The following is a 112,181-nucleotide window of genomic DNA, read 5'->3' as shown; positions in this document are numbered from 1 at the left end:
TACTCCGAGGCGCCGCGGCCGCACAGCATCGGCTGGCTCGCCGCGCTGACGATATCGGGATTGAAGCTCTGGCCGTTCTCGGCAAAGCAGCTGCGGTCGAATTCGGGATCGTTGGTGGAACGGGCGCAGAAGCCGTGCTCGGCGAATGCGGCCTGGTGCGCGTCGACGAAGGTCATGCGGTCAGCTTCGGGATCGCGGCACAGCGCACCGCGGGTGCAGGTGGCGAGCCCTTTCAGCTGCGGCAGGAATTCGGTGTCGACGAAGGCGGAGACGCGGGCGAGGCGCTGCGGATCGGTGTTGAAGGACGGGTGGATGTCGAAGCCGGCTCGGCCGCCGCGGCAGGGCGCGCCGCCCTCGGCGAGCGCAGGATTGGCGTAGGAGACATAGACCACGTGCGAGAGGTCGCCGCCGACCAGCGGCTTCAGCGCCTCGCGCAGCTTGACGAAATTCTGCGGCAGCTCGCGCTGGAGCGCATCGCGGGAATCGTCGACGCTCGCCATCACGCCGGAGCGGCGGAACAGCGCGCGCTCGGTCGCGGTGTCGACGATGACGTCGGCGACGAGACCGGAGAAATAGACGTCGTTGGCGCCGACCGAGAGCAGCACGAGGTCGAGCGTGCGCTCGGGCTGGCGCTTCTTCGCCGCGGTGACGGCTTCCCGCAGCTCGGCGACTTGCGCGTTCACGCTGGTGTTGCAGACGCCGGTCTTGCCGGGCGGGCATTCGCGGGCGCGCTGGGAGCCGAGCAGCCCGTCGCCGATGCTGGCGCCGGTGCAGGCAAGCGGCAGGAAGGTCACGGCGATGTGGGTGTAGCGCACTGCGAGCGCCAGCGCGGTGCGGGCCTGGTAGCTGTAGAGCGAGCGATGACAGGGCGCATTGAACCAGAGCGCGCTGTAGCGTTGCCAATTGGCGAGCGTATCGGGCGCCTCGCAGGCGCGGCCGCCTTTGAAGCCGTGGCGGCTCGGACGATAGTACTGCGCACCCGCGGTGCCGAGATAGGAGCGGAAGCAAAAGCCTTCGTCCGACAGCGCCAGCGGCCGGTCCGGATTGCCTTCGCCGGAGGCGATGCTGTCGCCTAGACCTGCGATGAAGATGTCGCGCACCTGGATCTCGGTCTGGACCCGCTGGGTCGGATCGGAGCCGGCGGAGACATCGACGGTCGCAACCGTCTGCTTGCCGTAGCGGACGCGCAAATTGATCGGCTCGGCGCAGTCGAAGGTCGAGGCCTGCGGGCCGTCGCCGTCATCGAACGACCAGGCGCAGGTGGCGCCGACCGGCACCGCGCCGGTCAGGCGCACCGTGACCGGATGGTCGATCGGCGTGATGTAGTTCTCTTTGACGTTGTCGCGGGTGCAGGGCTGGTTGACCCGGCCCTGCAGGTCGATGCAGAGCCGGTTGACCATGTTGCGAGCCCAGCCGCGCCCCTCGCTCTGGAGCTCCAGGGACTGCTCGGCGGCCAGAATGCTGCGGTTACGCGCGTTCTCGACATGAAGCAGGAAGTCGCGCTCCTCACGGAACAGGCGGAAGCGGTTACGCACCTCCCAGCTGATCTGCATGGCGCCGGCGTCCTGCGCGGCGGCGCGCTCGGGCAAAGCAGTCAGGATGCCGGCAAGCAGCACGGCGCCTGCCGAGAGGGTGCGAAGGAATACGGTGATCATGGCCCGCGTCTTCAACGGCAAAGTTGAGGCGGAAATAAGAGAGGATTGCGCCCCGGCCTGCAACCTTTGCCCGATGATTCCCTGGGGTGCGCTTGGCGGCTCAGCGCTTGCTGGCCTGCCGCAGCAGGCGTTCGCGCTCCATCGGCGTCACCTCCTTGGGCAGGTTGGCCTGCGCGCAGGCTTCCGCCAGCCGCCGCCGCTCCTGCCACGGCGCGACCACATTCATCCAGAGCTCGCGCGTGCCCATGATGGAGATGGCGAGGCCGAACGGGATCACGAAATAGAGAATGCGGAACACCAGCAGCGTCGCCAGAAGCTCCTCGCGGCCGAACTGGGGCAGCGCCACCAGCATGGCCGCATCGAACACGCCGATCGAGCCGGGGGCGTGGCTGGCAAAGCCGATCAGGGTCGCCAGGATGAACACGACCGCGAGCGACATGAAGTCGATCGGCGGGTTGGACGGCATCAAGAGGTACATCGCCGTGGCGCAGAAGCCGAGATCGACGACGCCGATCAGGATCTGCACCAAGGTCAGCGGCGCCGAGGGCAGCACCACCTTCCAGCCCTTCTGGCCGAGCTCGCGGCGCTTCTCGCCCATGCAGAGCCAGACGAGATAAGCCCCGATCGATGCGAGTCCGCCGAGGGCGATCAACCGGTTGAGCGACGAGGGCAGCTGATCCATCGACGAGGCCGCATCCGGATGGACGGCCATGCCGATCGAAAGCACGAAGATGTTACCGAGCCAGAAGGTTAGGCCCGACAGGAAGCAGATCTTCGCGACGTCGATCGCGTTCAGCCCATAGTCCGAATAGATCCGGAAACGGATCGCGCCGCCGGTGAAGACCGTGGCTCCGATGTTGTGGCCGATCGAATAGGACGTGAAGCTGGAGAGCGCCGCGATGCGATAGGGCACGTGCTTCTTGCCGATCGTTCGCAGTGCAAAAAAATCATAGAAGGTCAGCGTACAGAACGCGAAGAAGACGCAGATCGCCGCCAGGCCGATATTGCCGCGGGGAATCTCGGTCAACGCGGTCAGGATGACCCCGGTATCGATGCCCTTGAGGGTCCGCACCAGCGTGGTGATCGCGAAGGCGATGATGAAGATGCTCGCGGCAACTCCGAGCCGTCGCCAGCCGATCCATCTCTTGAAGCCGCGTTTCAGCGCGGGCAGCAGTCCGTGCATTCATCCTCCCGGCGGGGGGCAAGAGCGACCGGGCCAGGCATTGGCCGGTCGGGTGCGATCACGGCCAAAGGCAGGCATCGATCGCTAGGCATGATCCAGCTCATTTAAGGCAAAATCAGCGGCTTGTGCAGCCCTTGACAACAATAGGTTCTGCGTTCGGCCGGCAACTTTGTCATACGCAGTTCATATCGGAGGCGCGTTAAGCATATGAGTCGTGAAACCCGGCTCCATTCGCGCCTTCACTGTGCCGACACGGTGTCAAATCCTGGCGCGGTCCGCATTGTTCCAGCGCAAGCGGTATCGGCCTTTTTGGAACGTCGATGCCGCGTGGTCGTTAGGCTCCATCAGCAATCGAACATGGCGGAATATGCGGCTTTTCGTGCAAAGCCGGCGCCGCCGTGTTCCCAAGACCCGAGAGGATCGGAACGATGGGACTGTTCACAAAAGACATCAAGACCATGAACGACCTGTTCGTGCATCAGCTCCAGGACATCTATTACGCCGAGCAGCAGCTCACCAAGGCGCTGCCGAAGATGGCGAGCAAGGCCACTGATCCGCAGCTGAAACAGGGCTTTTTGACGCACCTCGAGGAAACCAAGCAGCACGTCGCGCGGCTCGAGGAGGTCTTCAAGATGCACGGCGTAGCTGTGAAGGCGGTCGACTGCCCGGCCATCGACGGCATCATCGAGGAAGCCGACGAGACCGCCGGCGAAGTCGCCGACAAGGCGGTGCTGGATGCGGCCTTGATCAATGCTGCGCAGGCCGCAGAGCATTACGAGATCGTCCGCTACGGCAGCCTGATCGCCTGGGCCAAGCAGCTCGGCCGCAATGATTGTGCGACGGTGCTCGCCAAGACGCTCGAGGAGGAGAAGGCGACCGACAAGAAGTTGACGACCCTCGCCGAGAGCAAGGTGAATCTGCGCGCGGCGAGCTGAGGATAGGTAACCACGAGCGCCGTGCGACCGTCCGCGCGGCGCTTTTGCCTGCTCGCCTCCCGCTGCCGTGGTGCTGCTTCGGTGCGCCGTCGCGAGGATCAACAATGTGACCGAACTCGCTCATCTTCCATTCACCACTTCCGGAGCAGGTTTGTAGCCGGTTACCGATCGTCCACCACTGTCGGCTCAAGTGCGGGTCGATAGGGGCTGGCAATGTATCAAGTTCTCTACTGTCTCACCGACGAACATGACTGGCGACTGGTCGCCCTTGGGGGCGCAGTGTGCCTGCTCGCCAGCGCCGCGGCGATCAGCCTGTTTCAGCGCGCACGCGCCACGCACGGAGCCGGGCGTCTGGCCTGGATCGCCCTGGATGCGGCCGTCAGCGGCTGCGGCATCTGGGCGACGCATTTCATCGCGATGCTCGCCTACGGCCCGGGGAGCGCCGGCGCCTACAACATCCCGGTGACAATTCTCTCGCTGATGTTTGCGATCTCCCTGACCTTCGTGGGCCTGAGCATCGCGGTGGCGTCCTCGCGCCAGGTGTGGATCGTCGTCGGCGGCGCCATTGTCGGCCTGGGTGTCGCGGCGATGCACTACACCGGCATGGCTGCGCTGGAGATGCCGGCACGGGTGGATTGGATCGGGAGCACGGTTGCCGCCTCGGTGCTGTTCGGCGTCGTCTTCGCAGCGCTGGCGCTGTTCGTGGCTGCGCGAGGTGACGACATTCGGCATGCGTTGAGCGCGACTGCTCTGTTGACGCTCGCGATCGTCGCCCATCATTTCACCGCGATGGGCGCGGTGCTGCTGACGCCGGACCCGACGCTCGCAATCAGCGGGCTCTCGATCCCGCCGGCCTCGCTGTCGTTCCTCACTGCCAGCGCCGCCGTCGCGATCATCGCGATAGCGCTCGTTGCCGCGCTGCTCGACCGCCGCGCCAAGGGCGAACTGGGCCGCCAGCAGATCGTGCTGGACAGCGCGCTGGAGAACATGTCGCAGGGGCTGTGCATGTTCGACGCCGACGGCAAGATCATCCTGTTCAACGAGCGCTATGCCGCGATGCTCCGTCGTACCGACGTGCCGCTGACCGGCCGCTTGCTGGTCGAGGTGCTCAGGGAAGAGCAGGCCAAAGGCCAGTGGCAGGGCGACGCCGATGAATTCTTCGCCCGCCTCGTCGCCGACGCGCGCGAGGGCCGCACCACGACCGACGTCGTCAACCGGTTCGGCCGCTCCATCCGGGTCGTCAACCAGCCGATGCAGGGCGGCGGCTGGGTCGCGACCTTCGAGGACATCACCGAATGGCTGGAGGCACAGGCCAAGATCTCGCACATGGCGCGCCATGACGCGCTGACCAGCCTGCCGAACCGGGTGCTGTTCCACGAACAGCTCGAGCAGGGACTGCGTCAGACCAAGTCGGGCGACCAGCTCGCGGTGCTTTGTCTCGATCTCGATCACTTCAAGGACATCAACGACTCGCTCGGCCATCCCATCGGCGATGCGCTGCTCAAGGAGGTCGGCCGCAGGCTCAAGTCCACCGTCGGCGAACAGGACACCGTGGCGAGGCTCGGCGGCGACGAGTTCGCGGTGGTCCAGATCGGACGCTCCGAGGAGATCGCCGCGCGATCGCTTGCCGGACGTCTCGTCGAGGTGATCTCGGCGCCTTACCAGATCGACGACCATCAGATCGTGATCGGCGTCTCGATCGGCATCTCGCTGTCGCCGCAGGACGGCAGCAATCCGGACGAACTGTTGAAGAACGCGGACCTTGCACTCTATCGCGCCAAGGCGGATGGCCGCGGCACTTATCGCTTCTTCGAGACCGGCATGGATGCGCGTGCGCAGGCGCGGCGCCTTCTGGAAATGGATCTGCGCGCGGCGCTGCAACGCGACGAGTTTCAGGTCTATTATCAGCCGATCCGTGAGGTCGCCAGCGGCCGCGTCGTCGCCTTCGAGGCGCTGCTGCGCTGGAACCATCCGCAGCGCGGGCTGATCGCGCCCATCAGCTTCATCCCGCTCGCCGAGGAGACCGGGCTCATCGTTCAGCTCGGCGAATTCGTGCTGCGCTCCGCCTGCGCCGACGCGGTCACCTGGCCCGACGATGTCGACGTCGCCGTCAATTTGTCGCCGGTGCAGTTCAGGAGCCCGAACCTGATCGCAGCGGTGACCGAGGCGTTGGCCGTATCGGGACTCGGTGCGCGCCGCCTCGAGCTCGAGATCACCGAATCCGTTCTGCTCCAGAACAGCGAAGCGACGCTGACCACGCTGCACGAACTCCGCGCCATGGGCGTGCGGATCTCGCTGGACGATTTCGGCACCGGCTATTCGTCGCTGAGCTATCTGCGCAGCTTCCCGTTCGACAAGATCAAGATCGACCGTTCCTTCGTGTCGGAGCTGGCGACGCGCGAGGATTCGATGGCGATCATTCGCGCCGTGACCGGCCTCGGCCGCAGCCTCGGTATCGTCACCACGGCGGAGGGCGTCGAGAACGACGCGCAGCTCGAACTGCTCCGGCGCGAGGGCTGCACCCAGGCACAAGGTTATCTGTTCAGCAAGCCGCGGCCTGCCTCGGATGTCGCGATCATGCTGGAACGGCCGCGGCTGCGCGCGTCGGCTTGAGAGGTCAGCTTCGGCGCAGCGCGAAATGTGCGCCGCAGAACGCCATCACGGCGCCGAGACACAGGGCGGCAAGCCCGGCGAGCACGCCCGACACGGTCGGGATCGGGCTCGGCGCCGACGCCGCCTGACCCGCTCCCGCAAGCAGGAGCACGCCAACCGCGATCAGGAATTGCCGCATCCGCTGCGGGATCTGTCCGGAAACGGCGCTCTGCATCAGGCTCGCCGTGAAGTAGCCGCCGGAGAATCCGACGGTGGCGATCAGCCACCAGGCGATCGCAGCGCCCGCCGGAATGAACTCGTGCGTGTCGGAGCGCCAGAGGCCGCCGAGGTCGAGACCGTAGCGCGCGCCCAGCATGTGCACCGCGAGCGCGAGCAACACACCGGAGATCATTGCGGCGCCGAGAATCAGGCGGCGCGGAAAAAAGGTCGTCTCAGCCATGCCTCGCTTGTAGGATGGCGGGGGGCGATCGCGCAAGCCGATCGCCGATGGGATCATTGATCGACATGCCGGGAGCTGAAGCTGGTTCGGCCACGAGCTACGCCTACAAGGCCTCGCTGATCGGCTCGGCCCATCGCTTCGAGCTGACCGAGCAGGGGCTGTCCTGGCACATCGCCGGCCGCTCCGGCCTGTGGCGCTATGACGAGATCTCGGCGATCCGGCTGTCGTTCCGCCCGGTGTCGATGCAGCAGCATCGCTTCCGCGCCGATATCAGCCGCGCTGGTGGCGGCCGCGTCGCGATCCTGTCGACGAGCTGGCAGACCGCGGCGCTGATGGCGCCGCAGGACAACGGCTTTCGTGATTTCCTGATCGAGCTGCATGCGCGGATGGCGAAGGCGGGCAGCCGCGCCGAATTGACCGCGGGCCTCGGCCGCAAGACCTATGCGGCGGTGCTGGCGTTCCTGGCCCTGCTCGCTGTGGCAATGGCAGGACTCCTGATCCGTGCGCTTCTGATCGGCGAATTCGCCGGCGTGCTGTTCATCCTCGGCTTCGCCGCTCTGTTCGCCTGGCAGGTCGGCGGCTTCGTGCGGCGCAACCGGCCGCACAGCTACAGCTTCGATCGCGTGCCGAGGGCGCTGCTGCCTTAGGTGCAATCGGTCGCAATCAAACGTGACTTCGCGTCCCGCCGCGAGCGTCGCATCTTGTGGACATGTCAGTCATGGACCGCAGTACCCGTCTGCCGACGGCAGAAGAGATCGCCAGAATCAACCGCACGCATCTGATCGACACGCCGCTTCGGCCAGCCGACCTGCTGTTCGTGTTCGGTACGCGCGAGGACGTTGGCTTGCGTGTCGACACCGCCGCAAGGCTGTGGCGCGAGGGCCTGTTCCGCTGGTCGATTGTCAGCGGCGGGGTGACGCTTGGCTCGGAGCAATCGGAGTGCAGCATCATCAAGGCCGCAATGGTTGCGGCGGGCATTCCGGCGGACGTTATCCTGGAGGAGGATCGCGCGATGAACACGGGCGAGAACGTCATCTTCTCGCTTCCGATCATCGATGCGGCAATCGGACTGCAGAACATCCGCAGTGTGATCTGCCTCGGCAACACCTGGACCGCGCGGCGTTATCCGATGACGCTGCATCGACATTGGCCGGCGGTCGAGAAGATGCTGCTCACCGTCGATAGTTTCGCGACACCGCGTGCACTCTGGCATACCGACGTCGAATTTCGCCGCCGCATGCTGCACGAATGGGACAAGATCGAACCTTACAAGGCGAGGGGCTTCATCGCGGACTGGCCGCAGATCTGAGCTTTACTCCGTCGAATCGAAATCATCCTCCTTGGTGCCGAGCAGCGAGACGATGGTGCGCAGGCCGGAATCGAGCTGCTCGGGCGAGGGCGGGGCCAGCGCGAGCCGCACCGCATTCGGCGCATGACCGTGTGCGATCGCGAAGGTCGAGGACGGCGTCAGCGCGATGCCGCGCCTTGCTGCTGCGGCGACGAATGTCTGCGAGCGCCAGTGCGGCGGCAGCGTCAGCCAGAGATGATAGGAGCGCGGATCGGCGGCGAGCTGGTAGCCGGCGAGCAGCCTTGCGGCGGTCTGCTGGCGGCGCGCGGCATCGATGCGCTTCAGCCGGGTCAGCTCGGCGACGGTGCCGTCGGCCATCAGCCGCTGCCCGGCCGCGAGCGCATGGCCGGAGGCGATCCAGCCGCCGGTGCGCACCGCGCTCATCACACTCTCGCGCAGATGTGGCGGTGCGACGAGGATGCCGAGCGCGAGCCCCGGCGCGACCTTCTTGGACAGGCTGTCGAGCACGATGCAGCGGTCGGGGCCGAGCGCCGCCAGCGGCGTGTCGTCGGCGAGGAAGCCGTAGACGATGTCCTCGATGATGGTGAGATCGAGCTTCTCGGCGATGCGCATGATGTCGGCGCGCCGCGTCGCATTCATGGTGACGCCGAGCGGATTCTGAATGATGGGCTGCAGATACAGCGCCGACAAATGCGCCTCGCGATGGGCCTTCTGGATGGCGTCGGGCCGCGCGCCGAATTCGTCCATGGGGATCGGGACCAGCGTCACCCCGAGCCGCGCGGCGATGCTCTTGACGTAGGGATAGGTCAGCGCCTCGACGCCGCAGCGGCCGCCGGTGGGCACGAGCGCGGCAAGCGCGGCCGCGAGCGATTGCTTGCCGTTGGCGGTGAAGAAGATCTGCTCGGGCTGGGGCGCAAAGTCCTTGCGCGCGAGATAGGCGGCAGCAGCCATGCGCGCACTCTTGGTGCCGGTGCTGGTCGAAACCCGCAGCGCGGATTCCAGCGCGTCGATGCGCTCGAGCCCGGCGAGGCTCTTGGCGATCATGGCCCATTGCTGCGGCAACAGCGGATAATTGACCTCGAGATTGATGCGCGCGTCGGCCGGCTCGCTCATGGTCTCGACTTCACGCCTGACGTCGCCGGAGATGAACGTGCCGCGCCCGACCTCGCCGACCACGAGGCCGCGGCGGAGCAATTCCGTATAAACCCGGCTCGCGGTCGAGACCGCGATGCCGCGGTCATAGGCAAAATTGCGCTGCGGCGGCAGCCGGTCGCCGGGCCTTAACGTGCCGTTAGTGATATCGGCCGCAATGGCATCGGCGAGCTTCACGTACTCGAACTTGGACATATTGCACCGAGAGCAATGTTTTGCTTGCTCCGAGGAGTGTACTGGAGCATTTAAGTTCCATCAAGTTCCGCGATTGAGCCGAGGGGAGCGAGAGTAATCCGACGGCAAATGAGGTGCAGGCGCCACTAGCGCCCGCGCCAACGGCACCTGCTTCGCCGCGCGGGACGAAAGGCCGGAGAAGAAGAATGACCACGATCTCGCAAACTGCCGGGCGGACTTTACGCCCAACCTCATCCAGCGGATTTTTCAGTGTCCTCGCCCTGCGCGTCACTGCGCTGTTCGACCGCCTCGAGCGCCGCTCCGCCGTCAAGACGCTGAACGAGCTCGACGACCGCGCCCTGCGCGACATCGGCATCACGCGCAGCCAGATCGAGGATGCCGTGTACGGGCAGTTCAAGGCCGAGCTGACGCGGTATCTGTGATCTCCTTCGACTGCGCGTTCCTCGCGTGTCCCGGACGCGCTGCAGCGTGAAACGCTGCTGCGCAGAGCCGGGACCGAGCGATCGCATTCGCTGATGCATGGGCCCCGGCTCTGCAGCGCATCGTCGGACCGGACGATGCTTCGCATCGCCAGGGAGACGCTGCGCTGCGTCCGGGGCACGAGAGCGGTGCCTTCGTACACAGCTGCCCCAACGGCGTCATTGCGAGCGCAGCGAAGCAATCCAGACTGTCGCCGCGGAAAGTTTCTGGATTGCTTCGCTGCGCTCGCAATGACGGAGTGTGCTGCCCCTTAGTGCCTCACCACCAGTACCGAGCACTTGGCATAACGCACGACGTGGCCGGCGTTGGAGCCGAGGAAATAGGTGCGCATCGCCGGCCGGTGCGAGGTCATCACGATCAAATCGGCCTTCATGTGCACGGCTTCCTCGAGGATCTCGTGATAGATGCCGCCCTGGCGCACCACGCTGGAGATGCGGGAAGGCTCGATGCCGGATTCGCGGGCGACGATGGCGAGGGCCTCTTCCGAGGTCTGGCGCTGCTGCTCGTCGAAATCGGCCGGGACGTATTCGGCCAGCATCACCGGCGTCATCGGCAGCACGTTGAGCAGGCGCACCGTGCCGCTCCAGGTCTGCGACAACGTCGCCGCGGTCGCGATCGCCGGCTTGGCGAGATCGGTGTCGGCGAGGTCGATGGGCACGAGGATGGACTTGAACATCTGCGCCTCCCTGTGAACCAGGCTGGATCAACCGGTCGAGACGGCGCCCGCGCGTCTCTAGCCCGATCGAAGCAGCTTGGGGCTGACGAACAGCACCAGCTTGCCGCGGCGGTAGGCCACGTCATCCCAATCCTTGACGTCAAAGTCGAAGATCGCAAGTCCCGCCGTGGGCAGGTTGTGGCCGAGTGCCTTGGCGCCATCAGGATCACCGCCGCCGATCAGCATCAGGGCGACCTCGTGCATGCCGGGATTGTGGCCGATCAGCAGCAACCGCTTCGAATTGGCCGGGGCGGTTGCGGTGCGAATCGTTTCCAGGATCTGCGCGGGATCGGCGCCGTAGAGTTCCGGCAGGACCTCGACCTGCGGCGCCCGGACGCGGTCCTTCATCGCCTCCCAGGCGATGTCCCAGGTCTGCCGGGCCCGCACGGCATGGGACACCAATACAGTATCAGGGAAGGGCGGATGGGCGGCGATCCAGTCGCCCATCTGCGCGGCATCCTTGTGGCCGCGGTCGTCGAGCCGGCGGTCCTGGTCACGGCCGCTCGGTGCGTCCGTCTCGGTCTTGGCGTGACGCAGCAGCATCAAACGGCGCATGGCATTCTCGAATCGTTCCACGTCCAGGATAATCTACAGGCGCCGGTTGAGGACAAGGTGACAGGCGCCCGGTTGGTATGAAGCGCGCTGAGATTAGAACGAATCATCACCGCGCTTCAGATTGTTATTTTGAGCATGATCTTACCGGAAAACCGCTGCACACTTTTCCGGATCATGCTCTAAGAAACGCTATGAGCGAGACTTTCACAAGCGTGTCCCAGGAAGAAGCCGGCTTTCGCGACCGCGTGCGGCTGTCGTTCGATCTCGATGCCGACATTTGTGTGATCGGGGCGGGGCTTGCCGGGCTTTCCATCGCGCTGGAAGCGGCCCGGCTCGGGGCCAGCGTCGCGGTGCTCGAGGGCCGGCATGTCGGCTGGAATGCCTCCGGCAACCAGCTCGGCACCGTGATGCCGGGCTTTGCGCTGCCGGTCGCGGACCTGATCGAGCGCATCGGCTTCGAGGACGCCCGCGAATTGTGGACGCTGTCGAAGCAGGGCGCGGAGTTCGTCCGGGCCAACGCCAGCGAAGAGAACATGCCGGGGATCGGCGTCAGCGACGGCGTGCTGGAGGTTTCCAACGTCGATGCCGGCGACCGGCTGATCAGCCGGTTGCAGATGCTGAACGAGGATTTCGACACCGAGGTCGAGGGCTGGCAGGTCGATCGCGTGCGCGGTGCGCTCAAGACCGACCGTTACTTCCACGGCGTGTATTATCCAAAAGCGTTCCAGGTCGACGGCCGGAAATATGTGCACGGCCTTGCGGCGATGGCGCGGCGGGCAGGCGCCCGCATCTTCGAGGACACGCCGGTCGTCAGCATCGATCATTCCGGCATCCGCAAGCGCATCGTCACGCCCTCGGCACGGCTGCGCGCGAGCCACATCGTGCTCGCCGGCAACATTCATCTCGGCGCGCCGTTGAAGCGCCTGTCGGAGACGCTGCTGCCGGTCTGGCGCTATGCCGGCATCACCGCGCCGCTCGGCGAGCGCCTGCACGAAATCATCGCCTTCAAGGGATCGGTGATGGATTCCGACGGTGTCGACCATTTCCGGATCGTCGACGGCGACCGGCTGATGTGGGAGAGCCCGGAGACCACCTGGGCCGCGCGTCCGCAGCGCTTCGCCGGCGCCGTCAGGCGGCGGATCCGGACGATCTTTCCCGAGCTCGGCAATGTCGAGATCACCGACATGTGCGGCGGCGCCACCGGCCAGACCGTGCACGGCATGCCGCAGATCGGCCAGCTGCGCAAAGGCCTGTGGGTGGCGAGCGGGTTCGGCCGCCAGGGGATGAACACCTCGGCCATGGCCGGACAGATGATCGCGCGGAGCGTCTTGTGGGGCGATGAGCGCTGGAAGTTGTTCTCGCCGTTCGAGCTGGTCTGGGCGGGCGGTGCCACGGGGCGCGTCGCGGGCCAGCTGGTCGGGATCTGGGGCAGGGCGAGCTCCGCCGCCGCAGGCGCGCTCGCCCGCTATCGCGAGCGCGCCAGGGTCAAGGACAGGGAACGCGAGGCCCGCCTCGCCGAAGCCAACCGCGCGGCCGGCACCGGCCCGCGCCGTGCGCCGCCCGGCGTGCGGCCGCGGCCGGCGCCACCGCCGAAAGCTGCGGTCGGGGCCGCGGAACCGGTCGTGCAGGACGACCGCGTCTCGCAATAAGTTGAGCGAAATTCCGCCCCAACGTGTAACGTCGGCCTCAGAAGCCCGTATCTCAGGGCGTGGACTTCCCGCGCACGGAGAATGACATGCTTGACCGCCGCATCCTGCTCACGACTGTCGCCGGCCTGTTCGGCCTTACGGCCTTCCGCTGGCTGAGAGGAACACCTGCCGAGGCCGGCGAGAAGGCCGCGCAAAAGTTCGAGATCACGAAGACGGAGGCCGAATGGCGGGCCCAGCTCACGCCGCAGCAATATGAGATCCTGCGCAACCACGGCACCGAGCGGCCCGGCTCCAGCCCGCTCTTGAAGGAGCACCGCAAGGGCATCTTCGCCTGCGCCGGCTGCGACCTGCCGCTGTTTGCGTCCGAGACCAAGTTCGAGAGCGGCACTGGCTGGCCGAGCTTCTATGCGCCGATCGAGGGCAATGTCGGCAAGACCGAGGACCGTACCTACGGCATGGTCCGTACCGAGGTGCATTGCCGGCGCTGCGGCGGCCATCTCGGCCATGTCTTCGACGACGGCCCGAAGCCGACCGGATTGCGCTATTGCATCGATGGTTTCGGGCTGGTCTTCCACCCGGCCGCGGCGTCGGCGACGTAAGGGAGTCCCGGCAATTGTTGCCGGTCCCGGCAAATGTGCCCCGGTCATCGGGCCGGGGCCTTTTCATTAAGTCATTGATTTCCTGAAGATACCAGCATTGGCATAGGCCTTGCGACGTCTCTTTCCGATTGCGGCCATGGTCGACCGGCCGCCGAGATCGGATTTGGAGACAAAGTTATGGGTATCTTCGATGCAATGAACACCTCGGTGGGTGGCCTGCAGGCGCAGTCCTTCGCGCTGCAGAACATTTCCGGCAACATCGCGAACTCATCCACCACCGGTTACAAGGGCATCGGCACCAGCTTCGTCGACCTCATTCCGGACTCCTCGGTCCCAAGCAAGCAGGTCGCAGGCGGCGTGACGGCCAACGCCAAGGCCACCATCACCACGCAGGGCACGATCTCGTCCTCCAGCGTCGCCACCAACATGGCGATCACCGGCGACGGCTTCTTCTCGATCCAGAAGGCGAGCGGCGTGGTCGACAATGTGCCTGTCTTCACCGGCGTCACCTACTACACGCGGCGTGGCGACTTCCAGCTCAATGCCAATGGCAACCTGGTCAACGGCGCCGGCTATTACCTGATGGGCGTCACGGTCGACCCGAAGACCGGCAACCCGACCGGCAGCGTGGCGAACGTCCTGCAATTCCAGAACAACTTCATTCCGGCGCAGGCGACCACCTCGATCCAGTACGCGGCCAACCTGCCGACCCAGCCGAACACGGTGGCGAAAACCACCGCCGCGACCGGCACGCTGCTGGCGGCCGGTGGCTTGAACCCGTCCGATTTCGCAGCCAACCCGCTGCCGGTCGGCACGCCGCCGGCGCCCTATACCAACGCAACGGTGTCAGGCGCGGCTGCAACCGGCAACATCCGCTCGGCCTACACGTCGACGACGGCAACGGGCACGGTGGCGCTCCAGAACAATTCGTCCGCCGTGGCTTCCACCACCACCTCGCTCGACAACACGGTCGGCACCCATCTTGCCTCCAGCATCCTCACCGCGCTGAGCGGGCAGGTGCTGACCGTCAATGGCAACACCGTCACCTTCAACGGCGGCACGACCGTCTCGACGGTCGGCAACAACACCACGATCGGTCTCGGCGCGGGCACGACGGCCACGGTGGCGGACATCCTGAACGCGATCCAGACCGCCGGCGGCGCCGGCGTCACCGCCTCGCTCAATGCCAGCGGCAACATCCAGATCGCGACCGGCACCGGCACCGACGTCGCAGTCGGCAGCGGCACGGCCGCCACCGCGCTCGGCATCAGCAGCGTGACGCGTGGCGGCAACGTGCTGTCCTCGCCGGCGATCTCAGGTGCGACGGTGCTGAGCGGCAGCGCGACGGCCGGCGGCGCCCAGGTGCTCACATCCGGCTTCTCCGCCGGCGACACCATCACCGTCAATGGCCAGACACTGACCTTCGTATCGCCGCCGACGGTGCCCAGCGCCACTCAGATACTCACCACCGACAACGTCACGACCTTGCTCGGCAAGATCGACGCGCTCTCCGGCGCTTCGGGGTCGTCGGTCAGCAGCGGCGGCGTGATCACGCTGAACACCGGCACCGTCTCCAACCTTTCGGTGTCCAGCTCCAACAGCGCTGCCTTCTCCGCGCTCGGCTTCACCTCGACCATCACCAAGAACCGCGACGGTGGCGGCACCGCCGGCACCGGCGGCGTGATCGGTAACGACATCGGCACCTTCACCAAGGAATCGATCAGCGGCGGCGCCGTGACGGCCTACAACGCCGCCGGCACGCCGGTGAACCTGCAATTGCGCTGGGCCAAGACCGACAGTGCCTCGCTGGGCGCGGGCCATTCGGATAGCTGGAACCTGTTCTACCAGACCGACCCGAACGCCACCGGCACCACGGTCGGCTGGGTCAACACCGGCCAGACCTTCACCTTCGCCGCCGACGGCTCGCTGACCTCGCCGAGCGGCTCGGGCATTACGATCAACAACGTCACGGTCAGCGGCCAGTCGCTCGGCTCGGTCGCCTTCAACATCTCCTCGGGCGGGCTGACGCAATATGCCAGCACCAGCGGCGCGGTGACCATCAACACCATCACCCAGAACGGCTATTCCGCCGGTCAGCTGCGCTCGGTCGCCGTCAACAACAATGGCGTCGTGGTCGGGACCTTCTCCAACGGCCAGAACCTCAACCTCGCCCAGGTGCAGCTGTCGCATTTCAACGGCACCAACTACCTCAAGGCGATGGACGGCGGCGCTTATGCCGCGACCGAACAGTCGGGAGACGCCATCGACGGCGCCTCGGGCACCATCAGCGGCTCGTCGCTGGAGGGCTCCAACACCGACATCGCCGACGAATTCACCAAGCTGATCGTGACCCAGCAGGCCTATTCGGCCAACACCAAGGTGATCACGACCGCGAATTCGATGGTGCAGGATCTCCTCAACGTGTTGCGCTGAGCGGCGCGTGACGTAACCAAAGGCGGGCCAGTGATATGGGTTTGAGTTCAGCCCTCGCCAGTGCGATGAGCGGTCTGCGCGCCAACCAGGCCGCGCTCTCGATCGTCTCCTCGAACGTCGCCAATGCGCAGACGCCGGGTTACGTCGTCCAGACGCCGAACCAGATCGAGGTCACCACCGGCGATTTCGGCGCGACGGCGATGACGACCGGCGTCAGCCGGGAGCTCGACGCCTATGTGCTGAACCAGCTGCGCACCGAGACCGGCGGCAGCGGTTACGCCGACCAGATGGCCAACATCCTGAAGCAGCTTCAGAATGTCTATGGCACGCCCGGCAACAGCGGCACGCTCGAAGCCGCGCTGAACAAATTCACCACGGCGCTGCAGGCGCTGTCGACCAGCTCGGGGGCGTCGTCGGCGCAAACCGTGGCGCTCGGTGCGGCGCAGGCGCTTGCGACGCAGCTCAACGTCACCACCAAGGGCATCCAGTCGCTGCGCTCCAACGTCGAGCAGGATCTCGGCAACTCGGCGCGCGCTGCCAACGCGGCGATGCAGCAGATCGCCGACATCAACACCAAGCTCCAGGGCCTGTCGCCCAATGATCCCTCGGCCGCCACGCTGATGGACCAGCGTGACCAGGCCATCAACACGCTGTCGAAATATGTCGACGTCCGCGTCACCACCGACGGCTCGAACCAGACCAACATCTATACCACGACCGGCATTCAGCTGGTCGGCGCGGGGCTCGCCTCGGAGTTCTCCTTTGCCTCGGCCGGCGCGCTGTCGGCGACCTCGCTCTACAACATCGACCCCACCAAGTCCGGCGTCGGCGCGCTCAACATCAAGCTGCCGAACGGCTCGCAAGTGGACGTTGTCGCCAACAACGTGGTTTCGTCGGGGCAGATTGCGGCCGATCTGAAGCTGCGCGACGAGACGCTGGTGCAGGCGCAGAACCAGATCGACCAGCTCGCCGCCACGATGGCGAGCGCATTGTCCGACAAGACCACGGCCGGCAGCACCGTCTCCGGCCCGCCGGCCGGTTTCGACCTGGAGCTTGCCGGCGCGCTGCCGGGCAACACCGTCAACATCACCTACACCGACACGGCCACCAACACGCAGCGCCAGATCACGCTGGTCAACGTGACCGACCCGGCGGCGCTGCCGCTCCAGAACGCGACGAACGCCAACCCGATGCGGATCGGCGTCAACTTCGCCGGCGGCATGAATGCGATCGCGTCCGCGCTGAACACTGCGCTGTCAGGCACTCATCTGTCGTTCTCCGCAGCCCCGTCACCGGCGACCGCGACGACGTTGCGGGTGACCGACGACAACACCGGCCTTGCCAAGGTCAACTCTGCCTCGACCACCAAGACGATCTCGTCGCTGACGTCGGGCAATCCGCAGCTGCCGCTGTTCACCGACGGCGGGCAGGCGCTCTACACCGGCGCGATCACGGCATCGGGCTCGCAGATGACCGGCCTTGCCGGCCGCATCGCCGTCAACACGCAGCTGGTCGCCGACCCGACCAGGATGTCGGTCTACAACACCTCGCCGGTGACGCCCGCGGGCGACACCACGCGTTCGGACTATCTCTATTCGCAGCTCACCAGTACGGTGTTCTCCTATTCGCCGCAGAGCGGCCTCGGCTCGGCGACCCAGCCCTTCACCGGCAGCGTCTCGAACTTCCTCCAGCAGTTCCTGAGCGTGCAGGCCAACGCCGCGACCCAGGCGACCCAGCTCCAGCAGGGCCAGAGCGTGGTGGTCTCGACGCTTCAGGCCAAGTTCGACTCGACCTCCAAGGTCAATCTGGACGCGGAGATGTCGAACCTGATCCAGCTGCAGAACGCCTACGCCGCCAACGCCCACGTCATGTCGGTGGTGCAGAGCATGATGAACACGTTGATCCAGGCTCAATTGTAAGCAGTAACAGGGCTCTGAAACATGTCGATCAGCAGCATCAACTACTCCTCGTCGGTTCTCGGCGCGCAGATCCGCAACATCAATCAGCAGCTCACCGATTTGTCGACGCAGCTTTCGACCGGCAAGCTGTCGCAGAACTATTCCGGCATGGGCACCAACGAGGGCTTTGCCATCGCGGGACGCGCGCAGCTCTCCAACATCGCCGCCTATACCGACACGATCACCAACGTCAACGTCAGCATCAACCTCGCCAACACCGCGCTGCAATCGCTGACCAAGATCCGCAGCACGGTGCAGACGGGTTCGGCCAACACCGCGCAGGATCTCAACGTCAACGGCCAGACGATCGCGCAGAACACCGCGGCGGCCCAGTTCGGCTCGATGGTCGGCGTCCTCAACACGCAGACCGGCAACCGCTATCTGTTCTCCGGAACGGCCGTCAACACCCAGTCGGTGGCCAATGCCGGCGACATCATCAACGGCACCACGACGCAGGCCGGCTTCAAGACGGTCATGGCCGAGCGCCAGGCCGCGGACTTAGGGGCCAGCGGCATGGGCCGCCTGGTGCAGACGCAGCCGACGGCAAGCTCGGTGCAGGTGTCGGAAGACGTCGCCGGATCGCCGTTCGGCCTCAAGATCAAGGCGGTGTCCTCGACGCTGACTGGCGCGACCGTCACCGGCCCGAGCGGCTCGCCGGTGTCGTTCTCGGTCGATCTCAATGGCGTCAATCCGAACAACGGCGACAAGCTCAGCATTCAGTTCACCCTGCCGGACGGCACGACCGAGCAGATCGACCTGACGGCGTCCTCGGCGACGCCGACGCCGCTCGGCAGCTTCGCGATCGATGCGAGCACGCCCGTCAACCCGAACAACACCGCCGCGAACCTCAACACGGCGCTGAACACCGCGATTCAGAAACTCGCCAACACTTCGCTGGTGGCGGCATCGGCGGTCGTCGCGGGCGACAACTTCTTCAACACTGCGAGCTCTGCGATCGGGACCCCCGTCAACAACCAGGCGGCGCCGGCGGCCCCGGTCACCGGCGCGACGGCGTTATCAGGCGCGAGCCCCTCGGACTCGATTTCGCCGGGCTTCGTCGCGGGCGATACCATCACCGTCAACGGCACCACGCTGACCTTCGTTGCCTCGGGCGCGACCGGCAACCAGCTCAACGTCACCGACAGCATCCAGGCCCTGCTGAGCAAGATCGACGCGATCACCGGAACGTCGAAGCCCTCGACGGTCCACGGCGGCTCGATCACGATCAATACCGACGATGCGGCGAGCCTCAGGATCACGACGTCGAACACCGGCGCGCTGAGCGCGCTCGGGTTCGCCGCGACGCCGGTGACCGCCACGCAGCCGCCGCTGCGCGTCGGCTCCTCGCCGGCTAGCTCGGCGACGACGCTGGTGAACGGCTCGGCCAATACGGTGAAGTGGTATTTGGGCAATGACGGGCCCGGCTCGCCGCGCTCGACCGCGATGGCGCGGGTCGACGATGCCGTGACGGTGCAATATGGCGCCCAGGCGAATGAGGATGCGATCCGCCGCCAATTGCAGGCAATCGCGGTGTTCGGCACCTTCTCGACCTCGCCGACGGGGCAATATTCGGGCGGGCAGGTGTCGGCGCTGAGCCTGCGGGTGACCCAGGCGCTGACCCAGCAGCCCGGACAGCAGCGCATCGAGGACATCCAGACCGACATCGCGATGGCCCAGAACACGATGAAGGACGCGAGCACGCGCCAGACCCAGGCCAAGGCGCAGCTCCAGACCATCATCGACCAGGCGGAATCGGCTTCCCCCGACCAGGTCGCGAGCGAGATCCTGGCGCTGCAGAACGCCCTGCAGGCGTCCTACCAGGTGACCTCGAACCTGGCGCAGCTCTCGCTCGTCAAGTTCCTGTAAGGAGGCGTTAACACGCCGTTAACCAGGCCTGTTTACCTCTTGGTGAGGATTGCAGCGGGGGCTGAGCGGTCGATGTCGGACAAGATGCAGCTGGTGGTGGCGACGCCTTGCTTCGGCGGGCAGGTGTCGAGCATCTATGCGAGCTCGATCTTCGCTTTGCAGCGGGCCGTGCACGGCATGTCCAATCTCGAGCTCAAGGTTCTCCTGCGCGACGGCGACGCCCTGATCACCCGGGCGCGGGCCAACCTCGCCGCGATGTTCCTGGACGATCCCAAGGCGACGCATTTCCTGTTCATCGATGCCGATATCGGCTTCAAGCCGGAGCAGGTGTTCCGGCTGATCGAATGCGGCGCGGACGTCGTCGCCGGCTGCTATCCGATCAAGCGCATCAACTGGGACAAGGCCGCGCGTGCGATCCAGTCGGGTCGGGCCGACGCGCCGGCGGCCTCGCTCGATTACGTGCTCGAGATCGAGGATCCCGACCGTATCGTGGTTGTCAACGGATTCACCCGCGTGCGCTATGCCGGCACCGGCTTCCTGATGATCCGGCGTCATGTCCTGGAAGCGATGTGCCGCCACCCGGACTACGCGAACCTTCGGTTCTTCCGCGAGCATTCGCATGATGCGCTGGCGGCGAGCCAGAACCGGTTCGCGCTGTTCGAATGCATGATCGATCCGGCGACCGGCACGTATCTGTCCGAGGACTTCGCCTTCTGCAAGCGCTGGACCGACATCGGCGGCGAGATCTGGGCCGACATTCAGAGCCCGCTCGACCACGTCGGGCCGTCGGTGTTCCACGGCGACATCGCCTCGCAATTCACAGCCGCGCCTGCGGCGGCGGCCGATGCCGCGGCGTGAGCCCTTCGGGATGAGCGGCGGCGCATCCGCTCGGTCGGAGATGCAACGCGCCGCCGCCGGCGGTTCGCGCTATCGCCTGCGCGATCTCTTCACGCCCCTCGACACGCTGCTCGTGTCCGGCGGAGATCCGCGCCTGGCGCTCGATCCCAGCGATCGAGCCAACGCCTATGGCTGCGCGGCTTCACCGGAGCCGGAGGTCTGGAATTTCGCCTCCTCGACTGCCTCGACGATCTCGCAGGCGGCCTATGACCGCGCCGCGCTGGCGCGCGAGGAGCTGATGCACAAGTGCCTGTTCGACGAGGTCGAGGTCGCTTTCGATGCACGCTGCGAGGACCTGCGCGACGAGCTGCGCGGCCATCTCCAGCTCTCGCCGCGCGTCGATGTGGTGTTCTCGCCGTCCGGCACGGACTCCCAGCTTCACGCCCTGTTCCTGGCGCGCACCATGCTCGGCGCGCGGCCGGTGACGATCGTGGTCGGCGCCGACCAGACCGGGAGCGGCACGACCCATACCGCGCGTGGACATCATTTCAGCGGCCTGACGGCGAGCGGCTTTGCGGTTCGCAAGGACGCCGCGGTGGCGGGGCTGGCCGGCGCCAGCATCTCGCTGCCGTTGCGCGCGCCGGGGGCCGGGATCGCGATGCGCACGGACGCCGATGAGGCGGTGCTGCATGCGGTCGAGGCCACCATCGCGCAAGGCGCGCCCGTGCTGCTCCAGATCATGGATTCCTCGAAGCTCGGATGGCGTGCACCGAGCGCGGCCTGCCTCGACGAGATCGCGCGGCGCTGGCCGCGCAAGGTCCAGATCGTCGTCGACGCCTGCCAGGCCAGGCTCGGCCGCCGGCGGCTGCGCTCTTATCTCGACCGCGGCTATATGGTGCTGATCACCGGCTCCAAATTCTTCGGCGGACCTGCCTTCAGCGGTGCGTTGCTGGTGCCGAAGGGCCTGTCGCGGTCGCTCGACCGCATCGAGGGGATCGCGCCTGGAATCTTCGATTACGCCGGCCGCTGCGATTGGCCGATGGCCTGGATGGCGCTGCGTTCGCGCTTCGAGCGCCGCCCGAATTTCGGTCAATGGCTGCGCTGGGAGGCGGCGCTGGCCGAGATCGGCAGCTACTACGCTGTGCCCGGCGCTTTCCGCGCCGGGATGCTCGCCGAGCTCGCTGCCGGCATCGACAGCATGATCGCATTGTCGCCGTCGTTGCGCTCTGTTCCAGCCGCGACCGACGTGGCCGGCATCGACGATGAGGAATTCGTGCAACCCACCATCTTTCCGTTCACGCTGCTGCGCGACGGCAAGCCGGTTTCTATTGCCGAGACCACGGCCGTTCACCGCGCGCTGGCGCGTGACGTCAGCGCAGAGATCAGCGGCAGCGCGGAGGACCGTCAGGTCGCCGCACAGCGCTGCCTGATCGGCCAGCCGGTGCGACTGGAGCGGCAGGACGAGACGCCGCAGGCGGTGCTGCGCCTCTGCGTCGGCGCGCGGCTCGTGATCGAGGCCTGGTCGCCGGACAGGGCGGAGACGCAACGCAACGTGCAGCACCTTCTCGACCAGATCGCCGACGTCCTGGTGAAGATCGAGCTGCTGCTCGCCGGTGGCGCAGCCGCTTCCGTGCCGGTAAAGTCCGCGTTCGAGGTGTGAGATGCAGCATCCGGTTTCAGCGCCGATCGGCCTGACCGCGGCGAACTATGCCGACCGCATCGGCTTTGCGCAACTGACGCGCCGGGCCTTCGAAGGCGTCGATCTGCATCCGTTGCGCGACCAGCTCGTCGCGCGCATCGCAGCAGGGACTGCGCTGGCGGGCGAGGGACTGGACCTGTCGTTGATCACCCAGCTCCTGGGCGACAAGGATCACGGGCTTGCTATCCAGTCCGAGGTGCTGGCCTTCCATCAATTGTTTCGAACGCCTAGCGCCGCCCCGAAGCCGGGCCTGCGCCTGCTCGCGCTTGCAGCCGATATCGACATGGGCGGCAACACGCCGATCGATTTCCTGCTCGAAGGCTCCGACATCGAACTGTTGACTCTCTATGTGATCAAGGGCGTCGGTTTGCCCGAGACCTTGCCGGAGCACGACGCGGCCATCGTGGTCGCGTCCGATTCCGAGGAATGCCGTGAGGCGCTCGCGCTGATCGAAGGGGCCGCACCGCACTGGCCGCGGCCGTTGCTCAATCGCCCCGATCGCATCGGCAATCTCGATCGCGACAAGCTTTATCGGCTGCTGACGGACGTGCCCGGCCTCGACATTCCCGCGACGATTCACGCAACGCGGACGCAATTGTCGGACCTTGCGCAGGGGCGGATCGCATGCGCCGACATCGCAGGCGAGTTGCACTTTCCGATGATCGCGCGGCCGCGCGGCTCGCATGCCGGCGTCGGGCTCGCGAAGCTCGACGACGCGGCGGCGCTCGTGGCCTATCTCGCCGAACGGAAGGAGCAGGACTTCTTCGTCGCACGCTTCGTCGATTATGTGAGCCCCGACGGGCTCTACCGCAAATATCGCCTCGCCATGGTCGACGGCAAGCCCTACGCCTGCCACATGGCGATCGCCGATCGTTGGGACATCTGGTATCTCAACGCCTACATGGCCTTCAGCGAAGAAAAGCGGGCCGAGGAAGCCGTCTTCATGCGCGACTTCGACCATGCCTTCGGCGCGCGCCACAGCAACGCGCTCGAGGAGATGAGCCGGCGCGTCGGCCTCGATTATTTCATCGTCGATTGCGCCGAGAACGCGAACGGCGAGCTCTTGGTGTTCGAGGCCGACAACACCGCCGTCGTGCACAACATGGATTCGCCGGTCGTGTTTCCCTACAAGCCGCCGCAGATGCGCAAGATCTTTGCCGCGTTCGCGGCGATGCTGTCGCGGCATGCAAAGACGGGCACGGAGAGCGCAGCATGAACGAGATCATCCGCAACGCGCAAAGCGCCGTCGCGAATACCTCGCTCGATCCGCAGGACTGGAGCGAGTTTCGCACGCTGGCCCACCGCATGCTGGACGAGACGATCGACGGCATCGCCAACGTTCGTGCGCGCCCCGTCTGGCGGCCGATTCCCGATGACGTCCGCGCGGCATTCAGAGCGGACGTGCCGCGCGAGGCGAGCGATCTTGCCGAGGTCTATCGCGAATTCTCCGAGCATGTCGCGCCCTATGCGACCGGCAACGTCCATCCCGGCTTCATGGGCTGGGTGCATGGCGGCGGCACCGCGGTCGGCATGCTCGCGGAGATGCTCGCCGCCGGCCTCAATGCCAATCTCGGCGGACGCGACCACATGCCGATCGAGGTCGAGCGCCAGATCATCGAGTGGATGCGGTGCCTGTTCCTCTTTCCCGAGAGCGCAAGCGGCATCTTCGTCACGGGCACGTCGATGGCCAATCTGATGGCCGTGCTGGTTGCGCGCACCGCCGCGCTCGGCACGCTGGCGCGTCAGCACGGCATCGGCAATGACGGTGCGCTGCTCACGGCCTATACGTCGCAGGCAGCGCATGGCTGCATAGCGAGGGCGACGGACATCGCCGGGCTCGGCACGGATGCACTGCGCAAGATCGCAGTCGATGCCGATCATCGCATCGACGTTGCCGCATTGCGCGCACAGATCGCCGTCGATCGCGAGGTCGGCTTCAAGCCGTTCCTGGTGGTCGCATCCGCCGGCACGGTCGATATCGGTGCGATCGACGATCTCAGGGCGATCGCGGAGCTGTGCCGAGAGGAGGCAATCTGGTTTCACGTCGACGGCGCTTTCGGTGCGCTCGCGATCCTGGCGCCGGAGCTTGCGCCGCTGCTCGGCGGCATCGAGCTTGCGGATTCCATCGCACTCGACTTCCACAAATGGGGGCAGGTGCCGTACGACGCAGGCTTCCTGCTGGTGCGCGACGGCGAACAGCATCGGCAGGCCTTTGCGCAGCCGGCTGCCTATCTGAGCCGCGAGGCGAGGGGGCTTGCGGCGGGCGCGGTCTGGCCCTGCGATCTCGGTCCCGATCTGTCGCGCGGCTTCCGGGCGTTGAAGACGTGGTTCACGCTGAAGACGTTCGGCACCGACCGGCTGGGTGCGGCGGTGGCGCGGAGCTGTGCGCTCGCAAAGTATCTGGAGACGCGTGTGCTGGCCGAACCGCGGCTGGAATTGCTGGCGCCGGTCAATCTCAACATCGTCTGCTTCCGCTATCGCAGCGGCGATGCTGTCAATCGCGAGATCGTCGCCGACATCCAGGAGTCCGGCATCGCAGCGCCATCGAGCACGACGCTGGACGGAAAGCTCGCGATCCGCGCGGCGATCGTCAATCACCGCACCGAGGAGGCGGACATCGATGCGCTGGTTGCGGCCGTGCTGCAGTTCGGTGGACAGCGGAGCGGCGGAGTGATCGAGGTCGATGCGCCGCCGCTCGCAGCGCAATAGCTTGACGAACGCCTGAAAACGACAACGGCCCCGGAGGCGATCCGGGGCCGTTGTCGTTGGCGCGAACGCCCGTATCAGGCGGCGGCGGTGCTGACGTCGTCCTTGTCCGCTGCCGCCTTGGGATGCGTGGCCTCGAACTGGTTGCGCAGCTTCTCCTCATAGGCGATCAGCTTGCGGGCTTCCTTCAGCGCCCGGTAAAGGTCGCCGTTCAGGATGTTGTTGTTGATGCCTTCGATGATCGGCCAGGAGCTCGGCACCGCCGTGACGATGTCCCGCACCAGGTTGAAATAGGTGCCGTGCTGGGTCTGCGGATCCGGGGAGATGTACATGAGCTGGACCGCCAGATAGACGAGCTTGGCGGGCGTGTCGGCGGTCTCCGGCGTGAGGATGTCGCGTTCGCGCAGGATCGGCACGTTCTCGCCATCGATCAGGAGGCGGGCCCGCTGGTCCGTGTTGGTGATCACGGAATTGCCGACGATGATGCGTTCGTGCGGTTTGAGCTCGACCTTGAGGGCCATTCCTGTTCTCCATCAACGCTTTCGTAACCGAGCGTTCGTTGCGGCCTATCAGGTCGTGATTCTCGCTCGCAACTAGTTAACGAGCTGTAAATTCGAGCTATTCCCGCCAAAAAGCTGAATGCTTTCAATAGCGGGATTGGTGCGGCGTTGCCGCCATGCGCACCGCTTCCGGGACCGAATCACGCGTGACCGGGCAAAAGCGCGAGTTTCATTTCATGTTTCGTTAGAGGTCTCGGCGGCACGGTCCGCCGTCGCTGGGTCAATCGCGATCCAAGCAGACGTGTAACAGTAGCGTCGTTTACCAGAAAGGTAACAGAGTCATGTCCGGTATCGTCCTCTCCGCATCGGTTCGTCAGAACCTGCTCTCCCTCCAGTCCACCGCTGACCTCCTCGCCACCACGCAGAACCGTCTGTCGACCGGCAAGAGCGTCAACTCGGCCCTGGACAATCCCACCAACTTCTTCACCGCCCAGTCGCTCGACAACCGCGCCAGCGACATCAACAACCTGCTCGACGGCATCGCCAACGGCGTGCCTCCTTCAAGAACGCGCCGATCCCGGGCTCGACCGGTGCTCCGAGCGTTCCGACCGGTTATGGTGCCAGCGGTAACGTCCTCACCGACGGCAACGGCAACTCGACGGTCTATCTGCAGGGCGGCACGCTCAACGACGTCTTGAAGGCGATCGACCTCGCTACCGGCGTGCAGACCGCGACGGTCAATGCCAACGGCACCGCGACGCTCGCGACCGCCTCCGGCCAGACCAACTCGTCGGTCAACGCCTCCGGCCTGCTCAAGATCTCGACCGGCATCAATGCCGACCTGTCGATCACCGGCACCGGCAACGCCCTGAACGCGCTCGGCCTCGCCGGCAACACCGGCACGGCGACCGCCTTCACGGCGGCGCGCACCTCCGGCATCGGCGGCATCGCCGGCAAGACCTTGACCTTCACCTCCTTCAACGGCGGCACGGCGGTCAACGTCACCTTCGGCGACGGCACCAACGGCACCGTCAAGACGCTCGATCAGCTCAACACCAAGCTGCAGGCCAACAACCTGACGGCGACGATCGACGCCAACGGCCTGCTGACGGTCTCGACCACCAACGACTACGCGTCCTCGACCATCGGTTCGAGCGCCGCAGGTGGTGCGATCGGCGGCACGCTGACGACGGCTCTGACCTTCTCGACGGCCTCCACCCCCGTCCAGGATACGGTTGCCCAGACGGCGCGTGCGAACCTGGTCAATCAGTACAACAACATCCTCCAGCAGATTGACTCGACTGCTCAGGACTCCTCGTTCAACGGTGTCAACCTCCTCAATGGCGACCAGCTCAAGCTGGTGTTCGACGAGACTGCAAAGTCGAGCCTGAGCATCACGGGCGTGACCTACAACTCCAAGGGTCTTGGCCTCGCCGCGCTGACCAGCGGTGTCGACTTCATCGACAACGCTGCCACCAACAAGGTGCTGACCAACCTGAACTCCGCGTCGAGCACGCTGCGTTCGGAAGCTTCGGCTCTGGGTTCAAACCTGACGATCGTGCAGGTTCGTCAGGACTTCAACAAGAACCTGATCAACGTGCTGCAGACCGGCTCGTCCAACCTGACCCTGGCCGACACCAACGTCGAGGCGGCCAACAGCCAGGCGCTGTCGACCCGCCAGTCCATCGCGGTCTCCGCGCTGTCGCTGGCCAACCAGTCGCAGCAGAGCGTGCTCCAGCTGCTCCGCTAACGCGCGGGCGACATCGCAAGCAAGATCCGGCGGCGGGGCTTCGGCCCCGCCGCTTTCTTTTTGGTCACTGCTCGGAGACTTCGAGAGGGCAGCGCCTCGCGAAAAAGTAACCAGCGGTTATGGTTAATGGAGCGTAAGCGTCAGGAATTGCCAATGATTTCAGATGGATTGCAAGCCGTGCCCGCACGTTCGACTCGCTTATGGTGAACCGGCGCTTATGCGGGCTTCATGCATTTCACCCTTTGTTAGCCATGTCACGGCACGCTGGCCCCGTCACTCGATCCGGAAGCGATCGAACGAAGACGCGTAAGCCAGAAGGGTAAGAGTCATGTCCGGTATTGTTCTCTCTGCGTCGGTTCGCCAGAACCTGCTCTCTCTCCAGTCCACCGCCGATCTTCTCGCCACTACACAGAACCGTCTGTCGACCGGCAAGAGCGTCAACTCGGCCCTGGACAATCCCACCAACTTCTTCACCGCCCAGTCGCTCGACAACCGCGCCAGCGACATCAACAACCTGCTCGACAGCATCGCCAACGGCGTGCAGGTGCTGCAGGCTGCCAACACCGGCCTGACCTCGCTGCAGAAGCTGATCGACTCCGCGAAGTCGATCGCCAACCAGGCGCTGCAGACCACCGTCGGCTACTCCACCAAGTCCAACGTCTCCACCACCATCGCCGGTGCGACGGCGGCCGACCTGCGCGGCACGACGAGCTTCGCCAGCGCGACGGCGAGCAGCAACGTGCTCTACAACGGCACCGCCGGCGGCACCACCGCGGCGAACGGGACCACGACGCTCGGTGCTACCATCGGCTCGTTCACGGGTACGGCGGGAACGGCCGGCGACGGCACCACGGCCTTGACCGGCGCCATCACCCTGATCGCCACCAATGGCACGACTGCAACGGGCCTCGCCAGCAACGCCCAGCCCGCCGACGGCGACACGCTGACCGTCAACGGCAAGACCATCACCTTCCGCAGCGGCGCTGCTCCGGCATCGAGTGCGGTTGCGGCCGGCTCGGGCGTCAGCGGCAACCTCGTCACCGACGGCAACGGCAACACCACGGTCTATCTCGGCACCGCCGGCACCCCGGCTGCGACCGTCAGCGATCTCTTGACCGCGGTCGATCTCGCCAGCGGCGTCAAGACGGTGTCCATCAGCTCCGGTGCGGCGACGATCGCGACCAGCGTCAACCAGACCGCTTCGAGCGTTGGTGCGGGCGCCGTCACGCTGAAGAGCTCGACGGGTGCGGATCTGAACGTCACCGGCAGGGCCGACCTGCTCAAGGCGCTCGGCCTGACCACCTCGGTGGGCGGCGGCAACGCCACCGTGAGCGTCAACCGGACCACGAGCTCAACCTCGCTCGGTGCGACGATCGCCGACGGCTCGACGCTGAACGTCAACGGCCACGTCATCTCCTTCAAGAACGCGCCGATCCCGGGCTCGACCGGTGCTCCGAGCGTTCCGACCGGTTATGGTGCCAGCGGTAACGTCCTCACCGACGGCAACGGCAACTCGACGGTCTATCTGCAGGGCGGCACGGTCAATGACGTGCTGAAGGCGATCGACCTCGCTACCGGCGTGCAGACCGCGACGGTCAATGCCAACGGCACCGCGACGCTCGCGACCGCCACCGGCCAGTCGAACTCGACGATCAACACGTCCGGCCAGCTCAAGATCTCGACCGGCATCAACGCCGACCTCTCGATCACCGGCACCGGCAACGCGTTGAACGTGTTCGGCCTCGCCGGCAACACTGGCAGCGCCACCGCCTTCACGGCGGCGCGCACCTCCGGCATCGGCGGCATCGCCGGCAAGACCTTGACCTTCACCTCCTTCAACGGCGGCACGGCGGTCAACGTCACCTTCGGCGACGGCACCAACGGCACGGTCAAGACGCTCGATCAGCTCAACACCAAGCTGCAGGCCAACAACCTGTCGGCAACGATCGACGCCAACGGCCTGCTGACCATCACGGCATCCAACGACTATGCGTCCTCGACGCTGGGCTCGACGGCGGCCGGCGGTGCGATCGGCGGCACGCTCACCTCGGCCTTGACCTTCTCGACGGCTTCCACCCCCGTCCAGGATGGCGTTGCCCAGACGGCGCGTGCCAATCTGGTGTCTCAGTTCAACAACATCCTCAACCAGATCGATACCACCGCGCAGGACTCCTCGTTCAACGGCGTCAACCTGCTCAACGGCGATCAGCTCAAGCTGGTGTTCGACGAGACCGCCAAGTCGAGCCTTAACATCACGGGCGTGACCTACAACTCCAAGGGTCTCGGCCTCGCCTCGCTGACGGTCGGCGTCGACTTCATCGACAACGCCGCAGCAAATCGGGTGCTGACCAACCTGAACGCGGCCTCGAGCACGCTGCGCTCGCAGGCCTCGAGCCTCGGCTCGAACCTCTCGGTGGTGCAGATCCGGCAGGACTTCAACAAGAACCTGATCAACGTGCTGCAGACCGGTTCGTCCAACCTGACCCTGGCCGACACCAACGTCGAGGCGGCCAACAGCCAGGCGCTGTCGACCCGGCAGTCGATCGCGGTCTCCGCGCTGTCGCTGGCCAACACGTCGCAGCAGAGCGTGCTCCAGTTGCTTCGTTAACAAGAAACTGAAATTATTGAATAAAATCGGGCGGCGGGGCTTCTTGCCCCGCCGCTCTTTTTTGCGTCCGGGGCGGGCAGGGGCGTTCATTCGCCATTAACCCTGTCCCTTAAACCGGCGTTAACCATACTTTAAAGGACACCTCCTAAAACTGGACAAAAGGCCCGCTTTCCAGTCCGCGCGGCCGATTCGTATCCGGTTCAAGAGGAAGACTCGCCAATGTCCAACATCGTTCTCTCGGCGTCCGTTCGCCAGAACCTGTTGTCGCTGCAGTCGACGGCCGACTTGCTGGCCACGACGCAGGAGCGGCTGTCGACCGGCAAGAAGGTCAACACGGCGCTCGACAATCCCACCAACTTCTTCACGGCGCAGGGGCTGGACAACCGGGCGAGTGACATCAGCAACCTGCTCGACGGCATCAACAACGGTGTCCAGGTGCTGCAGGCGGCCAACACCGGCATCACCTCGCTGCAGAAGCTGATCGACAGCGCCAAATCGATCGCCAACCAGGCGCTGCAGACCACGGTCGGCTATTCCACCAAGTCGAACGTCTCCACCACGATTCCCGGCGCGACGCCCGCCGACCTGCGCGGCACGACCTCCTATGCGAGCGCGACCGCCAAGAGCAACGTGCTCTATACCGGCGCGGCCGGCGGCGTGACCCCGGTCACGGGAACCGCCGCACTCGGTGCCTCGCTGGGCTCGACGGCCGGCACCTTTACCGGCACGGCCGCGCTCGCCGCCGACGGCACCACCGCGCTGTCCGGCACCGCGACGTTGCTCGGCACCACGGCATCGACCACCTTCAGCACGCCGCCCGCCGATGGCGACACCATCACGGTGAACGGCAAGACCATCACCTTCCGCACCGGCGTCGCGCCAAGCTCGCAGCCGACCGGCTGGGGTCTCGACGCCAGCGGCCACATCGCCACCGACGGCAACGGCAATTCGATCGTCTACGAGGGAACGCCGACTGCGCCCGGTGCGACCATCAACGACGTCCTCACCGCGATCGACCTCGCCAGCGGCGTCAAGACTGCAACTATCAGCGCGAGCGCGGCGACCATCGCCGTCAGCGGCGCGGCCGGTCCCGTCGGCACACTCCAGGTGGCATCCTCGATCTCGGGCGGCGGCCAGATCACGCTGAAGAGCTCGACCGGCGCCGATTTGAGCCTGACGGGCAAGGCTGACTTCCTCAATAAGCTCGGTCTGACGGCGGCGACCGGCGCAGGCAATGCGACCGTGACTGCGAACCGGTCGACCACCGCCGGCTCGCTCGGCACTCTCGTTCAGGACGGCTCGACGCTGAACATCGACGGCCACACCATCACCTTCAAGAATGCGCAGACCCCGCAATCGGCGGCGAGCGTCGCCAACGGCTTTGGCGTCAGCGGCAACGTCGTCACCGACGGCAACGGCAATTCGACCGTCTATCTCCAGAGTGCGACGCTGACCGACCTGCTCAACTCGATCGACCTCGCCACCGGCGTCAAGACCGCCAGCATCTTCAACGGTGCGGCGACCATCACGACCACGTCGGGCCAGATCCCGTCGTCGGTGAACTCCAGCGGCCAGCTGTCGCTCTCGACCGGCGTCAACGCCGACCTCTCGATCACCGGCACCGGCAACGCGCTCAGCGCGTTCGGCCTCAGCGGCAACACCGGCACGGCGACCGCCTTCACCGCGGCGCGCACCTCGGGCGTCGGCGGCATCAGCGGCAAGACGCTGACCTTCACCTCCTTCAACGGCGGCACGCCCGTCAACGTCACCTTCGGCGACGGCACCAACGGCACCGTCAAGACGCTCGACCAGCTCAACGCGCAGCTTCAGGCCAACCACCTGACCGCGACGATCGACGCCAACGGCGTGCTCACGGTGACCACCGTCAACGAATACGCCTCCTCGACGCTGGGTTCGACCACTGCCGGCGGCACGGTCGGCGGCACCATCACCGGCGTCCTCGCCTTCACCACGGCGCAGCCGCCGGTCCAGGATCCCGTCGCGCAGACCGCGCGCTCCAACCTGGTCAACCAGTTCAACAACATCCTGGCCCAGATCGACACGACCTCGCAGGACTCCTCCTTCAACGGCGTCAACCTGCTCAACGGCGACACGCTGAAGCTGGTCTTCAACGAGACCGGCAGCTCGACGCTCAGCATCAACGGCGTGGTGTTCAACGCGGCCGGCCTCGGCCTCAGCAACCTCGTCAACGGCGTCGACTTCATCGACAACGGCGCCACCAACAGGGTGCTGGCGAGCCTGAACGCCGCCTCGAGCACGCTGCGCTCGGAAGGCTCCAGCCTCGGTTCGAACCTGTCGATCGTGCAGGTGCGTCAGGACTTCTCCAAGAACCTGATCAACGTGCTGCAGACCGGCTCGTCCAACCTGACGCTCGCCGACACCAACGAGGAAGCGGCCAACAGCCAGGCGCTGTCGACGCGCCAGTCGATCGCGGTCTCCGCGCTGTCGCTGGCCAACCAGTCGCAACAGAGCGTGCTGCAGCTGCTCCGCTAATTCCGCAGCGCAACTTCGCTATTGGAGATTTCGCGGCGGGGCTGACGCTCCGCCGTTCTTTTGAGGGAGATCGCTAAGACAAGATTAGCTGAGATCGACGCGCATCACGACGAGCAAGTTTACATCGTGCATGCGTGCATCTAGCGTCGCGCTGACGAAGGACTCCGCGCCCCGTAATTCTGCGGAGTGCTTCCAAGCACGCTACGTAAGCAAATCTTAAGCGGTGCTGCCTAGGGTTGGGAAAGAAATCCTTAAGCGCGTACAACGCGCTAGGTAACCTCCAGGGTGTGATTGATGTCGAATTCCGCTGCCTCGGCTTATGCGCGTGTTGCAACCACCACCGCATCTCCTCGCGACATCGAGGCGCAGACTCTGCTCAAGGCCGCCAACAAGCTCCAGGACGCGGTGAACAACGCCGATCCGCTCAGCGAGCAGACCATGCAGGCCCTGATGTTCAACCGCAAGCTCTGGACCATCTTCCTGAGCGAGGCGATGCGTGACAGCAATCCGCAGCCGATCGACGTCCGGCAGAAGATCGCCAACATCAGCGTGTTCGTGCTGAGCCAGACCGCCGCGCTGCAGATGAGCCCGCAGTTCGATCACTTCCGTCCGCTGATCGAGATCAACCGCAATATCGCGGCAGGCCTGTCCGGACGGCCGTGACCGGATTCGTGATGGTCGCCATCACGAGCACATTGGCGAAAACTCTCAATGTCGGCAGGATCTGATCGCGGCTGGTGGTCTTGCCTCGGCATGCGAACTCCGCGCTGACCGGCGACGGCCAGACGCAGAGCAGAAACTACGGCATCGATCTCGTGATCGTCAGGCGCTGACGTCGGTGCTGAGCGGACGCGAGGGCTCGGACTTCATGTCCAGTGCATGGAAATAGGCACGCCGGCGCAGCATCGCCTCGTCCGGAAACTGGTTCACCACCGTGTCGGTCCTGTCATTGACGACCTGAAAGACGAAGGACGCGGCCGCCTGGTCGAACACGACCTGGCGCGAGATGTTCTCGTGGTTCGGCACATCATTGCGCACCGGCGCGCCGGTATCGGCCGCGGCGACCGTCTGGCTCACCGGAAGATCGGTTTGCACGGCCTCGTTCGCCGCCGCGTTGGACGTCGTCACGATCTGAATGGGGGCCGGGATCCCCACCGGCCTGATGCTGAAATCTGTACTCATGGCAGCCTCCTGGTTGCCTTACGTGAGTCAAATCCCAACCCCTCTAATCGCGCAAGCATGGAACACCAGGACTGAAGACCCGGTAAGGAAACGTGCCTAACCGCGCGACGCCGTGGCCGCGCGGTTTTTCTTAAAATTGTCGGTTGTTCTCGTGCCCGCTCAGAGCGAGCGGCTGACCGCCAGCGGGGTGATATGGCGCGGACCCGGCGCTGCGCGGCGCCCCGCGGCCGTATAGGTGTTCGGCACGTTGCGCTTCTGGATCTCGGCGTTGACGCCGCGCACGACGCTCTCGGACACCGCGTGCGCGGTGGCGAGCACGGTGAGATTGACCTGGAGCATCGCGCGGAACGCATCGTGGTGGCGATGCAGCGTCGAGAGCAGCTCGGGCGCGGACTTCGCGAGTTGCGGCTGGTTGGCCTTCAACTGGCTGACGGCGGCGACGTAGTTGCGCGACAGCTCCTGCTTCTTGCCTTCGAACGACATCGCCTCGCGGACCTTGCCGGCGCGGACGAGCTCGGTCTCGCGCTCGATCAGCGCGAGCAGGGCGTTCATCGCATCCATCAGCTCTTCGGCGAGCTTGCGCGCCTCGCCGCTGATGGGGGCGCTGTTCGGACGCTGGGTCTGCATCGGCTGACGTGAGGCGTTGAAATGGTTCATCTCGTTTGACCTTATGCCGTCCGGATCGTTTTCGCCTGCTGCAGGATGAGGGTACGGTAGACGTCGCTGGCGACGCCGACGCCGCCGGCCTTGGCGAAGTTCTTGGAATATTGCTCGGTCAGCATCGAGCGCCACACGCCGGTGCCGGGCGTGTCGCCGAACGGACCTTCGCCCTTCAGACCCGAGGTCATCTGCGCGAACATGCTGTTGAGGAACATCGCCTCGAAGTCGGTGGCGGTCTTCTGCGCCTTGGCCTGCTGCTGCGGCGAGACCTTTTGGAGTGCAGCGGCGAGCTCGAAGTCCGGCCGGCCGTTGCGGCTCTCGACCGAGAAGGCCGAATTGGTGGCGAGGCGAGGGGTGTTGATCGCGCTGGTCTGCATCACATCACCTCGATATCGGCTTCGATGGCGCCCGCGGCCTTGATCGCCTGGAGGATGCTGATCATGTCGCGGGGGCCGATGCCGAGGCCGTTGAGGCCGTCGACGAGCTGCTGGAGCGAGACGCCGTCCTTGACGAGCGCCAGCTTCTTGCCGTCCTCGGTGACGGTGACACTGCTGCGCGGCGCGACCACGGTGCGGCCGCGCGACAGCGGATTGGGCTGGCTCACCTGCGGGCTCTCGGAGATCGTGACCGTGAGGTTGCCTTGCGCCACCGCGACGGTGGCGACGCGGACGTCGCGGCCCATCACGATGATGCCGCTGCGTTCGTCGATGACGATCTTGGCGGCGAGATCGGGGTCGACCTGGAGCTGCTCGATCTCGGTGAGGAAGGCGACGACGTTGCCCTTGAACTCGGGCGGGATCGACAGCTGCACCGTCGAAGGATCGATCGGCTCGGCGGTCTTGACGCCGAGATAGTCGTTGATTGCGGCCGCGATGCGCTTGGCGGTGGTGAAGTCGGGGTTGCGCAGCGCCAGGCGGACGTTCGGCAACCGGTTGAGTGCGAACTCGATCTCGCGCTCGATGATGGCGCCGTTGGCGATGCGTCCCACGGTCGGCACGCCGCGCACGATCTTGGCGGCCTCGCCCTCGGCCTGGAAGCCGGAGATCGCGAGCGAGCCCTGCGCCACCGCATAGACATTGCCGTCGGCGCCGAGCAGGGGAGTGACCAGCAGGGTGCCGCCCTGCAGATTCTTGGCATCGCCGAGCGCGGAGACGGTGACGTCCATGCGCGTGCCCTGGGTGGCGAAGGCCGGCAGGTTGCCCGTGACCATCACGGCGGCGACGTTGCCGGTGCGGATGGTGGCGCCGCGGATGTTGACGCCCATGCGCTCGAGCATCGCCTGCAGCGACTGCTTGGTGAAGGGGATGTTGTTGAGCGTGTCGCCGGTGCCATTGAGGCCGACGACGAGGCCGTAGCCGATGAGCTGGTTCTGCCGCACGCCCTCGATATTGGCGAGGTCCTTGATGCGCGAGGTCGCCGCCGCCGAGGTGACCGACAGCGCCAGCGCCGACAGCGCGGCGCAGGCCAACCCAACAATCCTCACCCAACGAACGCCTGGCATCTCTGCTCCCCAAGGCCCTCAAGAAAGGCCCCTCAAATCGGAAAGGACTTGCACGACACTCCCATGACGAGCTGGTCCGGCGCTTTCCTTGCGAGCGCTGTGCCAACGCCTGATAGCGAGGGTAGGTGGCTGAATAGGTTGAGTAAATCTGTTTCGACCGGTGTCAGCACTCGTTCGCCCTGAGGAGCGAAACTGCCGCCTGTCGGCAGATTTTGCCGGGCCGTTTACGCACCGTTAACCATAAGACAGCGAAGGTGAGGCATCGATCACCCGGATTCTTTCCGATGCGCATCTACGGACCGAACGGCACCACGCTTGGAGCGCCGGCCAGCCAGGCCAAGCGGACGGGCTCCGGCACCTTCGTGCTGCCCGACACCTCATCGGCGCAGGAGACGCGGAACGCTGCCGCACCGAAGGCCGCCGCCAACATCGATGCGCTGCTGGCGTTGCAGGGTGTCGAGGAGGATCCGGTCGAGCGTCGCAAACGCTCGGTCGCCCGCGGCAGGACTGCGCTCGACGTGCTCGACGATCTCAAGATGGGGCTGCTGTCGGGCAATCTCGACGCCTCGACCGTGATGCGGCTGCGCGATGCCGCGGCGAACCTGAAATCGTCCTCCGGCGATGCCGGTCTTGATGCGGTCCTCTCCGAGATCGAGCTGCGCGTCGAGGTCGAGCTGGCGAAGGCCGGGCAGGGGTAGTCGCGCAGGGTGTCGTCGGCCGGCTTGGCCGGGCGACCCAGTATTCCAAAGAAAGTTGTCATTGAACCGATAGGCCGCGGCGTACTGGATGCCCCGGTCAAGCCGGGGCATGACAGCAAAGTTGGGGCGAAACCGCGCTCCGCTTCCCGCGCGCCTACGCCGCCTCTTCCTTCAACTGCGCATCGTAGCGGCGCTGGGCGGCGAGCACGTCTTTCAGATTCTGCTCGGCCCAATCGCGTAAGGGGTCCACCGCCGCCGCCAGCGTCAGGCCGAGCTGGGTGATCGAATATTCCACCGTCACCGGCACGGTTGCGATGGCACGGCGCCTGATCAGGCCGTCGCGTTCGAGCGACTTGAGAACCTGGCTCAGCATCTTCTGCGAGATGCCTTCAATCGTGCGGCGCAACTGATTGAAACGCATCGGCTCCTCGCGCAGGAGCAAGAGGATCAGCACCGCCCATTTGTCGCCGACGCGATCGAGGATTTGGCGGGTGGGGCAGTTCGCTGCGTAGACGTCGGGTTTCATCGTCGGTCCTCGGAGATCCATACCGTTGCTTGGGGTCCGCATGTCGGTTGTATGCGGATCAGTTACCTCAGCGTAATCAGGTAAGCACAAAGTGCTCTCTTAACACCAGCATTCTTTGCGATATCTAGTCTCCGTTAGTTACTATAGAAGCAAAGGAGCCTTCCATGAAAATCGCAGTCGCTGGCGCCTCGGGCCGGGCGGGTTCGGAGATCACCAAGGAACTGTCCCGCCGCGGCCACGCCATCACGGCCATCGCCCGGAACCCCGAGAAGATCGCGGCCCTGCCGAACGTCACGCCGACCAAGGGAGATGTGCTCGACCAGGCGGGCCTTGCCAAGCTGTGGGCCGGTCACGACGTCGCCGTGAGTTCCGTGCACTTCCTGGCCAGTGATCCGCTCAAGCTGATCGGTGCGGCGAAGGACTCCCAGGTCGGGCGTTACCTCGTGGTGGGCGGCGCCGGCAGCCTCGAGGTTGCCCCGGGCGTGAAGCTGGTCACGACTCCCAATTTTCCAGCCCAATACAAGGCTGAAGCGGAGGCAGGATCGGCCTTCCTCGACCTGCTGCGGCAGGAAAAGGACCTGAACTGGACCTTCATCTCGCCCTCGGCGCTGTTCGTGGAGGGGGAACGCACCGGCAAGTTCCGGCTGGGGACCGATCAGCTTCTCGCAGATGCGAACGGCAAGAGCTGGATCACCTTTGCCGACTACGCCATTGCGCTTGCCGACGAGATCGAACGGCCAGCCCACCTGAAGCAGCGCTTCACGGTCGGCTATTAAGGCCCGCCGTCCGCCTCCGAGCCCTCAGGGATAAACCTTCCTGTGCAAGGGCTTGGGGGCGAGGACCGGGCGGTGAGGGAAATATTGTCTGTCACGGGAGGCCACTATATAAGGCCCGGCTCAACGGACCTCGGTCCGTCCACGAGTCGTTACTTAAGAAGATAGGCCTCCCTTGGAAAAGTTGAAAAACTACCGACCGACCGACAAAGAGCCTTTCATGAACGACCGGCAGAAGGAGTACTTCCGTGTGAAGCTCCTCGCCTGGAAGGATGAGATCCTCAAAGAGTCCAAGCTCACCCTGCAAGCCCTGCAGGAGGAGAACGTCAACCACCCCGATCTCGCCGATCGGGCCTCGTCCGAAACCGACCGTGCCATCGAACTCCGCGCCCGCGACCGCCAGCGCAAATTGATCGCCAAGATCGACGCCGCGCTCCAGCGTATCGAGGACAACACCTACGGCTATTGCGAGGAAACCGGCGAGCCGATCTCGTTGAAGCGGCTCGAGGCTCGGCCAATCGCGACGCTCTCGGTGGAAGCGCAGGAGCGCCACGAGAAACGCGAGAAGGTTTATCGCGACGAATAAGGTCCGAGCCGCAGAGATGCGGCTCTTTGTTTTTGGACGCAAGGCGCCGTTTCGCGCCGTGCTCGGCATATTGCCCGCGGCTTGCCGTCGCGCCGACCATGGCCACGGTGCGATCGCGAAAAGTGAATCGCGATCAACGGGCTAGACTGGATTGCTCCGAGCTCACGTGAGTTCGGATGAGAAACGGCCTTCACTTCAGGTGCGGGAGGTTTTGCGAGTCGCATCAACGAGATCGACTCTGAAGTTGAGACGCTGATCCAGCTGCATCAAGCATCGCTGCAATCAGGCCTGAGCGACGTCTCAAGACGTGTATCCCCATAAAGCCTGGACCAGCTCAATATTTCCTTAAACGCCGGCAACAGGCCGTAGGCTGCCTCGGTCAGCTCGTACTCGACCCTCATCGGCTTCTCCGCGAAGGCAGTGCGCGACACGAGGCCGTCCTGCTCGAGCTCGCGCAGCTGCGTGGAGTCGCCGTCGCAAACGCTGGTCAGGTTTTCCATACCGGTCTCGACATCCATTCTACTTGTCCACCAGGACATAGTGACCAGATGCGTGCTTGAGCAGGGCCACCGAACCAATTTGCCGGCCCGTGCCACGAGGAGAAGCTGGTCATGAGCACTGTTCTGGTCACCGGCGGGTCGGGCTTCGTCGGTATCCATGTCGTCCTGCAACTTCTGGCCGCCGGCCACGCCGTGCGGACGACCGTGCGCCGGGCGGAGCGTCAGGCCGATGTGCTCGCCATGCTGCGCGAGGGCGGGGCAGCAGCGCCCGAGAGCGTGGCCTTCTTCAACGCCGATCTGATCCGGGACGACGGTTGGCAGGCGGCGGTCGCGGGTTGCGATTACGTTCTCCACGTGGCGTCCCCGCTGTCGACCACCGTGCCAACCGACGAGAACGAGATGATCATTCCGGCCCGCGACGGAACGCTCCGGGTGCTCCGGGCCGCGCGCGCAGCCGGCGTCAGGAGGGTCGTCATCACCTCGTCGCTGGGCGCGATCGGCTACGGCCATCCGCCGCGTGACAAGCCGTTCGACGAGACCGAATGGACCAATCTCGCCGCTGTCGACGGCCAACCTTACGTCAAGTCCAAGACGCTGGCCGAGCGAGCGGCCTGGGATTTCGTCGCGCGCGAGGGCGATGGGCTGGAACTGTCGGTGATCAACCCCGCCGGCATTTTCGGGCCCGTGCTGGGGCCGGACTTTTCCGGCTCGATCGAGATCGTCAGGTCGCTGCTCGACGGTGCCATGCCGGCCGTGCCGCGCGTCTATTTCGGCGTGGTCGACGTCCGCGACGTCGCCGAGCTGCACCTGCGGGCGATGACCGCACCGGAGGCGAAAGGCGAGCGTTTCATCGCGGTCTCCGGCGAGACGATGTCGATCCTCGACATCGCCCGCGTGCTGCGGCGGGAACTCGGGCCGCGGGCGCGCCGGGTTCCGCGGCTCCAGGCTCCGGACTGGCTGGTGCGGCTGGCCGCGAGCCGGATTCCGCTGCTGCGTGCGGTCGTGCCGATGCTCGGAAAGGTCAGGCATTCCACCAGCGCCAAGGCCCGGTCGCTGCTCGGCTGGCAGGCGCGCTCCAACAAGGAGGCGATCCTTGCGACCGCCGAGAGCCTGATCCGGCTCGGCCTCGTCAAGAGCTGAGGGACGCCACCTGCGCTTGTCAGGCCGGAGCTGGGATGCTGAAGTGCCGCCTTGGACTGCGTAGCGTGGGAGGCGGCGCCGATGAACAAGACTCTCGAAGCCGCAAAGGCGATCGCGCTGGCGCGCCGCAACCATGCCCCGCTTGCCGCGCTGGAGCGTCCTCCTGCGGACGAAGCCGAGGGCTATCAGGTCCAGCGCACCCTGCACGATCTGCTGTTACCGCATGTCGGCCCGCTCGTCGGCTACAAGATCGGCTGCACCAGCCAGGTGATGCAGGACTATATCGGCATCCCGCACCCTTGCGGCGGCGGCGTGTTCCAGAAGGGCGTCCATGACAGCGGCGCCAAGCTCGCCGCCTCGAATTATGTCCGCGTCGGCGTCGAATGCGAGATCGCGGTGCGGCTGAAGCGGGACCTTGCCGCCGGCGAAGCGCCGTTCACGGCCGAATGGGTCGGCGAGGCGGTCGAGTCCTACCATCCCGCGATCGAGATCGTCGACGACCGCTACGTGAAATGGGAGACGATGGGCGCGCCGACCTTGATCGCCGACGATTTCTTCGCCGCCGGCTGCGTGCTGGGTCCCTCGGTCCCGCGCTCGTCGGTGCCGGACCTGAAGGCGGTCAAAGGCCGCGCCATCGTCAACGGCGAGGAGGTCAGCCACGGCACCGGCGCCGACGTGCTCGGCCATCCCCACAACGCGCTGGCCTGGCTCGCCAACCATCTCGCCGCCGAGGGCAAGGGGCTGCACGCGGCGCAGCTCGTGCTCACCGGCAGCCTGGTGAAGACGCTGTGGCTGAAGGCCGGCGACAAGGTGCGGATGGAGCTGGACGGGCTCGGCGTCGTGGAGGCGGAGTTTACGTAGTGGTCTCTCATCCCGTCATTGCGAGCGAAGCGAAGCAATCCAGAGTCTTTCCGCGGACACATTCCTGGGTTGCTTCGCTTGGCTCGCAATGACGGCGTGCGGGGCACCGTGCCATCCACACCAAAATACATGCGGCCCTCGCCAGGGGAGCTAGCGAGGGCCGCGTAGTACATCGTCGTTCGCGCCTTTAGTTCGCGAGCACGATGTGGGAGCTCTTGAAGAGGCTTAGAAGGGCAGCAGCACGTCCATGACCTGCTGGCCGTAGCGCGGCTGCTGCACGTCGGTGATCTGGCCGCGGCCGCCATAGGCGATGCGGGCCTGGGCGATCTTGGTGGAGTCGATGGTGTTGTCGCTCTGGATGTCCTCGGGGCGGACGATGCCGGCGACGATCAGCTCGCGAATTTCGAAGTTGACGCGGATCTCCTGCTTGCCTTCGACGACCAAATTGCCGTTCGGCAGCACCTGGGTCACCACGGCGGCGACGTTGGTCTGCAGGGCTTCCTTGCGGTCGACGCTGCCCTTGCCCTCGCTCGACGAGGTCGAGTCCGCGGTCAGGACCCGGCCCGGCAGGATCTTGTTGGCCTGGGTGATCGTCTGGGCGCCAATGAAGTTGGTGATTCCCGAATCTTCCTTGTTGGTGCGGCTGCGCGAGGTGTCGTTCTCGATGTTGGCCTTGTCGGTGATGTTCACGGTCACGGTGAGGAGATCGCCGACCTGGCGGGCGCGCTGGTCCTTGAAGAAGGCGCGGCTGCCGTTGCGCCACAGCGAGTTCGGATTGTAGGAGGCCACCTCGGGCTTTGGCATCGGCATCTGCACCGGCTTGTAGCCGGGCTGCGTGGTCGGATTGTCGATGGCCGACAGCTTTGGCTGCTCGCCGATCTGCGACAGGCGGTCGATCGAGGAGCAGCCGCTCGCCAATGCGCAAGTCGCCAGCAGCAGGGCGGAGATCGCGATGCGACGAAGGCGGGAGGCCGAACTGAACGTGGACATGAATCTACTCTGACTTGGCTGGAGCCTGCGAGAGGCGAACTTGCGGAATCTGGGCTTGGGCGATCTCGGCCGTGGGCGTCTGGATCAGGCTCTGCGCCAGGGCCGCGGCCGCCGGCACGTTGTCGCGCTTGACCGACGAGGTCTGCTCGACCGCCGGCGCCGACTGGCTGGCGCCCTGGACGGTCACCTGGCCGCGGCCGGTGACTACGCCGGTCAGCGTGCGCTTGGACTGCAGATTGAGCACGCTGACGGTGTCGCCCTCGGCGCCGCTCTCGATCGCCTTGCCGCGCGTGGTGAGATAGAGGCCGGGCACCTGGTAGATGATGGTGACGGCCTGATCGCGCACCACGAAGTCGGGTCTGACGAGGTCGGCGGCGCGGATCGGCGTACCCGCGCGCATTCCTCGGCGCAGCTGCATGCCGATGCTGCGGTCGCGCGAGGCGGGCTCGCCGGCGACCTCGGCCTTCGGCCGGCGCTCCAACGACAGGTCGGAGGATTTGAGGAGCTCGGCGCGGTCGATGTCGCGGGTCAGCACGGCCACCTCCACCGTCTCGATCGCGATGCCCGTGAAGCGCAGCTTGGTCGGCGCGGCATTGCCGTCGTTGGCGATCTCGAAGGCGATGTCGAAACGGCCGCTGCGGGCATCATAACGGGTTGCGACCGGCTGCAGCGCGCCGCTGTTGGAGGCGTCCAGCCGCATCTCGGCGACGCTGCGGTCGAACGTGATGGTGAGGTTGGCGGCGTCTCCGAGGCCGAAGCGGCGCTCGAGCGCCGCGGCGACCGCGTTTTCGATATCCTTGCTCGCGAGGGTGCGGGCGAGGCGGGTGACCTGGACCTCCTTGATGTCGCCGGTCATGACGCCGATCACCTGCTTGGCGCGCAGCACCGACAGCACCTGGCCGACCGTCAGCGTGCCGGTGGTGCCGAGATCGGGCGAGCGGTAGACCGGGATCAGCGCGGCGGATCCGGCGTTGTCGATGAGATCGCCGACCCGCACCACGTCCGAGGTCACCGTGACGCTTGCGCGCAGCGTCGGCGCGGCGATGAAATCGTCGGCGGCCGCTGCCGGCAAGGCCAGCGCGAGAAGGGTCGAGATCGTGGCGAGGGTGGCGCGGATCATCGTCATCACCTCAGCGGAACAGTGCCGTCGTCGATTGCATCATCTGGTCGGCGGCGCTGATCACCTTGGCGTTCATCTCGTAAGCGCGCTGGGCGGCGATCAGGTCGCTCATCTCCGAGACGACGTCGACATTGGCCTGCTCGAGGCTGCCTTGCGTGATCTTGCCGTAGCCCTCGGAGTTCGCGGTGCCGTCCTGCGGCGCGCCGGACGAGGGCGTCTCGGTGAATTGGTTGTTGCCGACCGGCTGCAGGCCCGCCTTGTTGATGAAGCGGGTGATGCCGATCTGGCCGACGATCGAGGAGGTCGACGAGCCCGGCAGCGTCACCGAGACCTGGCCCTGCTCGCTCACGCTGATGCCCGAGGCATTGTTCGGGATGGTGATGGTGGGCTGCACCGGGTTGCCCTGCGCGGTGACGACGCGGCCCTGATTGTCCATCTGGAAGGTGCCGTCGCGGGTGTACTGGAAGGTGCCGTCGGGCATCAGGATCTTGAAGAAGCCCTCGCCCGAGACGGCGAGATCGAGGTCGTTGCCGGTCTGCGACAGCGTGCCCTGCGTCATGCTGCGCGGGGTGCCGACGGTCTTGACGCCGCCGCCGATGTCGACGCCGACCGGCAGGATGGTGCCTTGGTCCGACGATTGGGCGCCGACGCGGCGGACGTGCTCGTAGATCAGGTCCTGGAATGCCGCCGTCTGCTTCTTGAAGCCGGTGGTGCGGAGGTTGGCGATGTTGTTGGAGATCACCTGAACGTTGAGTTCCTGTGCCGCCATTCCGGTCGCTGCGGTGTGAAGCGCCTGCATCTCAGTTCTCCTTCAATCAGGCCGGAACGTCGGCGAGCTTGTCGATCGCCGATTTGTGGAGGTCGCTCTGCTGCTGCAGCAGGTTGGCGATCGCGGTGTAGCTGCGCATCACCTCGACCATGCGGGTCATCTCGCCGACCGCGTTCACGTTCGACTTCTCGATGTAACCCTGCTGCAGTGTGGACTTGGCGTCGGCCTGCTGGTTTGCCGAGCCGGCGGCATAGAGATTGGCGCCGAGCTTGGTCAGCCTGGCCGGATCGTCGAACGACACCATGCGGATCTTGCCGCGGATCGAGTCGGTCTTCGCCGTACCCTCGAGCACCGTGACGGTGCCGTCGGGCGCGACGTTGATGTCGTGGTCGGTCGGCTGGAAGGTGATCGGGCCGGCATTGCCGAGCACGAGATTGCCGTCGGCGGTGACGAGCTGGCCGGTGCTGTTGAGCGAGAACTTGCCGTCGCGGGTATAGAGCTCGCCGCCATTGGCCTGCACCGCGAAATAGGCTCCGCCGTTGATCGCGACGTCGAGCGGATTGTTGGTGGCCTCCATCGGCCCCTGGCCGATGTCGCGGAAGGTGCCGCGGTCCTGGACATAGGAGACCCGGCGGTCGCGACCGATGAAATTGTCCTCACGCGCGTTCGAGTTCAGATACTCCTCGAACAGCGAATGGTCGGCCTTGAAGCCGTTGGTGTTGGCATTGGCGACGTTGTTGGCGATGACATCCATCTGCCGCTCCAACGTCATCTGCCGTGACAAGCCGATCAGAAGCGCGTTCTGCATCGGAAATCTCCCCTGAGCGGATCTGCCATTTCGCTCTCCCAAGCGCCTTGGCGGATCCCGTGACCGAGACCGTCGGTTCTCCCAAACCGTGTGGTCTCGGCCCTTCCTCAGCGAAAGCCGTGCCAACCAAAAAAGGTAAGTATTATCAATATCCTGTCGATTTTTGAGGGGCGCTAACGGGCGGCAGAAAGGTTCTGTTAGCCATGTTTGCCCGGCAGATTTTTCCTAGCAAAGGCCCAATCGAAAGATTCCGTTAACCATTATTACCGTAGCGTTTGCGCATCAGAGGAGCGCATTGCGCTGGGGGCATTCGTATCGCGTCATTGTCTGCCAGGAGGCTTCGCTCTTTCGACCCCTTTGAGAGATGAACGGGCGCGGCGACCATGGCAGAGAATGACGAAGGCGGCGCAGCCGCTGATGGCGCGGAAGCCGCTCCGCCGAAGAACAAGCTCAAGCTCATCATCATGGTCGTCGGCGCGCTCGCCGTCCTCGGCGGCGGCGCTGCGACCTGGTTCTTCTTCTTCCGTCATGGCGGCGACGAGCATCATGCCGAGGCCGCGCCGCCGCCGAAGCCGCCGGCCTTCGTCGACGTCCCCGACATGATGGTCAACCTTGCCGGCGCGCCGGGCGAGCGCGTGCAATATCTGCGGCTGAAGATCGTGCTGGAGCTGAAGGAAGAGAAGCAGATCGAGGCGATCAAGCCGACGATGCCGCGTGTCACCGACATCTTCCAGACCTATGTGCGCGAGCTGCGCCCGTCCGACCTCAACGGTTCGGCCGGCATCTTCCGCCTCAAGGAGGAGCTGACCAAGCGCGTCAACGCGGCGGTCGCCCCGGTCCAGGTCAGCGCGGTGCTGTTCAAGGAAGTCGTGGTCCAGTGAGCATGACGGACTAGGGATCATGGCGGGCAACGACCAAGTCGACCAGGATGCAATTGCCGCCCAGTGGGAGGCCTCGCTCGATAGCGAGGATCCCGCCGAGGCGGCAAAGGCTGCCGCAGAGAACGAATTGTCCGAGACCATGGCCCTGCAATGGGCGGCCATGGTCGAGGACGGCAGCCGCGATCTCGGCAGCGGCAAGAATTCCGGCGAGCGTGTGCTGTCGCAGGAGGAGATCGACAATCTCCTCGGCTTCACCGTCGGCGACGTCACGCTCGACGACCATTCCGGCATTCGCGCGATCATCGATTCGGCGATGGTCTCCTACGAGCGCCTGCCGATGCTCGAAATCGTCTTCGACCGCCTGGTGCGGTTGATGACGACGTCGTTGCGCAATTTCACCTCCGACAACGTCGAAGTCTCGCTCGACCGCATCACCTCGGTGCGCTTCGGCGACTACATGAACTCGATCCCGCTGCCCGCCGTCCTCACCGTGTTCAAGGCCGAGGAGTGGGAGAACTTTGGCATGGCGACGGTCGATTCCAACCTGATCTATTCGATGATCGACGTGCTGCTCGGTGGCCGACGCGGCACCAGCCAGCTGCGCATCGAGGGCCGGCCCTACACCACGATCGAGACCGAGCTGGTCAAGCGGCTGGTCGAGGTGGTGCTGGCCGACGCCGAGCAGGCGTTCCGGCCGTTGTCGCCGGTGACCTTCACGATCGACCGGCTCGAGACCAATCCACGTTTCGCCGCGATCAGCCGTCCCGCCAACGCCGCGATCCTGGTGCGCCTGCGCATCGACATGGAAGACCGCGGCGGCAACGTCGAGCTGCTGCTGCCCTACGCGACCATCGAGCCGATCCGGGGCGTCCTGCTCCAGATGTTCATGGGCGAAAAGTTCGGCCGCGACCCGGTCTGGGAGGGCCATTTCGCCACCGAGATCGTGCAGGCCGAGATCGCGGTCGACGCCGTGCTCTACGAGGCCGACATTCCGCTCAAGCAACTCATGCGGCTCAAGGTCGGCGACACGCTGCCGCTGGACATGCGCGCCGACGCCAACGTCACCGTGCGCTGCGGCGACGTCACGCTGACCGAGGGGCGGATGGGCCGGGTCGGCGACCGTGTCGCGATCCGTGTGACGAAACCCTTGCGCAAGCCAAGTACGACACTTGCGATGTTCGAGAAGGTTGACGAGCAGAACAAGATGATGGAGGCCCCATGAACCACTCCCTGGGAATGGCGATCGAGACGCTGGTGGCTATCCTGCTGATGCTGACGATCGTCTACTGCGTCATGCTCAACAAGCGCCTGACGCGGCTGAAGGCGGACGAGCATTCGCTGAAGGCCGTCATCGGCGAGCTGATCACCGCGACCGAGATCGCCGAGCGCGCGATCGGCGGGCTGAAGCTCGCCGTGCGCGACGTCAACGAGAACCTCGGCAGCCAGCTCGCCGCCGCGACGCAGATGTCGGACCAGCTCTACAAGCAGCTCGGCGAGGCCGACAACGTGGTGCGGCGCCTGTCCAAGATCGCGATCGCGGCGCGTCCCGTCACCAATCCGGAGACGGTCGCCGCGCCCGCGGCCAAGCCGTCGACCGCGAAGGCGGTGGCGGCCGCCGCCGAAGCCTTCTCCGAGCGCCGACGATCCAACGGCCTTGCCGCATGAAGCCTGGGTATGAAGTCCTTTCGTAACATCCGCGTCATTCCGGTCGTCCTCGTCGCCGTCGCAGGCCTCGCCACGCTGAAGGTGGTGGGCCTCGCGATCAACGGCGGCTATGTCTTCGACTACAAGCCGAACCAGACCAAGAAATCCTGGGCGCAGGAGAACCTGAATTTCCCCGGCCGCGAGGAGCCGGAAATCATCACCGGCTCGACCCATGGCGCGCCGAAGGAGGCGCCGAAGCCCGCCGCGCCCGAGACCAAGCCCGAGGGCACCGTGGTCAAGGTTGAGGAGGGCCAGCCGCAGGTCTCGGCCTCCGAGCGTGCGATCCTGGAACGGTTGCAGGCGCGGCGGCAGGAGATCGAGGCCCGCCAGCGCGAGATCGATATCCGCGAAAGCCTGCTCAAGTCGGCCGAGAAGCGCATCGAGGGCAAGGTCGAGGAGATGAAGGCGGTGGAAACCCGCATCTCCGCGACGCAGGCCGAGCAGAAGGCCGCCGAAGCCCAGCGCATGAAGGGCCTCGTGACCATGTATGAGGGCATGAAGCCGAAGGATGCCGCGCGGGTGTTCGACCGGCTCGAAATGGGCGTGCTGATCGAGATCGCCTCGGCCATCGCGCCGCGCAAGATGTCGGACATCCTGGGGCTGATGTCGTCCGAGGCCGCCGAGCGCCTGACCGTCGAGATGGCCCGCCGCGCCAACGGCGGCGGCGACCAGTCCGCCTCGGCGGGCGAATTGCCCAAGATCGACGGCAAGCCGACGCAAAAGCCGAACTGAGGGCTCGAGGCGAAGCGCGCTTTCGATTCGCGCGTTGTCGCGCGGTCGTTGGACTGGAGCCCAGCGAGACGCCTCGTGCGCTTAATTCGCGAAGGCCTGTTGCGCCCTGCGAACAGGCGGGCGCAACTGCTGCTCCACCCGAGCGAGGATATTGACCTGCTGCCTGATCAGCGCCCCCTTCGAGACGCGGGTCACGAGCTGCAGGGTGCTGTGGCAACAGGCGCACTCATATGTCTTCAGGGCATATCCTCTGGCGATCGGGACGATCGCGACGACCGCTCTTGCCCTGCTACACACAATGCAACCGGCTTCTCCGCTCATTGATTACCCCCAGAGCTAACCAATGCGATTTGCATCGCCGAGAGTCACATCTGATTCAGAGTCGCGCGCCAACCGCAACGAGCCGAAGGTTGTGAGTGCGCACGCTCGGCAACTCGACAAGGTGGAAATCAGAATCCCGTGCCGGATGCAGCCGGAGCAGGCGGCATCCTCTGGGACTGCGATGAGTTGACGCGCGCAGGTGTGAAGTGGCGTACAGTGGCGCTCAAGGCGCCGTCCTACGCTTCGGCCATTCGCAGTCGGCAGCGCAGGAGGAGGCGATGAACTACTCGTCCGCAGCAGAGCGCGTCATCGAGGCCGTCAACCGCCTGCTCACAGCGGCGATGACATCCGCATGGACATCCGCGCTGAGCCATCAGCATGCGGCGCCGCCGGATGGCGAGGCCGGCAGCGACGATGAATCTTCTCTCGGCGAAGAGAGCGCCTCGGCGCCCGATGGCGCCGGGAACCAGCACTGAAGACGCCATTGGCCCGGCGGCGTCACACGATCAAATCGTGCAAGCCGTGGCCGTGAGCTGCAACTGGCCCATGAGGCGGATCAACATCGGGCGGAGATAGTTCAGGCGTGAACGCCAGTTCGGACCCGGGGCCTCCTCCGGCCTGGTCGTGATGACCGGCAAGGTCTATGAGATGATCCGGCACCACGCTGTGCTGTGAGCCCTGCGAAGCGTTATCCTTGAAATGGAATGAGTCGCCGAGCTGCTGCGTCTCGCTTGCAGGCGGGTGGCCGTTGCCTCCGGTCGATGACTTCGAAAGGCCTGGGTTGAGCGCCATGTCTGCAGTTTCATTGCTGCTACGACCGTGGGCATGAGCTGCCTGCTCGGCGCTTCCCGGGGGAGAGACGCCGTGATGTCCAGCATCGCTCCCGAGCGCAAGCCCGCGGCCGGCGTGCTGTTCGGCGGCAAGATGACCAAAGTTCAGCGCGTCGATGGCAATGTCAGCCATCTGGCCACCCCCAATCGCGCCATTCTTGCCAGCCGCCGAGGCTGTGTCGAAGCCCGTGAAGTGGAAGACGAAGCTGGCTTCCGTCGGTGCGGCGACGGACTGCAACGTCGTAGACGGTCCGCTGGCGGAAGGAGCTACCGCATCAATGAGGGACGTTTCAGTCGCGGCCGTTTGCATCGGATCCGAACTGGAGATGCTGGAATAGTCAGTTCCTCCGATCTGGTCCGAAGTTGAATTCAGGCTGTAGGTCGGCTCGCTTGACTGGATTGCCGGGCCCCCGGCTGCGAGAAGCGTGGCGTCGTCGCTTCCGGAATCCGACGAGATCTCGGCAGTGGTCGTCATGACCGCGGCCGCATCACTCTGCAGGGGTGCGGTGAGGTCGGAGAGCTCGCTGGCCGCCGCGATCACGGGTGCGGCCCCCGGCGCCAGGATGAAGTCCGAGGCGTCGACGGTTGCAATCCCCTGCAAATGGATTTCGAGCAGACTGGAATCGCCGATGTGCAGGGTCTGGTCGGTTGGATTGACGTACACGATGGTTTCATTCGCCGCGCTGTCATAGATCCAGGCGATCGTACGTGCGGGCACCGCCGTGCTGGTCGAGCTCAACGCCAGGATGGCAAACCCAAGCGCGCCAAAGGCGGTCAGGTCGATCTTGTCCGATCCCGACGCGAAGTCGGTGATGGTGTCGAACTGACGCGTGTTGGAATCGGCGACGAACAAATATGCGAAACGGTCGTTCCCATTGCTGCCGGTGAGTTGGTCCGCACCAAATCCGCCGGTTATGGTATCGGCGCCGTTGTTGCCGTTGATCGTGTCGTTTCCCGAGCCGCCGTAGATAAAGTCATCGCCGTCATTGCCCTTGATCGTGTCATTGCCGGAGCCGCTGTAGAGAACGTCCGCTTTGCCGGTCCCGTTGACCGTATCGCTGCCGGCCCCCGCATAGATGACCTGACCTGTGCTGCCGCCGCCGGCAATGGTTTCGCTCCCCGGCGTTCCGTACACGTTCGGGGGATCGCTTATCACGATGGAGCCGGTGGCCAGGTTGTCGAAATCGTTGGGGTCCGCATCGCTGGCGCCATGAATGGCGACGGTCACCGTCTGCGTCGTACCGTCGATCGCAGTGACCGTGAATGTGTCGGTCAAGGTGTCGCCGACATCGAGAGCCTGAACCACGCCGTTGTTGTTGTCGAGCGTGTAAGTCCACACGCCGGCCGCGGTCATCGTGAAGGTGCCGTATCCGTCGTCGCTCGCGGTCGGCGAAGAGACCGCGGTGAACGTATTCGGCGCGTTGTCGACGTCTGTATCGGTCAGCGTGCCGGTCGCAATGGGTGCGCCGGGCGAGAAGGTTCCTGCCTCGGTCACCGAGCCGGTCGTGGTGCCGGAAATCAGGGCTGCGTCGTTGCTGCCGAAAATGGTGATCGTCACCGTCTGCGGCGTGCCGTCGAGGCTGGTGACGGTGAAACTGTCGGTGAGTGTATCGCCGACATTGAGCGCCTGCACCGCGCCGCTCGCATTGTCGAGTGTGTAGGTCCACGCGCCGGCCGCGGTGATCGTATAGGCACCATAACCGCCCGAGCTCGCCTTGGGCGAGCTCACTGCCGTGAAGGTATTGGACGCATTGTCGACGTCGGCGGCCACGAGCGTGCCCGTTGCGCTCGGCGCGCCGGGTTGGGAGTTGGCAACGCCTCCGGCCTCGGTCACCGATCCGGCGGCTGTGCCGGAAATCACGGCAGCATCGTTGCTGCCGTGGATGGTAATCGTCACCACTTGGGCGGTTCCGTCCAGAGTGGTCACCGTAAAGCTGTCGGTTAATGTCTCGCCGGCATTGAGCGCCTGCACCGCGCTGTTGGCGTTGTCGAGCGTGTAGGTCCAGACGCCCGCTGCCGTGATGGTGAACGTGCCGTAGCCGGCCGCGCTCGCGGTTGGCGAGCCGACTGCCGTGAATGCATTTGCGGTCGTGTCGACGTCGGTGTCGATGAGCGTGCCGGTCGCGGCAGGCGTACCGGGATTCGCATTGGCGATGCCGCCAGCCTCGATGACGGCGCCGGTCGTGTCGCCGGAGATGACCGCTGCATCATTGGCTCCGTGGATGGTGATCGTCACCACCTGAGGGGTGCCTCCGATCGTGGTCACCGTGAAGCTGTCGGTTAGCGTTTCGCCGGCATTGAGCCTCTGCACAGCCGGGGAGGCGTCGTTCAAGGTGTAGGTCCACACGCCGGAGGCCGTCATGGTGAAGGTGCCGTAGCCGCCGGCGCTCGCTTTTGGGGAGCTCACTGCGGTGAAGGTATTGGGCGGATCGTCGACGTCCGTGTCCGTGAGGGTGCCGGTCGCAACCGGCATGCCAGGCGTTCCGTTGGCGATGCCGCCAGCCTCGATCGTAGACCCTGTCGTGGTGCCGGAGATGATTGCGGCGTCGTTGACACCGTTGATGGCGATGGTGAAGGTCTGGCTGATAGAGGTAACTCCGTTGGAGGCGGTGATAACGAAGTCGTCTGTCGTGGGCGCCTTCAGCGCGTTGATTGCGGCATCGTCAGGCTCGAACCTGTAGGCGCCGCTCGTGCTGTTGACGTAGAGCACCCCATAGGGGCTCGCCTTCGACAAATCGTATGTCACTCCGCCGAGGACCGTATTGGTGGAAATCGCCCCGACGACGCCAAAGCTCAGCTGGCCGCCGCCGGTGCCGCTGTTGGCACTGAAGGTTCCTGTCGTCGCAGCGAAAGTATCGAAGACCACCGTGTCGAGCTCAATTGGCCCAGCCCCGGTGCTGAGACTCGGTGGTACAGGTTCAAGAGGCGCCAGGGTGATGAACGGCAGCGTACTCGGCGTAAGCTGCAGCGCAGGCGCATCCGGCTGAATGAAATTGATCGGCTGCAGTGACTGGGATTTGACGAAGGGAGGCGTGCTTGAGCCATGCGGCCCCTGTCCTCCGAGATTGGCGAGCACGTCCTGTTGCGCGGCGTGCAATTCGTCCATGCGAGCGGACGTGTTCGTGACCTGATTGACACTGATGCTGGAGCCCACCTTCTTGAGTATGATCGTCTCGCCCGGATCTTCGACGATGATACGCCGTGGGATCGGCTCCTTGGTCACGAGCTCGAATGCGCCATGCGCAAGGTCCTTGTAAGTGATGGAGTCCTCGTCCAGGAGCGTGACGTCCGGGTCAGCGGCTTCGGCATTTCGTCCGAGCGAGAAAGTCAATGCTGCAAGCGTCAGCATTCCCGAGCCGCCCGCGTGCCCTCGGGCGCGAATGCCTGCAACCGACGTGTTCAGCTGGAGAGGCCGGGTCTCTGCCACCCGGCCTGGTGCGGAAGTGAAGCTCCCTCGGGTCTCGTCGAACAGGGCTGCAGGTAGCTCGCCTTCGAACACGAATTCGCTCAGCGAGACGCGAGTGCCGCGGGAGATATTGAAGGAAGTCCCGTCGATGAAGCGAACCGTGATCTGTCCGTCGGCATCGGTCTCGATCACGTCAGTCCGGTAGACAGGCGCGCCAGCTACGGCCTGCGTGGTGATGCCACTGGCTCGCGTGAGCGTACCGCAACCGATCACTGTCTGAATATGGCCGATGATTTGGACGGGCAAGGCCATTGCAGGCCCGGTACCAACCTGGATGTCGGATGCTGACATGGCTCGACCTCGCCTGGGTGATCGATTCAGGCTCGGCGTGCTGCCACGGTCTTTTTGGGGCGGCCCTCGCCAAGGGACAAATATCCTGGGCGCTGGCAGCCGAAGGCTTGCCCGCCGAAATCATCAAGTCTGCTATCGAGAGATGCATTGCGCGGCGACGGTGACGCGTACCGCCATTCGCGCACCACTCCCGCCAAAGTGATTAAATTGACAAACGAGACGTATTTAATTTGTGGCATTTTCCTAGCGCGGCGATAAAGTAGGCCGGTTAACCAAATTAAACAAGAATTATGTTCGTTGTGATTGCGCTTCGCGGTTCGAAAATGAGCCGCCGAAAGCGACAGGATCTCTCGAGAAAGGGGGGATCATGTGTAGACTTAAAATAACTGCTATGGCGGCGGGCCTGGTCTTGGCGCTGTTAAATCTCTTGCCGAGTGCGGCTCGAGCACAAATCGATCCCGCCGGGCCCGCCGTCGCCAGTTCGTCGTCCAAACCGATTGGCAAGGTGGTGGCGGCCACAGGCACTGTCACGATCGAACACGTGGGCGCAGTGATCGTTCAGGCGAATGTCTCAGGTGAGCCCGGTCGCGCCAAGACGGGTGATCTCGTCTATCTCGGTGACGTGGTGCTGACCGGGGCCGACAGCCGAGTCGGAATAAACTTCAGCGACGGCAGCTCGTTCAATCTATCGAGCAACGCCCGTATTGTGCTGGATCAGTATGTGTATGAGCCGGCCGGCAGGTCCAATGCGGCCCTGTTCAGTCTCGCCAAGGGAACGTTCACTTTCGTTGCGGGCAATGTTGCGAAGACCGGCGACATGAAGGTCGATACGCCCGTTGCCACGTTGGGAATCCGAGGTACGACGCCGCACATCGAGCTTTCGGAGGACGGGTCAGCCAAATTTTCGACGCTGATCGAGGAGGGCAAAAGCAAGCGCCTGAAGAAGCCGCCCGCAGGCGCGGCGCCGGAGCCCGATCGAAGCGCCAATCGCTGGCCCAATATCTGTCGGGGGTGCTGAGACGTTGCTTGGCCGAAGCCGCCCTGATGCCGGCCAGAGTCGGCTCGGCAGAGAGACAAGATGAGTGCTTCGGTCGCCTGGGGATTTGACGCCTGGTGTGAAAATGACCGCTCGACCCAGTGCCATCAGGGCAGTGATGCTCTTTCTCATCGTTGGACTGGTCGGTTCGTCGGGCTTGGCGCAGACGCCGAAGAAGGGCAGCTCACTCAAGAATATCGAACTGTGTAACGGGTCGGATCGCCTCTCGCCCGAAGCTCGGATCGATGCCTGCACGGCGTTTATCGATGCGGGCGAGGGGAGCGCAAACGGCTTCGCCGTCGCCCACAACAACAGGGGCAATGCCCGTAGCGCCAAAGCCGACTACGGCGGCGCGATCAAGGATTTCCTTGAAGCGACCCGGCTCAACCCGAATTATGCGAAAGCCTTCAACAACCTCGGCGTGGCCTATCTGAGGACGGGCTCGCACGACCTCGCTCTTGGCGCTTTTCAGGAGGCGCTGAAGCTCAACCCCGACTATGCCACGGCTTTTGCCAACCGTGCGGCAGCGTACTTGAAGAGGAATGCGTACGACCGTGCCGCGCAGGACTATGACGAAGCAATTCGCCTTGACCCGAAGCTGGAGGCGGCGTGGAGCGGACGCTGCTGGGCCCGAGCCGTCCTCGGCGCCTTGCAGGCTGCGATGGAGGACTGCGACATGGTGCTTCGATCGGGAGCGGCCAACGCCGCGACATACGATTCGCGAGCCCTGATAAATCTGAAAATGGGACAACTCTCCGCGGCCATCGACGACTACAATGCAGCGCTGCGGTACGCGCCCAAGCTGGCGAGCGCGCTGTACGGTCGCGGGCTGGCCAGATTCAAGCTCGGCGACACGGATGGCGGCAATAGCGATATCTCGGCGGCCAGGAGAATCGAGGATGGAATCGCCGAAGACTTTGTCCGCTATGGGGTGCCGTCAAGCGACTGACGACCGCGACGGCACTGTCGTGCAGCCGTTAACAACTGCTTAACCGCCTGCGTCTCAAATTCAAACTGGCGGATCGGGCCCCGCTCGACCCGGCGGCGTGCTGTTCCCAGCGCAAATCAAGAGATAGCATTAACAAGTCCTTAATTGGCGAGACCTACAGTCGACGGCACCGCCGGCGCCATGCCGGCATGACCGCCGAACCGGAAGAAATACCGCCAATGGCGCGAAAGGCTGCCGCTGGATTTGTGTCGCGAGCCCGCGCTTCGGCGCGAGGCTTGGCGCGCCATGTCCGCAAGGCTTCTTTGCTGGCGGCCTGTGTCCTGATTGGCCTCGGTGCGCCGGTCCGGGCGGCCGATCCGATCAGGGGCGAGGCGACGTTTTCAGCCGGTGGCGGCTTTGCCCGTCTCGTCATCAAGCTCGGCGAGGACGTTCCCTCCGAGGTGACCACCGCAGGCTCCATCCTCATCATCCGCTTCGACCGGCCCGTCGATGTTCCCGTCGACCGCGTGCCGGAAGGCGCGCCCGATTACGTCAACTCCGCCCGCCGCGACCCTGACGGCGGCGCCATTCGCCTGTCGCTGGCGCGGCGCGTCACCGTCAACACCATGAACGCCGGCGAGCGCACCTTCGTCGACCTGCTGCCCGAGGGCTGGAAGGGGCCGCCGCCGAGCCTGCCCATGGACGTGGTCAAGGAACTCGCGGAGCGGGCACGCGCGGCCGAGCGTGCGCTGCGCGCCCAGCGCGCGGCTGCGGAGGCCAAGAAGCGTCCGCAGATCCGCGTCCGTGCCTCGGTGCAGCCGACTTTCGTGCGCTTCGTGTTCGAGATGCCCGACGGGGTCGGCGTCTCCTCCGTGCTCAACGAGCAGAAGCTCACGCTCGTCTTTAACGCCAATCTCAATTTCGACCTGGCGGACGCAGTGGTCGCCGCGCCGCCGAACGTCGCCTCGATCAAGCAGAAATCCGATATCGACCAGACCAATGTCGAGATCGCGCTGATCGGCGATTCCGACGTGCATTCGTTCCGCGACGAGAAGAACTATGTCGTCGACGTCTCCTTCCAGCCCGACAAGAGCAAGTCGGCTGCGACGCCCGAGGCGACGATCGCGCAGATGAAGCCGGCCGGTCACGGGCCGGCAGCTAGCCCTGCGCCCGCGCCCGAAAAGCCCGCCGCCGAGAAAAAGGACGCCCACCGCGAGATCGCGCCGCCGACCTCCGAGACGATCGCGCGCGAGGCGAAGATCGACGTCAAGCCGGAGGTGAAGGTGGAAGCGCCCGCCGCGCTGCCGCCCGCCGAAGCGCCGAAACCGGCAGCCCCTCCCGCGGCAGAAGCGGCGCAGGCTCCTGAGGGGCCCAAGGAGGCTGCGAAGCCGGCGCCGCCTGCGCCGGCGGCTGCGCCTGTCGAAGCGCCCAAGGAGATCGCGAAGGAACCGGCCAAGGATGCCGCCACGGATGTCGCCAAGGCCGCGCCGGCGCCGGTCGCGCCCGCGATTGCCGGCGTCGATGCACGCCGCGACAGCGACGGCCTGCGCGTGACGTTCCCGCTTCAGGTCGCAACGCCGGCGGCAGCGTTCCGCCGCGGCGACACCGTGTGGCTGGTGTTCGACACGCCGAAGCCCGTCGATGTCGAGGCGATCCGCACCAAGGGCGGCGCGATGATCGGCGAGGTCGGCCGCATCCCGCTCGACAAGGGGCAGGCGGTACGCATCCGTCTCACCCGTCCGCTGGTATATTCGCTGACGAGCGAGGAGGTCGGCAAGGAGACCAACTGGATGTTGACGCTCGCCGACAAGATCCAGGCGACGCCGCTGCCGCTGATGATGTCGCGCAACATCACCGATCCCGCGCTCGCCAACATCGCGATCCCGTTCGCCAATCCGGGCCAGCTGCACAAGCTCACCGATCCCGACGCCGGCGACACGCTCTATGTCGTCACCGGGCAGCGGCCGGTGCGCGGCTTCATCAAGCGGCAGGACCTCGTCGATCTCTCGCTGCTGGAATCCGCGCACGGCATCGCGATCCGGCCGAACTCCGACGAGATCGGCGTCGAGGTCGGCACCGACAAGGTGATACTCGGCAAGAAGGGTGGCTTGACGCTGTCGCCGGTCGACATCTCGGCCGAGCGGGCGCCGACCGCGGTGCGCCCGATCTTCAGTCCCGAAGGCTGGCGCAAGGGTCAGTCGGAAAACTTCATGACGCGCCAGAGCGAGCTGATGACGGCGATCTCGGCGGTCGAGCCGGCGCTGCGTTCGCTGCCGCGGCTCGATCTTGCGCAATTCTACATGTCGCGCGCCATGTATCACGAGGCCAAGGCCGTGACCGACGTGATGCTGAGCGATCCCCTCAACAAGGAGGAGAGCGGTGCGCTGATCATGCATGCGATCGCCAGCATCCTGATCGGCCGGACCGCGCAGGGCCTGAAGGATCTCGCCAATCCTGCGATCGGCAACAGCCACGATTCCCAGCTCTGGAAGGCGCTCGCCTATGCGCGCCAGGGCAAATGGGCCGATGCGCGCGAGAAGTTCAAGAACGTCGAATTCGCCATCGCCTCGCTGCCGCTCGACATCCAGCGCATCGTGACGATGGACGCGATGCGCGCATCCCTCGAGGTGAAGGACTATGCCGGCGCCTCCAAGCGCCGCAGCGAGCTCGAGGTGGTCGGTGTCCCGCCCGAGGCCGCGCCGGGCTTCGCCGTGCTGCGCGGCCGGCTCGCCGAGGCGCTCGGCCACGACAAGGATGCGCTCGACGATTACAAGTTCGCGGTCGCCTCGAACGACCGTCCGGCTGCGGCTGAGGCCAAGCAGCTCGAGGTCGCGCTGCGCCAGAAGCGCGACGAGATCGGCAAGGAAGAGGCGCTGCGCGAGCTCGAGACGCTGTCGATGACCTGGCGCGGCGACGCGATCGAGGTCAAGACGCTGCAGATGCTCTCGCGCCTCTATGCCGAGAACGGACGCTACCGCGATGCGCTCACCGCCGCGCGCACCGCGACCAGGCTCCAGCCGAACGCGGAAGCCTCGCGTCAGGCGCAGGATCTTGCCTCCGAGCTGTTCACGCAGATCTTCCTCGGGCCGAAGGGCGACGAGCTGCCGCCGGTCGAGGCGCTCGGGATGTTCTACGAATTCCGCGAGCAGACGCCGATCGGCCGCCGCGGCGACGAGCTGATCCGCCGGCTCGCCGACCGTCTTGCCGCGATCGATCTGCTCGACCAGGCCGCCGAGCTCCTGCAATACCAGGTCGATCATCGCCTCGAAGGCGCCGCACGCGCCCAGGTCGCCGCGCGCCTTGCCATGATCTATCTCGCCAACCGCAAGCCCGACATGGCGATCACCGCGCTGCGCGCGAGCCGCATCAGCGATCTCTCCGGGGAGCTCCGGCAGCAGCGCCTGCTGCTGGAGGCGCGCGCGCAGAGCGACGTCGGCCGTCACGATCTCGCGCTCGACATCGTCTCCAACGTCGCCGGGCGGGAGGTGCTCCGCCTGCGCTCCGACATCTTCTGGGCGGCGCGGCGCTGGCGCGAGTCCGCCGAACAGATCGAGCTCTATTACGGTGACCGCTTCCGCGACTTCAAGCCGCTCAATGCGGTCGAGAAGAGCGACATCATCCGCGCCGCCGTCGGCTACGCACTCGCCGACGACTCGATCGGCCTGTCGCGCTTCCGCGAGAAATACGCCCCGCTGATGAGCGAGAGCGCTGACCGTCTCGCCTTCGACATTGCGAGCAAGCCGGCCGCAGCCTCCAGCGCCGAATTCGCCGAGATCGCCAAGCTCGCCGCCAGCGTCGACACGCTCGACGGTTTCCTGCGCGAGATGAAGCAGCGCTTCCCCGACGCCACGGCGCGCGCACCCGGCGCTCCGCAGGCCAAGGACACGAGCGACCACACCGGCTCGCTGCCCACGATCCCGGTTGTCCGGCAGATCAAGATGACGCGGTAGAGCTCGCTACCGCCCGAGGCGCGGCCCGCGACGGTTCCACGATCTCGTCATTGCGAGCGTAGCGAAGCAATCCAGCGTCGTTCCGCCGAGGCAGTCTGGATTGCTTCGTCGCAAGGGCTCCTCGCAATGACGGGGAGGGAGCGGAGGCGATCGCTGAGGGCGGAGGGGATGCAGGCATCGCCCGAAGGCCGCCTCACCCCCCGTAACTCTGCACCAAGCTCCCCGCCACCAGCGACCAGCCGTCGACCAGCACGAAGAAGATCAGCTTGAACGGCAGCGAGATCGTCGCCGGCGGCAGCATCATCATGCCCATCGACATCAGCACCGAGGCGACGACGAGGTCGATGATCAGGAAGGGCAGGAACAACAGGAAGCCGATCTCGAAGGCGCGCTTCAGCTCGGAGATCATGAAGGCGGGGACGAGAATGCGCAGTGCGAGATCGTCCGGCGTGGCGGGCGGTGCCTCGCCGGAGAGATCCAGGAACAGTTTCAGGTCCTTCTCGCGCACGTTCTTCTGCATGAAGCCGCGGAGGGGCACGGAGGCGCGCTGGAGCGCATCCTCGACGCCGATCTGGTTGGCGACGAGCGGGCGGATGCCCTCGTCATAGGATTTCTGCAGGACAGGTCCCATCACGAAGAAGGTGAGGAACATCGCGAGCGCGATGATCACCGAGTTCGGCGGGGCGGTCGCGGTGCCCATCGCGGTGCGCAGCAGCGACAGCACCACCACGATGCGCGTGAACGACGTCATCATGATCAGGATCGACGGCGCGATCGAGAGCACCGTGAGCAGTGCGATCAGCTGGATCGCGCGCTCGGTGACGCCGCCGCCGCCCGCGCCGCCGCCGAGATTGATGCTGATGTCCTGGGCATGCGCGAGGCTCGCGAGCGAAGCCGCGCCGACCAGGACAGAAAGAAAAAGAACTCTACGCGGGAGGGCCGGCAACCTCACGAAGACGGCTTCGGACGGCCGAGCAGGGAGGCCATCTCGTCTTCGAGATTTTCAAAGCTGGTCTTTTCCGCGGCCGGCTTCGCCGGCGGGGCGGGCGGCGCCGGCGGCTCGCTGCGAGCGGCGCGCGCCGGAGCGGGCGGCGGCTCGGGCGCAACCGGGGGCGCGACCGTTTCCCCCGCCGGGCGGCGCAGGGCAGCCTCCAGGCGCTGCGCCATTTCGGCGAGATTCTGCTCGGCGCTCGAGGGCGCGGCAGCAGGCGCCGGCGGCGGAACGGGCGGAGCCTGCGGCACGGGCGGAGGAGGCGGTGGTGCGGCGGGGCGCTCGGCCCGCACCGGCGGCATCTTCATCGGCTCACTGCCGCGCGGCGGACGCGGCATCAGCGGCGGCTCGCCGCGGGCGATGCGCGGCGGCAGCGGCTCGGGCCGCGGTTCGCGCTCGGGACGTGGCGCGACCGGCTCCGGCGTGAAGCCGCCCAGGGCCGGCTCGCTGCGGCGTTCCGCCAGGGCAGGCGCAGGCCGGCGCACTTCGTCGGCGAAGGAGGGGCGCGCGGGCCGCGGCGGCGGTTCGGGCATTTGCGGCTCGGGATGATCGAGCAGCTCGGGCCGCGGCGCGTCGTCGGCCCAGCCGCCGGCATCGGGCATGGGGGCAAGGCGCGGCGGTTCGGCGGCATTCGGCCGTTGCGGGATCTGGTCGCGGCTGGGCGCGGCGCGAACGATGTTGGGCTCGACGACGATGTCGGTCGGGCCGCCGATCATCAGCAGATGCTCGACATTGTCGCGCCGGACCAGCACCAGCCGGCGCCGGCCGTCGACCGCGGCGGCGTCGATCACGGCGAGGCGGGGCATCCGGCCGCGCTGGGTGTTGGCGCCGATGCGGCTACCGGCGAATCGGCGAACCAGCCACGCAGCGACGCCGATCAACGCCAGTACGACGATGAACGCGACGATGAAGGTGATAGGGCTGCCTTGCATACTTGTCCCCGACAAATGGCGCTTTTCTCGTGCCCATGGTCAGTTGAGCCGACCACCGGCGGACGATGCCCCAAAACTGCGATTTCTTAACGTTCCACGGCAAGTTTTGCCGTCCCCAACTCTTAATAACCCATGAATCGCCCGATCCAAAACGACTTCTTGCCCTGTGCACGCGCCGCCAAACGGTTGGGTTAATGCCACTTTTCGCGGGGGCGAATCGCGCCGGCGCGAGAATCAGCTTCGGCTGGGAGACATGCTTTGCGAGCGGTCCTTAACCAGCTGTTAACCATACAGGCGGCAAATTCTGCCTAGCGGCGGTCCCTGGGGTCCGTCCGGGGCGGAGGGAGCCGCGACGATGTCCATCAACGACCTTCCGGTGCTGTCGGCGCTTCGCACCAAGATGCAGTGGCACCAGGAGCGCCAGCGCGTCCTGTCCGAGAACGTCTCCAATTCCGACACGCCGAAATTCCGGCCGCGCGACCTGGTCGAGCCCAAGCTCGACAAGACCGGCGCCGTCACGGGGTCCATGGGGCCTTTGGCCATGACCCGGACCAGCGCCTCGCACATGACGCCGTCGGGCGCGCCTTCCGCCTTCGACCAGAACAAGAATGCCGGTTTCGAGACCCGCCCTGCTGGCAATGCCGTCAATCTGGAGGAGGAGATGATGAAAGCCGCCAGCAACCAGATGGATTACGCCGCGGCGACCTCGCTCTATTCGAAGAGCCTGCGCCTGCTCAAGACCGCGATCGGCAAGGGTTAGGCCTAAAGGAGGCGGATCATGGCAAATGACAGCAGCGACTTCGCCCGCTCCATGGCGATCGCGACCTCGGGCCTGCGCGCGCAGGCCGGGCGCATGCGGGTGATCTCGGAGAACATCGCGAATGCGGATTCGACGGCGCAGACCGCCGGCGGCGATCCCTACCGGCGCAAGGTGCCGACCTTCTCCTCCGCGCTCGACCGCACGCTCGACGCGCAGGTCGTCACCCTCGGCAGGATCAAGCCCGACCAGTCCGCCTTCCGCGTCAGATACGAGCCGAACAATCCGGCTGCGGATGCGAGCGGCAACGTCAAATATCCCAACGTGAACTCGGTGGTCGAGATGACCGACATGCGCGACGCGCAGCGGTCCTACGAGGCCAATCTCAACATCATCAGTGCGACGCGCCGGATGATCCAGCGCACGCTCGACATCCTCAAGAGCTGAACAGGACATTTGAGCCATGGCATCACCGACAATCGCCGCCAACGCCTACGCCAATCTCGCCCGCGTGCTGGAGAACAGCGGCGCCGGCAAGGGCAGCGAACCCAACGGGCAATCCTTCGCCGCGCTGCTGAAGGACGCCGTCGGCAGCGTCATGGAATCCGGCCGCAAGTCCGACGCGCAGACGGTGGCAATGGCCGCCGGCAAGGCCAACGTGATGGACGTGGTCACGGCGGTCGCCGACACCGACGTCGCGGTGTCCACGCTGGTCTCGGTCCGCGACCGCGTCATCGCGGCGTATGAAGACATCATGAAGATGCCGATCTGATTTTTTGCGCTGGCGCTCGTCCCAGGCGTCATTGCGAGCGCAGCGAAGCAATCCAGAATCTCTCCGCGGCGGCAGCCTGGATTGCTTCGCTTCGCTCGCAATGACGGGGGAGGGTCTTCGCATCGCTCGGAGCAGCGGTGGGAAGGTGGAAATGAACAAGGAAAGTTTGAAATGACCGGACCCGAGACCCTCGACGTCGCGCGTGATGCGATCTGGACCATCGTGATCGTGTCGTCGCCGCTGATGGTGGTCGGCCTCGTGGTCGGCGTCATCGTGTCGCTGTTCCAGGCCCTGACGCAGATCCAGGAGCAGACGCTGATCTACGTGCCGAAGATCCTGGCTATCTTCGCTACGATGCTGTTGGCGCTGCCATTCATGGCCGACTCGCTCCACGCCCACATGCTGCGGATCTCGTCGCGAATCATCGGCGGCTGAGGCACAATGCGTGAACTATGCGCATCGACGTCTCGCTGCTGCCGGCGCTCGCCGCTTCCTTCATGCTCGCCTTCGCCCGGGTCGGCGCGATGGTGATGCTGCTGCCGGGGCTCGGCGAGACCAACATTCCGACACGGATCAAGCTGTCGATCGCGTTGCTGCTCACGCTGATCATCCTGCCGCTGCATCGCAATGCCTACCAGGTCGACATGGGCTCGCTGGCGCCGCTGCTGGTCTTGATGCTGCATGAGATCGCGATCGGCATCGTCTTGGGCGCGACCGCGCGCGTGACGTTGTCGGCGCTCCAGGTCGCGGGATCCGTGATCGCGCAGCAGATGGGGCTCGGCTTCGTCACCTCGGTCGATCCGACGCAGGGACAGCAGGGCGTGCTGGTCGGCAACTTCCTGACCATGCTGGGCGTGACGCTGCTGTTCGCCACCGACAGCCACCATCTGGTGATCGCGGCGCTGAACGACAGCTACACGATCTTCTCGCCGGGCGAGACCGTGTCGAGCGGCGACATCGCTTCGCTCGCAACGCGCGCCTTCGCCGCCGCGTTCCGCCTCGGCCTGCAGCTCTCCGGGCCGTTCCTGGTGTTCGGCCTCGTCTTCAACATCGGGCTGGGCGTGCTGGCGCGGCTGATGCCGCAGATGCAGGTCTATTTCGTCGGCGTGCCGCTGTCGATCTTCGCGGGCTTCCTGGTGCTCGCCGTGGTGCTCACCGCGATGATGGGCACCTATCTCGACTACTTCATCGGTGTCATGCACCAGATGATGCCGCTCAAGTAGGTGATCGATGGCGGAAGACAACGATCCCGAAAGTCAAACAGAAGACCCGACGCAAAAGCGCCTCGACGATGCGCTTCAACGCGGCGACGTCGCCAAGAGCCAGGAGATCAACACCTGGTTCATGATGGCGGGCGGCACGCTCGTGGTCTCGACCTTCTCCGGCTCGGTCGGCAGCGGGCTGCTGACGCCGATGCGGGGCCTGCTCGCCAATTCCTGGATGATCAAGACCGACGGCAAGGCCCTGCTCGCGCTGATGCAGCAGATCGAATTTGCCATTCTCGCGGCGATCGGCGTGCCTCTGCTGATGCTGATGCTGGCGGCGATTGCCGGCAACATGCTGCAGCACCGCCTGGTCTGGTCGGCCGAATCCCTCACACCAAAATTCAGCAAGATCTCGCCCGGCGCCGGCTTCAAGCGCATCTTCGGCAAGCAGGCGGCCGCCAATTTTCTCAAAGGCATCGGCAAGCTGGTCGCTCTCAGCGTGGTCATGACCATGATCCTGTGGCCGGAGCGGCATCGCATGGAGGCGATGGTCAGGCTCGATCCGGCCGCCATGCTCGGCGCCAGCACCAGCATGACGATTCATCTGCTTGGCGCGGTGGTCGCCGCACTCGCGATCGTCGCAATTGCCGACTATTTCTTCCAGTATCGCAGCTGGTTCCAGCGGCAGAAGATGTCGCTCCAGGAGATCAAGGAAGAGTTCAAGCAGTCCGAAGGCGACCCGCACATCAAGGGCAAGATCAGGCAGCTGCGGCAGCAGCGCGCCAAGAAGCGCATGATGGCGGCGGTTCCCAAGGCCTCCGTGATCATCACCAACCCGACCCACTATTCGGTGGCGCTGTCCTACGAGCGCGGCATGACCGCGCCGATCTGCGTCGCCAAGGGCGTCGACAACCTCGCCTTCAAGATCCGGGAGGTCGCCCGCGAGCACGACATCCCGATCGTGGAGAACGTGCCGCTGGCCCGCGCGCTCTACGCCACGGTCGACATCGACCAGGAAATCCCGACCGAGCATTACCATGCGGTCGCCGAGGTCATCGGCTACGTCATGCGCCTGAAGCAGGGATTTGGCGCCGGACGGGGATAAGATGCCCGAAAAGTACCGGAAATGGCCGTAATCTGGGAATCAGCGTACCTTTCGCCGCTGCTGCCCTTGCACCTCAGGGTCCGATTCAGGCAGGGAGGACCCCATGCGCCCCGTGGCGCGTTGATTCTCTGCCGACAGGCCGCGCCAGCTTGAGATGACCGCCGAGACCGACCACGACCTCACACGCGAGCCCGTTGCGGCGCACGAGCCGTCGCCGCGCTCGGGCAGCATTGCGCTGGTGCTGCTGGTGGCCGCCGGCCTCGTCGCCGTGGCCGTCGGGCTGATGACGCTCGGGCGCGCGCAGGCGCAGCCCTATATCCTCGGCATCCTCGCCGTGCTGGCGATGGTCGGCCTGTTCAACCTATTCGCCTTCGCCGCCGGCATCATCCGCTTCGCCGACCGCAATCTCGACGATCCCATCATCGGCCGCATCTCCGATCACGCCTTCGACGGCCTTGCCGTCACCGACGCGCGCGGACACGTGGTCTATTCCAATGCCGCCTATCTGACGCTGACCGGCGCCAGCGGCCCGCAGGACGTGCGCCCCGTCGAGCGCGTCTTCATCGGCAACCCCGACGTCTCGGAAGCCGTGTTCCGGCTGCTCAAGGCCGCCCGCGAGGGCAAGCGGCAGCAGGAGGAGGTGCGCATCTCCGGCCATGACGGCAGCCAGGGCCGCTGGCTGCGCATGCGCGTGCGCCCGCTCGGAACCGGCAAGCGCGAGGCGAAATACGCGGTGTGGTCGATCGCCGACATCACGCGCGACCGCGAGCGCCAGGAAGACGTGTTCCAGGAGCTCCAGCACGCGATCGAATATCTCGATCACGCGCCGTGCGGCTTCTTCTCGGTCAATCCTGCCGGCGAGCTCGCCTATGTCAACGCGACGCTGGCGAACTGGCTCGACTACGACCTCGCCGAGATCGGCTCGGGCGGGCTGAAGCTCACCGACATCGTCTCCGGCGACGGGGCTTCGCTGCTCACCTCGATCGTGGCGGTGCCCGGCGAGGTGAAGACCGAGGTCTTCGACATCGACCTGCGCATGCGCACCGGCAAGACCATGCCGGTGCGGCTCTATCACAAGCTCGCCTTCGGCGCGGACGGCGCGCCGGGCCCCTCGCGCACGCTCGTGATCAGCCGTGCCCGCGACGAGCGCAGCGACCCTGATCGCGCCGCCGAAGTGCGGTTCATGCGCTTCTTCGACCACACGCCGATGGCGATCGCGACCGTCGACCGCGCCGGCAACGTGGTGCGCGCCAATGCGCGCTACGCCAAGCTCAGTCAGGCGCTGGGGCTGGACACCTCCTCCAAGTCGATCTTCCGCGCGGTCAATTCGCGCGACCGGCACCTCCTGATCGCGGCCATCAACCAGGCCGCCGAAGGCAAGGCCGACATCGCGCCGGTCGAGGTGGCGCTGGAAGGGGCCAAGGAGCGCTGGGGCCAATTCTTCGTGACGCCGGTCGATTCGGCCGAGACCGAGGCGGAAGCCGCCATCGTGCACATGCTCGAGACCACCGAGCGGCGCGCGCTGGAGAACCAGATCAACCAGTCGCAGAAGATGGAGACGGTGGGCCAGCTCGCCGGCGGCATCGCCCACGACTTCAACAACGTGCTGTCCGCCATCATGATGGCGAACGACTTCCTGCTGAACGCGCACAAGCCGACCGACCCGTCGTTCCAGGACATCATGCAGATCAAGCAGAACGCAACGCGCGCCGCCACCCTGGTGCGGCAGCTGCTGGCGTTCTCGCGGCGGCAGACGCTGCGGCCGCAGGTGCTCGATCTCGGCGACGCTTTGAGCGATCTCACCATGCTGCTGCGGCGGCTGATCGGCGAGAAGGTCAAGCTCGACCTCGTCCACGGGCGCGACCTCTGGCCGGTGAAGGTCGACGTCTCCCAGTTCGAGCAAGTGATCGTCAATCTCGCGGTGAACGCGCGCGACGCCATGCCCGACGGCGGCAAGCTGATCATCCGCACCGCCAACGTCAACACCGAGGACGCGGGCAAGCTCGCCTACAAGGGCATGCCCGCTGCGGATTATGTTCGGATCGAGGTCGCCGACACCGGCACCGGCATCCCCGCCGACATCCGCGACAAGATTTTTGAGCCGTTCTTCTCGACGAAAGAGGTCGGCAAGGGCACTGGCCTCGGGCTCTCCACCGTCTACGGCATCGTCAAGCAGACCGGCGGCTTCATCTACGTCGATTCCGAGCCGGGGCAGGGCACCTCGTTCCACATCTTCCTGCCGCGCCACCACGCCGAGGCCGAGGTGCAGGTCGAGCAGCCAGCTGTGGCCAGCGCGACGGGCGGCGCCGCCAAGGAACCCGCGCCCGCCGCGGCGGCAGAGGCGAAGCCGCGCACCGACCTCACCGGGCAGGGCACCATCCTGCTGGTCGAGGACGAGGAGGGCCTGCGCGCGCTCAATGCCCGCGGCCTGCGCTCACGCGGCTACACCGTGGTCGAGGCCGAGAACGGCGTCGAGGCCATGGAGGTGCTGGACGAGCAGAGCGGCGCGATCGATCTCGTCGTCTCCGACGTCGTCATGCCGGAGATGGACGGCCCGACGCTGCTCAAGGCCATGCGCGAGAAGAATCCCGACATCAAGTTCATCTTTGTCTCCGGCTATGCCGAGGATGCCTTCGAGAAGAGCCTGCCTGAAGGGCAGCAGTTCGACTTCCTGCCGAAACCCTTCACGCTCAGCCAGCTGGTGGCGGCGGTGAAGGAGACGATGACGAAGCAGGGGTGAGGGGCGAGCGGCGCTGCGCCGTTCCCGCATTCTCCGTCATTGCGAGCGAAGCGAAGCAATCCAGACTGCGTGCGTGGAACCATCCTAGATTGCTTCGTCGCAAGGGCTCCTCGCAATGACGGTGGATAGAGTTGCGCTTCGCAACGGACGCGGGAAAAAGCTGAAATCCCGGCCCCAAGCCCACCGGTAACTGGCGACCGCGGTTCCCCGCGTACCTCGGCCAAACCCCCGCCAAATATGGGCTTTTGCCACATCCCCGCGACTGAGGGCCGCAGCCATGGGTTCCGAAACCGGCTTCACTTTTCGGGAAGTCTGACCATCTTAGGGGCACGTCCCCATGCCGGGGATTTGGGAAACGCACATGACTTTCTCGCAACGATCCCGCACTCTCTTCAAGACGATCGCCGTCGTGCTGGCGCTTGCGCTGCCGACCGCGCTGGCGATCTCGTCCGCCGACGCGCGCGTCGGCGGCGGCATGTCGTCGGGTTCGCGCGGCTCGCGCACCTATTCGGCTCCGCCGTCGACCACGACCGCGCCGGGCTCCACCTCGCAGTTCAACCGGACCTACACCCAGCCGGGTGCGGGCATGAACTCGGCTGCTTCCGCGCCCGCGCGCGGCGGCCTGTTCGGCCGCGCCGGCGGCTTCATGGGCGGCCTCGCGGCCGGCTTCCTCGGCGCCGGCCTGCTCGGCATGCTGTTCGGTGGCGGCCTGTTCGGCGGCCTCGGCGGCCTGTCCTCGATCCTCGGCCTGATCATCCAGATCGCGCTGGTGGTCCTCGTGGTGCGGCTGGCAATGTCCTGGTGGCAGCGCCGTCACGCCCCGCGGGCGGCTTACGCCAATGCTGATTCCGGCGCAGGTCCCGGACCGCAGACGAACTATCGCAGCGGCCTTGGTGGTGGTCTTGGCGGCGGCCTCGGCGGCTTCGGCTTCGGCGCCAACAATGCGCCGCTCGAGATCAAGCCGGATGACTACGAGGCGTTCGAGCGGCTGCTCGGCGAGGTTCAGGCCGCCTGGTCGAACGAGGACGTGGCCAAGCTGCACACCCTCGCGACGCCGGAAATGGTCTCCTATTTCGAGCAGGACCTTGCCCAGAACCGCACCCGCAACGTGATCAACAAGGTCACGAACGTGAAGCTGTTGCAGGGCGACCTCGCGGAAGCCTGGCGCGAAGGCGAGACCGACTACGCCACGGTGGCGCTGCGCTTCGCGCTCACCGACAAGACGGTGGATCGCAACACCGGCGCAATCGTCGCCGGCAGCGAGCAGCCGGGCGAGGCGACCGAGATCTGGACCTTCGCCCGCCGGCCGAGCACCGGCTGGGAATTGTCGGCGATCCAGCAGACCAACTGATCGCGGATGAGATGAGGAACCAGGGCGTCGTGCTTCGGCACGGCGCCCTTTTCTTTTGGGCCTCTCGCAGCACGGCATCGGAATAAGCGGGGGCGCCTCGGGTTGAAGTCAGGCGGCGAACAAAAACAACTTTGGGAGGACAGGATGATCCGTATCGACAAATCCATGACGATTTCCAGTGTTGCGCTGGCCATGGTCTTGCTTGCTGCCCCATCGGCGCGGGCGCAGTCGGCCGACATGACCTTCTTCGTGACCTCCAACGGGCCCGGCAAGGGCGCCGATCTCGGCGGTCTCGAGGGCGCCGATGCGCAATGCCAGAAGCTTGCTCAGACCGCGGGCGCCGGCGCCAAGACCTGGCGCGCCTATCTCTCGACGCAGGCCGCCGACGGCAAGCCGGCCGTCAACGCCAAGGATCGCATCGGCAAGGGTCCGTGGCAGAACGCCAAGGGCACGGTGATTGCCAAGGACGTCGCCGAGCTGCACGGCGCGACCAACAATCTCACCAAGCAGACCGCGCTCAGCGAAAAGGGTGAGGTCATCAATGGTTCCGGCGACCAGCCGAACCGGCACGACATCCTCACGGGATCGCAACCGGACGGCACCGCGTTTGCCGGGCCCGACGATCGCACCTGCAAGAATTGGACATCGAGCACGCAAGGCGCCGCAATGGTCGGCCATTTCGATCGCCGTGGTCTGCGCGACGACGAGCCCTCGAAGTCGTGGAACAGCTCTCACCCCTCGCGCGGTCCCGACGGCGGCTGCTCGCAGGCCGATCTGAAGAGCACCGGCGGCGACGGGCTGCTGTACTGCTTCGCGGCGAATTGAGTTTTGGGCGCGAAGCTCTTTCCACCTGTCATTGCGAGGAGCCCTTGCGACGAAGCAATCCAGACTCTCTCCGCAGAGGCATTTCTGGATTGCTTCGCTACGCTCGCAATGACGGCGTATGTGGCGCGGCCGTTCTGTCCAACCTGAGGGAACCTTGAGCCGCATGCTACATTGGTCCGATCGCCTCCACGCTCACGGACCTCTCCCATGACATACGAGCTCTACTACTGGCCCGAGATCCAGGGCCGCGGCGAATATGTGCGGCTGGCGCTGGAGGAGGCGGGCGCCGCTTACGTCGACGTCGCGCGCGGTCCGCGCGGAACGGCTGCGATGATGAAGATGATGGACGCAGAGAAGGGCACACCGCCCTTTGCACCGCCGTTCCTGAAAGCGGGCAAGCTCGTCATCGGCCAGACCGCCAACATCCTGCTCTATCTCGGTGCCCGTCATGGGCTCGCGCCGAAGACGGAAGCCGGCCGGCTCTGGGTGCACCAGCTTCAGCTCACGATCACGGACTTGGTCGTCGAGATCCACGACACCCATCATCCGCTCGGGCCTTCGCTCTATTATGAGGACCAGAAGGCGCCGGCGAAGAAGCGCACGGCCGATTTCTGGGACGAGCGGGTGCCGAAATATCTTGGCTATTTCGAGCAGCTTCTCGACGCAAACGGCGGCACCTATGTCACCGGTCGCCGCCCGACCTACGTCGACCTCTCGCTGTTCCAGATCGTCGAGGGACTGCGTTATGCCTTCCCCAAACGCATGAAGGCGTTCGAAGCCGATGTCCCGGGCCTCGTCGGCCTGCACGACCGCATCGCGGCGCGGCCCAATATCAAGGCGTATCTTGCAAGCAAGCGCCGCATTCCCTTCAACGAGCAAGGCATCTTCCGCCGCTATCGCGAGCTGGATCGATAGCCGGTTTCCTGCAGGACGTGAGGCGCGTTCACCAGACGCCCGGGATGAGGCGATAGCGCACCCGCGCCGCATAATCGGTATAGCCCGGCAGGCCCTCGCGCAGCGTGCGCTCCTCGATCGGGATGCGGACGGCGAACAGGGCGATGAAGAGCGGCATCATCGCAAGTCCCCACCACGACCCCAGCAGCAACGGCACGCCGGTGAAGAACAGGACCATGCCGCTGTACATGGGGTGGCGGACATAGGCGTAGGGACCGGTCGAGATCACGTGCTGCGCGCGCTCGGCTTGCAGCTTCACCACGGGCGCGGCGAACGAGTTCTCGCGGAAGACCCACATGGTGAACAGTGTTGAAACGAGGAACAGCCCGAGGCCGAGCACCTGCAACACGGTCGGCATGTCGGAGGATCGAACGCGGCGGTCGAGCCCCATCACGGCAAGCCAGGCCAGTATGGCGACGATGAAGAGGACCATGAACATCTTGTCGGCGGCGGGCTGATCCTTTTGCAGGACCGGCCGCAGACGTTCGGCGAGCAGCGCCGGATCGATCCGGTAGAGCCACCAGCCGCAGAGTGGGCCGAGGAGGGCGGAGATGGCGAGGAAGGCCCAGGCCGATGGCCAATGCAGCGTCCCGGCGCACGCGAACAGCAGCGCACCCATGCCGACGACGAACACTGTGTTCTGCAACAGCAGCCGTGCGATCATGCGCAGGTCCCGGGTGAATGGCGCACGATCCTGGTCCGGCTATCCGGCAAAGATGCGACCGGACACGCCAAAAGCCCGATCGACCGGATCGGGCGCTTTCGGCTTTGGCAAGCCCGATCAGGCGAGCTGGTCGATCCGCGTGCCCTGACCCGGCGGCAGCGGCGCCGGCGGCTGCGGCTTGAAGGTCGGATCCTCGTCCTTGACCTTGGTCTGATCGTCCTGCGGCTTGGTCGTGTCGTAGTTCGGAACCACGATCGCGATCGGCGGGGGCGCAACGGTGGAAACCTTCATCCGCAAATCCTCACACATGGAAACAAGCGAGCCTGCCCTGCGAGGAGCGAAATTTCCTTCAAGCCAATCGTTAAATTGCGAGGGAATTGGTGCGGTGGGGATGGGTCTTTTTGCTCTAGCGGACGTGACGGTCTGCGTGAAAATGACGAGGCCTCTCCCCGTCATTGCGAGGAGCCCTTGCGACGAAGCAATCCAGACTGTCTCCGCGGACAGATTTCTGGATTGCTTCGCTACGCTCGCAATGACGGAGTACGTGGTGAGCTGCGTCGCGCTATACCTGCACGGTCTTCGCAGTAGGAGCGAGGAGTATACCGCTTATTCGTCCTTGCCGCGCGTGATCGCGATGGACGCTTCCGTCTTGGTGCGGGTGCATTCCATGTTGAGCCGGCGGTAGCGCATGGTGACCTTGTCGCCGCGGAGCAGGCCCATCCGCTTCAGGCAGCGCGTCGCGCCCGTCGTGGTGTCGTCCTTGGTCACGGTGAAGACGATCGCCGCCATCGATCCGACCAGCGCATAGAACTCCGGCTTCGGATTGCGATCACCCTTGGCATAGAGCTCGATCGAATATTTGTCGCCGCGGCAGCCGACCGACAGCTCCTTGGCCGCGGGGTGCGTGAGATACACGACGTTGGCGGCGCGGAAATTCACCTTGAGACGGTCGACCTGGTTCGCCAGCTCCTTGGCGCTGTCGTCGCAGCGATCCGCGCGGGCGGGCGAGGTGAGAGCCACAAGGCCGGTGATGGCGGCGGCGACCAGGATCGCGCCGCGGACGTTCAGTTTCAATGTCATGATAAAAAGCCCCTTAGGGCGCGCATTCAAGCGTCGGCCGACGCGAATCGCAAGGGTGGGCAGAGGCATTTCCACGAGCTGCGCCAATGCCTTCCCGTGCCGGATCTGCCCCTCCCATGCGCACCGCTCCCTTTCTTTTCTGGCTAAAATGCGCTTAGAACGCTTCTATGCTGAGAGGCCCGCCAGGGCCCCAAAACCCCGAGATTTGCCCCATGAACGCTCCGACAGCCTTCCCCGACCAGTCCAAGCCCGTTCCGCCCTACAAGCACACCCCGCTGTTCCCGCTGGGCAAGGACGAGACGCCCTACAAGAAGATTTCGTCCGAGGGCGTCAGGGTCGAGAAGGTGCTTGGCAAGGACATGCTGGTGGTGTCGCGCGAGGCGCTGCGGGCGCTGTCGGAGGCGGCCTTTGGCGACATCAACCATTATCTGCGCCCCGGCCATCTGAAGCAGCTCCGCGCGATCCTGGAAGACAGTGAGGCCAGCCCGAACGACAAGTTCGTCGCGCTGGACTTCCTCAAGAACGCCAATATCGCGGCCGGCGGCGTGCTGCCGATGTGCCAGGACACCGGCACCGCGATCATCATGGGCAAGAAGGGCTGCAACGTCATCACCGACGGCGATGACGAGGCCGCGCTGTCCGAAGGCGCGCGCGATGCCTATCTGCGCCGCAATCTGCGCTACTCGCAGGTCGCGCCGCTCTCGATGTACGAGGAGAAGAACACCGCCAACAACATGCCGGCGCAGTGCGAGATCTACGCCGAGGGTGATGACGCCTACAAGTTCATGTTCATGGCCAAGGGTGGCGGCTCCGCCAACAAGAGCTTCCTGTTCCAGGCGACGCCGTCCGTGCTGACCAAAGACCGGCTGCTCGCGTTCCTGAAGGAGAAGATCCTGACGCTCGGCACCGCGGCGTGCCCACCCTATCACCTCGCCATCGTGATCGGCGGCACCTCGGCCGAGCTGTGCATGAAGACGGTGAAGCTCGCCTCGGCGCGCTATCTCGATGCATTGCCGACGCACGGCTCGCCTGACGGCAACGCCTTCCGCGACGTCGAGATGGAGAAGGAAATTCACAAGATGACGCAGTCGCTCGGCGTCGGTGCGCAGTTCGGCGGCAAGTATTTCTGCCACGACGTGCGCGTGATCCGCATGCCGCGTCACGGCGCTTCGCTCCCGATCGGGCTTGGCGTGTCCTGCTCGGCCGACCGCCAGGTGCTCGGCAAGATCAACAGGGACGGCATCTATCTCGAGGAGCTCGAGCACAACCCGGCGCAATATTTGCCGCAGGTCGAAGAGGCGCTCGGCGGCGAGGTCGTCAAGATCGACCTCAACCAGCCGATGAAGGACATCCTGGCGACGTTCTCGAAATATCCGATCAAGACGCGGGTCTCGATGACCGGCACCATGATCGTCGCGCGCGACAGCGCGCATGCCAAGCTGCGCGAGCGGCTGGAGAAGGGCGAGCCGCTGCCGGACTACTTCAAGAACCATCCGGTCTACTACGCCGGTCCCGCCAAGACGCCCGAGGGCTACGCCTCCGGCGCGTTCGGTCCGACCACCGCGGGCCGCATGGATTCTTTCGTCGACCAGTTCCAGGCCGCCGGCGGCTCGATGGTGATGGTGGCCAAGGGCAACCGCGCGCCGGCCGTGCGCGAGGCCTGCAAGAAGTATGGCGGCTTCTATCTCGGCTCGATCGGCGGCGCCGCGGCGAACCTCGCCGAGCACTGCATCAAGAAGGTCGAGGTGCTCGAATATCCCGAGCTCGGCATGGAAGCGATCTGGCGCATCGAGGTCGTCGACTTCCCGGCGTTCATCATCATCGACGACAAGGGCAACGACTTCTTCAAGGAGTTGAATCTGGGCTGAGGCGGCGTTCCCCGGATGCTGCGCAGCATGAAATGCTGCGCAGCTGATCCGGGGTCCATCGTGGAGCCTGGTCCCGGCTCTGCGTCGCATCACGTCGTGCTGCGCCGCGTCCGGGACGCGAGCGTGGCGCTTGCTCGCTCTATCTCGCTAACTGCAATTGGTGACCTGGTTCGAGCACAGCGCGCGCCACCAGCCGCGGACGCCGTCGTGGCTCTCGACCAGACCCCAGTAGCCGCTGCAGGCAAAAATGCGCTTCGGGCCGCCGTCGGTGTCGAGCGCACCGCCGAGCTCGCGCTGGGCCGGCATCCATTTGGCATCGATGAAGGGCGCCTGAAACAGCCCGCCCATGCGCGTGGCGCCATTGGCATAGGCTGCGCCGACCTTGTTCGAGGCGACCCAGCCGCGGCCGGCATAGGGCTTCGGCGCGCTGCGCGGATATCGCTTCTCGTCCTCGTAATCCTTGCCGGGCGGCCTCGCGCCTTCGATCAGGAACCAGCCGTCCCTGAAGCCGATGATGCGGAATTCGGTCAGCCAGCCGCCCTCGGGCGTGTTCTCGGCGCCGCCGAGCTTGAGCCGGTAGGGCGGCGGCAAGGTGCCGAGCACGCGCGCCTTGACGGACGGCTCGGCGCGCACGTTGAGGCCGCTGGAATCCTTGTCGATGGACCAGGCGCCGAGATCGCAGGGCTCGGTGCCAGCAGGGAGCGTCGCGCGCTTGGCGGCCAGCTCGGCGTGCAGCCTGGCGAAATCGCTGTCGTCGTTATCAGAATCCGGCTCGGTGCGCGGCCTCAGCTCGGCTGAAATTGCCCGCGTCGCATCAGCCGTCAGCGTGACGACCAGAGCCTGGCGCGCCGCAAAGGCGCTTGCCGGTGTCTTCGGATCGTTCGATGTCGCGGGGTAGAGCGCGAGATACCCGGTCGAGCCTTCGGTTCGATAAGCGGTGCCGGCAACATAGCCTGCCGGCACCAAAGCGAGCGCGCTTGCGCGCCACGCAGGTTCGCTGTCATTCGCGCGCGCTGCCTGTGTCGCGACACACAGGATTGTCGCCGCGATGAGACGAAGCATACGCATCGGCGCAGCTTGCGTTACGCCCGCGCGCCCGTGAAGGGGAAGCTGCCCATCGGGCCGATGCCCATCTCGCCGCTGATGCTGTCGCCGGAGACCGTGCCGGTGAATTCGAGCGTGAGCGGCATCGGCTTGTCGATCGAGACCTTCCAGGAGACGTTGTCGCCGGAGACGGTGCCGTCGAAGATCTCGGTGGTATTGCCTTCCGCGCCCTGCGTGCCCGTGAGCGTGTCGCCCGCAGCCTTCAGGCTCAGCGTCGCCTGCCGCTCGCCCATCGGCGTCGTCATGGTCAGATTCCAGTTGCCGTCTACGGCCATTCCCGTCTCCCGAACAAATCTCGGCGGTCCGCGACGATCCGCGGCCGTCCCGAGCTGAGCCTATAGCGCAACTCGCAGGTCCTGACTAACCCTGCAATATGGCAATCAGGCCCGGGCGGCGGCGCGCCGGCGGCTGGTGACGATGAGCCGCAGCACCACATACTGCACGGCGAAGGCCAGGATCTTGGCGCCGCCGGCGACCACCGTGATGTAGAACGCCCAAAGCTTCAGATCGCCGGTGGAGGCGACCACGATCATCCCGGCGCCGATCACGAACATCAGCGCCGCCCAGGCATAGCCCGCAGCCGTCACATATTCCGGAACGGTCTCGGTGACGATCGGCGGCATGTAGCGCAGCATCCAGCCGCGCTTGAGCATGATGAGGCCGATCGCGAAATGCGCGATCGAGGGTTTGGCCAGCATGAAGCGCGGATCGTGGGTTAGAAGCGTGATCGCGCCCAGCACGACGACGAGCGCGAGGCTCGCATAGGTCATGTAGTTGAGCGCCTGCCCCTTGAGGCGGGCGTAGATCACCTGCGCGATTGCAGCGGCGATCGCCACCGACGTCGCCAGGATCACGTTGTCGGTGATGAGGTAGACGGCCAGGAAGATGATGGCGGAGAGGAAGTCGGAGGCGAGGCGGGCGAATACGTCCTTCATCGTCGATCCTGTTCGGCGTACCGTACTTGATCTGGCGATACTCGGGATACCACTTTGTGAAGTAGATCGCACTGTTGCGGGCGGCAAAGGCCACCGCAAGGCTCGACCAGAGCGGCAGGCCGGGGACGTAGAGCAGCACGAGATTGGCCGCCGCCATCAACAGCGCGGCCGCGGTCCAGGCGCCGGTGATGATGTAATTGGCGCGGAGGAAGCCGGGCATCGCCGCGGTCTCGGCCGGCACCGCTTCAAGCGCATATTGCAGCGTGAAGGGATGGCGCAGCAGCATCGAGCCCAGCGCGATGATGAAGATTCCGACATCGACCGACAGCTTGACGCCGAGCGTGCCGAGCGCGGGGTCGATCAGCGCGAGGTAAAGGCCGATCGCGGCGAATACGAGCGCCGAGCCTGCGGCCAGGATCTTCACCGAGCGGCCGCGCGCGACATCGATCGCGACCGTGGCGAGGCAGATCGCCGACGCCGCAAACACGCTGAGCATTGCCGACGTCACCAGCATCAGGAAGGCGAAGGCGCCGTAGGGTGCGAGGATCAGGAAAATCGCCATGGGCCGCCTCGGTGGGTCTATCTTGACGATGTAAAGATCAATAATGCCCCGGCGATGCCGGGTCAAGCGAAATCTTTACAGTGTCAAAATGACGTAAGCGACCTCCAAGGCGTGAAGGGCAGCAACGGCTTGGTCCAATGCCTCCTCGGCCAATTCGGTCCAGGGCACGAGCGGCAGTGCGGCGGCGATCAGCAGACCGAGGCACAGCAGGATGCCGCCGTTGAAGACGGTGTGGCGGCTTCGCCGCAGCCGGATCAACTGGAACGCGAGCGCAGCGCTGGCGAGGAGGACAAGCGAGCATGCGGTGATCGAGGGCATGTGCATGGACAACTCCATTTTCGTCATCCTGGGTTCGCGCCAAGTGGCGCGCCCGCGGAATGACGAGAGCTACGCCGCGCCGACCCAATTGCCGTGGAAGCCATCTGGCACGCGATGGCCGAGCTGCACCAAGGCCGCGGGGCCGGCCTCGATATCGGTGGCATTGAACACGGCGAGATCGCTGCGGTTCTCCCGTGCGCGCCAGACCACCGCGAGCAGCCAGCCGTCGCCCTCGGCCGCATCCGTCGACCGTTCGACGAACACCGGCTCGGAGATGGTGTCGCCGGCCGGCAGCAGGTATTGGCCGAGCCGCCTGCCATTGCCATCGACATGGACGATGCCTGAGAGCGCGCCGAACATCGGCAGTTTCGGATTGGCGCAGGCGTACCAACCGTGACGGCTCTTCAGCCCGGCGCGGCGGTCGTCGATGCGCGGGAATTCGCCGGTGAGATCGTCCAAATAGGTCTGCTGGAAGCGGTCGGTATTGCCTGCGAGATCGAAGGTCCAGCGGCAATGGCGGGCGCGCGACTTCTCGGGATCGGTGGGCCGTCCGTCCGGATGCGGAAACAGCGGCGCCTCCTCGAACTGCATGACGTCGGCAACGATGCGTTCGCCGTCCTCCCACGCATTCATGACGTGGAAGACGTAGCAGGCCTCGGCGCGAAACCAGACGATGTCCTTGGCGGTGCCGCTGCGCTTCATCACGCCGACATAGGCGCCCTTGTCCGGCTCCCAGGCATAGGGCGGCTTTCCGCTCATCGCGCGCTCCATGCTGCCTGATATCGGCAGGATCGGAAACAGCACATGGTTCGCGGTGACGATGAAGTCGTGCACCATGCTGGCATAGGGCGCCTCGAACCGCTCGAAGCGCGTCGCCTTGCCTGTTGCGTCGATCGATCCGTAGGAGAGGGCAGGCGTCAGCGGCCCCGCGGCGTTGTAGCCGAAGAACACGAGTTCGCCGGTGACGGGATCGATCTTGGGATGCGCGGTGAAGCTGCCGGCGACGCGGCCCTGGTAATTGTGATAGCCGCGCGTCGCCAGCGTGCCCGGCTCGATCTCGGTCGGCAGATGCGCTTCTTCCAGCGCCAGCAGCTTGCCGGCATGGAAGATGATGTTGGTGTTGGCGACGCCGCCGTCGGTCAGGTTCGCCGGCGCATCCGGCAGCTTGCGGCCGAAGCCGCCGAACAGCGCGCGGCCGGCATCGTGCTCGGCGAGCCATTTCGGCGTGCGGACCCAGCGGTTGCGGTAGCTGGCGCGGCCGTTCTCGAGATGAAAGGCGTGCAGCATGCCGTCGCCGACGAACCAGTGCGCGCCGGGCGAATCGAACTGCGGATTGGGGCCGTTGCGGTAGAGCGTGCCGTTCAGCTCGCGCGGCAATTCGCCGATGATCTTCAGGAAGGGCGCGTCGGCCTCGAACGGAATCGGCGCGAGATTGTTGCGGCGCTCGGCCATGGCGTCGTGCTGCACGGCGAATCCTCCCCTATCTTTACATCGTAAAGATCGAATAGGCCCGATTGCAGCTTTCGTCAAGTGAAATCTTTACACTGTCAATATTGCGTCATATAGCTTGCAAATGGCCAAGACCGACACCAAGGGCGAAGCGGCGCGAAGCCCGCGTGCCCCGAGAAAAACGACATCGACCGCGGCATCGCGCACCTCGCGCCGCGCGACGAGCGCGAAAACCGAAACGCCGTATCATCACGGCGCGCTGCGCGAAGCGCTGCTCCAGGCCGCCGAACGGGTGCTGGAGCGCGACGGGCTTGCCGGCCTGACCTTGCGCGCGGTGGCGCGCGAGGCGGGCGTCTCGCATGCCGCACCCACCCATCATTTCGGCGATCTCACCGGTCTTCTCAGCGAGCTCGCGGCCGTCGGCTTCCGCCAGTTCAACGCGGCGATGGCGTCGTCCTGCGATGCCGCCACCACGCCGCTTGAGCGCGCGCTGGCGCGGCCGAAGGCCTATGTCGCCTATGCGCAGGCCCATCCCGGCATGTACGGCATCATGTTCCGCACCGAGCGGCTGGATTATTCCAGGCCCTCGCTGCACGAGGCGGCCGAAGCCTCCTTCGCCGGGCTCGCCAATGCCATCGGCGCGATGCGGCAGGAGCAGATCAGCGGCGATGCGCTGACCTTGAACCAGGCCGCCGCCATCGCGCGGGCCTGGTCGATGGTGCATGGCTTCACCACGCTGCTGCTGGACGGGCGGCTGAAGGACATCCTCGAGCGGCTGCCCGAGGGGACGACGGCCGAACGCCTGTTCGAGGCGATGCTGACCGCGCCCATCACCACGAAATTTCCCGTGTAGCGGCTTGTTTGGCGCTCTAGCGCCTGGTCGCGAGCTCGACGGCGCGGCCGGGCGTGCCGATGATCTTGACCTCGTCCTTGCCGCAAGCGAAGCCGCGGGCGAGATCGTCGGCGGCCTTGCGCGCGAGCTCGTTGGCGTTCGGGTTGGCGATCGCATCGACATAGGCGACGTGGCAGACCGGACCCGGCGGCAGCCGGGTCACCACCAGCATGGCCTTGGTGTTCGGCCGTCCCTGCTTGTCGGGATCGGAATTGTCGGCGATGTGCCAGCGCTGGATGATCGCAAACGGCTTTGCGCCGGCAGCGCGCCATTCGATGGTGGGCTCCGACGAATTGAACGGGGCGAACCAGACTTTGGCCGCCGGTTCCTCAGCTGCTGCCTTGCGGTTGCGCCCGACCGAGACGATCTCGCGAAGATCGTCCTCGGCGATCAGCACGATCAGGCCGTCTTTGCCCGGACAAACCCGCGTGCTGCTGCCGTCGAGCGCGCTGGGCTTGCCAACCTGTCGGCAATCTTTTGCTGCAGTCGAGGTGTAGCTGCTGCCCAGGGATTGTGCGTCAGCGCTGTTCAGGCCGATGCAGGTCATCAGGACGGCCAGGCCGATGCTGGTAAGGCGGTTCATATGCGGCTTCGATGCAGTGGGAACTCCGTACCATCAGACGTCTTGATTGTGGGCAAGGTTCAAACAGGGACGCGACAGACCTGACAGCAGCGCGGAATCGTTCTAGAAGAACTGCTTCGCCTCAAGCCGTGCGGCCTCGTTCGCGTTCTCATTCTCCAGATCATGCCAGCCACCTCGAACAAACCTTATCGCGTCGGCCGCTCCAAGACCGGGCTCGGCCTCTTCGCCACCAAGCCGATCAAGAAGGGTAGCCGGATCATCCGCTATTTCGGACCGATCCTGGACTCGCGGATTCCCGAGCAGGACGAGATCGAGAACAAATATCTGTTCGAGCTCAACGGGCGCTGGACCATCGACGGATCGGTGCGCAAGAACCTCGCGCGCTACATCAACCATTCCTGCCGCCCCAACGCCGAGTCTGACGTTCGGCCGCGCGAGCGCAAGGTCTATATCCGCGCCATCAGGAACATCGAGCCGGGCGACGAGATCAACTACGATTACGGCACCGACTATTTCAAAGCCTATCTGAAGCCGATCGGCTGCAAGTGCGATTCCTGCGAGAAGAAGCGCAAGAAGCTGCGCGCCGAGGCGAGGGTCGAGCGCGCCAAGGTGAAGGCGCGGGCCGAGCGCAAGGCGCAGAAGGCGGGCGCCAAAACCGCGTCCGTGAAAAAGAAGAAGCTGAACGGCAAGCACTTTGCCGGCAAGGTCGGCCGCGCCAAGGCGTAGCCTCGCATCGGCCGTCGCGCGCCCTTCTGCCGCGCGAGCTGACAGGCTTCGCGCACGGCCAAAGCCCTCCTCTCGGCTCGCCCTCAGCCCGAGAACGACGTTCTCGTCTCCTCTCCGCCATTGCGAGCGAAAGCGACTTGTCCGCCGAAGCCTTGGCGAAGGCGGAAGCAATCCAGAATCCTGCCGCGGGAAGGAGTCAGGATTGCGTCGCTCCTCGCGCAGGGCTATCGCATATGAGATGTGGCTATGGGCACCGACTGTCTCCACAACGTCATGGCCGGGCTTGTCCCGGCCATCCACGCCTTTCCACGCAGTACAAAGAACGTGGATGCCCGGGACAAGCCCGGGCATGACGACCTCTGCAAAATTCAAATGGGATTTCCCTGCTCGTCGTTGGCGGGCCTCCATCTCGACTGCTCTGCATGACCACCATTTCGCGCATAGGTAAGCGAAAACGACCGGGATAATCCCCCACTTTTAGTTGGAATTCCGCAGCACCGGCGATTTATGTATTGCCGTACCCGACCGTACCCATGAGACGACGATGCGAACCTTTGGCATCTTATATCGCGAGGTCTGCGCAGGAATTGGATGTTTGTTCCTGTCGATGACCATACTATGGCCGTCCGGGGCAATTGGCGGGGAAATGAGTTTGACGTGTGTCTATGAGATTATGACGTCCGCCCGAGAGGCCATGGTTCTTTGTGAAGGCACGCTCGATCGCAAGAGTGAGCATACTTATCAGGAATTCCGCGCGACCTTGAAAAGGTTCATCAACGAAAACGCAAAATTGGATAACCAAAAGATTGCCGCCGACTATGATCGAGTTCGGAGCCTGCGTGCACGAGAGGAAGTCGCGAAGGGCTTTTGTAAGCTGCCAGAGTACCTCGTTTTGAAGGGGATGTTGCAGGAACTCTTGCAGAGAGAAGCAACGTTCCGCGAACGGCTTGAAAGATCCGTGGATCCAACGGAGGGAGAGTGCCTCTAGCCTTTCTGACGATCCAGTTGGCGCCCACGCGATAACGATCTACCGACGAGGCGTCGGGCAAAACATCCAAAACCCGTCAACCCCTCACCGCGGTCACAGCGGTTTGGTCGATGGTCTGGGGTGCGCACACTAAGCCCCGGACGCTGAGGCCAAATCGTCCGCGGACGGAGAAGTCGTGTGGTCCTGACGCCCGGGGGTCTGTGCGTCAAGGCTTGCGGTGATGCGGCGGCCCAACCGGGTGCGCGCATCAGAGAAGCCGCGAGGCGACGGGGGCAATAGTGCAACGCTCCCCGAGGAGAGCACGAAGGACACCGTTAAAACCATCCGCGCAGGGAAGGCCGGGCGACCGGCAACACCTGTAGTCCACCCCGTGTGCATTTCCTTGTACACGGACTCGGGTGCCGCCGGCGCCCGGCCTTCCCTGCGCCCTCCGGCAATCGAAGGGCGCAAGCAACGAAGCAAAGCTCGGGCGAAATCCGCCGCGAGAACGCGAGGTCATGCATGCATCCGGGTACGATCCGATATGATGAAGCCTTCGCGTTCCCCGGTCTGCGCCGCGGAGCTGGCACGAAGCGATCACGCCGTCACGACACTCCCGCTCTTGCGCAAGCCCACATATTGCAACTCTGCAAACACGCCGGTGGCGATGGCTTGCGCGACGACCATGAGCTCGCCGGCGAGGTTCGGCGACACCGCCCCCGAAAGCAGCAGCGCGATGCTGCCGACGGTCCAGGCCGCATTGCCGATCACGACGAGCAGGACCAGCGGCTTTGCCAGCGTGGTTCGCGAGGCGAGCCAGCCGACCAGGGCGGTGTAGGCAATCAGGAACAGGCCGGTCTCGCGCAGCAGCGCTTCGGGCAGGTTGAACAGCGCTGCGAACGTGCTCGCGCCGAAGGTGAAGCCGAGCGCGGCGATGCCGCTGAAGATGGCGTCGGCGAAGAGGGCGCGGCGCAGGAAGGTGGATGCATCGATCATCTCAGGTCTCCTTGGTTGGGCTGGGTGGAACTCAATGCCGACCGCGCCACCAGGCGCGGAGCAGACGGGCGAGACGGAACGGGCAGAGGCTCCTGCCGACGCCGTGCTCGAAGGCGATGACCTGCGCCACGACGTAGTCGCCGGTCGAATGCACCAGGGGCTCCGGCATGTTGAGGCTGCGCGCCAGCATCCGCGTTGCGAACGCCATGGCCCAGGGCAAGACGTGGTCTGCGACGGTCCTGTAGAGCAGCAGTGCGATCATGGTCATCTCCTGTTGCGAACGAAGATGCGCACGTCCGTGCCCCGTTTCGATTACCTCGCGGGTAATGGAAGGGCCGAAATCCGCATGCTAGGTTTTTGGTCATGAACGCACATGCATCCACGGCCCAGGCCGAACGCAGCCAGCCGATCCATATCGGCGACCATTTGCGCGAATGGCGGCAGCGCCGCCGCATGAGTCAGCTCGATCTGGCGGGCGAGGCCGAAATCTCGGCGCGGCACCTAAGCTTCGTCGAGACCGGCCGCGCCGCGCCCTCGCGCGACATGGTGCTCAGGCTCGCCGAGCGGCTCGACGTGCCCTTGCGCGAACGCAACGTGCTGCTGGTCGCCGCCGGTTTCGCGCCAGCCTTTCCGCAGCGCCCGCTGGAGGATCCCGCCTTGAAATCAGCCCGTCAGGCGATCGACCTCGTCTTGAAAGCGCATGAGCCCAATCCGGCGCTCGCGGTGGATCGGCACTGGAACCTGGTCTCCGCCAATCGGATGGTGGCACCGCTGCTCGATGGCGTCCCGCAGCATCTGCTCGGCCAGCCCGTCAACGTGCTGCGGCTGGCCTTCCATCCCGAGGCGCTGGCACCGCGCACGGTCAATCTCGCGGAATGGTGCGGGCATCTTCTGGAACGGCTGCACCGGCAGTGCGAGGCGACAGCCGATCCGGAGCTGATCAAGCTCTACAATGATCTGAAGAGCTATCCGCTTCCGGCGCGTTCGGCCCCGCTGTCGAGCGACAATGTCGCGATCCCGTTCAAGCTGCGGCATGGCGGAGAGATCCTCAGCTTCTTCTCCACGACCATGGTGTTCGGCACGCCCGTCGACATCACCCTCTCGGAGCTGGCGCTGGAGACGTTCTTTCCGGCGGACGAGCGCACCGCCGAGCGGTTGAAGCAGATGGCGGCCCGCCTGCAGTGACGCCGTTTACAGGACGGAGCAGCGCTCGCATAATCGGCGGATGGACACACGCGCGTTCCGGCGGTTGCGGCCGGCCAATCCCGTCGGTGATCTCCTGCGCGGCTGGCGCACCCGTCGCGTCTTGAGCCAGGCGGAGCTTGCGTTCGAGGCCGGCATCTCGATCAAGCATCTGAGCTATGTCGAGACCGGGAAAGCGGCAGCAAGCCGGGACATCCTGCTGCAGCTCGCGTCCGCGCTCGATCTGTCGTTGCGCGACCGCAATGCGCTGCTCGAGGCCGGCGGCTTCGCGCGGCAATATGGCGAGCGCGATCTATCGGCGCCGGAGCTTGCCGAGGCGCGGCGTGCCATCGATCTTCTGCTCAGCCGTCACGAGCCGTTCCCGGCGATCGTCACCGACCGGCGCTGGAACGTGATGCAGGCCAATCGCGCTGCCTCGCGCCTGATGAGCATGCTGCTTGGCCCCGAGCGCGTGCAGCGGCCACTCAATCACATGCGCATGTTCCTCGCGCCCGACGAGCTCAAGCCGTTCGTCGAGAACTGGCCGATTGTTGCGGCCGCGCTGCTGGCGCGGGCGCGGCATGAGGCAATGGCCGCGCCGCTTGACGACGCCTTGCAATCGACCTGGCGCGAATTGATGCGGCTGCCGCAGCTTCCTGCGCCGACCGAGGACAATTCCGTGCCGGGGCCGCTCTGCGAGGTGCGCCTGCGCAAGGGCGATGTCGGCATTGGGTTGATCGGTGCGGTGCTGACGCTCGGCACCCCGCAGGACGTGACGCTGCAGGAGCTTCGCGTCGAAATGTTCATGCCTGTCGATGCCGCGTCCGAAGCCGCCTTGGTTGCGCTTGCAGCTCAGGACGCCTGAGCCTGCGCCTCGCGCCGTTCGAAGCTCATGGCTTGCATTACTTCCGCAAACGGACCGTTGCGATCACTCAGTGTCGCCGTGGTGAGGCCGGCGCCATTGGCGCCGACGCGCGTGGCGGCACGGATCAGGATCCATTCGCCCTCGGGCGGACGGAAGAAATAGAGGCTGATCTCCGGGTTGATGAAGGTCCATTGGCGCATGTCGACGATCTGGGCGACGCCGCTGGAGAAGTCCGCGGCCTGCACCGCCTGGAGCAGCGGCGTGTTCGCCTCACCCTCGACCAGCGGCGCATCGAGCCGCATCCAGGCCGCGGCCGGGCCCGGCTTCTCCAGGGCACCCTCGATCAGGCGCACCGACACGTTCTGGAAATAGCGACTCCATTTCTGCGCGAAGGCGGGCGGCAGGGTGCCGGCCTCGGGCCCCTTGTCGACGGCCACTGGCCTCGCGAAGGGGTCGATGGGCGACTCGCCGCTCGGCGCCGTCAGCAGCGCCGTGCAGCGGCCGATCTCGGTCTCGCCGTCCATCAGCCGCACCTGCAGGGTCTTGGCCTTGCGACCGTCGCGCAGCAGCTCGCTGACCGTCCTGAACAGGCGCAGGCCCGCCGGCCGCCACAGATCGAAGGTCAGGCGCCGCACCGCAAAGCCGGATTTGGCGGCGAGGCGCTCGACCTCGCGGGTCATCAGCGCGGTGGTGGCGCTTCCCTGCAGCATGTCCGGCGACCACGGGCCGCCGGCATGCTCGGTGGGCCGGAACAAATCGCCTTCCGGCTTGAAAATGGCGGTCATCGCGGTCTCCCCTTGGGCTTGATCGTGGCCGCAACTATCGGGGCGGGGGCAACGTGCCACAATAACCGCAGAGGTGAAGTCGTGAGCCATGCAGGACGGGTGCCTTGCACCGCCCCCGGTTCGGCCTATGTTCGGGCGGACCCTCGAAGTGCCCGAAGGAGGCGCCTGACATGAGCACGCTGAAACCGCTCCAGATCGACGTCGTCTCCGACGTGGTCTGCCCCTGGTGCTATATCGGCAAGCACCGCATCGAGAGCGCGCTGGCGCTCGTGCCCGACGTTCCGGTCAAGCTGAATTTCCGCCCCTTCTTCCTCAATCCCTGGGTGCCGCGCGAGGGCATCAGCCGCGAGGCCTATCTCACCCAGAAGTTCGGCTCGGTCGAAGCCTATAAGGGCATTGCGGGACGCGTCGTCGCGGCCGCGAGCGAGGAGGGGCTCGTCTACAAGCCGGAGCTGGTGGCGCGCCAGCCCAACACGACCGACTGCCACCGCCTGATCCTCTGGGCGGACGCGATCGGCAAGGCGCCCGAGATGAAGCAGCGCCTGATGGAGCTGTACTTCCGCGACGGCGGCGATCTCACCGATGTGAACGTGCTGGTGCAGGCGGCTGCCGATATCGGCCTCGATGCCGACGACGTTCGCAAGCGCCTCGCCACCGACGAGGATGTCGCGCGCGTCTCGGCAGATGCTCAGGAAGCCGCCGACAAGGGCATCTCCGGCGTGCCGACCTATGTCTTTGCACAGAAGTACGCCGTCTCCGGCGCGCAGGATCCGAACCTGCTCGCCCGCGCCATTCGCCAGGTCTCGGCGGAGATCAACGCGCAGGCGGCGGAGTAGGCTGAGAAAGTTGAATCTGTCGTCAGCTTGGGCAATTGTTCGGGGCGCGAGGACAATATGAAGATTAAGATTGTCATACACGAGGCGGAAGAGGGGGGCTTCTGGGCCGAAGTCCCGGCCATCCCTGGTTGTGCCGCGGAAGGCGATACCATGGATGAGCTCATGGCAAATCTTCGCGACGCGATTGAAGGATGTCTGTCGGTCGAAGTAGCGCCGCCGGAGCCGGGTGGCATCGAACGGATTTTGGAACTGACGACGTGAAATCCGTCTCTGGTCGGGAGTTCGCGCGTATCGTCGAACGACACGGCTGGAGTTTACTTCGCGTCAGCGGCAGTCATCACATCTACGGCAAGCCGGGCAGCATCGTCCGGCTCTCCGTTCCGATCCATGGCAATAAGCCCCTAAAGACGGGGCTCCTGCGTCATCTCGTCAAGATGGCTGAGCTATCGGACGACGATCTATAGCCTCACTTCCTGATCAAATGAGCCGCGTATCGGGCCGCCGCGTAGGCGATCTTGTGCGTCGCGAGCGCTCCATGAACCAGCGTCACGACCGGGTCGTGCCGCCGCAGCGGGATCAGCACGTCCCCAATTGCAAGGCGTCCGCGCCAGATCGGGTTGATCATGGGATGATCGGCATTTGCCGTCGAATCCGCGCTGGCGATGGCGGGATCGGCGCAGAGATGGCGGGTGAGGTCCAGCGTCAGCTGCACGCCCGGCGAATATCTTGCAAAGCGCTCGTCGATGCCGAGCTTGAAGAAGAAGGCGCGATCCTGGTGGCGCAGCACGATGCCGGCGGCAATCGGGGTCGCGCCGGCGCGAAGCGTGACGATCTCGCACTGTGCAGCCTCTGCCAGCGCCGGCACGGCGCGGCCGATGAAGGTTGCGTCGCCCGCGTGCTGAACCAGCGCGGTGCCGCGCTTGCCCTTCCAGCCGCTCGCTTCGAGCTGCAGGAAGCTTTCGAGCGCAGGTCCGATCTCGTCGGAGCTGCGCGCAATCTCGAACACGACAGGGCCGTGCTCCTCGAGACGGTGGCGCTGTCGCCGCAGCTCCTTGAGCTTCTTGGCGCCGAGCGCGTCGCGCAACAGCATGTCCCCATCCTGCGTCGCATCGAGGCTGGCGCGGATGTAGGAGCTGAGGATACGCGGCTTCAGACCGTCGCGGTTCAGCACCTGCTTGAGCGATGCCATGGCTCCGCCGTCGAGCGCGACGTCGGTCAGCACGAGCGCGTGCGCGCCGGCCTCGCGTGCCTGCTGCAGCAGACGCGCGGCGGCCTCGAGCGGAGCGTCGCGGTCGAGCAGCGGGCTGCACAGCGTGCCATAGGGATGCGCGCTCACCAGGGCGGGCAGGGGAATCTTCCAGGCGCGCCAGAGCGAGATCACCGGCATCAGGCCGATCAGCCGCGCCGAAGAGTCGTGTGCGGCCAGAGCCGAGGCATCCGTGCGACCGCGCGCCGTTGCACTGACGGCCAGCTCCCAGGCGGGCAGATAATATCCGTTCGGCTCGATCGCCCGCTGCGCCAGCGCGCGCCATTGGCCGGTGTCGACGGCGGCAATCGGGACAGGCGCGCGCGAAATCGCGACATCCCTTGCCGATGCCGGATTGATCGCCGCCTGATGCGCGATGTCGACCACGTCCCGTCGTCCCCGTTCGCGCGAGCTGAGCCCGTGCTACCGGGCATTGCTTAGCGCAAAGATTGGAAAATACCGTTGGGACGCCGCTGCAATTCGAGCGGTAGTGTTAACATTCCATTCAGCATCCGGCCGGGGGTGATCCCGAAGTTTCAGGGCGGTCGCATGTGACTTGCCCTGAGGAATCGTGGCCAGTCTCCCGGCACGCCCGCCGTCTTACGAAGGCGAGAGTCCGACTTGCCGGCGCAGAAGAGGCGGTACAGAATCTCCAGCACTGCGCGGACTTCCGGTCTCGCGCTTGCCTGCGAAACTACCTCGTTCGGGAGAGGCTCATGGTCTCGACATCATTTACGCCGATCGCGTCCCTTGTTGGCGGTGCGATGATTGGCCTCGCGGCCGTTCTGCTGATGTGGGCAACGGGCCGGATCGCCGGCGTCAGCGGCATCGCGGCGCGGCTGTTTCCGCCCTATGAGGACCGCGAATTCGCCGGGCGCCTCGCCTTCGTGGCCGGTCTCGCCGCCGCGCCCGTGCTGGTGCGGCTCGTCACGGGAGGTCTGCCGGAGCAGACGATCGCGGCGGGACCGGCTCTCCTGATCGTCGGCGGATTGCTCACGGGGTTCGGTTCGGTGTGGGGCAGTGGCTGCACCTCAGGCCACGGCGTTTGTGGCCTGTCGCGGCTGTCGGTGCGCTCGCTGGTCGCCACAATGACCTTCATGGCCGCCGGAATGGCCACCGTCTTCGTGATGCGGCACTGGAGCTGATCGCCATGGCAATCCTCGTTCAATTCGCGATCGGGTTGATCTTCGGCATCGGCCTCATCGTCTCCGGGATGTCGAACCCCGCAAAGGTGCTGAACTTCCTGGACATCGGCGGCATTCCGGCAGGGACATGGGATGCGAGCCTCGCATTCGTCATGGCGGGCGCGGTGGCGGTGACCTTCGTCGGATTCAACCGCGTCCTGAAGCTCGCGCGTCCGCTCTTCGCCGACCGATTCTATCTGCCGACGCGGCTCGACATCGATCCCAGGATCGTTGCAGGTCCTGCGATCTTCGGTGTCGGCTGGGGGCTGGTGGGCTTCTGTCCGGGGCCGGCGCTGACCGCGCTCGGATTTGGCTCGCTCTCTGCCGTCATCTTCGTCGTGGCGATGTGCGCCGGCATGGTGCTCGCCCGCTTCATCGCTCATCTGCCGTCGTTGACGCGCCTCGTCACACCGGCCGATCCGCTCGAAACCTGAAGTCACGCCAGAGAGCAGTCATGGACCCCAGAGGCACTCATCAAGCTCGGCGGTTCCAGCAGCCCGACATCGGCGGTTGGTTCGGTCGCACGAACGGGACCGGGCGAATAGTCTCGTCCGGTCCCAACCATCAAGCCTTCATCGATCACCAGCGGTCGTCGACACCGACGCCGACGCTGACGCCGGGCGCGCGAATGCCGACGCCGGCGCGCGGGCCGTCATCCCAATCGCGATGATAGGTCCGGCGCTCGTAGTAGCGCTCGCGCGGCATGTAGTTGTAGGAATCGCGCACGATCACGCGCGAACCGCCGCGTGTGCGATAGCAGCGGCCATCCTCGTCGCAGACAAGTCGCACCTGCTGCACGAGATCCGGATTGGTGTACTCGCTGCTCGTATAGATATCGGAAGCCTTCGCCCCCGAGGCGGCGGCCAAAGCACCCACGCCAGCCAACAGCGCAATAGTCAACGTCCTCATCATGTCCTCCTCGAAACTGCCCTCGGCGGTAACAAGAAGGGGAGGCGGTGATCGTTCCCGGTCGCGGTACTGGTTTTTCCCGGAACCTTGTCGTCAAGGCGGGTTCCTAGATCGGCTCGTAAGTCTCCGTCCCGCAGATGTCGTCGGCGTCCGCGCGCCGGCGGTCCACGACCTTGCCGCCGTTGATCGTCACGATGTAGGTCTGGGCGCCGAGCGACGTGCCGGTCGCCGAGGTGAGCTGCGCGCGGACGCACGCGGTCCAGCCCGGTCCTCGCACCTCACGATGGGGCGGGGCGACGTGCACCTCGCGCGGATAGGATGTTGCGAGAAAGACGACGTCGATCTGCTCGCGCACCACGCGCTTGACGTCGGGGGGCGCTTCCGGCGGCGGCTGCTCGGCCTCCTTCATGCGCATGAACTCCGGCACCGGAGCGCGGCTGTCGGCAAAGCCGCAGGCACCGAGCGCCAGCGCGCCGATGAGCAGCGCCGCATGAGCAATGATCCGCAGCATCCGTGGAGGTCCCCTGCGGGCCAACAGATAGGCACGAACGCGATCCGACGAAGTCCCGGTCGATCAAGTTTTGCTGAAGTCTTGGAACCCGCAACATTGCTATTCCGCGATTGCGGGCTAGTTTGTACCCCACGCGAGGGGGATTGCTGCAATGAGGATTTTGGTCATCGCGGCCGCCGTGCTGGCACTGACGGTCGCATCAGTGCAGGCGCAGGGCCGGCGCCAGCCCAATGACGGCGCCAAGCCGATCGACAACAGTCCCAAGGTCGACGAGAAGGCCTACAAGGCCGCGCTCGAGCGCATTCCCGAACCCAAGGACAAGTACGACCCCTGGGGCGGCGCCCGTCCGGGTGAACCTGCCAAGAAGCCGAAATGACGTGAGGTGGATGGCGCGGACCTGTATTTCGGTTTCGGAGAAGCGCCGTCGCTCCTGTCGCGCACCAACGATCGTCCCGGTGGACGATTTGTTGCGGGGTCATCATCGATCGCGCTCGCGGTCGTCACGCGCGTGATTGCGAACCGCGTTGGTGCCGCCGTCGTATCGAAGCAATCATGATCGTGTTGTGCATGTGATGCGAACGTTCGTTCACATCGCGCCTGCTATTGCACGAAAGCGAGGCCGACGCGCTTGTCGCTGCGCCAAACTGTGCGACAATGCTTTACGAAATGGTCGCACGCGATCGAGAGCGTGACCGATTGCGGCAACATGACGGGAGTGTCGAGGTCGATCGCCGCGCCGCCCGCCGACATGTTTCGCACCGTGCAAGCAATGCCGCTGTTTTCAAAGGTGATCTTTCCGCCCTTGAAAACACGATGACGTTGCGATGTACGCTTCTCAATCATCCGCGCGTCAGTCCTGCCGATGATTATGAAGTAGTGCATAGAAATTACGTTGAACTAAACTCAATACTGGCGCTACTTGCGCGGCGTTTCAGACTTTGTTTACGACGTTGGAGCGGCGAGCCGCTCCAACGAACCTGCCCAAAGAGCCTACCCAAGAGCCTTCCCTTTATGGCGTGACGCGCCGATGGAGATATTGATGAAGACTTCGCTTTCGCTTCTTTTCGCCGCAGCGCTCTCGCTGGCCTCGATGCCCGCTCACGCCGCCAAGTGGGACCTCTCGACCATGTCCTGCAAGCAGTTCCTGGAGAGCGGCGAGGACAACATCGCGGTCGTGCTGACCTGGATGGACGGCTGGTACAAGGGCGACGAAGACAACGCGATCATCGACACCGACGTCTTCATCGCGAACGCCAAGAAGTTCGGCGCCTATTGTGGAAAGAATCCGACCGTCAGCGTCGTCACCGCCGCCGACGAGATACTCGGCAAATGACGTCGCGGGCGCAATGACGCGAAGCGCGATCGCGCTTCCTGTCCCGACACGATTGCATCGAGAGCCGCGTCGAGCTTTGCGCTCCGCGCGGCTCTCTTGTTTCAGGGTGCGTTCACCCCGGCAGCATCGCGAACGCGCTTGAGACCATCGCGGCGGGCTTGCCGTCGGCGGCCGAGAGCAGCGTGACGCGGCCAAAGCTCATGGTGCGCCCGAGCCGCACCACGCGCGCGTCCGCCAGCACGTCGGACGCGGAGATCGCGCGCATGAAATGCGTGGTCTGGTCGACCGTGGTCATGGGACGGTAGCCGCGATTGGCCGCGAGGATCGCGATCACCATCGCGGTATCGGCGAGCGCCATCAGAGCCTGGCCGCAGACCACGCCGCCGTTCCGGCACAGCCGCTCCGAAAACGGCATGCGCAGCAGCGCGCCGGGCTGCCAGTCCGCAACGTCCGCCGGCGGCGCATGCTCGAGGCGCTCGACCGCGAGGTTGAGATCCTGGACCCAGGGCGCAAAGACCTCGCCGAGGATGCGCCTGGCGTCGTCGAGGCCGAACTCCGCTTCTGGCTGCGTTTGCATTGCTGTCGCGCGCTCCTGTGTTGCCGGATGTTTCGTCGCATTGTGCGCGCATCGGCGAGGCAAAGTCACTCGGTCTCGCGCCGGCCGCCTCGGCTTGAAAATGCCTGACTTGGCCCGATATGATGCCTCGCTTGGGTAGGGTTGGATGATGTTGCGTCGCTGTGTCCTCGTCTTTTGCATGGCCGTGCTCGGTCTTGGGCTGGGCGGGTGCACCAAATGCGGTCCGATCTGGGACGACTGGCTGCATGCGCCGAAATCATGCAGATCGGATCGGCTCTAGCGGCCCTCCGGGTCGTGACCGGGCTGACAAGGATGACACGGCGCGGGCGATCCGCGCCTCATGGAAGATCTAAGGAGTGAATGATGAAGCTTTTCCGTTTGGCCGCGGTACTGGCCGTGCTGGCGGGACCTGCCTACGCGCAAATGCCCAATGTCAATTTGATGCAGGATCTCCCCAGCAAGTCCCCGGAGGAGAAGGCCGCCGAGGCCGAGCGTGACAAGGCCTACAAGGAAACGCTGAAGAAGATTCCTGATTCCAAGGCGTCCAGCGATCCCTGGGGCGGCATGCGCGCCGATCCGCCGAAGCAGCCGGCGGCCCCGAAGGCGTCAGCCGCAACCAGTGCGCCGAAGAAGTCCAAGAGCGGTACGGCCGCCAACTGACCCCGTTCCGGTAGGCACGAAGTCTTTCCGACGGGACTCCTCTTGATCCGGCCCGCGCCCTACATTGTCCGTAGCGTAGTGCGTTGAGGAAGGCAGGACATGGCCGATCGTCCGCGGGATCTCGCCGAGCGGATGGCGCGCCGGCGCAAGGCGGCCGGCAAGCCGGGGCCGACCGCGCGCGGCGATGGCTATCTGCGCGAGACTTTTACGCTGCCGCGCGCGGCGGCGCGGGAGAGGGCGCAGGCCTTCTTCGCCCGCTATCCCAAGGCCGGCTATATGAGCGAGGTCGAGACTTGGCGCGAATTGCCGGGCGGCGAGATCGAGTTCACGATGCGGCGGCTGCCCAGCGCGGACTGATGCGCTCTATGGCACATGAGGGCGAACGGTTCAGGCCGTCTTTCGCCCGATCGCCTTCAGCTCCCGGTCGATGCGCAGCTGCACGCGCCGGATCGCCAGCAGGTCGATCCTGGTCTCGGTCTTGCCGGTCTTGATCTGGTCGCCGATGCGGAACTGCCATTGCCAGATTCCGGGAATCGCCGTCTTAGCGATGGTGAACTCGACGCCCCTGTGATTCATGGTCACCTCCCACGATTCACCTTCATGCCTGCAAACATGTTGGTCGTCGCAATATTCCGCAGGCAAGGAAAATCTGTCGCCGGCCGCACGCGAACGGCGCTCGATCTCCGTGGTTCTCCGACCATGAACAAAGTTCCTGGGCTCGGGGGGCCCACAGCGTGGTTCCGACCCGGGCGCCGGATCTGCTTCAGCTTGACGGCATGTGCCTTGCTTGCCTGATCGCGGGCAAGCAACCATGGGCCCCTCATGCTCGGCATTCCCCGCCGCTACTCTCACTTCGTCTTCGGCATCATCCAGTCCGGGCTGACCTCGCTGATCGCGGCGGGAATCGCGAGCTTTCCGGCAGGCAGCCCGGTGCTCTTCGTTCGGCACTGGATGGTGTCCTGGCTGATCGCATGGGCCGCGATGCTGCCGGTCGTGCTATTGGCGGCGCCCGCGATCCGCGCCTTCGCGCTGCGCCTGACCCGGGAGGAGCGGGAACCCAGCGCCGGCCGGCAGGCATGAAAAGGCCCCGCCTGGGGAGAGCCAAGCGGGGCTGAGAGTTGTTGGAGGCTGGGTGCTGGGCTGCAACACCATAGCCGAATGACCCTAGCCGGCTGAGCTTACGGCAGCCTGACAGGCGAACGACCGGGAGGAGCGTGATCGAAAGGCCGCAGACTGGCCCCGTACCGGTCCCAATTTCGACATCCGTCCGCACCACTGCGGACACACCCGTCGGCAAGATTTTCATCCGGTCGGCGCAGCCATGGGGGAAACGTGGCGCGCCGACAACGGGGTGGCATCATGGATAACGTAGAGCGGTCATTTGCCGCCGCGACGGCGGCTGGCTTCGTGGTGCTGGTGATAGGCCTGATTCTTCTGGCGCTGCTGTAGACGGGATCGGCGTGCCGGGCGCTCGCATCGATGGGCGCCGGCGCTGCCGCCTTTCAAAAGCGGGAAAACAACCCCATGCACAGTAGGGTGCCGGGCAATTTCCTCGCTTGGCCAATGGGTTACGAGTAGTATTTAGATACCTTGGAGGCCCGCGGTTGCGGCAGCCGACTGGCGCTGCCGGGGTCGGGGATCCCGCCCTAAACCGCGGCTGGCGCCCCGTCGCGGGGCGGACCTCTACCCGCTCCGGAAGCCGGTCCTGGCGGTGCCTAGTGGACCTTGATCTCGTTCAGCGGCAGATGGAGCTCGGCGGCGCGCTCTTCGCGGTCCTTCTTGCGGAACTCGTTTTCCTTGCGCTCGAACTTCACCATCTCCTCGTGCGCCGCCTCCAGCAGCGGCTTTCGCCTGATCGTGTCGTGGTGCGTGTCGTTGTCCGTCATGAGCTGAGGTCCCCAAAAGTTGCGGTCCCATCCCCACAGAAAACCGGAGACCGCGAAAAGGTTCGGTGCCGCAGGATTACGGAAACATGACGGCGCGCCGGCCGCGCGTCGTTGATGCCGATCATATTCGCTTTGCGGAACCCGGCGGAGGCCCGGCTATTTCGGCGGCTGAAGCCCCGGCGATTTGACCCAATCGCTCAGATGATTGGCAACGTCGGCTTGGCGAGCCTTCTTGAGCAGCGCGTCCCGCTCCGGCCCGGGAGGAAGCTTGGACGCTTGCTCGCGGATCTGCTTCACCCATGCGGACAGCCGGTCCTGAAGGGTCAGCTGCTGCTTGAAACGTCGTCGCTTGAACATGGCGCGCTCTTTCCGTGCGAGGAGGCGGGAGCGCGAGGTGAGCGTTCTCATCACCGATAGTGGCCAAGATCCGCGCGGTGATGATGCATTAGGATCCGGAAATGGATCCGCGTCTGTTCAGTTGTGCACTCAGTGCAAAGCGGGGAGGGTGACGATCCAGCATGGCTGATTTGTTGGGCCGCAGAGGTCGGCTCCATCAACCAATGGGGCCGGCTCGCGAGGCGGCCCCAGGTCATCCCAGGAGCTTGTCAAAAGCCACCAAGGCACCGAATGCGGTTGCGGTGACGGCGAGGAAGGCCACGAAATACCATAGGCGATGCATGAGCGGATAATCCGGACGCTCCGCGATGGTTCATGCCGGCTCGACCAGCTCCCATCATTTGGTCAGCGCTTGCTGCACGTCGGCTGATTTTTGCGGCACCAAGGTTCGGGATTCTTGCAATCACCCGGATCGAATGCGGACGGCGCCCGGGCCGCCAACTGAGGCGGCCTTACTGCCGTTGAATGATGCTGGGAGGGAGATTCCCGTCGGCCTTGGGCAGCCCTTCGTCGTCTATCCGCTCCTTGAGATCGGCGGCCCTCTCGATGAAGCCAGCCGCCACTGCTGGGTCGGAACTCGTCTTGGCCAGCTTAAGTAGCGTCGCTGCTACTTCTCGGGTGTTCTTCGTAACCACGGCATTCCCTACATGGATCAAGTGCAGGGAAGATTCTGGAACAGCCAACTCCGTTCCGATGCTCGGTACAAAAATGCACGCAAGCGATAGGAGGCCTCAGCTCCGGGGCTGGCACCGAGCTGAGGCCTTCGTGTCACCGTCACGTTGTCGAGGCGTGAGGCTGCTATCAAGTCACCTGCCAGAGCCCTAGTTCCGGGAAATCAGGGCACTCGGTATTTCTACCCAGGACACCGGGGGGGGGGGGGCACATACGGACAGCAGCAAAATCCACAAAGAACATATTGCGAACTGAGAACAAATGGGGTACATTGGTTTTATCGCCGAGCTGCCTCGCAACCGTTTGTCCCTCACGCGAATCCTCGCCATAAGGAGCACGACCCAATGTCCGCAACTGCCCTGCGTATCGTCGAAGGATCTTCCATGGACAAGAGTAAAGCTCTGGCCGCCGCGCTCTCCCAGATCGAGCGGCAGTTCGGCAAGGGCTCGGTGATGAAGCTCGGCAAGAACGACCGCTCCATGGACATCGAGGCGGTGTCCTCCGGCTCGCTCGGGCTCGATATCGCGCTGGGCATCGGCGGCCTGCCCAAGGGACGCATCGTCGAGATCTACGGGCCGGAATCTTCGGGCAAGACCACGCTCGCGCTGCATACGGTGGCGGAAGCGCAGAAGAAGGGTGGCATCTGCGCCTTCATCGACGCCGAGCACGCGCTCGATCCGGTCTATGCCCGCAAGCTCGGCGTCAACATCGACGAGCTCCTGATCTCGCAGCCCGACACCGGCGAGCAGGCGCTGGAGATCTGCGACACCCTGGTGCGCTCGGGCGCCGTCGATGTTCTGGTGGTCGATTCGGTGGCGGCGCTGGTGCCGAAGGCCGAGCTCGAAGGCGAGATGGGTGACGCGCTGCCTGGCCTGCAGGCCCGCCTGATGAGCCAGGCGCTGCGCAAGCTGACGGCATCCATCAACAAGTCCAACACCATGGTGATCTTCATCAACCAGATCCGCATGAAGATCGGCGTGATGTACGGCTCGCCGGAAACCACCACCGGCGGCAATGCGCTGAAATTCTACGCCTCCGTCCGCCTCGACATCCGCCGCATCGGTGCGATCAAGGAGCGCGACGAGGTGGTCGGCAACACCACGCGCGTCAAGGTGGTCAAGAACAAGCTGGCCCCGCCCTTCAAGCAGGTCGAGTTCGACATCATGTACGGCGAGGGCGTCTCCAAGATGGGCGAGATCCTCGATCTCGGCGTCAAGGCCGGCATCGTCGAGAAGTCCGGCGCCTGGTTCTCCTATGACAGCCAGCGCCTCGGCCAGGGCCGCGAGAACGCCAAGGCGTTCCTGAAGGGCAACCCCGACATCACCGCCAAGATCGAGACCGCGATCCGCCAAAACTCCGGTCTGATTGCCGAGCAGATTTTGGCCGGCACGCCCGAGCGCGACGCCGACGGCGAGGAGCCGGCGGACGAGTAAGCCTCGACCAGCGGAAAGTTTTTCGCGAGGAGCGGGCACTGAGGACGTTGAGTTGCCGACGTCTTCGGTGCCCGTTTCGTTTTGCGTTGCGTTGATCAGGTGGTGCGATGAAGCGTCTGATCTTGACTGGCTGGGGCGGCGGGAGGGAGCTTGCTCAATCGGGGTTGGCCGAGATCGTCATCCCGTTCCATTTTCAATTTGAGTGGGGGCCGCTCCCGCGCGAGGAAAAGCTGTCGGCTTATTTGGCTGCCTACACCGCAGAGCTTGGTCATGCCGAACATTGGTCGGATTGGGTCCGCTGGCCCCGCGGCGCCAAGGGCCGCAAATTGTCGCTGGCTGAATTTTGCGAGCCGTACGACGAGATCGAACTCTGGTTCGGAGCGACTGCCCGCGACCAATTGCAACTGGTCTGGTTGCTCGATCACCTCGGCAACCATCCTGCATTGGCGCAGAAGGTCGGGCTGCGATTGCTGGACTCCGACCTGTTTTTCGGCCCCGAATATGATTTCGCCGAGGGCGAACGCTATATTACCGTCGGGGATATCGGTGCGGAGGAGTTCGAGATTGCCAAATTGGCCTGGTCGGCCTACCGCGCGCCCACTCCTGAGGCTTGCATCGATCTGCTCCACCGCGATCTGAGCGCCTTGATGATGCTGCGGCCAGCCTTGCTTCAGCTTCTGGCAGAGCTTCCGTCTCCTTTGACAGGCCTAGGCGCAACCGAGATTCGATTTCTGGAGATGCTCGACTGGTTTGCAAACACGAATCCGTTGTTCCATCTACGCTCGCTACGGGGCACTTACGTGTGGGGTGAGGTCGAACTGGGATATTTGCTCGAAGGCCTTGCCCTCGGCCCCAAGCCAGCCGTGGCCGGGCTGGGCGACGAATTACGCACCATCGATCTTGGCAATCTCAGAGCCCGGCACGAAGTTTACCTTCGCAGCCGCTTGTCGCTGACCGAATTCGGTAAGGCTGTCGTTGCCCATCAGGAGGATTTCAGCCGTTACAATCCGATTGATCGCTGGTGGGGCGGCACGCATCTGACCAACGACAGGCTGTGGCGCTACGGCGCTGTCCTGACGAAGCCCTGAGGGCGACGGCGTGACGCGGCTCATTGTGACGACAGATTCGTCCGCCGCCGGCGCCTTACAAGGGGCGGGCTTAGCCGACCTCGTCATTGCGATCGAGCGTCGCTTGGTCTGGGGACCGCCGCCCTCCGAAACGGAATGCGAGGCATTTTTCTCCCCGCGCATGACTCAGCCAAACGGCCTGCACTGGCTCGACGATACGCCGGTTTGGCGCCAGGAAAGGTCTGGCATCAAGGGGCGCGGACTGATCGAGCTGTTTTCAGAGTATGACTCGGCCGAACTAGGGATGGGGCCAGAGCCGAACGCACAATTACTTCTGCTCTGGCTACTCGACCATTGCGGCATCGAGGACGCGGCACTTTCCAAGCTCGCGATACGTCACCTGGACCTTGCCGTGGGCGATGTCGCGCCGGAGCAATTGGCCAAGATGAATCCGCCCATCGTCGAGATCACGCAAGATCACGTCGAACTGGCCGGTCGCGCGTGGCAGGCCTATCGCGCGCCGACGCCGCAGGCCTGGTTCGATCTCCGCGAAGCGGACTTGCGCCTGCTTCCGCGGCTCGGGCGTTGCGTCGTCGCCCTGCTCGAAGAGCTTCCAAACGTGACCAGCGGCCTTGGGGCCACGGAGACGCGGATACTGGAATTGATCGCGCCGGGTGAGGTACCGCCCTTTGACGTCTTCCCGGGATATCAGAAGCCCAACGAGCGTCGCGTCTTCGATTACTGGGAGGTGGGCGCGCTGCTTGATGGTCTCGCGCGATGCGAGAGGCCAGCGGTCGCTGGACTGGACGAAGGCCCATTTTCCCTGGAGATGCACGACGATTCACGCCGCCTCCAGCGCTACAAGCAATCCCGTTTGTCGCTCACCGAGTTCGGCCAAGCGGTGCTTGGCGGCGATGAAAACTTTTGCCGCCACAACCGAACCGATCGCTGGTGCGGCGGCACCCACCTGACCAACGACCGGCTGTGGCAGTGGGACCCCGAGGCCCTCTCACTCATCGCACCTGATTAGTACGTACCTGTTCGCTCAGAGTGTTCTTATTGCGTATTATTTCGAGAGGCAATCGTGTCACATTTGATCCTGGCAACGAACGATCGTGCGGAGGATACACTTCGCCGGTCCGGCGTTGCGAACGTCGCGCTCGGGTTCTATCCGCGTTTTGTCTGGAGGAAACTGCCTTCCGACGAGCGGCTTTTGAGGGGGCTGGAGCGCCGATCGGAGAAGCACTGCAATCCCGGCGATCATTGGCTCGATGACGTTTGTAGCGGCGCGCTCGACGGCTTCGGCACGCGCGATATCGGTTTGTTCGAGCTGTGTGCGAAGTTCGACTCGATTGAAATATGGGTTGATCCTCGGCCGAATGATCAGCTTGTGCTCGTCTGGCTGCTGGACCTGCTCCGTCCCTACAAGGAGATCACCACGAAGCTGAGCCTTGTGCATGCGGACGACACTGTTGCCAACTATGCCCCGGAGTCTGTCGCAAAATGGAAACTTCCGGCCTTCAAGGTGACCGAGAATCATTTGGTGACGGCAAGCCGCGCCTGGCGGGCCTATCGGGCTGACACGCCACAACCCTGTTTCGATCTGTTGATGACGGATCTGATGATCTTGCCGAGACTTCGATCGGCGCTGATTGCGGTGCTTGAAGAGCTTCCGGACAGCGTGACGGGACTCGGTGCAACTGAAATGGATCTGCTGGATTTTGTGAACGACGGGCAAACCGACCCGAGGCTCGTCGAAGATGCGAGATGGCTTCGCGATGTATTCGACGAAAACGACGCGCGTGACGCTTTGCTCGAACTGGGGGCGTATTCGGCGCCGCCGCTCTTGTTGGGCGATCCGGCGTTCGACAATGAGGACCGCTACTTCGGCAGGAGTGAGTGGAGGCTCACGCTGACCGAGCTCGGAGGTTCACTTCTCGCCCGTGAAGACGACATGTGGCGTCACAACCCGATCAAACGATGGTGGGGCGGGACCGAGTTGACCAACGAGCAGCTCTGGCGGTGGGATCGCGAATGCCGGTTGCTGGTGGCGCCCTAGGGCAGGTTCGTGGGGTGGACTAGTCTTGCTGAGTCATTCGGCCGCGCCGCAAGAAGTGTTATCGGTCAGGCAGCGCGGATGAGGCCACTGCATGATTATTGTACCGGCCTGATGCTGCCGGTGAACAAGGGCGCGTCGACGATGAAGCGTGTGATCCTGACCAGTTCGTCGGGCGTCGGCCTTGCCCTCGCCGATCGCGCCGACATGGTCATCCCGTTCATCTACCGCTTCGTTTCGGGGCCACTTCCCACCGCTGACCACCTCAACAGTTATCTCGGCGCGCGCGAGTCGTGGTTTGACCCAATGCACTGGTCGGATTGCGTCCGCATCCGTCAATCGCCCCTTATCAGGCGCCCGGACCGGGCGGGTGGATTGCTCTGGGTCTGCGAAACCTATGGGGTCGATCTCATCGAACTATGGTTCGATCCCGAACCAAACAGTCAATTGCAGTTGATCTGGATCCTCGATTACCTGCGTTCCGAACCATCCATCACAGAGAAGCTGAGATTGCGACGCGTCGATTTCGACCTGCGCGAAGCAGATCCCTCAGAGCTTCGCCGTCGTGATGTGCAGCAGTTCGATATCGCAGAAAGCGATTTTGAGATCGCCAGCATGGCCTGGGAGGCCTACCGCGCGCCGACGCCCGAGCTTTGCGCCGGGCTGCTCGGCAGGCCGCTCGGCAAGCTGTCTTTCCTGAAGCCGGCCATGAAGGACCTGCTCGCAGAACTGCCGTCGCCGGCGACGGGACTGGGGGCGACGGAGACGCGGCTTCTCGAGCGGATTGCGGGCGGCCACAATCGTACCGATGAGCTGTTTCGGCCGGGCGCGCTGGGAACACGCGTGTTCGATCAGTGGGAGCTGGGCGCGCTGCTCGAAGGGCTCGCTTTTGGCCCGGCGCCAGCGGTCGCGGGTCTGGACGGCAAGCTGGCGACACTCGATCCGGACAACGCGAGAAGCCGCAATGCTGCCTTTCGCCGGAGCCGGCTGTCGCTGACTGAATTTGGCGAAGCGGTCCTGGCGGGCCGGGAAGATTTTCGCAGTCACAACCCGGTCAAGCGCTCGTGGGGCGGCACGCTTCTGACCAACGAACGGCTGTGGCGGTGGGATGGCGAGCGCCGGTTGCTGGTTGCGCCGTAGAGGCACATTCAGTGTTGTAGGGTGGATTAGCCGAAGGCGTAATCCACCGCTGTTTATCTCCGCGAAAGCTGAAGTGGTGGGTTACGCGGGCGGCCTGCGCTTCGCGCGACCGCCCGTTAACCCACCCTACAAATCCTACTCCGCGGCTTCTGCGTAATCGCTGACCGGCGGGCAGGAGCACACGAGGTTGCGGTCGCCGTAGACGTTGTCGACACGGCCGACCGGGCACCAATATTTGTCGGTGCGCGAGACGCCGTCGGGGAAGCAACCCTCAGAGCGGGTGTAGGCGCGCTTCCAATCGTCGTCGGCGATGTCGTGCACGGTGTGCGGGGCGTGGCGCAGGGGCGAGGCTTCGATCTTGAAACGGCCGGCCTCGACCTCGGCGATTTCTTTCCGGATCGCGATCATGGCATCGCAGAAACGATCCAGCTCGGCTTTCGACTCCGACTCGGTCGGCTCGATCATCAGCGTGCCCGGCACCGGGAAGCTCATGGTCGGAGCGTGGAAGCCGTAATCGATCAGGCGCTTTGCGATGTCGTCGACGGTGACGCCGCTGGTCGTCTTGAGCGGACGCGGATCGACGATGCACTCATGCGCGACGCGGCCCTTCTCGTTCTTGTAGAGCACCGGGAAATGCGGATCGAGACGCGCTGCGATGTAATTGGCGTTGAGGATCGCGATCTCGGTGGCGCGCTTCAGGCCTTCGCCGCCCATCATCAGGATGTAGATGTAAGAGATGGTGAGGATCGAGGCCGAGCCGAACGGCGCGGCCGAGACCGGACCGACCGGCGCATCCGCTTGCGTCGTCGGGTGTCCGGGAAGGAACGGGGCAAGATGCGCTTTGACGCCGATCGGGCCCATGCCGGGGCCGCCGCCGCCATGCGGGATGCAGAAGGTCTTGTGCAGATTGAGATGGCTGACGTCGGCGCCGTATTCGCCGGGCCTGCTGAGGCCGACCTGCGCGTTGAGGTTGGCGCCGTCGAGATACACCTGGCCGCCATGGCCGTGCACGATGTCGCAGATATCGCGGATGTGCTCCTCGAACACGCCGTGGGTCGAGGGATAGGTGATCATCACCGCGGCGAGATCGTTCGCATGCTTCTCCGCCTTGGCGCGGAGATCATTGACGTCGACGTCGCCGTTCTTCTCGCAAGACACCACCACCACGTCCATGCCGACCATCGCGGCCGAAGCCGGATTGGTGCCGTGGGCGGAAGAGGGGATCAGGCAGATCTTGCGATGGCTCTGTCCGCGCGCGGCATGGTAGCCCCGTATCGCGAGCAGCCCGGCATATTCGCCCTGCGCGCCCGAGTTCGGCTGCAGCGAGATCGCGTCATAGCCGGTGATGTCGCAGAGCCATTTCTCCAGCCGCGCGAACAGCGCGTGGTAGCCCTTGGCCTGCTCGCGCGGGGCGAACGGATGCAGCGTGGCAAATTCCGGCCAGGTCAGCGGCATCATCTCGGTGGTCGCGTTCAGCTTCATGGTGCACGATCCCAGCGGGATCATGGCGCGGTCGAGCGCGAGGTCGCGATCACTGAGCTTGCGCATGTAGCGCAGCATGTCGGTCTCCGAGCGATGCGCATGGAAGACCGGATGGGTCAGGAAGGCCGTGGCGCGCTTCAATTCGTCCGGCAGCGCCTCGCGCGTCTCGGCGTCGATCTCGGCATAGGCAAGCTTGCCGCCGAAGGCGCGCCAGACCGCTTCGACCGTCGCGGGCGTCGTGGTCTCGTCGAGTGCGATGCGAAGCGCGGTATCACCGACGCCGAGATTGATCTTCTCGGCGAGCGCGCGCGCGACGATCTCCTCGCGCTTGCCGCCGGCATCGACGCTGAGCGTGTCGAAGAAGGTCTCGCTGTCAGGCGCAAAGCCGAGCTTGCGCAAGCCGGTTGCGAGCACGGCGGCGCGGCGATGCACGTTGCGCGCGATCTGCGCCAGGCCCTCGGGGCCGTGATAGACCGCATACATCGAGGCGATCACGGCGAGCAGCACCTGCGCGGTGCAGATGTTGGAGGTCGCCTTCTCGCGGCGGATGTGCTGCTCGCGGGTCTGCAGCGCGAGCCGATAGGCCGGCGCCCCGCGTGAATCCACGGAAAGGCCGACGATGCGGCCGGGCAGCGAGCGCTTCAACGCATCGCGCACCGCCATATAGGCGGCGTGCGGTCCGCCGTAGCCCATCGGCACGCCAAAGCGCTGCGCCGAGCCGATGGCGATGTCGGCACCTAACTCGCCGGGCGAGGCGAGCAAGGTCAGCGCCAAGAGGTCCGCGGCGACGATGGCGAGCGCGCCCTTGGCCTTCAGCGCGGCGATCGCCGGCCTGAGGTCGCGCAGCGCGCCCGAAGAGCCCGGATATTGCAGCAGCGCGCCGAGCACGTCTGATTTGTCGAGATCGGTGAGGGGGTCGCCGACGACCAGAGACCACCCCAGCGGCTCGGCGCGGGTGCGCATCACCGCCAGCGTCTGAGGATGCACGTCCTTGTCGACGAAGAAGGCCTTGGCCTTGACCTGCGAGTGGCGCTCGGCGAGCGCCATGGCTTCGGCCGCCGCGGTGGCTTCATCGAGCAGCGAGGCGTTGGCGACGTCGAGCCCGGTGAGGTCGCAGATCATGGTTTGGAAGTTGAACAGCGCTTCCAGCCGGCCCTGGCTGATCTCGGGCTGGTAGGGCGTGTAGGCCGTGTACCAGGCCGGGTTCTCCAGGATGTTGCGCTGGATCACCGCGGGCAGGATGGTGCCGGAATAGCCCTGGCCGATCAGCGAGGTGAAGACCTGGTTCTGGCTTGCGAGCTCGGCCATATGCGCGATCGCCTCGGTCTCGCTCAGCGGCTTGCCGAGATCGAGCGGGGAGGTCTGCCGGATCGAGGCCGGCAGCGTCTCCGCCATCAGTGCATCGACGCTCTTGGCGCTGACGGCCTCCAGCATTGCGGTGACGTCGCGCGCGGATGGGCCGATATGGCGGCGAACGAAACTGGCGGCGGTGTCGCCGTTGGTCTTGCGGTGCGCGGTCATCGCTTGCTCCATCGTCCTTAAGCCGTATGCGCCTTGTAGGCGGCTTCATCCATGAGGCCGCCGAGCTCGCTTTTGTCGGCAATCTTGATCTTGAAGAACCAGGCCGCGCCTTGCGCATCCGAATTGATCAGCGCCGGCTCGGCGGCGAGGGCCTCGTTGGTCTCGAGCACTTCGCCCGTAACAGGGGCGTAGACGTCGGAGGCGGCCTTCACCGACTCCACGACGGCGGCGGCTTCGGCTTTCTTCAAGCTGCGGCCGACCTTGGGCAATTCGACGAACACGACGTCGCCGAGCTGCTGCTGGGCGTAATCGGTGATGCCGACCGTGGCGGTGTCGCCGTCGATGGCGAGCCATTCATGGTCGGAAGTGTACAGCGTCGTGGTCATTGTCTCGTCCTCAGCGTTTGTAGGTGTTTTTGACGAAGGGCATTGCAGCAATCTGCAAGGGCAGCCGCTGGCCGCGCACCTCGGCGAAGAGCTTTGTGCCGAGCGCAGCGAGGCTCACAGGCACGTAGCCCATCGCGACCGGCGCGCTCAGGCTCGGGCCGAAACCGCCCGACGTGACTTGTCCGATCGGCTCGCCACCCGCAGCGTCGGCAAACAGCAGCGCGCCCTCGCGCACTGGCGCGCGGCCCAGGGCGAGCAGGCCGACGCGGCGGCGGGATGCGCCGTTATCGAAATGGGCGAGGATCTTCGCAGCGCCGGGAAAGCCGCCGGCGCGCGCTCCGCCGGTGCGGCGGCTTTTTTGCACCGACCATTCCAGCGCGGCCTCGACCGGCGTGGTCGTGGTGTCGATGTCGTGGCCGTACAGGCAGAGCCCGGCTTCCAGCCGCAGGCTGTCGCGGGCCCCGAGGCCAATCGCGAGCACGTCGGGATTTGCCAGCAGCATTTTTGCGAGGCGTTCGGCATCGCCTGATGGAACCGAGATCTCGAAGCCGTCCTCGCCGGTGTAGCCGGAGCGCGAGACGAAACACTTGATGCCGGCGACCTCGTGCGGCCCGGCGTCCATGAATGTCATGGCCGGCGCCTCTGCACAGAGTTTCGCCAGCGCCGCTTCGGCCTTCGGACCCTGCAGCGCGATCAGCGCGCGGTCGGCAAGCTGCTCGATCACGCAGTCGTCGGACAGGTTGGCGCGCAGATGTGCCTCGTCCTCGGCCTTGCAGGCGGCGTTGACCACCAGGAACAGGTGATCGCCGAAATTGGCGACCATGAGATCGTCGAGAATGCCGCCGTCTTCGTTGGTGAACTGGGCGTAGCGCTGCCGCCCCGCGGCGATCGCCACGATATCCTGCGGCACTAGCCGCTCCAGCGCGCGGGCAGCGTCTTCCACCTTGCCGGACTTCGGCCGAAGCGCGAGCTGGCCCATGTGGGAGACGTCGAAAAGGCCCGCTTTGGTGCGGGTATGGAGGTGCTCCTTCAGCACGCCCGCGGGGTACTGCACGGGCATGTCGTAGCCCGCGAACGGCACCATCTTGCCGCCCAGGGACACGTGGAGGTCGTAGAGGGGGGTGCGTTTCAGGGAGTCTTGGTCGTGAGCTAGCATCTTGAGGGCCCTCGGCGGTTCCCCGGGGAGGATTCCCCGATGGACACCAGTCGAAGCCCCATCTGTCGCTGTGCCTGAGAGTATTATCCCGTCGGCGGACGCTGTCCGGGTCTACACCCGTCGGCGCCTCTTTCCAGATGCTGTCAAAGCCACGCGGTCCTTTTGCCTGAGAGTTTCCGGGGCGGTTGCTCCTTCGGCGCCGGCTAACTAGTAGCCGGTCTCTCCCGACGTGGCCGTACGATACAGATGGGTAGAGACCACAGGGGAGCCAAGCCTGTCAACGCGTCCGCACGTCCTATCCAACGGGATTGCAAGGGGATTGAGCGCCTGCGGCAACCCTCTGATCTCCCTGCACAGTTTCTGGACAGCGAAGCTGGCCTTGTCTAAAAGCGCTTTGGCCCGCAGATATCAGCCTGAACGGTCCGGTTTGGACGGCGAGAAGCGGGCCCAAGCATACCCGATTGGATGAACATGAGCGGCGTCAACGAGATCAGGTCGACCTTTCTGAACTACTTTGCCGAGAACGGCCACGAGATCGTGCCGTCCTCGCCACTCGTGCCGCGCAACGACCCGACGTTGATGTTCACCAATGCCGGCATGGTGCAGTTCAAGAACGTCTTCACCGGCGTCGAGAAGCGGCCCTACCAGCGCGCCACCACCTCGCAGAAATGCGTGCGCGCCGGCGGCAAGCACAACGACCTCGACAATGTCGGCTACACCGCGCGCCATCTCACCTTCTTCGAGATGCTCGGCAATTTCTCGTTCGGCGATTACTTCAAGGAGCGCGCGATCGAGCTCGCCTGGAAGCTGATCACCAAGGAGTTCGGGCTGAAGAAGGACAAGCTGCTCGTCACCGTCTATCACACCGACGACGAGGCGGCGGGTCTGTGGAAGAAGATCGCCGGCTTCTCCGAGGACCGCATCATCCGCATTCCGACCTCGGACAATTTCTGGGCGATGGGCGACACCGGGCCGTGCGGCCCGTGCTCGGAGATCTTCATCGACCGCGGCGAGCACATCTGGGGCGGACCTCCCGGCTCGCCGGAAGAGGACGGCGATCGCTTCCTCGAATTCTGGAATCTCGTGTTCATGCAATACGAGCAGGTGACGAAGGAGGAGCGCGTCGGTCTGCCGCGTCCCTCGATCGACACCGGCATGGGCCTGGAGCGCATGGCCTGCATCCTCCAGGGCGTCGAGAGCGTGTTCGAGACCGACCTGTTCCGCAACCTGATCGAGGCCACCGCGTCCGCGCTCGGCAGCGGCCCGACCGCGCAGAATGCCGCCTCGTTCCGCGTCATCGCCGACCATTTGCGCTCCTCGGCCTTCCTCGTCTCCGACGGCGTGCTGCCCTCGAACGAGGGCCGCGGCTATGTGTTGCGCCGCATCATGCGCCGCGCGATGCGCCATGCGCAGCTGCTCGGCGCCAAGGAGCCGCTGATGCATCGCCTGGTCTGGGCGCTGGTGCGCGAGATGGGCCAGGCCTATCCGGAATTGATGCGCGCGGAAAAGCTGATCGAGGAAACGCTGCGGCTGGAAGAGACCCGCTTCCGCAAGACTCTTTCGCGCGGCTTGGCCATCCTCGACGAGAAGAGCGCGTCCTTGAAGAAAGGCGACATGTTCGACGGCGACGTCGCCTTCACGCTGTACGACACCTACGGCTTCCCGCTCGATCTGACGCAGGACGCGCTGAAGTCGCGCGGCATCGGCGTTGACCAGGCGGCGTTCACCGACGCGATGGAGCGCCAGAAGGCCAAGGCGCGCGAGTCCTGGAAAGGCTCGGGTGAGGCCGCGTCCGAAGCGATCTGGTTCCCGCTGCGCGAGAAGCTCGGCGCCACCGAATTCCTCGGCTACGAGACCGAGAGCGCCGAAGGCGTGGTCTCCGCGCTGGTCAAGGACGGCGCCGAGGTTGCGAGCCTCAAGGCCGGCGAGACCGGCGCGCTTCTGCTGAACCAGACGCCGTTCTATGCGGAGTCGGGCGGCCAGGTCGGCGATACCGGCGTGCTCTCGGGCGAGGGCGGCATCAAGGTCCGCGTCACCGATACGCAGAAGAAGCTCGGCGATCTCTTCGTCCATATCGGCACGGTCGAGAGTGGCGAGTTGAAGCTCGGCACGGCGCTGCAGCTCGAGGTCGATCATTCCAGGCGCTCGACCATCCGCGCCCATCACTCCGCGACCCACATCATCCACGAGGCGCTGCGCCAGGTGCTCGGCGATCACATCGCCCAGCGCGGCTCGATGGTCGCGCCGGATCGGCTGCGCTTCGACTTCGTGCATCCGAAGCCGATCACGGCCGAGGAGCTCGCCCGGGTCGAGGACATCGCCAACGACGTGGTGCTGGAGAACGACGAGGTCACCACGCGCGTCATGGGCGTCGACGAGGCCCGCGAGGCCGGGGCGCGCGCGCTGTTCGGCGAGAAATATGGCGACGAGGTCCGCGTCGTCTCGATGGGCAGGACCGCGCGCGAGCGCGGCGCCAACGCGCTCGGCTGGTCGGTCGAGCTCTGCGGCGGCACCCATGTGAAGCGCACCGGCGATATCGGCCTGATCACGGTCACGAGCGAAAGCGCGGTCGCCTCCGGCGTGCGCCGTATCGAGGCACTGACGGGCAACTACGCGCGAAAACACGCCAACGACACCATGGCCCTGGCAAAGACCGCGGCGAACGAGCTGCGCACCTCGCTCGACGACGTGCCGGCGCGCATCGCCGCTCTGATGGAGGAGCGCAAGAAGCTCGAGCGCGAGCTCTCCGATGCCCGCAAGAAGCTGGCGATGGGCGGCGGTGCCTCCGCCGGCAACGGCGCAGCGTCGGGCGTGCGCGAGGCCGGCGGCGTCAAGCTGATGGCGCGTGCGGTGGAAGGCATCGAGATGAAGGATCTCAAGAGCCTTGCCGACGACGGCAAGAAGCAGATCGGCTCGGGCGTCGTCGCCATCGTCGGCGTCACTGAGGACGGCAAGGCCGGAATCGTGGTCGGCGTCACGCAGGACCTCACCGCGCGCTTCAACGCCGTCAATCTGGTGCGCATCGCCTCCGAGGCGCTCGGCGGCAAGGGCGGCGGCGGCCGGCCCGACATGGCCCAGGCCGGCGGCCCCGATGGCGCCAAGGCGTCCGAAGCCTTGAGCGCGATCGAAAAAGCGATGGCAGGCGCTTAAAGGCCCATGCGCCTCGTTCCGCGAGGACGTGGGCTTTCCGATCCGGACTTGAGGGATCGCCTCTACGAATTGCTGGAGCACGACCCCTTGGCCTATTCGGTCGGGTCGCGCTTCATCCAGGTCATCATCGGCGTCATCGTGCTCAACGTCGCCGCGATGATCCTCGCCTCGGTGCCGGAGCTCGACGCGCGGTTCGGCACGCTGTTCGCGGGCATCACCATCCTGTCGGTGATCGTGTTCGCGCTGGAATATGCGGCGCGGCTGTGGACCGTGGCCGGCCATACGCCGCGCAAGGGCTCGGCGCTGTCCGACCGGCTGGGCTACGTCTTCTCGGCGCTCGGCATCATCGACCTGATGGCGTTCCTGCCGGCGGCAATCGTGCTCGCGACGGGACGGCACGCGACGTTGGCAGCGCTCGGCGTGCTGCCGTTCTTCAAGCTGATACGGTACTCGCCGGCGATGCGCTCGCTGCTCGCCGCGGTGCATGCCGAGCGGCGCGCGCTGATCGGCTGCATCGTCATCCTGATCGGCGCCGTGTTGACCTTCGCCTCGCTGCTCTACGCCATCGAGCGCGACGTGCAGCCCGACAAGCTCGGCACCATCCCGCAGGCGATGTGGTGGGCGATCGTGACGCTCGGCACCGTCGGCTATGGCGATGTCGTGCCGGTGACGCCGCTCGGCAAGTTCGTCTCGACCTTCGCGATCATCGCAGGCTTTGCCATGATCGCGCTGCCGGTCGCGATCATCTCGACCGCCTTCGCCGAAGAGGTGAAGCGGCGCGATTTCGTCGTCACCTGGGGCATGCTGGCGCGGGTGCCGCTGTTCTCGCACCTCTCCGCCGCGGAGATCGCCGACATCATGCGCCTGCTCAGGGCGCGCACCATCGAGCAGGGCGAGATCCTGGTGCGACGGGGCGATGTCGCCTCGTCGATGTATTTCATCACCGCCGGCGAGGTCGAGATCGCGCTGCCGAACCAGCATGTGCGCCTCGCCGACGGCACCTTCTTCGGCGAGATCGCGCTGCTGCACAAGACGAAGCGCAGCGGCACGGTGACGGCAACGCGCAAGACGCGGCTGCTCGTGCTCGATGCCCAGGATTTTCATGCCCTGATCGCGCGCATGCCGACGCTGGCTGCCCACGTCCACGAAACCGCAAAGGCGCGGCTCGCCGATACCGGCGATCTCGCGCTCGCCGAGCTCGCGCAGGCGGAGAAGGAAGGCACCGACCGCTAAGCGGTCAGCCCTTCTTCAGGAAGACGTAATCGGCCGCGTAGGGCGCGCTTTTGAATTCGCCGGCCTTGTCGCAAGCGCCGTCGAGCTTGCCGCCATGGGTGTTGATGCGCTGGACCGTGGTGACCGGCGTCAGCGTGCCGCTGCCGCGGCGGGCGGCGACTTCCAGCTTGAGCCACGGGATATCGGCAGGCGTTGCGCCCGGTGCGTTGCCGACGGCCTTGCCGACCACGGCGCTACCGTCGGCGAGCTCCCAGTTCGGGCCGGCATAGTGGCGGCCAACGGTCTTGCCTTCAGACAGCAGCGTCGCGACGGGCTCGCGGAAGGCCCAGGCGAGCTTGCCGTCGGCGGCTGACTTGCACTCATAGACCTGCGCGCCCTCGGCGTGGACGCTGAGCACGATGGTCTCGCCGGGGGCGGCGATGGCGTTGGGTAGCGGCTCGGCGGCCAGCGCAGGGGCACTCGCCAGCGCGAAGACCGCGAACGCAACGCTCATGAATGATGGCATGCACGGTCCTCGATCAACGGTCTCGTCATTGCGAGGAGCTCTTGCGACGAAGCAATCCAGACTGTCCCCGCGGAGGGATCCTGGATTGCTTCGCTGCGCTCGCAATGACGGGTGGGGCAGGTAGCTTACGCCGCCAGCTCCTTGGTCAGGTTCTCGGCGACCTTGTCGAGGAAGCCGGTGGTCGAGAGCCAGCGCTGGTCGGCGCCGACCAGGAGCGCGAGGTCCTTGGTCATGTAGCCGGCCTCGACGGTGTCGACGCAGACCTTCTCCAGCGTGGCGGCGAACTTGGCGAGCTCGGCATTGTTGTCGAGCTTGGCGCGGTGGGCGAGGCCACGGGTCCAGGCGAAGATCGACGCGATCGAGTTGGTCGAGGTCTCCTTGCCCTTCTGGTGCTCGCGGTAGTGACGGGTCACGGTGCCGTGGGCGGCTTCGGCCTCAACGGTCTTGCCGTCGGGGGTCAGCAGCACCGAGGTCATCAGGCCGAGCGAGCCGTAGCCCTGCGCGACCGTGTCGGACTGCACGTCGCCGTCGTAGTTCTTGCAGGCCCAGACATAGCCACCGGACCATTTCAGCGCCGAGGCGACCATGTCGTCGATCAGGCGGTGCTCGTAGGTCAGGCCCTTGGCGTCGAACTCCTTCTTGAACTCGCGGTCGAAGATGTCCTGGAAGATGTCCTTGAAGCGCCCGTCATAGACCTTGAGGATCGTGTTCTTGGTCGACAGGTACACCGGGTAATTACGGAGCAGGCCGTAATTGAAGGAGGCGCGGGCGAAGTCGATGATGGAATCGTCGAGATTGTACATCTCCATCGCGACGCCGGCGCCGGGCGCCTTGAACACTTCCTTCTCGATCACGGTGCCGTCCTCGCCGACGAACTTCAGCGAGAGGGTGCCCTTGCCGGGGAACTTGATGTCGGTGGCGCGGTACTGATCGCCATAGGCGTGGCGGCCGATGATGATCGGCTTGGTCCAGCCGGGAACCAGGCGCGGCACGTTCTTGCAGATGATCGGCTCGCGGAAGATCACGCCGCCGAGGATGTTGCGGATGGTGCCGTTCGGCGACTTCCACATCTGCTTGAGGTTGAACTCCTTCACCCGGGCCTCGTCGGGGGTGATGGTGGCGCACTTGACGCCGACGCCGACCTTCTTGATCGCCTCGGCGGCGTCGATGGTCACCTGATCGTTGGTGTGGTCGCGGTATTCCATGCCCAGGTCGAAATAGAGCAGCTCGACATCCAGGAACGGGTTGATCAGCTTGTCCTTGATGTACTGCCAGATGATCCGGGTCATCTCGTCGCCATCGAGTTCGACGACGGGATTGGATACCTTGATTTTTGCCATGATCGGGGAAGCCCTCTTGGGAACGGCGCTTTTGGCGCGCCAGCGTGAATATCCGCCGCCTCTTAGCACCGCCGCGCGGCGGGCGAAAGCCAAGGGATTATGCACTTTTAGCTCATCCAGCTTGCGCAGGCGGGAAGCGGCGGGCCGGGCCGCTGCCGGGGCCGGCCTCACGTTCCAGGCGAGTTTCAAAAGTCGAATCCAAGCCGTTATTTCCCTTGAGAATTTTGTCAGGACAGGCAAACGACAGGCGGACAGCGCCCGAGCCGGCCCAAGACCAGTTCGAACGACCGG

108 protein-coding genes, 2 pseudogenes and 1 riboswitch (1 of these 111 cut by a window edge) are annotated in these 112,181 nt (G+C 65.1%); of the genes and pseudogenes, 65 read left to right on the top strand and 45 right to left on the bottom strand.

Translation table 11 applies throughout. From position 1 onward, the window contains the following. Both DCG74_RS30205 and DCG74_RS30200 read right to left on the bottom strand, forming a co-directional pair. Positions 1-1,655, bottom strand: partial view of a hypothetical protein gene (locus DCG74_RS30205; RefSeq protein WP_172785258.1) — the 5' portion only. It extends 295 nt beyond the left edge of the window; only the first 1,655 of its 1,950 coding nucleotides appear in the window; it begins with the start codon at positions 1,653-1,655; the stop codon falls past the left edge of the window. Between the two features lie 100 nt (positions 1,656-1,755). Further along, positions 1,756-2,838 (bottom strand): YbhN family protein, encoded by a 1,083-nt coding sequence (locus DCG74_RS30200; RefSeq protein ID WP_172785257.1) that lies wholly within the window; start codon positions 2,836-2,838, stop codon positions 1,756-1,758. A gap of 428 nt (positions 2,839-3,266) precedes the next feature. Between DCG74_RS30200 and DCG74_RS30195 the strand changes: the two genes are divergently transcribed. Continuing rightward, positions 3,267-3,773 (top strand): ferritin-like domain-containing protein, encoded by a 507-nt coding sequence (locus DCG74_RS30195; protein WP_172785256.1) that lies wholly within the window; start codon positions 3,267-3,269, stop codon positions 3,771-3,773. A gap of 213 nt (positions 3,774-3,986) precedes the next feature. Next, a complete protein-coding gene (locus DCG74_RS30190; protein WP_172785255.1) occupies positions 3,987-6,386 on the top strand; it encodes an EAL domain-containing protein in 2,400 nt (799 codons plus the stop codon). A 4-nt stretch (positions 6,387-6,390) separates the two neighbouring features. On the opposite strand, the gene DCG74_RS30185 is transcribed toward DCG74_RS30190, so the two are convergent. Beyond that, a complete protein-coding gene (locus DCG74_RS30185) occupies positions 6,391-6,825 on the bottom strand; it encodes a hypothetical protein (RefSeq protein ID WP_172785254.1) in 435 nt (144 codons plus the stop codon). A 47-nt stretch (positions 6,826-6,872) separates the two neighbouring features. On the opposite strand from DCG74_RS30185, the gene DCG74_RS30180 reads away from it, so the two are divergent. Continuing rightward, positions 6,873-7,472 carry a hypothetical protein gene (locus tag DCG74_RS30180; RefSeq protein WP_246708801.1) on the top strand — a complete coding sequence of 200 codons (600 nt, stop codon included), beginning with the start codon at positions 6,873-6,875 and terminating at the stop codon, positions 7,470-7,472. A gap of 62 nt (positions 7,473-7,534) precedes the next feature. Next, a complete protein-coding gene (locus DCG74_RS30175; protein ID WP_172785253.1) occupies positions 7,535-8,134 on the top strand; it encodes a YdcF family protein in 600 nt (199 codons plus the stop codon). Positions 8,135-8,137: 3 nt separating this feature from the next. On the opposite strand, the gene DCG74_RS30170 is transcribed toward DCG74_RS30175, so the two are convergent. After that, entirely contained in the window at positions 8,138-9,481 is a 1,344-nt protein-coding gene (locus DCG74_RS30170) for a PLP-dependent aminotransferase family protein (protein ID WP_172785252.1), read from the bottom strand. Between the two features lie 185 nt (positions 9,482-9,666). Between DCG74_RS30170 and DCG74_RS30165 the strand changes: the two genes are divergently transcribed. Further along, positions 9,667-9,903: a DUF1127 domain-containing protein gene (locus tag DCG74_RS30165; RefSeq protein ID WP_172785251.1), complete on the top strand. Its 237-nt coding sequence runs from the start codon at positions 9,667-9,669 to the stop codon at positions 9,901-9,903. Positions 9,904-10,211: 308 nt separating this feature from the next. On the opposite strand, the gene DCG74_RS30160 is transcribed toward DCG74_RS30165, so the two are convergent. Both DCG74_RS30160 and DCG74_RS30155 read right to left on the bottom strand, forming a co-directional pair. Then, positions 10,212-10,637, bottom strand: coding sequence for a universal stress protein (locus tag DCG74_RS30160; RefSeq protein WP_130218328.1), 426 nt, complete (start codon positions 10,635-10,637; stop codon positions 10,212-10,214). A 57-nt stretch (positions 10,638-10,694) separates the two neighbouring features. After that, positions 10,695-11,231, bottom strand: coding sequence for a histidine phosphatase family protein (locus DCG74_RS30155; protein ID WP_172785250.1), 537 nt, complete (start codon positions 11,229-11,231; stop codon positions 10,695-10,697). Between the two features lie 191 nt (positions 11,232-11,422). Between DCG74_RS30155 and DCG74_RS30150 the strand changes: the two genes are divergently transcribed. From DCG74_RS30150 to DCG74_RS30110, 9 genes are all read left to right on the top strand, one after another. Then, positions 11,423-12,880, top strand: a complete 1,458-nt coding sequence (locus tag DCG74_RS30150) for an FAD-binding oxidoreductase (protein WP_172785249.1) — start codon at positions 11,423-11,425, stop codon at positions 12,878-12,880. A gap of 86 nt (positions 12,881-12,966) precedes the next feature. After that, positions 12,967-13,479, top strand: a complete 513-nt coding sequence (gene msrB / locus DCG74_RS30145) for a peptide-methionine (R)-S-oxide reductase MsrB (RefSeq protein ID WP_172785248.1) — start codon at positions 12,967-12,969, stop codon at positions 13,477-13,479. A gap of 177 nt (positions 13,480-13,656) precedes the next feature. Further along, on the top strand, positions 13,657-15,912 hold the full coding sequence (locus DCG74_RS30140; protein ID WP_172785247.1) for a flagellar hook-basal body complex protein: 2,256 nt from the start codon (positions 13,657-13,659) through the stop codon (positions 15,910-15,912). Positions 15,913-15,947: 35 nt separating this feature from the next. Next, positions 15,948-17,831: a flagellar hook-associated protein FlgK gene (gene flgK / locus DCG74_RS30135; RefSeq protein WP_172785246.1), complete on the top strand. Its 1,884-nt coding sequence runs from the start codon at positions 15,948-15,950 to the stop codon at positions 17,829-17,831. 21 nt (positions 17,832-17,852) lie between these two features. Then, the gene (locus DCG74_RS30130; RefSeq protein ID WP_172785245.1) at positions 17,853-19,736 is read left to right on the top strand and encodes a flagellar protein; all 1,884 of its coding nucleotides are present in this window, start codon (positions 17,853-17,855) and stop codon (positions 19,734-19,736) included. 72 nt (positions 19,737-19,808) lie between these two features. Next, positions 19,809-20,594 (top strand): hypothetical protein, encoded by a 786-nt coding sequence (locus DCG74_RS30125; RefSeq protein ID WP_172785244.1) that lies wholly within the window; start codon positions 19,809-19,811, stop codon positions 20,592-20,594. 10 nt (positions 20,595-20,604) lie between these two features. Beyond that, on the top strand, positions 20,605-22,233 hold the full coding sequence (locus DCG74_RS30120) for a hypothetical protein (RefSeq protein ID WP_172785659.1): 1,629 nt from the start codon (positions 20,605-20,607) through the stop codon (positions 22,231-22,233). 1 nt (position 22,234) lies between these two features. Next, the gene (locus tag DCG74_RS30115; protein ID WP_172785243.1) at positions 22,235-23,488 is read left to right on the top strand and encodes a RimK family alpha-L-glutamate ligase; all 1,254 of its coding nucleotides are present in this window, start codon (positions 22,235-22,237) and stop codon (positions 23,486-23,488) included. Further along, a complete protein-coding gene (locus DCG74_RS30110) occupies positions 23,485-24,981 on the top strand; it encodes an aspartate aminotransferase family protein (RefSeq protein ID WP_172785242.1) in 1,497 nt (498 codons plus the stop codon). Before DCG74_RS30115 ends, DCG74_RS30110 begins: the two co-directional genes overlap by 4 nt. A 74-nt stretch (positions 24,982-25,055) precedes the next feature. On the opposite strand, the gene flbT is transcribed toward DCG74_RS30110, so the two are convergent. Continuing rightward, complete coding sequence (gene flbT, locus DCG74_RS30105) at positions 25,056-25,499, bottom strand: flagellar biosynthesis repressor FlbT (RefSeq protein ID WP_172785241.1); 444 nt, start codon at positions 25,497-25,499, stop codon at positions 25,056-25,058. A 320-nt stretch (positions 25,500-25,819) separates the two neighbouring features. Here flbT and DCG74_RS30100 point away from each other — a divergent pair. From DCG74_RS30100 to flaF, 4 genes and pseudogenes are all read left to right on the top strand, one after another. Then, positions 25,820-27,228: pseudogene (locus tag DCG74_RS30100) on the top strand (DUF1522 domain-containing protein). Positions 27,229-27,556: 328 nt separating this feature from the next. Further along, entirely contained in the window at positions 27,557-29,836 is a 2,280-nt protein-coding gene (locus tag DCG74_RS30095) for a DUF1522 domain-containing protein (protein WP_172782861.1), read from the top strand. Positions 29,837-30,055: 219 nt separating this feature from the next. Then, a complete protein-coding gene (locus DCG74_RS30090) occupies positions 30,056-32,350 on the top strand; it encodes a DUF1522 domain-containing protein (protein ID WP_172782862.1) in 2,295 nt (764 codons plus the stop codon). A gap of 294 nt (positions 32,351-32,644) precedes the next feature. Further along, positions 32,645-33,013 (top strand): flagellar biosynthesis regulator FlaF, encoded by a 369-nt coding sequence (gene flaF, locus DCG74_RS30085; protein ID WP_018642830.1) that lies wholly within the window; start codon positions 32,645-32,647, stop codon positions 33,011-33,013. A gap of 159 nt (positions 33,014-33,172) precedes the next feature. Here flaF and DCG74_RS30080 read toward each other — a convergent pair whose 3' ends face one another. The 4 genes from DCG74_RS30080 to DCG74_RS30065 all read right to left on the bottom strand — a co-directional run bounded on the left by DCG74_RS30080 (position 33,173) and on the right by DCG74_RS30065 (position 35,693). Further along, positions 33,173-33,532: a hypothetical protein gene (locus DCG74_RS30080; protein ID WP_172782863.1), complete on the bottom strand. Its 360-nt coding sequence runs from the start codon at positions 33,530-33,532 to the stop codon at positions 33,173-33,175. 159 nt (positions 33,533-33,691) lie between these two features. Beyond that, complete coding sequence (locus tag DCG74_RS30075; RefSeq protein WP_172782864.1) at positions 33,692-34,189, bottom strand: hypothetical protein; 498 nt, start codon at positions 34,187-34,189, stop codon at positions 33,692-33,694. A gap of 11 nt (positions 34,190-34,200) precedes the next feature. Then, positions 34,201-34,569, bottom strand: coding sequence for a flagellar assembly peptidoglycan hydrolase FlgJ (flgJ, locus tag DCG74_RS30070; RefSeq protein ID WP_172782865.1), 369 nt, complete (start codon positions 34,567-34,569; stop codon positions 34,201-34,203). After that, positions 34,569-35,693 (bottom strand): flagellar basal body P-ring protein FlgI, encoded by a 1,125-nt coding sequence (locus tag DCG74_RS30065; RefSeq protein ID WP_036027924.1) that lies wholly within the window; start codon positions 35,691-35,693, stop codon positions 34,569-34,571. The genes flgJ and DCG74_RS30065 overlap by 1 nt, the downstream gene beginning before the upstream one ends. Positions 35,694-35,977: 284 nt before the next feature. Here DCG74_RS30065 and DCG74_RS30060 point away from each other — a divergent pair, with 284 nt between their 5' ends. Then, complete coding sequence (locus tag DCG74_RS30060; protein WP_172782866.1) at positions 35,978-36,391, top strand: flagellar assembly protein FliX; 414 nt, start codon at positions 35,978-35,980, stop codon at positions 36,389-36,391. A gap of 154 nt (positions 36,392-36,545) precedes the next feature. On the opposite strand, the gene DCG74_RS30055 is transcribed toward DCG74_RS30060, so the two are convergent. Further along, positions 36,546-36,917 (bottom strand): helix-turn-helix domain-containing protein, encoded by a 372-nt coding sequence (locus DCG74_RS30055; RefSeq protein WP_025037390.1) that lies wholly within the window; start codon positions 36,915-36,917, stop codon positions 36,546-36,548. Positions 36,918-37,081: 164 nt separating this feature from the next. Here DCG74_RS30055 and DCG74_RS30050 point away from each other — a divergent pair, with 164 nt between their 5' ends. Further along, a complete protein-coding gene (locus DCG74_RS30050) occupies positions 37,082-37,693 on the top strand; it encodes an NAD(P)-dependent oxidoreductase (RefSeq protein WP_172782867.1) in 612 nt (203 codons plus the stop codon). A gap of 217 nt (positions 37,694-37,910) precedes the next feature. Beyond that, positions 37,911-38,276 (top strand): RNA polymerase-binding protein DksA, encoded by a 366-nt coding sequence (dksA, locus tag DCG74_RS30045; RefSeq protein WP_246571501.1) that lies wholly within the window; start codon positions 37,911-37,913, stop codon positions 38,274-38,276. Between the two features lie 266 nt (positions 38,277-38,542). Here dksA and DCG74_RS30040 read toward each other — a convergent pair whose 3' ends face one another. Then, positions 38,543-38,794: a helix-turn-helix domain-containing protein gene (locus DCG74_RS30040; protein WP_172782869.1), complete on the bottom strand. Its 252-nt coding sequence runs from the start codon at positions 38,792-38,794 to the stop codon at positions 38,543-38,545. Positions 38,795-38,887: 93 nt separating this feature from the next. Here DCG74_RS30040 and DCG74_RS30035 point away from each other — a divergent pair, with 93 nt between their 5' ends. Both DCG74_RS30035 and DCG74_RS30030 read left to right on the top strand, forming a co-directional pair. Beyond that, positions 38,888-39,916 carry an aldehyde reductase gene (locus tag DCG74_RS30035; protein WP_172782870.1) on the top strand — a complete coding sequence of 343 codons (1,029 nt, stop codon included), beginning with the start codon at positions 38,888-38,890 and terminating at the stop codon, positions 39,914-39,916. A gap of 81 nt (positions 39,917-39,997) precedes the next feature. After that, positions 39,998-40,777 carry a 2-keto-4-pentenoate hydratase gene (locus DCG74_RS30030; protein WP_172782871.1) on the top strand — a complete coding sequence of 260 codons (780 nt, stop codon included), beginning with the start codon at positions 39,998-40,000 and terminating at the stop codon, positions 40,775-40,777. A 225-nt stretch (positions 40,778-41,002) separates the two neighbouring features. Here the strand turns inward: DCG74_RS30030 and flgH are convergent, their stop codons facing one another. From flgH to flgF, 4 genes are read right to left on the bottom strand one after another with little or no spacing between them, the layout of a single operon-like run. Next, a complete protein-coding gene (gene flgH, locus DCG74_RS30025) occupies positions 41,003-41,767 on the bottom strand; it encodes a flagellar basal body L-ring protein FlgH (RefSeq protein WP_172782872.1) in 765 nt (254 codons plus the stop codon). A 4-nt stretch (positions 41,768-41,771) separates the two neighbouring features. Continuing rightward, complete coding sequence (gene flgA, locus DCG74_RS30020; RefSeq protein WP_172782873.1) at positions 41,772-42,887, bottom strand: flagellar basal body P-ring formation chaperone FlgA; 1,116 nt, start codon at positions 42,885-42,887, stop codon at positions 41,772-41,774. 10 nt (positions 42,888-42,897) lie between these two features. Continuing rightward, entirely contained in the window at positions 42,898-43,686 is a 789-nt protein-coding gene (gene flgG / locus DCG74_RS30015) for a flagellar basal-body rod protein FlgG (RefSeq protein ID WP_172782874.1), read from the bottom strand. Positions 43,687-43,702: 16 nt separating this feature from the next. Continuing rightward, complete coding sequence (flgF, locus tag DCG74_RS30010) at positions 43,703-44,464, bottom strand: flagellar basal-body rod protein FlgF (protein WP_172782875.1); 762 nt, start codon at positions 44,462-44,464, stop codon at positions 43,703-43,705. A 383-nt stretch (positions 44,465-44,847) separates the two neighbouring features. On the opposite strand from flgF, the gene fliL reads away from it, so the two are divergent. The 5 genes from fliL (at position 44,848) to DCG74_RS29985 (ending at position 48,578) form a co-directional block, all read left to right on the top strand. Beyond that, on the top strand, positions 44,848-45,345 hold the full coding sequence (gene fliL, locus DCG74_RS30005) for a flagellar basal body-associated protein FliL (RefSeq protein WP_172782876.1): 498 nt from the start codon (positions 44,848-44,850) through the stop codon (positions 45,343-45,345). 19 nt (positions 45,346-45,364) lie between these two features. Next, on the top strand, positions 45,365-46,567 hold the full coding sequence (fliM, locus tag DCG74_RS30000) for a flagellar motor switch protein FliM (protein WP_172782877.1): 1,203 nt from the start codon (positions 45,365-45,367) through the stop codon (positions 46,565-46,567). Then, entirely contained in the window at positions 46,564-47,010 is a 447-nt protein-coding gene (locus tag DCG74_RS29995; protein WP_172782878.1) for a DUF6468 domain-containing protein, read from the top strand. The genes fliM and DCG74_RS29995 overlap by 4 nt, the downstream gene beginning before the upstream one ends. 9 nt (positions 47,011-47,019) lie before the next feature. Beyond that, on the top strand, positions 47,020-47,781 hold the full coding sequence (locus tag DCG74_RS29990) for a MotE family protein (RefSeq protein ID WP_172782879.1): 762 nt from the start codon (positions 47,020-47,022) through the stop codon (positions 47,779-47,781). Positions 47,782-48,380: 599 nt separating this feature from the next. Continuing rightward, entirely contained in the window at positions 48,381-48,578 is a 198-nt protein-coding gene (locus DCG74_RS29985; protein ID WP_172782880.1) for a hypothetical protein, read from the top strand. A gap of 22 nt (positions 48,579-48,600) precedes the next feature. On the opposite strand, the gene DCG74_RS29980 is transcribed toward DCG74_RS29985, so the two are convergent. Beyond that, the gene (locus DCG74_RS29980) at positions 48,601-52,689 is read right to left on the bottom strand and encodes a VCBS domain-containing protein (protein WP_246708685.1); all 4,089 of its coding nucleotides are present in this window, start codon (positions 52,687-52,689) and stop codon (positions 48,601-48,603) included. Between DCG74_RS29980 and DCG74_RS29975 the strand changes: the two genes are divergently transcribed. The 4 genes from DCG74_RS29975 to DCG74_RS29960 all read left to right on the top strand — a co-directional run bounded on the left by DCG74_RS29975 (position 52,680) and on the right by DCG74_RS29960 (position 58,603). Further along, a complete protein-coding gene (locus tag DCG74_RS29975; RefSeq protein WP_172782881.1) occupies positions 52,680-52,853 on the top strand; it encodes a hypothetical protein in 174 nt (57 codons plus the stop codon). The genes DCG74_RS29980 and DCG74_RS29975 overlap by 10 nt on opposite strands. Positions 52,854-53,080: 227 nt before the next feature. Beyond that, a complete protein-coding gene (locus DCG74_RS29970) occupies positions 53,081-53,707 on the top strand; it encodes a FecR domain-containing protein (protein WP_246708686.1) in 627 nt (208 codons plus the stop codon). Positions 53,708-53,843: 136 nt separating this feature from the next. Further along, entirely contained in the window at positions 53,844-54,674 is an 831-nt protein-coding gene (locus DCG74_RS29965; RefSeq protein WP_246708687.1) for a tetratricopeptide repeat protein, read from the top strand. 218 nt (positions 54,675-54,892) lie between these two features. Beyond that, positions 54,893-58,603: a tetratricopeptide repeat protein gene (locus DCG74_RS29960; RefSeq protein ID WP_172782884.1), complete on the top strand. Its 3,711-nt coding sequence runs from the start codon at positions 54,893-54,895 to the stop codon at positions 58,601-58,603. Between the two features lie 193 nt (positions 58,604-58,796). Here DCG74_RS29960 and fliP read toward each other — a convergent pair whose 3' ends face one another. Both fliP and DCG74_RS29950 read right to left on the bottom strand, forming a co-directional pair. Beyond that, positions 58,797-59,555 carry a flagellar type III secretion system pore protein FliP gene (fliP, locus tag DCG74_RS29955; RefSeq protein ID WP_172782885.1) on the bottom strand — a complete coding sequence of 253 codons (759 nt, stop codon included), beginning with the start codon at positions 59,553-59,555 and terminating at the stop codon, positions 58,797-58,799. Next, the gene (locus tag DCG74_RS29950) at positions 59,552-60,526 is read right to left on the bottom strand and encodes a flagellar biosynthetic protein FliO (protein ID WP_172782886.1); all 975 of its coding nucleotides are present in this window, start codon (positions 60,524-60,526) and stop codon (positions 59,552-59,554) included. Before DCG74_RS29950 ends, fliP begins: the two co-directional genes overlap by 4 nt. 355 nt (positions 60,527-60,881) lie before the next feature. On the opposite strand from DCG74_RS29950, the gene flgB reads away from it, so the two are divergent. From flgB to DCG74_RS29900, 10 genes are all read left to right on the top strand, one after another. Then, on the top strand, positions 60,882-61,286 hold the full coding sequence (gene flgB / locus DCG74_RS29945; RefSeq protein ID WP_172782887.1) for a flagellar basal body rod protein FlgB: 405 nt from the start codon (positions 60,882-60,884) through the stop codon (positions 61,284-61,286). Positions 61,287-61,304: 18 nt separating this feature from the next. Then, positions 61,305-61,730, top strand: coding sequence for a flagellar basal body rod protein FlgC (flgC, locus tag DCG74_RS29940; protein ID WP_036013073.1), 426 nt, complete (start codon positions 61,305-61,307; stop codon positions 61,728-61,730). 16 nt (positions 61,731-61,746) lie between these two features. Continuing rightward, complete coding sequence (gene fliE / locus DCG74_RS29935) at positions 61,747-62,055, top strand: flagellar hook-basal body complex protein FliE (RefSeq protein WP_172782888.1); 309 nt, start codon at positions 61,747-61,749, stop codon at positions 62,053-62,055. Positions 62,056-62,226: 171 nt separating this feature from the next. Further along, positions 62,227-62,490, top strand: coding sequence for a flagellar biosynthesis protein FliQ (gene fliQ / locus DCG74_RS29930; protein WP_011088555.1), 264 nt, complete (start codon positions 62,227-62,229; stop codon positions 62,488-62,490). Between the two features lie 17 nt (positions 62,491-62,507). Next, the gene (fliR, locus tag DCG74_RS29925; RefSeq protein WP_172782889.1) at positions 62,508-63,278 is read left to right on the top strand and encodes a flagellar biosynthetic protein FliR; all 771 of its coding nucleotides are present in this window, start codon (positions 62,508-62,510) and stop codon (positions 63,276-63,278) included. 7 nt (positions 63,279-63,285) lie between these two features. Then, positions 63,286-64,365 carry a flagellar biosynthesis protein FlhB gene (flhB, locus tag DCG74_RS29920; protein ID WP_172782890.1) on the top strand — a complete coding sequence of 360 codons (1,080 nt, stop codon included), beginning with the start codon at positions 63,286-63,288 and terminating at the stop codon, positions 64,363-64,365. Positions 64,366-64,519: 154 nt separating this feature from the next. Then, positions 64,520-67,105 carry a cell cycle histidine kinase CckA gene (cckA, locus tag DCG74_RS29915; protein WP_172782891.1) on the top strand — a complete coding sequence of 862 codons (2,586 nt, stop codon included), beginning with the start codon at positions 64,520-64,522 and terminating at the stop codon, positions 67,103-67,105. Positions 67,106-67,442: 337 nt separating this feature from the next. After that, positions 67,443-68,456 (top strand): Tim44 domain-containing protein, encoded by a 1,014-nt coding sequence (locus DCG74_RS29910; RefSeq protein ID WP_172782892.1) that lies wholly within the window; start codon positions 67,443-67,445, stop codon positions 68,454-68,456. Between the two features lie 144 nt (positions 68,457-68,600). After that, positions 68,601-69,281: a lectin gene (locus DCG74_RS29905; RefSeq protein WP_172782893.1), complete on the top strand. Its 681-nt coding sequence runs from the start codon at positions 68,601-68,603 to the stop codon at positions 69,279-69,281. Between the two features lie 207 nt (positions 69,282-69,488). Then, positions 69,489-70,196: a glutathione S-transferase gene (locus DCG74_RS29900; protein WP_172782894.1), complete on the top strand. Its 708-nt coding sequence runs from the start codon at positions 69,489-69,491 to the stop codon at positions 70,194-70,196. Positions 70,197-70,224: 28 nt separating this feature from the next. On the opposite strand, the gene DCG74_RS29895 is transcribed toward DCG74_RS29900, so the two are convergent. From DCG74_RS29895 to DCG74_RS29885, 3 genes are all read right to left on the bottom strand, one after another. After that, positions 70,225-70,899, bottom strand: coding sequence for an isoprenylcysteine carboxylmethyltransferase family protein (locus DCG74_RS29895; protein WP_172782895.1), 675 nt, complete (start codon positions 70,897-70,899; stop codon positions 70,225-70,227). A gap of 117 nt (positions 70,900-71,016) precedes the next feature. Continuing rightward, positions 71,017-71,190 carry a hypothetical protein gene (locus tag DCG74_RS29890; RefSeq protein WP_172782896.1) on the bottom strand — a complete coding sequence of 58 codons (174 nt, stop codon included), beginning with the start codon at positions 71,188-71,190 and terminating at the stop codon, positions 71,017-71,019. A gap of 315 nt (positions 71,191-71,505) precedes the next feature. Then, complete coding sequence (locus tag DCG74_RS29885) at positions 71,506-71,979, bottom strand: hypothetical protein (protein ID WP_172782897.1); 474 nt, start codon at positions 71,977-71,979, stop codon at positions 71,506-71,508. 212 nt (positions 71,980-72,191) lie between these two features. On the opposite strand from DCG74_RS29885, the gene DCG74_RS29880 reads away from it, so the two are divergent. Then, on the top strand, positions 72,192-73,847 hold the full coding sequence (locus tag DCG74_RS29880; RefSeq protein ID WP_172782898.1) for a fumarate hydratase: 1,656 nt from the start codon (positions 72,192-72,194) through the stop codon (positions 73,845-73,847). A 147-nt stretch (positions 73,848-73,994) separates the two neighbouring features. On the opposite strand, the gene DCG74_RS29875 is transcribed toward DCG74_RS29880, so the two are convergent. From DCG74_RS29875 to DCG74_RS29850, 5 genes and pseudogenes are all read right to left on the bottom strand, one after another. After that, positions 73,995-74,915, bottom strand: a complete 921-nt coding sequence (locus DCG74_RS29875; RefSeq protein WP_172782899.1) for an SH3 domain-containing protein — start codon at positions 74,913-74,915, stop codon at positions 73,995-73,997. A gap of 14 nt (positions 74,916-74,929) precedes the next feature. After that, a complete protein-coding gene (locus tag DCG74_RS29870; protein WP_172782900.1) occupies positions 74,930-75,226 on the bottom strand; it encodes a hypothetical protein in 297 nt (98 codons plus the stop codon). A 105-nt stretch (positions 75,227-75,331) separates the two neighbouring features. Then, positions 75,332-75,886: an inner membrane-spanning protein YciB gene (locus tag DCG74_RS29865; protein ID WP_172782901.1), complete on the bottom strand. Its 555-nt coding sequence runs from the start codon at positions 75,884-75,886 to the stop codon at positions 75,332-75,334. Between the two features lie 13 nt (positions 75,887-75,899). Continuing rightward, positions 75,900-76,448: pseudogene (locus DCG74_RS29860) on the bottom strand (hypothetical protein); the annotation flags it as partial. 387 nt (positions 76,449-76,835) lie between these two features. Then, positions 76,836-78,233, bottom strand: a complete 1,398-nt coding sequence (locus DCG74_RS29850) for a carotenoid oxygenase family protein (RefSeq protein ID WP_172782903.1) — start codon at positions 78,231-78,233, stop codon at positions 76,836-76,838. Positions 78,234-78,339: 106 nt separating this feature from the next. Between DCG74_RS29850 and DCG74_RS29845 the strand changes: the two genes are divergently transcribed. After that, a complete protein-coding gene (locus tag DCG74_RS29845) occupies positions 78,340-79,068 on the top strand; it encodes a TetR/AcrR family transcriptional regulator (RefSeq protein ID WP_172782904.1) in 729 nt (242 codons plus the stop codon). Positions 79,069-79,084: 16 nt separating this feature from the next. Here DCG74_RS29845 and DCG74_RS29840 read toward each other — a convergent pair whose 3' ends face one another. Beyond that, positions 79,085-79,690 carry a hypothetical protein gene (locus tag DCG74_RS29840; RefSeq protein WP_172782905.1) on the bottom strand — a complete coding sequence of 202 codons (606 nt, stop codon included), beginning with the start codon at positions 79,688-79,690 and terminating at the stop codon, positions 79,085-79,087. Positions 79,691-79,852: 162 nt separating this feature from the next. Between DCG74_RS29840 and DCG74_RS29835 the strand changes: the two genes are divergently transcribed. Both DCG74_RS29835 and DCG74_RS29830 read left to right on the top strand, forming a co-directional pair. Then, positions 79,853-80,416, top strand: coding sequence for an SET domain-containing protein (locus DCG74_RS29835; RefSeq protein WP_172782906.1), 564 nt, complete (start codon positions 79,853-79,855; stop codon positions 80,414-80,416). 544 nt (positions 80,417-80,960) lie between these two features. Further along, positions 80,961-81,404 carry a hypothetical protein gene (locus DCG74_RS29830; RefSeq protein WP_172782907.1) on the top strand — a complete coding sequence of 148 codons (444 nt, stop codon included), beginning with the start codon at positions 80,961-80,963 and terminating at the stop codon, positions 81,402-81,404. 576 nt (positions 81,405-81,980) lie between these two features. Here the strand turns inward: DCG74_RS29830 and DCG74_RS29825 are convergent. Both DCG74_RS29825 and DCG74_RS29820 read right to left on the bottom strand, forming a co-directional pair. Further along, positions 81,981-82,379: a hypothetical protein gene (locus DCG74_RS29825; RefSeq protein WP_172782908.1), complete on the bottom strand. Its 399-nt coding sequence runs from the start codon at positions 82,377-82,379 to the stop codon at positions 81,981-81,983. A 31-nt stretch (positions 82,380-82,410) separates the two neighbouring features. Beyond that, a complete protein-coding gene (locus tag DCG74_RS29820) occupies positions 82,411-82,641 on the bottom strand; it encodes a hypothetical protein (protein ID WP_172782909.1) in 231 nt (76 codons plus the stop codon). Between the two features lie 101 nt (positions 82,642-82,742). On the opposite strand from DCG74_RS29820, the gene DCG74_RS29815 reads away from it, so the two are divergent. Further along, positions 82,743-83,564 (top strand): helix-turn-helix domain-containing protein, encoded by an 822-nt coding sequence (locus tag DCG74_RS29815; RefSeq protein WP_172782910.1) that lies wholly within the window; start codon positions 82,743-82,745, stop codon positions 83,562-83,564. Between the two features lie 40 nt (positions 83,565-83,604). Beyond that, a complete protein-coding gene (locus tag DCG74_RS29810; protein ID WP_172782911.1) occupies positions 83,605-84,426 on the top strand; it encodes a helix-turn-helix domain-containing protein in 822 nt (273 codons plus the stop codon). Here DCG74_RS29810 and DCG74_RS29805 read toward each other — a convergent pair. Then, a complete protein-coding gene (locus DCG74_RS29805; RefSeq protein WP_172782912.1) occupies positions 84,414-85,211 on the bottom strand; it encodes a thioesterase family protein in 798 nt (265 codons plus the stop codon). The genes DCG74_RS29810 and DCG74_RS29805 overlap by 13 nt on opposite strands. 170 nt (positions 85,212-85,381) lie before the next feature. Between DCG74_RS29805 and DCG74_RS29800 the strand changes: the two genes are divergently transcribed. The 3 genes from DCG74_RS29800 to DCG74_RS29790 are packed head-to-tail and all read left to right on the top strand — an operon-like array spanning position 85,382 to position 86,511. Further along, positions 85,382-86,047, top strand: a complete 666-nt coding sequence (locus DCG74_RS29800; protein ID WP_025037346.1) for a DsbA family oxidoreductase — start codon at positions 85,382-85,384, stop codon at positions 86,045-86,047. Between the two features lie 57 nt (positions 86,048-86,104). Continuing rightward, on the top strand, positions 86,105-86,308 hold the full coding sequence (locus DCG74_RS29795) for a type II toxin-antitoxin system HicB family antitoxin (RefSeq protein ID WP_172782913.1): 204 nt from the start codon (positions 86,105-86,107) through the stop codon (positions 86,306-86,308). Next, positions 86,305-86,511 carry a type II toxin-antitoxin system HicA family toxin gene (locus DCG74_RS29790; RefSeq protein ID WP_172782914.1) on the top strand — a complete coding sequence of 69 codons (207 nt, stop codon included), beginning with the start codon at positions 86,305-86,307 and terminating at the stop codon, positions 86,509-86,511. Before DCG74_RS29795 ends, DCG74_RS29790 begins: the two co-directional genes overlap by 4 nt. Before the next feature lie 2 nt (positions 86,512-86,513). Here the strand turns inward: DCG74_RS29790 and DCG74_RS29785 are convergent, their stop codons facing one another. Beyond that, positions 86,514-87,680: a GNAT family N-acetyltransferase gene (locus tag DCG74_RS29785; RefSeq protein WP_172782915.1), complete on the bottom strand. Its 1,167-nt coding sequence runs from the start codon at positions 87,678-87,680 to the stop codon at positions 86,514-86,516. Positions 87,681-88,009: 329 nt separating this feature from the next. Here DCG74_RS29785 and DCG74_RS29780 point away from each other — a divergent pair, with 329 nt between their 5' ends. Together DCG74_RS29780 and DCG74_RS29775 are read left to right on the top strand one after the other, a co-directional pair. Beyond that, positions 88,010-88,438 (top strand): YeeE/YedE family protein, encoded by a 429-nt coding sequence (locus DCG74_RS29780; RefSeq protein WP_172782916.1) that lies wholly within the window; start codon positions 88,010-88,012, stop codon positions 88,436-88,438. A 5-nt stretch (positions 88,439-88,443) separates the two neighbouring features. Further along, positions 88,444-88,911, top strand: a complete 468-nt coding sequence (locus DCG74_RS29775; RefSeq protein WP_172782917.1) for a DUF6691 family protein — start codon at positions 88,444-88,446, stop codon at positions 88,909-88,911. Between the two features lie 145 nt (positions 88,912-89,056). Here the strand turns inward: DCG74_RS29775 and DCG74_RS29770 are convergent, their stop codons facing one another. Both DCG74_RS29770 and DCG74_RS29765 read right to left on the bottom strand, forming a co-directional pair. Beyond that, entirely contained in the window at positions 89,057-89,389 is a 333-nt protein-coding gene (locus DCG74_RS29770) for a hypothetical protein (protein WP_172782918.1), read from the bottom strand. Positions 89,390-89,492: 103 nt separating this feature from the next. Further along, on the bottom strand, positions 89,493-89,897 hold the full coding sequence (locus DCG74_RS29765; protein WP_172782919.1) for a hypothetical protein: 405 nt from the start codon (positions 89,895-89,897) through the stop codon (positions 89,493-89,495). A 151-nt stretch (positions 89,898-90,048) separates the two neighbouring features. Here DCG74_RS29765 and DCG74_RS29760 point away from each other — a divergent pair, with 151 nt between their 5' ends. Next, positions 90,049-90,273: a hypothetical protein gene (locus DCG74_RS29760; RefSeq protein ID WP_172782920.1), complete on the top strand. Its 225-nt coding sequence runs from the start codon at positions 90,049-90,051 to the stop codon at positions 90,271-90,273. A gap of 224 nt (positions 90,274-90,497) precedes the next feature. Here DCG74_RS29760 and DCG74_RS29755 read toward each other — a convergent pair whose 3' ends face one another. After that, positions 90,498-90,740, bottom strand: a complete 243-nt coding sequence (locus DCG74_RS29755) for a PilZ domain-containing protein (protein ID WP_172782921.1) — start codon at positions 90,738-90,740, stop codon at positions 90,498-90,500. A gap of 196 nt (positions 90,741-90,936) precedes the next feature. Here DCG74_RS29755 and DCG74_RS29750 point away from each other — a divergent pair, with 196 nt between their 5' ends. Next, on the top strand, positions 90,937-91,230 hold the full coding sequence (locus DCG74_RS29750; protein ID WP_172782922.1) for an HdeA/HdeB family chaperone: 294 nt from the start codon (positions 90,937-90,939) through the stop codon (positions 91,228-91,230). 112 nt (positions 91,231-91,342) lie between these two features. Here DCG74_RS29750 and DCG74_RS29745 read toward each other — a convergent pair whose 3' ends face one another. Beyond that, positions 91,343-91,807 carry a PaaI family thioesterase gene (locus DCG74_RS29745; protein WP_172782923.1) on the bottom strand — a complete coding sequence of 155 codons (465 nt, stop codon included), beginning with the start codon at positions 91,805-91,807 and terminating at the stop codon, positions 91,343-91,345. 363 nt (positions 91,808-92,170) lie between these two features. On the opposite strand from DCG74_RS29745, the gene DCG74_RS29740 reads away from it, so the two are divergent. Further along, complete coding sequence (locus DCG74_RS29740) at positions 92,171-92,467, top strand: hypothetical protein (RefSeq protein WP_172782924.1); 297 nt, start codon at positions 92,171-92,173, stop codon at positions 92,465-92,467. Between the two features lie 99 nt (positions 92,468-92,566). After that, positions 92,567-92,824 (top strand): hypothetical protein, encoded by a 258-nt coding sequence (locus tag DCG74_RS29735; RefSeq protein WP_172782925.1) that lies wholly within the window; start codon positions 92,567-92,569, stop codon positions 92,822-92,824. 30 nt (positions 92,825-92,854) lie between these two features. On the opposite strand, the gene DCG74_RS29730 is transcribed toward DCG74_RS29735, so the two are convergent. Next, positions 92,855-93,043: a hypothetical protein gene (locus DCG74_RS29730; protein ID WP_172782926.1), complete on the bottom strand. Its 189-nt coding sequence runs from the start codon at positions 93,041-93,043 to the stop codon at positions 92,855-92,857. 246 nt (positions 93,044-93,289) lie between these two features. Here DCG74_RS29730 and DCG74_RS29725 point away from each other — a divergent pair, with 246 nt between their 5' ends. After that, positions 93,290-93,547 carry a DUF2798 domain-containing protein gene (locus tag DCG74_RS29725; RefSeq protein ID WP_172782927.1) on the top strand — a complete coding sequence of 86 codons (258 nt, stop codon included), beginning with the start codon at positions 93,290-93,292 and terminating at the stop codon, positions 93,545-93,547. A 635-nt stretch (positions 93,548-94,182) separates the two neighbouring features. On the opposite strand, the gene DCG74_RS29720 is transcribed toward DCG74_RS29725, so the two are convergent. Further along, positions 94,183-94,353, bottom strand: a complete 171-nt coding sequence (locus DCG74_RS29720) for a hypothetical protein (RefSeq protein ID WP_172782928.1) — start codon at positions 94,351-94,353, stop codon at positions 94,183-94,185. A gap of 156 nt (positions 94,354-94,509) precedes the next feature. After that, entirely contained in the window at positions 94,510-94,710 is a 201-nt protein-coding gene (locus DCG74_RS29715) for a hypothetical protein (RefSeq protein ID WP_172782929.1), read from the bottom strand. A gap of 1,055 nt (positions 94,711-95,765) precedes the next feature. Between DCG74_RS29715 and recA the strand changes: the two genes are divergently transcribed. The 5 genes from recA (at position 95,766) to DCG74_RS29690 (ending at position 101,117) form a co-directional block, all read left to right on the top strand. After that, positions 95,766-96,854, top strand: a complete 1,089-nt coding sequence (recA, locus tag DCG74_RS29710) for a recombinase RecA (protein ID WP_027577058.1) — start codon at positions 95,766-95,768, stop codon at positions 96,852-96,854. A gap of 107 nt (positions 96,855-96,961) precedes the next feature. After that, complete coding sequence (locus DCG74_RS29705; RefSeq protein ID WP_172782930.1) at positions 96,962-97,942, top strand: DUF1835 domain-containing protein; 981 nt, start codon at positions 96,962-96,964, stop codon at positions 97,940-97,942. 10 nt (positions 97,943-97,952) lie between these two features. Next, entirely contained in the window at positions 97,953-98,951 is a 999-nt protein-coding gene (locus DCG74_RS29700; protein ID WP_172782931.1) for a hypothetical protein, read from the top strand. A gap of 54 nt (positions 98,952-99,005) precedes the next feature. Further along, the gene (locus tag DCG74_RS29695) at positions 99,006-99,980 is read left to right on the top strand and encodes a hypothetical protein (RefSeq protein ID WP_257187445.1); all 975 of its coding nucleotides are present in this window, start codon (positions 99,006-99,008) and stop codon (positions 99,978-99,980) included. A 111-nt stretch (positions 99,981-100,091) separates the two neighbouring features. Next, entirely contained in the window at positions 100,092-101,117 is a 1,026-nt protein-coding gene (locus tag DCG74_RS29690; protein ID WP_306557914.1) for a hypothetical protein, read from the top strand. A gap of 135 nt (positions 101,118-101,252) precedes the next feature. Here DCG74_RS29690 and gcvP read toward each other — a convergent pair whose 3' ends face one another. Genes gcvP through gcvT form a run of 3 tightly spaced genes read right to left on the bottom strand, consistent with a single transcriptional unit; the run spans position 101,253 to position 105,662 of the window. Then, positions 101,253-104,120: an aminomethyl-transferring glycine dehydrogenase gene (gcvP, locus tag DCG74_RS29685; protein ID WP_172782932.1), complete on the bottom strand. Its 2,868-nt coding sequence runs from the start codon at positions 104,118-104,120 to the stop codon at positions 101,253-101,255. 17 nt (positions 104,121-104,137) lie between these two features. Further along, positions 104,138-104,506 (bottom strand): glycine cleavage system protein GcvH, encoded by a 369-nt coding sequence (gene gcvH, locus DCG74_RS29680; protein ID WP_172782933.1) that lies wholly within the window; start codon positions 104,504-104,506, stop codon positions 104,138-104,140. Between the two features lie 10 nt (positions 104,507-104,516). After that, positions 104,517-105,662, bottom strand: coding sequence for a glycine cleavage system aminomethyltransferase GcvT (gcvT, locus tag DCG74_RS29675; protein WP_172782934.1), 1,146 nt, complete (start codon positions 105,660-105,662; stop codon positions 104,517-104,519). Between the two features lie 145 nt (positions 105,663-105,807). Then, positions 105,808-105,899: riboswitch (glycine riboswitch) on the bottom strand. A gap of 234 nt (positions 105,900-106,133) precedes the next feature. Here gcvT and alaS point away from each other — a divergent pair. Continuing rightward, the gene (alaS, locus tag DCG74_RS29670) at positions 106,134-108,812 is read left to right on the top strand and encodes an alanine--tRNA ligase (protein WP_172782935.1); all 2,679 of its coding nucleotides are present in this window, start codon (positions 106,134-106,136) and stop codon (positions 108,810-108,812) included. A gap of 6 nt (positions 108,813-108,818) precedes the next feature. Beyond that, entirely contained in the window at positions 108,819-110,045 is a 1,227-nt protein-coding gene (locus tag DCG74_RS29665; protein WP_172782936.1) for a cyclic nucleotide-gated ion channel, read from the top strand. 4 nt (positions 110,046-110,049) lie between these two features. Here the strand turns inward: DCG74_RS29665 and DCG74_RS29660 are convergent, their stop codons facing one another. Both DCG74_RS29660 and DCG74_RS29655 read right to left on the bottom strand, forming a co-directional pair. Beyond that, positions 110,050-110,550, bottom strand: coding sequence for a DUF3455 domain-containing protein (locus DCG74_RS29660; RefSeq protein ID WP_246708688.1), 501 nt, complete (start codon positions 110,548-110,550; stop codon positions 110,050-110,052). A gap of 125 nt (positions 110,551-110,675) precedes the next feature. After that, positions 110,676-111,890: an NADP-dependent isocitrate dehydrogenase gene (locus DCG74_RS29655; protein ID WP_172782937.1), complete on the bottom strand. Its 1,215-nt coding sequence runs from the start codon at positions 111,888-111,890 to the stop codon at positions 110,676-110,678. Between the last annotated feature and the right edge of the window lie 291 nt (positions 111,891-112,181).

It is taken from the genome of Bradyrhizobium sp. WBAH42 (assembly GCF_024585265.1).
Taxonomy (GTDB): Bacteria; Pseudomonadota; Alphaproteobacteria; order Rhizobiales; family Xanthobacteraceae; genus Bradyrhizobium.
Note: the sequence above shows the minus strand (reverse complement) of the source record. Positions and strands in the feature narration are given on the sequence as shown.

Bases quoted from the DNA above. Each gene is read 5' to 3' on its own strand.
- DCG74_RS29745 (WP_172782923.1), bottom strand. From the start codon at position 91,807: ATGCAAACGCAGCCAGAAGCGGAGTTCGGCCTCGACGACGCCAGGCGC.
- DCG74_RS29995 (WP_172782878.1), top strand. From the start codon at position 46,564: ATGAACCACTCCCTGGGAATGGCGATCGAGACGCTGGTGGCTATCCTG.
- gcvT (WP_172782934.1), bottom strand. From the start codon at position 105,662: ATGCTAGCTCACGACCAAGACTCCCTGAAACGCACCCCCCTCTACGAC.
- flgF (WP_172782875.1), bottom strand. From the start codon at position 44,464: ATGCAGAACGCGCTTCTGATCGGCTTGTCACGGCAGATGACGTTGGAG.
- DCG74_RS29880 (WP_172782898.1), top strand. From the start codon at position 72,192: ATGAACGCTCCGACAGCCTTCCCCGACCAGTCCAAGCCCGTTCCGCCC.
- flgH (WP_172782872.1), bottom strand. From the start codon at position 41,767: ATGTCCACGTTCAGTTCGGCCTCCCGCCTTCGTCGCATCGCGATCTCC.
- DCG74_RS30060 (WP_172782866.1), top strand. From the start codon at position 35,978: ATGCGCATCTACGGACCGAACGGCACCACGCTTGGAGCGCCGGCCAGC.
- DCG74_RS29975 (WP_172782881.1), top strand. From the start codon at position 52,680: ATGCTGACATGGCTCGACCTCGCCTGGGTGATCGATTCAGGCTCGGCG.
- DCG74_RS29840 (WP_172782905.1), bottom strand. From the start codon at position 79,690: ATGAACCGCCTTACCAGCATCGGCCTGGCCGTCCTGATGACCTGCATC.
- DCG74_RS30155 (WP_172785250.1), bottom strand. From the start codon at position 11,231: ATGCGCCGTTTGATGCTGCTGCGTCACGCCAAGACCGAGACGGACGCA.
- DCG74_RS30115 (WP_172785243.1), top strand. From the start codon at position 22,235: ATGCAGCATCCGGTTTCAGCGCCGATCGGCCTGACCGCGGCGAACTAT.
- DCG74_RS30190 (WP_172785255.1), top strand. From the start codon at position 3,987: ATGTATCAAGTTCTCTACTGTCTCACCGACGAACATGACTGGCGACTG.
- cckA (WP_172782891.1), top strand. From the start codon at position 64,520: ATGACCGCCGAGACCGACCACGACCTCACACGCGAGCCCGTTGCGGCG.
- DCG74_RS29740 (WP_172782924.1), top strand. From the start codon at position 92,171: ATGAAGCTTTTCCGTTTGGCCGCGGTACTGGCCGTGCTGGCGGGACCT.
- fliE (WP_172782888.1), top strand. From the start codon at position 61,747: ATGGCATCACCGACAATCGCCGCCAACGCCTACGCCAATCTCGCCCGC.
- DCG74_RS30040 (WP_172782869.1), bottom strand. From the start codon at position 38,794: ATGGATGTCGAGACCGGTATGGAAAACCTGACCAGCGTTTGCGACGGC.
- DCG74_RS29735 (WP_172782925.1), top strand. From the start codon at position 92,567: ATGGCCGATCGTCCGCGGGATCTCGCCGAGCGGATGGCGCGCCGGCGC.
- DCG74_RS29810 (WP_172782911.1), top strand. From the start codon at position 83,605: ATGGACACACGCGCGTTCCGGCGGTTGCGGCCGGCCAATCCCGTCGGT.
- DCG74_RS30180 (WP_246708801.1), top strand. From the start codon at position 6,873: ATGGGATCATTGATCGACATGCCGGGAGCTGAAGCTGGTTCGGCCACG.
- DCG74_RS29800 (WP_025037346.1), top strand. From the start codon at position 85,382: ATGAGCACGCTGAAACCGCTCCAGATCGACGTCGTCTCCGACGTGGTC.
- DCG74_RS30035 (WP_172782870.1), top strand. From the start codon at position 38,888: ATGAGCACTGTTCTGGTCACCGGCGGGTCGGGCTTCGTCGGTATCCAT.
- gcvP (WP_172782932.1), bottom strand. From the start codon at position 104,120: ATGACCGCGCACCGCAAGACCAACGGCGACACCGCCGCCAGTTTCGTT.
- DCG74_RS29835 (WP_172782906.1), top strand. From the start codon at position 79,853: ATGCCAGCCACCTCGAACAAACCTTATCGCGTCGGCCGCTCCAAGACC.
- DCG74_RS30175 (WP_172785253.1), top strand. From the start codon at position 7,535: ATGTCAGTCATGGACCGCAGTACCCGTCTGCCGACGGCAGAAGAGATC.
- DCG74_RS30055 (WP_025037390.1), bottom strand. From the start codon at position 36,917: ATGAAACCCGACGTCTACGCAGCGAACTGCCCCACCCGCCAAATCCTC.
- gcvH (WP_172782933.1), bottom strand. From the start codon at position 104,506: ATGACCACGACGCTGTACACTTCCGACCATGAATGGCTCGCCATCGAC.
- DCG74_RS29830 (WP_172782907.1), top strand. From the start codon at position 80,961: ATGCGAACCTTTGGCATCTTATATCGCGAGGTCTGCGCAGGAATTGGA.
- DCG74_RS30165 (WP_172785251.1), top strand. From the start codon at position 9,667: ATGACCACGATCTCGCAAACTGCCGGGCGGACTTTACGCCCAACCTCA.
- flgA (WP_172782873.1), bottom strand. From the start codon at position 42,887: ATGATCCGCGCCACCCTCGCCACGATCTCGACCCTTCTCGCGCTGGCC.
- DCG74_RS29875 (WP_172782899.1), bottom strand. From the start codon at position 74,915: ATGCGTATGCTTCGTCTCATCGCGGCGACAATCCTGTGTGTCGCGACA.
- DCG74_RS30050 (WP_172782867.1), top strand. From the start codon at position 37,082: ATGAAAATCGCAGTCGCTGGCGCCTCGGGCCGGGCGGGTTCGGAGATC.
- flaF (WP_018642830.1), top strand. From the start codon at position 32,645: ATGTCGAATTCCGCTGCCTCGGCTTATGCGCGTGTTGCAACCACCACC.
- DCG74_RS29890 (WP_172782896.1), bottom strand. From the start codon at position 71,190: ATGAAGGTTTCCACCGTTGCGCCCCCGCCGATCGCGATCGTGGTTCCG.
- DCG74_RS29705 (WP_172782930.1), top strand. From the start codon at position 96,962: ATGAAGCGTCTGATCTTGACTGGCTGGGGCGGCGGGAGGGAGCTTGCT.
- DCG74_RS30110 (WP_172785242.1), top strand. From the start codon at position 23,485: ATGAACGAGATCATCCGCAACGCGCAAAGCGCCGTCGCGAATACCTCG.
- flgJ (WP_172782865.1), bottom strand. From the start codon at position 34,569: ATGCAGACCAGCGCGATCAACACCCCTCGCCTCGCCACCAATTCGGCC.
- flgB (WP_172782887.1), top strand. From the start codon at position 60,882: ATGTCCATCAACGACCTTCCGGTGCTGTCGGCGCTTCGCACCAAGATG.
- DCG74_RS29970 (WP_246708686.1), top strand. From the start codon at position 53,081: ATGGCGGCGGGCCTGGTCTTGGCGCTGTTAAATCTCTTGCCGAGTGCG.
- DCG74_RS29720 (WP_172782928.1), bottom strand. From the start codon at position 94,353: ATGACGGACAACGACACGCACCACGACACGATCAGGCGAAAGCCGCTG.
- DCG74_RS29715 (WP_172782929.1), bottom strand. From the start codon at position 94,710: ATGTTCAAGCGACGACGTTTCAAGCAGCAGCTGACCCTTCAGGACCGG.
- flgK (WP_172785246.1), top strand. From the start codon at position 15,948: ATGGGTTTGAGTTCAGCCCTCGCCAGTGCGATGAGCGGTCTGCGCGCC.
- alaS (WP_172782935.1), top strand. From the start codon at position 106,134: ATGAGCGGCGTCAACGAGATCAGGTCGACCTTTCTGAACTACTTTGCC.
- DCG74_RS29820 (WP_172782909.1), bottom strand. From the start codon at position 82,641: ATGATCGCACTGCTGCTCTACAGGACCGTCGCAGACCACGTCTTGCCC.
- DCG74_RS29660 (WP_246708688.1), bottom strand. From the start codon at position 110,550: ATGCCATCATTCATGAGCGTTGCGTTCGCGGTCTTCGCGCTGGCGAGT.
- flbT (WP_172785241.1), bottom strand. From the start codon at position 25,499: ATGGCCCTCAAGGTCGAGCTCAAACCGCACGAACGCATCATCGTCGGC.
- fliQ (WP_011088555.1), top strand. From the start codon at position 62,227: ATGACCGGACCCGAGACCCTCGACGTCGCGCGTGATGCGATCTGGACC.
- DCG74_RS30030 (WP_172782871.1), top strand. From the start codon at position 39,998: ATGAACAAGACTCTCGAAGCCGCAAAGGCGATCGCGCTGGCGCGCCGC.
- flgC (WP_036013073.1), top strand. From the start codon at position 61,305: ATGGCAAATGACAGCAGCGACTTCGCCCGCTCCATGGCGATCGCGACC.
- DCG74_RS29760 (WP_172782920.1), top strand. From the start codon at position 90,049: ATGAGGATTTTGGTCATCGCGGCCGCCGTGCTGGCACTGACGGTCGCA.
- DCG74_RS29775 (WP_172782917.1), top strand. From the start codon at position 88,444: ATGGCAATCCTCGTTCAATTCGCGATCGGGTTGATCTTCGGCATCGGC.
- DCG74_RS29950 (WP_172782886.1), bottom strand. From the start codon at position 60,526: ATGCAAGGCAGCCCTATCACCTTCATCGTCGCGTTCATCGTCGTACTG.
- recA (WP_027577058.1), top strand. From the start codon at position 95,766: ATGTCCGCAACTGCCCTGCGTATCGTCGAAGGATCTTCCATGGACAAG.
- flgG (WP_172782874.1), bottom strand. From the start codon at position 43,686: ATGCAGGCGCTTCACACCGCAGCGACCGGAATGGCGGCACAGGAACTC.
- DCG74_RS30150 (WP_172785249.1), top strand. From the start codon at position 11,423: ATGAGCGAGACTTTCACAAGCGTGTCCCAGGAAGAAGCCGGCTTTCGC.
- DCG74_RS29805 (WP_172782912.1), bottom strand. From the start codon at position 85,211: ATGACCGCCATTTTCAAGCCGGAAGGCGATTTGTTCCGGCCCACCGAG.
- DCG74_RS29870 (WP_172782900.1), bottom strand. From the start codon at position 75,226: ATGGCCGTAGACGGCAACTGGAATCTGACCATGACGACGCCGATGGGC.
- DCG74_RS29795 (WP_172782913.1), top strand. From the start codon at position 86,105: ATGAAGATTAAGATTGTCATACACGAGGCGGAAGAGGGGGGCTTCTGG.
- DCG74_RS30120 (WP_172785659.1), top strand. From the start codon at position 20,605: ATGAGCGGCGGCGCATCCGCTCGGTCGGAGATGCAACGCGCCGCCGCC.
- DCG74_RS30185 (WP_172785254.1), bottom strand. From the start codon at position 6,825: ATGGCTGAGACGACCTTTTTTCCGCGCCGCCTGATTCTCGGCGCCGCA.
- DCG74_RS29895 (WP_172782895.1), bottom strand. From the start codon at position 70,899: ATGATCGCACGGCTGCTGTTGCAGAACACAGTGTTCGTCGTCGGCATG.
- DCG74_RS29730 (WP_172782926.1), bottom strand. From the start codon at position 93,043: ATGAATCACAGGGGCGTCGAGTTCACCATCGCTAAGACGGCGATTCCC.
- DCG74_RS30130 (WP_172785245.1), top strand. From the start codon at position 17,853: ATGTCGATCAGCAGCATCAACTACTCCTCGTCGGTTCTCGGCGCGCAG.
- DCG74_RS29755 (WP_172782921.1), bottom strand. From the start codon at position 90,740: ATGATTGAGAAGCGTACATCGCAACGTCATCGTGTTTTCAAGGGCGGA.
- DCG74_RS29965 (WP_246708687.1), top strand. From the start codon at position 53,844: ATGCTCTTTCTCATCGTTGGACTGGTCGGTTCGTCGGGCTTGGCGCAG.
- fliM (WP_172782877.1), top strand. From the start codon at position 45,365: ATGGCGGGCAACGACCAAGTCGACCAGGATGCAATTGCCGCCCAGTGG.
- DCG74_RS29815 (WP_172782910.1), top strand. From the start codon at position 82,743: ATGAACGCACATGCATCCACGGCCCAGGCCGAACGCAGCCAGCCGATC.
- DCG74_RS29885 (WP_172782897.1), bottom strand. From the start codon at position 71,979: ATGACATTGAAACTGAACGTCCGCGGCGCGATCCTGGTCGCCGCCGCC.
- DCG74_RS29905 (WP_172782893.1), top strand. From the start codon at position 68,601: ATGATCCGTATCGACAAATCCATGACGATTTCCAGTGTTGCGCTGGCC.
- DCG74_RS29690 (WP_306557914.1), top strand. From the start codon at position 100,092: ATGCTGCCGGTGAACAAGGGCGCGTCGACGATGAAGCGTGTGATCCTG.
- DCG74_RS29845 (WP_172782904.1), top strand. From the start codon at position 78,340: ATGGCCAAGACCGACACCAAGGGCGAAGCGGCGCGAAGCCCGCGTGCC.
- DCG74_RS29900 (WP_172782894.1), top strand. From the start codon at position 69,489: ATGACATACGAGCTCTACTACTGGCCCGAGATCCAGGGCCGCGGCGAA.
- DCG74_RS29990 (WP_172782879.1), top strand. From the start codon at position 47,020: ATGAAGTCCTTTCGTAACATCCGCGTCATTCCGGTCGTCCTCGTCGCC.
- DCG74_RS29780 (WP_172782916.1), top strand. From the start codon at position 88,010: ATGGTCTCGACATCATTTACGCCGATCGCGTCCCTTGTTGGCGGTGCG.
- DCG74_RS29765 (WP_172782919.1), bottom strand. From the start codon at position 89,897: ATGCTGCGGATCATTGCTCATGCGGCGCTGCTCATCGGCGCGCTGGCG.
- fliR (WP_172782889.1), top strand. From the start codon at position 62,508: ATGCGCATCGACGTCTCGCTGCTGCCGGCGCTCGCCGCTTCCTTCATG.
- DCG74_RS29825 (WP_172782908.1), bottom strand. From the start codon at position 82,379: ATGATCGATGCATCCACCTTCCTGCGCCGCGCCCTCTTCGCCGACGCC.
- DCG74_RS29665 (WP_172782936.1), top strand. From the start codon at position 108,819: ATGCGCCTCGTTCCGCGAGGACGTGGGCTTTCCGATCCGGACTTGAGG.
- DCG74_RS30200 (WP_172785257.1), bottom strand. From the start codon at position 2,838: ATGCACGGACTGCTGCCCGCGCTGAAACGCGGCTTCAAGAGATGGATC.
- DCG74_RS29960 (WP_172782884.1), top strand. From the start codon at position 54,893: ATGGCGCGAAAGGCTGCCGCTGGATTTGTGTCGCGAGCCCGCGCTTCG.
- DCG74_RS30195 (WP_172785256.1), top strand. From the start codon at position 3,267: ATGGGACTGTTCACAAAAGACATCAAGACCATGAACGACCTGTTCGTG.
- DCG74_RS29750 (WP_172782922.1), top strand. From the start codon at position 90,937: ATGAAGACTTCGCTTTCGCTTCTTTTCGCCGCAGCGCTCTCGCTGGCC.
- DCG74_RS29910 (WP_172782892.1), top strand. From the start codon at position 67,443: ATGCCGGGGATTTGGGAAACGCACATGACTTTCTCGCAACGATCCCGC.
- msrB (WP_172785248.1), top strand. From the start codon at position 12,967: ATGCTTGACCGCCGCATCCTGCTCACGACTGTCGCCGGCCTGTTCGGC.
- DCG74_RS30080 (WP_172782863.1), bottom strand. From the start codon at position 33,532: ATGAGTACAGATTTCAGCATCAGGCCGGTGGGGATCCCGGCCCCCATT.
- fliL (WP_172782876.1), top strand. From the start codon at position 44,848: ATGGCAGAGAATGACGAAGGCGGCGCAGCCGCTGATGGCGCGGAAGCC.
- DCG74_RS30170 (WP_172785252.1), bottom strand. From the start codon at position 9,481: ATGTCCAAGTTCGAGTACGTGAAGCTCGCCGATGCCATTGCGGCCGAT.
- flhB (WP_172782890.1), top strand. From the start codon at position 63,286: ATGGCGGAAGACAACGATCCCGAAAGTCAAACAGAAGACCCGACGCAA.
- DCG74_RS29985 (WP_172782880.1), top strand. From the start codon at position 48,381: ATGAACTACTCGTCCGCAGCAGAGCGCGTCATCGAGGCCGTCAACCGC.
- DCG74_RS30065 (WP_036027924.1), bottom strand. From the start codon at position 35,693: ATGCCAGGCGTTCGTTGGGTGAGGATTGTTGGGTTGGCCTGCGCCGCG.
- dksA (WP_246571501.1), top strand. From the start codon at position 37,911: ATGAACGACCGGCAGAAGGAGTACTTCCGTGTGAAGCTCCTCGCCTGG.
- DCG74_RS30125 (WP_172785244.1), top strand. From the start codon at position 19,809: ATGTCGGACAAGATGCAGCTGGTGGTGGCGACGCCTTGCTTCGGCGGG.
- DCG74_RS29865 (WP_172782901.1), bottom strand. From the start codon at position 75,886: ATGAAGGACGTATTCGCCCGCCTCGCCTCCGACTTCCTCTCCGCCATC.
- DCG74_RS29770 (WP_172782918.1), bottom strand. From the start codon at position 89,389: ATGATGAGGACGTTGACTATTGCGCTGTTGGCTGGCGTGGGTGCTTTG.
- DCG74_RS30075 (WP_172782864.1), bottom strand. From the start codon at position 34,189: ATGAACCATTTCAACGCCTCACGTCAGCCGATGCAGACCCAGCGTCCG.
- DCG74_RS30140 (WP_172785247.1), top strand. From the start codon at position 13,657: ATGGGTATCTTCGATGCAATGAACACCTCGGTGGGTGGCCTGCAGGCG.
- DCG74_RS30095 (WP_172782861.1), top strand. From the start codon at position 27,557: ATGTCCGGTATTGTTCTCTCTGCGTCGGTTCGCCAGAACCTGCTCTCT.
- DCG74_RS29725 (WP_172782927.1), top strand. From the start codon at position 93,290: ATGCTCGGCATTCCCCGCCGCTACTCTCACTTCGTCTTCGGCATCATC.
- DCG74_RS29655 (WP_172782937.1), bottom strand. From the start codon at position 111,890: ATGGCAAAAATCAAGGTATCCAATCCCGTCGTCGAACTCGATGGCGAC.
- DCG74_RS30160 (WP_130218328.1), bottom strand. From the start codon at position 10,637: ATGTTCAAGTCCATCCTCGTGCCCATCGACCTCGCCGACACCGATCTC.
- DCG74_RS29980 (WP_246708685.1), bottom strand. From the start codon at position 52,689: ATGTCAGCATCCGACATCCAGGTTGGTACCGGGCCTGCAATGGCCTTG.
- DCG74_RS30090 (WP_172782862.1), top strand. From the start codon at position 30,056: ATGTCCAACATCGTTCTCTCGGCGTCCGTTCGCCAGAACCTGTTGTCG.